The sequence below is a fragment of the Flavobacterium sp. genome, assembly GCF_050696275.1.
Lineage (GTDB): Bacteria > Bacteroidota > Bacteroidia > Flavobacteriales > Flavobacteriaceae > Flavobacterium.
The window spans coordinates 1-110164 of sequence record NZ_JBOGUT010000009.1 but is presented as its reverse complement, the minus strand read 5'-3'; the positions used below and the strand labels follow the sequence as shown (position 1 = coordinate 110164).

Below are 110164 nucleotides of genomic sequence, written 5' to 3'. Positions count from 1 at the left end.
GTTTAATTACTAATCCAACGGTTGCCAACATTCAGGTAACAGGAACTGGTATCATTTGGTATGATGCGGCTACCGGTGGAAATGTTATAGCCCCAACAGCAGCTTTGGTCAACGGCATGATGTATTATGCTTCTCAAACCGATGCAATAACGGGTTGTGAAAGTTCTATTCGATTGATTGTTACAGTTCAGGTTAATGATGGCACTACTCCAACAACAAGTGATACAACTCAGGATTTTTGTATTATCAATAATCCAACAGTGGCAAATATTCAGGTAACTGGAAACGCAATCATCTGGTACGACGCAGCCACAGGAGGTAACGTTATGGCGCCAACAGCAGCATTGGTAAATGGCATGACTTATTATGCTTCACAAATTGATCCAATTAATGGTTGTGAAAGTTTCATTCGTTTAGCGGTTACAGTCCAAATAACTGACGGAACAACACCAACCACAATTGATACAACTCAGGATTTCTGTTTAATCAATAATCCAACAGTGGCAAATATCCAGGTAACCGGAACCGGAATCATCTGGTACAATGCGGCTACTGGCGGGAATGTGATAGCGCCAACCACAGCTTTAGTCAATGGCATGGTCTATTATGCTGCCCAAGTTAATCCTGTTGGCGGTTGTGAAAGCTCAACCCGTCTGGCTGTTACAGTTCAGATAAATGATTCGGCTCCACCAACCACAACCGATGCTTCTCAAGAATTCTGTGCCTCTTCAAATGCAACAATCGCTAACATTCAGGTAGCAGGAACGGGAATCATCTGGTACAGTGCGGCTACTGGCGGGAATGTAATAGCACCAACAACGGCATTGGTCAGCGGAACGACATATTATGCTTCTCAGGTGAATCTTGTCAACGGTTGTGAAAGTTCAATACGCCTTGCTGTATCGGTTCAGTTTTATGCTAACATACCTGTTGTCATAACAGGAACAACGCCAACGACCTGTATTAATGAGCCGGTAACCTATACTACAAATGCCGGAATGACAAATTACAGCTGGAATGTTACCAGTGGAGGAAATGTCATCAGTGGCGGAACTTCTACAGATAATACAATCACAGTTTCATGGGATCAGATAGGGACTGAATTACTGAGCGTTTCATTTACAGATACAAATGGATGTACCGGCAATAGTGCGACTTCCAATGTTGCTGTAGTCACCTGCTCGGATTTGTCAATTACCAAAACAGCAGACAACATGACTCCATTTGTTGATGAAAATGTAGTATTTACCATTAAAGTAAATAATGTTGGATCAACGCTGTTTCATAATGTAATTGTAAATGAACAAATTCAATCCGGATTTCAGTTTGTGAGCTATACTGCATCACACGGAACCTATAATTCTGTTTCTGGAATTTGGACGATACCGGTTTTGAATCCGAATGAAGTAGCCACATTAAATATTACTGTAAAAGTCTTGTTTGCAGGAATACATGATAACGTGGCAACCATTGATATGTCCGATCCGATTGATCCTGAAGAAGGGAACGTGGCCGGAGTTTCATTAGGTCCATTGTGTCTAGTTGTTTTTAATGAGTTTACACCAAATGAAGACGGTTCAAATGATTTCTTCAATATTATGTGTGCAGAATACTACCCTCATAATAAACTGGAAGTTTTCAATAGATACGGAAGCCTTGTTTACAGTACGAATGGTTATAAAAACAATTGGAAAGGGATTGCTAACGTTAAAGGAACTTTCGATGGTACCGAATTACCGTCAGGAACATATTATTATGTATTTGATATTGGTGACTCAAAAGGTGTGAAAACCGGCTGGTTGCAAATCATGAGATAATTTTTAACGAAAACATCTTTTTTCAATATTCAAAACTAAAATATTAAAGCGTATGAAACTAAATATAGAAGAGATAACCACAAAGTACTTTCTGATAGCCCTGCTTTTTACAGCAACTATTGTACAAGCACAACAAGATCCAGGATATACACAATATATGTATAATACGATCACGGTCAATCCCGGTTATACGGGTTCAACAGGATCATTGGAAGCTAATTTATTGCTTCGGAGCCAATGGGTTGGATTTTCAGGAGCACCTAAAACCGGAACCATAGGAATTCATGCTCCGCTCAGAAATCAGAAAATTGGATTAGGGCTCAATATCATCAGCGATGATATTGGCCCATCCAGCGAGCAGTTCGCAACAGGTAATTTTTCGTATACAATTGAAACCAGTTATAAAACCAAGCTGGCATTCGGATTAAAAGCGGGAGTAAGGATGTTAAATATCGACTGGTCAAAAGGACGATTTTATAATAGTAATGATGCTTTACTAAATAATAATATCGAAAATAAAATCATGCCTTTAGTGGGGACAGGAGCTTATTTGTATTCAGATAATTGGTATTTTGGTCTTTCTATTCCTAATTTTATCAGGTATGATTATTATGATGATGTTCAGGAATCAGTGATTTCAGATAAATTGCACTATTATTTTATTGGAGGATATGTCTTTACTTTTTCGGATAACCTTAAGTTTAAACCTTCCGTTTTGCTAAAGGCTGTTGGCGGTGCGCCATTGGCGACAGATGTTTCAGCTAATTTTTTATTGCAGGAAAAGCTTACCTTGGGAGCTTCTTATCGTTGGGATGATTCAGTCAGCGCATTGGTTGGGTTTCAAATCTCGAATAGTTTTTTTGCGGGCTACTCTTACGATTATACAGTGACAAAACTCAATAAATATAATGATGGAACTCACGAAATTATCCTTCGTTATCAATTGCCTCAAAAATCTGCAGCAATTAAATCTCCACGATTCTTCTAATTAAAAACTAAACGAATATGAAGAAAATAATTACCTTCTGCCTGCTGTTTTGCCTGACAATTTCATTTGCTCAGCTAAAACTTAAAAAAGCCGATAAGTTATTTAATGAATTGAAATATGTCGAAGCTGCCCAAGCGTATGAAGCCTATTTGGAAAAGGAACCCAATCCTTCAACCGAGGCGGTGGCACATATTGCTGATACGTATTACTTTTTGGATAAGCCAAGGGAAGCGTTGGCATGGTATAGAAAATTATATGAACTTCAGGGACAGACACTTTCGGACCTATATCTTATTCGTTACACACAATCGCTGCGAGGTGTTCGCGATTATGAAAAAGCGGATGAAATAACCAAAAGCGAACTCCTGAAAAAAAAGGATGAAAAAGAAGCGAGTCACTTTATGAATCAGAAAAGATACAATGACAGTTTATCTTCTCAGCCTTCTTTATATAAGATTAAAGCAGTTGCCGTGAATAGTTCAAAATCTGATTTCGGAACTACTTTTTATGGAAATCAACTGGTTTATTCTTCTGCAAAGGACACTACAAAGTTTCATGAAAAATTGTATTCCTGGAATCAGCAGCCGTTTTTGGAATTATATGTTGCTGACAGGAATATATCCACAGGAGAGCTTTTTAACGAAATGCCTTTTCTGGAAGATATTCGATCGCAGTACCATGACGCAACAGTGACGTTTACGCCGGATCTGAAAACCATTTATTATACCACAAATACACTCAAGAAAAGGAAGTTGCTGAATGATAAAGAAGGAGTGAATAACTTTCAGATTTTAAGAGCAAATATTCAAGACGGAAAAGCTTCTGAGCCTGAAAAAATGTTTTTTAACAGTTTGGATTTCAGTGTTGGACATCCATCGCTGAGCCAAGATGGGAAATGGCTGTTTTTTGTTTCCGATATGCCTGGAGGATATGGAGAAACCGATATTTATGTTGCTGAAGTTTTTTCGGACGGGAAATTAAATACGCCACAAAATCTGGGACCGGCAATAAACACAGCCGGACGCGAAATGTTTCCTTTTTATTTGGACAAAACACTTTATTTTTCTTCAGACGGGCATTACGGTTATGGCGGATTAGATGTTTTTGAAAGCAAACAAAATGGAAAATTAATTTTTTCAGAACCCAAAAACCTTGGCGAACCATTAAACAGTAATAAAGATGATTTTTCTTTTGTCATGGAACCGGAGTCTAAATATGGCTATTTTTCTTCCAACAGGGATACGGGTAAAGGGGATGACGATATTTATTATTTCACCAAAGCCAAAGCACCATGTGATCAGCTTGTTTCAGGAAAAGTGATTGCCTCTAAAACAAAATTGAGTCTGGACGGTGTTATCATTAAAGTTTTTGATTCTTTCGGAGACTATAAAACGGAAGTCACTACACTTGCTAACGGCGATTATCTGGTTACGATTCCATGTGGTGGAGCTTATCGTCTTGAAGCGTCGAAGCCAAGTTATATTTCTCAGGAAAAAACAGTAACAACAGGGACAAAAAATCTGGAGGAGATAAAAGGTGTTAATTTCGAACTGGCCAATCTGGACGATTTCACAGTTATAGAAGATAATAAGAAAAAAGTTGATATTAATCCGATTTTCTTCGAATACGATAAGTGGGGTATTACACCGCAGGCCGTAATTGAATTAGATAAAGTTGTTTACGTCATGAGCAACTTTCCAAAGGTTAAAATCAAAATTGAGTCCCATACGGATTCCAGAGGAAAGGATAGTTACAATATGAACCTTTCAGACAAAAGAGCAAAATCTACACGGGATTATATACTGTCTAAAGGGATTGATCCAGGCCGAATTGAAAGTGCGATAGGTTATGGAGAAAAACGATTAAGAAATAAATGCAGTAATGGGGTAAAATGCACTGAAGAAGAGCATCTTTTAAATCGCCGTTCTGATTTCATCATTATAGAAGAGTAAAATTTGTTTTTCTTAGCTCTGCAGTTAAACCAAACTAAATTTTAGGATGGTTTAACTGTTTTTTATTTAAAATATAACAAATGATGAGGAAAAACCGTAAAAGCGACTTTATAAAAAGAGATAACTTTGTTAGGAAACTCAAGCTGAAAACTAATTACATTTTAAAAGGTTCTATTCGTTCTTGCATTTTTATTTAACAACTTCATTATCGCTTTAGTAAAGATTAAGCAATTTTCTCATATAGATTAAATGCTCTGTATTTTGAGTAAAAGCGAAGGCTATCCCCAATCGGCCTTTTTATACAATTATTCTGTAAAACACTTCGTTGTCAGAAATTGATTTAGACGTACCTACTTTGTAGATTGTATACAACAGTCTCAAAACTAAAATTATACAGTCATGGTTTGCTTAGAAGGGAAATAATACCACCCCTAATAGCGAAACCACCCGTGTTGTTGTCAAATAATTATGTTCAACAGATTAACAAGACAGTAATTGAAAAATTAATCTGGAATTTAATATGGATTGAATTATAAATTAACCCAAAAAATTATCATTTATTGATAACCGTATAGTTACAATTTAAAAGATAGTTTTTGTAAACAATTTGGATTTATGATACGGGAAATACAAAAATTAGAAAAACAGGCAAAGTATAATTTATTAATTACAACTTTGGCTTTGGCTATATTCGTAATATTAATAGTTAACATATTAATTGCTACTGTTTATATGCTGGAATTGATTAACGAACCTAATTATGATTCTATTTTATTGTCATTTAAAGAAGGTTATTATACAATAAATGGCAAGAAAATGGGAGTCTCAATCTTTTTTAACTTTATGGGGATTTTTGTTTTATGGGCATTAATGATTTTCCACACATTAAAAACTATGAATAAACCTATTATAAGTGTCTTTTTATGATTTATATATTTTATTTGATATCAGTTATCCTAAGCAGAATCCTTTTAGTTATACTTCATTTTTCTTAAGACCCTCAAAGCTTCCTTAAAGTTTAAATACACTTTTGGATAAGGCTTTAGAAAGTTTTTAGCTTCAATTAATTTTTGTTTGGCGTCTTCAAATCCATTGAGATAGCAAATCATTAATGTGGATGGAAGATTTTCAAGATCTTTAATTTCAAGATCGGTTAACCGAATCCCTTTTTCCATTTTGGACAAAAGGGATTTGTTGGTATTATAAATATGGAATAGGATTTTTTTATTGTATTCCGGGGGTTCAAAAAGAATTTTGGATTCAATTTTGTAATAGCCATTGTCAAAAAAAGTGATGCTTACTTCTTCCAGAGGATAGTAACTTGTCTTGTCATTTAGCCCCAGCGAAATATATTCGGTAATGATAAAAGAATTATCATCATATTCAATGGAAACATCGTCCTGAGCAGAATAAAAAAGTTTGATTTGTTCGTTTATCAGCTCAATATCCACTCGGGTAAAATAAGTATTTTCACGAATTTTTTTCTTGTTTCCAGCCCAGCAAACCACAAATAATTCTTTAAAAACTTTGTAATTGGTGTACATGTCTTTGTGTCTCAAATTCACAAAGTCCAGAACACCTTCTAGTGTATGAGCAATGCTGTTTCGGGAATTATTTTCGATGCTGATTACCGTTTCAACATTTTGTTTGGAAAACGGCACTTTTTCTTCTGTTGGAATGGTATTACTTCCGATGCGGACAAAAGTAGAATTAGCCAAAATAGTATGAATACCTTTTTTAAAAAAAGAGACCTTATTGTTAGGTTTTATGGTAACTAAACCAACAACTTTGTCTTTGGGCAACTGAGGAAAAGGGACGTTTTCATATTGAATTTTTGGTGGATTTTCCAGAAAAGCATTGACCAGGTTTTGAATTCGGCTGTCATCAAAAAAATCATCGCCCACAATCTCATTTTCCTGATCTTCAACACCAACAACAATATAAGAATTATTGGTTGGGTTCGAATTTGATAAGGAGCAAATGTGCTTCAGAAATTTCCCTTTTCCTTCTCTGGTGTGTAAATTCAACTGCCTTTTTTTATCATAAAAACTGTTCTCATCATTGTGAGCTAATAAATTTTTTATGAGCAGTCTTTTATTAATCATGCTTTTTATTTCTTTGAGTTCTTAAAAATAGCAAAACTATTTCACAAACTATCCTTAAAAATAATGCATTACGAGAATTTTTAACGCATTATTAACATCGATAAACTAATTTAATTTTCAATTTGCGTCTTATAAATTAAGATGTTAATTTCACAGCTTTAAAAATATAATAATGGAAGAAAATACAACGACTTTAGACATTAGGGCGATTAATGAAAAAATTGAAAGAGAAAGTGCTTTTATTGACCTTCTCACAATGGAAATGAACAAAGTAATTGTGGGACAAAAACACATGATCGAACGTTTGCTGATTGGTCTTCTGGGGCAAGGGCATATTTTGCTTGAAGGCGTTCCCGGTTTGGCAAAAACCTTGGCGATAAATACGTTGGCTCAAGCCGTGCACGGAAGTTTTAGCCGAATCCAGTTTACTCCCGATCTGTTACCTGCCGATGTGGTTGGAACCATGATTTATAACATCAAGCAAAATGAATTTTCTATCAAGAAAGGTCCGGTTTTCGCTAATTTCGTCCTTGCCGATGAGATCAACCGTGCTCCTGCCAAAGTACAATCGGCGCTTTTGGAAGCTATGCAGGAAAAACAGGTAACAATTGGTGATACTACTTTCAAACTTGACAAACCTTTTTTGGTTCTGGCAACTCAAAATCCTGTTGAACAAGAGGGAACTTACCCGCTTCCTGAAGCACAAGTCGATCGTTTTATGCTTAAAACAGTTATCGATTATCCTAAAATGGAGGATGAAAGACTGGTTGTCCGTCAAAATCTAAGTGGAGGATTCGAAAAAGTAAATGCAGTCATTTCAGTAGACCAGATTGTTCGTGCACAACAAGCCGTTCGTGAAGTTTACATGGATGAAAAAATTGAAAAATACATTTTGGATATCGTTTTTGCTACCCGTTATCCTGAAAAATACAAATTAGAAAGTCTTAAACCACTGATCAGTTTTGGGGCTTCACCCCGTGGAAGTATCAACTTGGCAAATGCAGCAAAATGCTATGCTTTCATCAAACGCCGCGGTTATGTTATCCCGGAAGATGTTCGTGCAGTAGTGCATGATGTATTGCGCCACCGTATCGGTATTACTTATGAAGCCGAAGCTGAAAATATTACTTCGGTTGAAATCATCAACAAAATTGTAAACGAAATAGAAGTTCCTTAATCGGCCAAAGCCGTAAACTGTTTGCTAAAATGGATACCAAGGAATTACTTAAAAAAGTTCGAAAAATAGAAATTAAAACCCGAAGATTGAGCGATCATATCTTTTCGGGCGAATACCATACGTCTTTTAAAGGACGTGGAATGACATTTTCTGAAGTCCGTCAATACCAATACGGCGATGATGTGCGTGCCATTGATTGGAATGTAACTGCCCGCTACAATGAGCCGTATATCAAGGTTTTTGAGGAAGAACGCGAGTTGACGATGATGCTTATGGTGGATATTTCCGGCTCTGAAAGTTTTGGAACTAAAAATCAGCCCAAAAGTGAAATTGTAACTGAAATTGCAGCAACGATGGCATTTTCGGCAACACAAAATAATGATAAAATCGGGTTGATTTTATTTTCCGACGAAATCGAGTTATATATTCCGCCTAAAAAAGGAAAATCTCATGTCTTGAGAATTATCAGGGAATTGATCGAGTTTTCTCCCAAAAGTAACAAAACTAATATTTCTCAGGCCTTAAAATTTTTATCAGGGACACAAAAAAAGAAAGCCATTGTTTTTATGATTTCTGATTTTATTACCGATGATGATTATGAAAAAACATTAAAAATTGCGGGTAAAAAACACGATATTACCGGAGTACGCGTGTATGACATAAGAGAAGAGAAAATGCCCAATATAGGCTTGGTTCCCATGCAGGATGCTGAAACAGGAGAAACGCAATGGGTAAATACCAATTCAAAAAATGTGCGTTTCGAATATGAAAAATATTATAACAGCAAAGTGGATTATTTTAAGGATATATTTTCTAAATGCGGTTCAGGTACTGTAAGTACACGTGTTGACGAAAGTTATGTTAAAAAATTATTAGGCTATTTTAAATCGAGATAATGATTTAAAAATGAAGAATAACTATCAAATGAATTTAAAATTTTATATATTATTATTGATTGCTTCCACTGGTTTTGCACAAACAAAACAATTGGAAACATCTATAGATACTACTAAAAACAAAATTGGAGCACAATTTACGCTTACACTTAAAGCGAAAGTTAGCGGGACGTCAAAAGTAATTTTTCCAAATGCCAAAAATTTTGGAAGCCTTGAAGTGATCGAGTCGTATCCAATAGATACTGTCAAGGAAGATTCTCGCTACGAACTCATCAAAAAATACGGATTGACACAATTTGATTCCGGTAAATATATTATCCCGCGAATCCCTGTTTTAATTGACCGAAATCCTGTATTTTCGGATAGTATTAAGGTGGAGGTTTTTAACGTAAAGGTCGACACGCTAAAGCAAAAAATGTATGATATTAAGCCTATTATACAAGTTAAAAAACCAATGGGAGATTGGTGGAAGTACCTTTTAGGGCTTTTATTGCTTATAGGATTAGGTTATCTGGTGTATTTTTTTTGGAAGAAATACAGAAAAGTACCGGAAAAAACCATCGTGTATAATTCACCAATTGAAAAAGCAACAAGTTTACTTCAATTATTAGAGAAAAAGGAATTATTGCAAAAAGGTGAAGTCAAAGAATATTATTCGGAATTAACAGATATTACAAGGGATTATATTGAAGAAGCGATTGAGGTACCAGCTAAAGAAAGCACTACTTCCGAGTTAATCGTAGCACTCAGGACAGCTTCAAATAAAAAGAAAATGAAACTTTCCAGAGAAACACTGGAAGGATTGGAAAAAGTTCTGAAACAAGCGGATTTGGTGAAATTTGCCAAATCTAAACCGCTTGATTTTGAAATTGAAGAAGATCGCAGAAAAATTGAAAGTACCATTGCTGTTCTTGACAAATCAATTCCGGTAGTGGTCGATGAAACCAGTAAAAAATGGGAATTGCAGCAGCAGGAAATCAAACTGAAAAAAGAGAAGAGAAAGCAAAGATTTACCATTGCGAGTGTGTGTGTTGGAATACTGGCTTTTATTATTACTTACACCATTACAGCATACGGATTTGATTACGTTAAAAATGGATTTACAGGACATTCGACCAAAGAACTTCTGAAAGGAGAGTGGATAAAAAGCGATTATGGAAATCCGAGCGTCAGCATTGAAACTCCTAAAGTCCTGAAACGCCTTGATACTAAAAAAGCGGTGCCAAAAGACGCTATGGCTTTAATCAAAGACATGCAAATGTTTGGTTACGGAAGTTTAATAGAGCGATTTAATATCATCGTTTCTACTATTCAATTTAAAAAAGAAACAGAAATAGATCTGACGCAATCCCTTAACGGAACAATTCAGACGCTTGAATCACAGGGCTGCCAAGATATTCTTGCGAAACAGGAAGAATTCAGTACCGATAAAGGAATCAAAGGAATCAAAGGATACGGAACACTGACTTTTCAGAAGCATAGGATGTATTACGAAATCTTATTGTTCAGTCAATCTGGCGGATTGCAGCAAATCATGGTCATGCACAAAGAAGGTGATGAGAATGCACAGAAAATTTCAGAACGCATGTTGAATTCTGTTGAATTACAAATAACGAATTAAAATGACCAATATCACTTTTTTAAATCCGGAGTTTTTTTGGTTGTTTCTAATACTGCCGTTTGCTGTTGTATGGTATTTTTTCAAAAGAAAAAAGGAAAAACCAACTTTAAAAATAAGTTCATTACAAGGTTTTAAAGCATCACAATCTGTTTTGCCAAAACTAAAACCATTGCTATTTGTTTTAAGAATAATAGCCTTGAGCGCCTTAATTGTCGCAATGGCAAGGCCAAGAACGGTCGATGTCAGTAACAAAACGAATTCAACAAACGGAATCGATATTGTGATTGCTTCGGATGTCTCTGGAAGTATGCTGGCCAAAGATTTAAAACCTAACCGAATGGAAGCGCTGAAACGAGTTGCTTCTGATTTCGTAGAAGCTCGTGTAAATGACAGAATTGGCGTTGTAGTTTATGCTGCGGAAGCGTACACAAAAACACCGGTCACCAGTGACAAAGCAGTTGTTCTCGAAGCGATTAACAGTATCAAGTATGATAACGTACTGCAGGATGGAACCGGAATCGGGATGGGACTGGCCACTGCCGTTAATCGTTTGAAAGACAGTAAAGCCAAGAGTAAAATAATTATTTTAATGACCGATGGAGTAAACAATGCAGGTTTTCTGGAACCAATAATGGCTTCAGAGATTGCTGTCGAATATGGAATTAAAGTATATACTATCGGAATTGGAACAAATGGAAACGCTCTTTTCCCTTATGCTCCGGCGCCAAATGGCGGATTTTTATACAGAATGATGCCCGTGGAAATCGATCAGGAACTGATGAAACAAATCGCGAAAAAAACGGGAGGAAAATACTTTAGGGCACAAGATAATTCAGGGTTGGAAAGTATTTACAACGAAATTAATAAATTGGAAAAAACAAAAGTAGAAGAATTGAAATATGTCAATTACGACGAAAAATTCAGACCCTTGGTTTGGCTTGCAGGATTATTACTGCTGATTGAAATTATTTTAAGAAATACTATTTTTAGAAGTTTTATTTAAGAGAAGATGTACGAATTAGACGAATCAAAATATTTATATTTATTATTTCTATTGCCGGTTTTGGCACTGCTTTTCCTATATATCGAATTTTGGAAAAGAAAAAAACAACGGGAATTTGGTGATTTGGAATTGGTAAAAAAACTAAGTCCTGAAAAATCAAATTTTAAACCGGCTTTAAAGTTTGGGCTTTTGTTGGTTGGATTGTCCATGCTGATTTTAGGGCTTGTCAATCCGAAAATTGGCACTAAAGTTGAGAAAGTAAAAAGAGAGGGAATCGATATCGTTTTCGCTATTGACGTTTCCAAAAGTATGCTTGCTGAAGATATTGCGCCAAACAGATTAGAGAAAAGCAAACAAGTCGTTTCGCAAATCATCAACAATTTGGGGAGAGACAGAATCGGGATTATTGCTTATGCCGGCAGCGCATTTCCTGTTTTACCAATCACAACCGATTATAATGTGGCTAAAATGTTTCTTCAAAGCATGAATCCAGGAATGATTTCTTCACAAGGAAGTAATTTGGATGAAGCAATAAAGCTTTCAGGAAAATATTTTGAAGGAAGCCCGAATACCAGTAAATTGATGATTTTGATTTCTGACGGTGAAGATCATTCTGAAGGTGCCGAAAGTGCCGCTGAAGAAGCTCGTAAGATGGGAATGAAAATCATAACAATCGGAGTTGGAACAACAGCCGGAGGACCAATTCCTGTTAAAAGAAATGGGGTTATCGAAAGTTTTCACCGTGACAAAAGTACAGGTGAAGTTGTCGTAACCAAATTGCGCCCGGAAGCTTTAGAGGCAATTGCCAAAGCAGCAAAAGGGGGCTATATTAACGGTAATAATACCAAAGAAGTGGTTAGTTTTATTAAAAAATCACTTAATAATATTCAGAAAACAGAATTTGAAGCAACTGAAATGGCCAGTTTCCAATCTCAGTTTCAATGGTTTTTAGGGATTGGTTTTTTCGTATTATTGCTGGATGTTTTTTTATTGGAAAGAAAAACAAAATGGGTACAAAAACTGAATTTGTTTAATGAGAAAAAGCAGAAATAAGAGATGAAAAATACTATTTTGATATTGTCTTTATTAATTTCTGTGGTAACATTTTCTCAGAAAAAAGACTTTGATTTACCTCAGGGAAATGTGGAATTTGAAAAAAAGCAATACGCAGAGGCAGAAGCTAATTATAGAATTTCAAAAGCAAATAATGCCAAAAGACCTGCAGCTTCATACAATCTTGGGAATGCCATTTACAAGCAAAACGAATCGAGTGAAGCTAAGTTTGCTTATGCAAAAGCAATTGAGACAGCCAAAGGAAAGAAGCAAAAGCACGCCGCTTTCCATAATTTGGGTAATGTATTCATGAATGAAAAAGAGTATGGAAAAGCAGTTGAAGCGTATAAGAATGCTTTACGCAGCGATCCGACAGACGAACAAACGCGTTATAATTATGCTTTAGCTAAAAAGCTGCTGAAGGATAATCCGCCAAAGGACGATAAAAAGAAAGACGATAAAAAAGACAAAAATAAGGATAAAGACAAAGACAAGGATAAGAAGGAAGACAAAAAGGAAGGCGACGATAAGAAAGAGGACAAAGGAAAACCGAAAGAAGACCAGCAAAATCCTAAACCACAGCCTAAACAAGGTGGCGCATCACAAGAGCGAATGAAAACATTGCTTGATGCTGTAAACAATGAGGAAAAGAAAATACAAGATAAAGTAAACGGTAAAAAAGTAAAAGGAAAACCAGCAGATAACGAAAAAGACTGGTAACAAATGCAGAATTAAAAATGAAGAAAATACTTTTTATAGTAGCATTAATAGCAAATCTGTCACTATTTGCGCAAGTAGAGTTTGAAGCCAAAGTGAGTAAAACCTCTTTAGGAATCAACGAGCGCCTGCGTATTGATTTTATAATGAATGAAGACGGGGATAATTTTAATCCTCCAGCCTTTGAAGGTTTTAAAGTTGTCGGCGGACCTGGTCAATCGGTGAATTACTTATGGGTTAATGGAAGAAAATCTTTCAATAAGACCTATACTTATGTTTTAATGCCGTTAAAAAAAGGGAATATTGTTATCAAGCAGTCGTCTATAGAAATTAACGGACAGGTATATAAAACATCTCCTATTAAAATCACAGTTGGAAATGCGGTTGCTGAGGAAAGAGATCCTTATGCCAACCCTTATAACAACCAACAACAGCAACAACAGTCTACGTATGCGGGAAAAGACGGCGTGCATTTAGTAGCCGAAATCTCGAATGTAAATCCGTATTTAAACGAACCAATTACCGTTGTTTATAAAATTTATGTAAGTAATCGTTCTGCGGTTGGTGGCTGGAGAGAACTCAGCAGTCCTAAGTATTCTAATTTCTGGAGTCAGAATATCGATGTTAAGCAATTGCAAATACAACAAGGGAAATACCAAGGAGAAGATTATCGTTTTGCAATTCTAAGAAAAACAGTTTTGTATCCGCAAAAATCAGGAAAACTGGAAATTGAACCACTTTCTCTTGATGTTGAAGTCGAAGTTCCATCTGGAAAAGTTGATTTCTTCGGAAGACCATTAATGACCGTTGGCAGTAAAAAGGTTTCGGCCGGAGCCAAAATTATAAACGTAAAACCGTTGCCGGAATCTGGGAAACCGGAAGATTTTACCGGAGCTGTAGGGCATTTTGATTTTAATGTCATTCCATCGAAAACCAAACTAAAAAATGGTGAATCACTGGATCTGAAGGTTGTCGTTTCGGGCAAAGGAAACCTGAAATTATTCACGTTGCCTAAACCTGTACTGCCAAGTTCATTGGAAATGTACGATCCGGTTCATCAGGAAAATGTAACAACACCATTATCAGGAATGACAGGCAATATTTCTGACACCTATACAATTATTCCGCAGTTTAAAGGGAATTATCCGATACAGCCGCTAACCTTTTCGTATTTCGATTTAGGAACCAAAACCTATAAAACGATTTCTTCCAAAGAGATTAATATTGAAGTTCTTAACGGTCCAACCAGTACAAATAACAATGCTGTTGCAGGTAATAATTCGAATAAAACCAAAGTGGCTTCCAATGCTGCTTTCGGATTTATAAAGCTTAAAACCTCTTTGGCAAGTACGACCCAATCTGATTTCTTAGGTTCCGGATTGTTTTACAGCTTGCTTTTCCTGCCGTTTTTCCTGATTCCCGTTATCATGGCAATCCGCAAGAAAAAAGAAGCTATTGATGGCGACGTAATTGGGAATAGAATCAGAATGTCAAATAAATTAGCCAAGAAATATTTATCAGAAGCGCAAAAACAAATCAATAATAAAGAACCGTTTTATATTGCTTTGGAAAGAGCGCTGCATAATTTCCTGAAGGCCAAACTGCATATTGAAACATCGGAAATGAGCAAAGATAAAATCAGAGAGCTTTTAGAGATTAAAAACGCAAATCAGGAAACGATAAATAAATTTATTGCTTTAACCGAAAGTTGTGAGTTTGCACGTTATGCACCATCAACAAGTACGAGTATTCAAAATGATTACAATTTGGCAGTCACTATTATTTCCGAATTAGAGAAACAGATCTAGCGATTGATAATTTTAGATAAAATGAAAAACATTCTTTATATATTTTTATTGTTCACCCAGATTTTTTGGGCTCAATCTGCTTTTGAAAAAGGAAACACTTTATATCAAAAAGGGCAATACGAAGAGGCCATCAGTTCCTATGAAAGTATTGTAAAATCCGGACAACAGTCGGCAGAATTGTATTTTAATTTAGGGAATTGCTACTATAAACTAAATAAAGTGGCTCCTGCGGTTTTTAATTTTGAAAAAGCATCCTTATTGAACCCAACGGATTCGGAAATTCAAAATAATTTGGCTTTTGCCCAAAAAATGACCATTGATGACATTACAGAAGTGCCAACAGTAGGTTTTGCAAAAATCATTCAGGATTTTACTTCCGGGTTTCATTACGACACTTGGGCTTGGATTGCTGTTGTGTTGTCTGTGTTGTTTTTAACGTGTTTTATGGGGTATTATTTTTCAGACAGAACGGTTATAAAAAGAATCTTTTTTGCCAGTATGGTTTTTGCTTTATTGTTTGCTGTAATCAGTGTTTTTGCAGGATTTCTTCAAAAAAATCACCATGTGAACGACAGACCGGCGATTGTTTTTGCCGAAGTTACTTCGGTAAAAAGCGAACCCAATTCCGCCGCTCAGGAAGCATTCGTTTTGCATGCCGGAACCAAAGTATACGTACTTGAAAGTTTAAATAATTTCAAAAAAATCCAATTATTGGACCAAAAAGAAGGCTGGATCGAAAAAAGCGCGATTAAAGAATTGAAATAAGTACCTGTAATTCTGAATGTTTTCAGATGACAAATTACTTAGTTACCTTCCGAAGATTGATTTTGCGTAGCGTTATCATCTTTCAAGGTTTTGCTTTTCAAATCCTCAAACCAATCCGTTAAAACAGGTAATAAAAATTCAGCCGTCTTCACACATGGATTAAAAAGCATTGACTGTTCCTGCGTTTCTTTCGATACAATCATATTATTCACATTCACTTTTTGGAAAAGGCTCAATATAATTCCGATGAATAAAGCGGTTTTGATGACTGCAAAAAGACCGCCTGCTAACGAATTCGCCCAGCCTAAAAAAGCAAAACTGGCAATTCCCGTAAAAACTTTGGCCAGCATATAGATGGCAAGGACAACCAATAGTAGCGTAATAATAAAAGCGGTAACCTGAATGGTTTTAGAGGACCAATGTACATTTTTTGCTAAAAAATCACTTGCAATATAGGAGAATTTAATTGCGAAATAAATCCCGACGATAAACGAAATTAAAGAAGCCAATTCAACAAACAAACCATTTTTAAGCCCTTTGTAAAATCCGAATGCTAATAATGCGGCTAAAACGATATCGATAAATCCCATAATAAGAAAATAGAGTAAGCGGCAAAGATAATAGAGAAAAGAAAATAGAAGAAAGAACTAGAGAAAAGAATTCCTGAATTTTCGTTTACAATCCTATCTTTGCATAAATTAGCGAATAGTTGACTATTAAAGGCGTTAAAAATCTTTTTTCTTTCTTCTATTCTCCTTAATCTTAAAAAGATGTCAAGAGATATACAACTTAAAGAACGCTGGGAACAGCTTGTCGATATGCTTTCTAATCAATTTTCACAAGGTGAGGACTTGGATTTAGATGCCATTATTTATTTAATCGGAGTACAGGAATTAGGAAAATTTCATCAAACATATAAAAAAGACGAAAAGTTAAACTTAATGCATATTGCCATTTGTCGATTGCTCGAGCCTTATGGTTACTACGAATTCGAGTTTTTCGATAACGACGGCTGGCCACATTACAAAGTTAAAGAAGAGTTGCCGCCACTTAGAGCCGGAGAACAATCCGTGTTGATGAAAGAAGCAATTGTGAATTATTTTCTGGAAAAAAAGCTTATTGAGTAAAATCTTCCAACTTCTAACTTCTAACTTCCAACTTTTCCTTAAATTTGCACCTTTATAGAACGAACGATGACTGACAAGATTAAAGAATATATTGAAGAAGCCAAGGCTTTTACAACTCAAAATAAAGAAAAACTCGAAGAATTCCGAATCAAATTCCTAGGAAGCAAAGGTTTGGTAAGGGATATTTTTGCGGAATTCAAAAACGTGCCAAACGACCAGAAAAAAGAATTCGGCCAGGTAATCAATTTACTGAAAACCATTGCCGAAGAAAAGGTAAAAAGCATTCAGGATGAGTTGGAAAACAAAGAGGAAGTAAAAGGTATTTACGGCGATTTGTCCCGTCCGGCAGAACCGTTCAAAATTGGTTCGCGTCACCCTATTTCTCTAGTTAAAAATCAGGTAATCGATATTTTTTCCAACATCGGATTTAATGTTTCCGAAGGTCCGGAAATTGAAGATGACTGGCACAACTTTACTGCATTGAACTTACCGGAATACCATCCGGCGAGAGACATGCAGGATACGTTTTTTATCCAGACGAATCCGGATGTTTTGTTGCGTACGCATACTTCGTCAGTTCAGGTGCGTTACATGGAAAACAACAAACCACCTATTCGTACTATTTCTCCGGGAAGAGTTTTTCGTAATGAAGCGGTTTCATCCCGTTCGCACTGTATTTTCCATCAAGTAGAAGGATTATACATCGATAAAGATGTTTCTTTTGCTGATTTGAAACAAACACTGTTGTATTTTACTAAAGAAATGTTCGGAAAATCAAAAATCCGTTTAAGACCGTCCTATTTTCCGTTTACAGAACCAAGTGCTGAGGTTGATATCTATTGGGGTTTAAAAACAGAAACCGATTATAGAATTACCAAAGGAACAGGATGGCTGGAAATTATGGGTTGCGGAATGGTTGATCCTAATGTTTTGAAAAATTGCGATATCAGTCCGGAAGAATACAATGGTTTCGCTTTTGGAATGGGAATCGAACGTATGGCGATGTTATTATATCAAATTGGTGACATTCGTATGTTTTACGAAAATGATGTGCGTTTCTTAGAGCAATTCAAATCAAGTATATAATTTTTTAGGAGCTGTTCCTGCTGTTCACTGTATCTTTTCTTTTTTAAAGAAAAAAAGAAAAGGATGCCGTTTCCATCAGGGCTAAAAACGCCTGTAAAATTTCAATCACCTAAAATAAAAGATCCAATCCTTTAAGAACAGTTATAGTCCAAATGAAAAAAGACATCACCATACCTGAAGTTGAAAACGTATTTCTAGCAGCCGTTAAGGAATGGAATGACGACTTCATGGATAAAGTCTGGAATGTATACCTAATCAATGACAGTGACTTCGATTTAGACAGTGTAATGGTCGTTTCTAAGGCTTTTGGCACAATCGATGGCGAAATGAAAAAAACGTCGCTATTGCGTCATGCTTTTGCTCAAATACCGTCTGTTAGCGTTGTTAAGGTTGAAATGATCGAAACAAGTGTATTGGAACTCAACAATGAGTTTATGGTCACTTATTTCATTGGAAATACTTTGTATGATAAGAAATTTATTTTCGTAAAAGGTTCCATCAACGAACAGGATGTGGAAGAAGTGCCTATTTTATTTGTAGGTGGGGTGATTGTAAAATAAAAAAGAGCCTTAAATAAGGCTCTTTTTTATTTGTTTTATTTCTTTTTCGTTATATCCTATTTCTTTACAGATTGATTCAATTTTTTTGAAACTTATTTTTTTTAGAGGTTCATAATAAATATATCGGGTCATAAAACTTAACTGACCCATGGCATCATCTGGAGTTTCTTCAGAAAGTAACGGTTGTATTATTTTTAAAAGCTCTTTTAAGCCTCTTTCCTCATTAAATTTAACAAGATATTTAGGTACATCAGGAGGGATTAAGGTAGCTGGCATTTTGGCTATATTCGGAACGTAATCCGCCATTATTTGCCATGAACTTTCATCTTTAAGAGTTGCCATTATTTCTGCCAAATTAGTTATCGTGCAAGTTGATACGTTTGTACCAAATAACTTATGAACTTCATCTAAAGCAGGTTTCCCAATTTTAATCAATAACTTGACAGCACCCTCTTCAAGTCCATTTCCATGATTCGTATGAATATTTAAAATGGTTATACAGGTTTCAATAGTGAACTTCTGACTTTCATTTTTTTCAATTTCTTTAAGTTTTTCTAGTTTTGTCTTGTAGTTATTATGACTACTCTTGAAAAAGTCAATGATTTCAAGATTTTTTTCAGAGAATTCCATTTCACAAAACCCAGGAACCAGTTGGTGGAAGTATCGTTGTTTATTTAACAGTTCACTTTTTGCGGTATCACCGTTTAATTTGTACAATTCGGAAAGTTTAGCAAGTAATTGGGGTTCTTTAGGATAAGATTTCAATAATTTAAGCAAGTTTTCTTCAGCCGAATTGTAATTTTTCAATTCTAGATAATTTTCAGCCATATTGAAAAGAGCTTGGTCCTTCATCTCTGGAATTTCAACAATTTTCTGAAACTGAACATTCGATTTTTCAAATTCTTTCTGTAACTGATAAACCTTTCCAATGGTGTAAATTTCATCAAATCGATCCTTAAAATTATCTGCTAAATAATTTAAATCTTCTAAAGCAGTCTCCAGATTTTCTGCTTTAAATTTTTCTTCGTTATAATTAAGACTTTTATCTTTGGATGTATAAACGGTATTACCATCAATGTTTTTCTGTCCGATACCATTCTCAATTAATTCCAACAAAAGAAGACTTCTTCTTTTAATCAGAAGGGGGTTGCTTCCGAATTTTTCGATAGCTGTTTCCAGTAGCTCCACGCCTTTTATCACTTCGCCACTTCTGAACAAGCTTAATGCATAGGTGTCATAAGTTTCTGGGCAATTGTTGTTTTTGAAAAGATTTTCAGCAATTTCAACTGCTTTGGCGCTTCTATTTTCATTGATCTCTTTATATGCTTCGTTCAGATTTTTTTTTATTTCATCGGAACATTCTTCAGTTGAAGCTTTCAGATTCGTATAAATAAAATGTTTTCTTGTATATGTTTCCTGTGAAAAACAGGCAGTGGTCAAAAAAAAGAGAAAAAGTGTTTTTTTCATAATGAGGGTTAATCCAACTTATCAGTTAATTTTTTAAACACGGCTTTGGCTTCTTTTCCGTCATATAGAATGGCGTAAACCGCATCAATAATAGGTGTTTTGGCTTTGTATTCCTGATTAAGTTTGTAAGCACTTTTTGTAGCATAATACCCTTCTGCAACCATGCTCATTTCCATTTGTGCTGATTTTACCGTGTATCCTTTACCAATCATGTTTCCAAACATTCTGTTTCGCGAAAAAACAGAATAACCTGTCACCAGTAAATCACCTAAATAGGCTGAATTATTGATGTTTCGTTTCATTTTATGAACTTTACGGATGAATTTCTTCATTTCCCGGATACCATTACTCATTAAAACCGACTGAAAGTTATCGCCATAACCTAATCCGTGGGCAATTCCGGCAGCTATAGCGTAAATATTTTTAAGCATTGCCGCGTATTCGGTACCGATAATATCATCGGAAATTTTTGCTTTGATGTAATTGCCTGAAAGGCATTTAGCCACAATTCTTGCTTTTGAAGCATCACCGCAGGCGATAGTCAGATAAGACAAACGCTCTAAAGCAACTTCTTCGGCATGGCAAGGACCAGTAATAACACCAATGTTATCGTAAGGGATATTATACACTTTATGGAAATGCTCGCCAACAATCAGGCTGCTTTCCGGTACAATACCTTTAATAGCTGAAAAAATCACTTTATCTTCAAGTGATTCGGTCATTTTTTCCAATTCTGTGCTTAAAAAAGCAGAAGGAATTGCAAAAATGATATAATCTGCATAAGCTATTGCTTCGTTAATATTTGTTGTCAGCCGAAGTTTATTCAAATCAAATTCAACCGAACTTAAATAATTTGGGTTGTGCCTGTGGGCTTTAATATGATTTACAGCGTCTTGGTTTCGCATGTACCAAGCTACTTCGTCGAGGTTTACACATAACATTTTTGTAATTGCTGTCGCCCAGCTTCCGCCGCCTATTACTGCAAATTTTGGTTTTGTAATCATTTTAATATTTTTTAGCCCTGGTAGAGCCGATATCCTCGCGTAGTAAAACGGAGCGAGATAAAGGCGAAAACGGGAAATAGCTCCTAAAGATAACTCAAGAGAATCTGGATGAATTATTATTCAAAAGTAATCAAAATAGTTAAAAGGCGAAAAATCTAACCGTCTAAAAATCCAATAAACGGAATTTTTGGCACACAAATTGAATAGACTTATTTAAACCTTAAAAAATGAAATTATGAAAACGATAAAAATACTTTTAACAGCGATGATTTTGCCCTTTTTGTTTTCATCTTGTGTGACCGATGTTTATGTTGAAGATCCGTATGATGACGGGTCAAATATATCTTTGCCGCAGTTAATGGAAGGCTATGATTTGTGGTATGTTGATTATGACAGAACAACAGGAAACGGGGATGTTCCGTTTTTGTCAAGAGCATTTACAATTTCGCTTCTAAACGGCAATTTGTACGCTAATAATAATTTAGTTGGGATTGGCTCAACCGGAGGCGGGTTTGGAATTAAAGTAGGATATTATGATTTTTATCCAAATTCAATCCGTTTTTATCATGAAGTATATGGAACTTATGATTTAGAAGTATATCAAACAGCTGTAAATCAGATTAAATTGTACAGCAGAAGCCAAAATACAACGTATTATCTTGTAGGATATCAAAGAAATACTTTTGATTATGATCGTGTCTTTTATGATAACATTCATTATTTCCTTCAGGAGTACAAGGCTTGGGAGAAAGTGTATACTAGTCATGCGGGCGCTTTGAATGATTTTGACAATGAACATTTTATTCAGTTTATGTCCGGAGGAAGTGATGATACTTTCCGTTCATCCCAAGATGCATCAGGGACTAATGTGAATAATATCTATTGGGATTTTACAGGACAGTACGGGATTTTCAACACCGGAAATCCGTATCAGAAAAATTTAACATTAAATTATGATTTCTGGGGCAATGAATCTTTTACTCTTACCGTTATTAATGACAGCAGGATTAGATTGTATCATAATGCTTCTGGAACTACTTATGAGCTTGTAGGAAGAGGATTTATACAATACCTAAGACAATCTGTTCAACGTAGTAAGACTACAACTAAAAGAGTGAGTTAGTTATATAAAAATAGTTAAGTTAAATTACGTTTTGTTTTTTGGTGTTTAGAATAAAGGCGTTCAGGATTATTTCTGAACGCCTTTAGGTTTTTAATAACTCATCTCTACAATCTCCCGAACTTTCTCAGTTGTGATGTTTTGCTTTTCTCCCAAAGCTTTCCAGCCTCTTTCTTCGAAGCGGTTAACAATGAAATCGGCAGTTTTTGCAAAATCAGGAGTGTATTCTGAAAGCGTGGTCTGCATTCCCATTTTATGGAAAAAAGCGACGGTTTGCTCAATGGCTTTTTCAGCTTTTTCTTCGATTGAATTGCCAGTGACCTGAAAAATGCGTTCGCCGTATTGTGCCAGTTTTTCCTTTTTGGTTTCGAATAGCACTTTATATAAGTTCGGTCCTATAATTGCTAAAGTTCTGGCGTGGTCAATTTCGTATAAAGCGGTTAACTCATGGCCAATCATGTGGGTTGCCCAATCTGTTGGTACGCCTTTTTGAATGAGTCCGTTTAAGGCCATTGTACAGGACCACATATAATTGGAAGCTAGTTTGTAATCAGCTGGGTTGTCAGCAACACCCGGGCCAATTTCTACCAATGTCTGCAAAATCCCTTCTGCAATCCGATCTTGTAAAATCGCATCGTGAGGATAAGTCAGGTATTGTTCTAAAACATGAGTGTAAGCGTCTACAATGCCGTTCTGGATTTGCCTCTTGGGTAAAGAAGTGATTACCATCGGGTCACAAATTGAAAATTGCGGAAATAAGGCGCTTCCGCCAAAAGCCAGTTTTTCATGTGTCTCATTGATCGTGATTACTGCTCCGGAATTCATTTCGCTTCCGGTTGCCGGTAAGGTTAAAACCGTTCCGAAAGGAATCACCTGAGATACATCTTTTATCAGGAGGCGCTTGTGAAGAATATCCATTGGATTTCCTTCAAATTTTACTGCAGCCGATAGAAATTTTACGCCGTCAATGACGCTTCCGCCTCCAACAGCTAAAATGAAATTGATGTTCTGTTCGCGGATGATTGCCACAGCTTTCATCAAGGTCTCGTAACGAGGATTGGATTCAATACCGCCAAATTCCACTACCTCAAAACCAGAAAGGGCCGTTTTAACCTGATCGTAAACACCGTTTTTAAAAATGCTTCCGCCGCCATAAGCCAGTAAAACCTTACTGTTCTTCGGGATCAATTCGGATACTTTTGCTGTTTGCCCTTTTCCAAAAACATAATTGGTGGCATTGTATAATTCGAAGTTTAACATAGCTTAAAAATTTAAAAGCTTAAAGTTAACGAAGTTTATTCGGAAGAGTTTTAAAACTATGTTAATTGAATTTGGAATATAAATATATACATTAGCGTAATAAATACGCTTTATAATATGATCCCACTTCAAAATATTAAAATTGCTGTTGACGCGATTGTTTTTGGTTATCAAAACAACAAACTTTATGTGCTTTTAATTCAACAGAAATTTGGCAAAGATGAGTCCAGCTGGGCTTTGCCAGGAGGATTGGTCAAAGAGGATGAAACTTTACAGGAAGCGGTTCAGAGAGAGTTGGAAGAAGAAACCAATGTAAGCGTTAATTATTTGGAGCAGTTGTATACTTTCGGAGATGATTTGCATAGGGATTCCAGAAATAGGGTGATTTCAGTAGCTTATTTTGCCTTAGTAGATTCGTCTAAATTTTTCATTAAAGCCGATACTGACGCAGAAAACGTACAATGGTTTGAAATTAATGGGATACCAAAATTAGCTTTCGATCATAATCTGATAGTAAATAAAGCTGTTGAAAGATTGAAAGCCAAACTCACCTATCAGCCGGTTGGATTTGATTTATTGCCCAAAGAATTTCTTTTTTCAGAACTGGAAAACTTGTATTGCATTATTTTAGAAAGAGAAATTGACAGAAGAAATTTCAGAAAGAAGATTTTAAGTTTCGGAATTATTGAAGAAACTGATAAGTTTTCAGCACCCAAAACCGGGCGTCCAGCCAAATTATTTCAATTCAATAATCAAAAATACGATGAGCTGCAAAGAGAAGGATTTCACTTCGAAATTAAATTTGCGTAAATTTTACACAAATAATATTTGATTTTGGATTCTTTTATTTAACTTTGCGTAATAAATACACAAATAATAAAATCATGATACTTAATTTAGATAAAAATTTCTCTCCTTTTGGAAACGAAAACGAAATTGGTTTTCAAAGCTTCACCTTCTCAGGAGGCGAGCCACATATCAAAATCTCAACTGATTTTAATGCAAATGAAATTGTAACGATAACACACAGGTTGAACTCTTTCAATGACTTGGGGTTGTTATGCGTGACCGTTGATGCTTTGAGAAGAATGGATATCAAAATTATCAATCTTTTTATTCCGTACTTCCCTGCGGCAAGACAGGATAGGGTAATGATTCCCGGAGAACCTCTTTCAGTAAAGGTATATGCTGATATTCTGAACGCTATGCAGCTGAATAAAGTTGCCGTTTTTGATGCGCATTCCGAAGTCACTCCGGCGTTGGTAAACAACAGTCAGGTGATCCCGAATCATTCTTTTATCGCTGAAGTTTTAAAAAAGATAGGGAACAATATTAAATTGATTTCTCCGGATGGTGGTGCTTTAAAGAAAATCTACAAAGTTTCTGAATTTCTTGGCGGTATTGATGTGGTCGAATGCAGCAAAAGTCGTGATGTGAAAACGGGTAAACTATCAGGATTTAAAGTGTATGATGACGATCTACAAGGTTCTGACTGCCTTATTGTAGATGATATCTGCGATGGTGGAGGAACTTTTATTGGATTGGCAGAGGAACTGAAAAAGAAAAATGCCGGGAAATTATATCTGGCAGTTAGCCACGGAATCTTCAATAAAGGGTTCGATGATTTGGCTTGTTTCGATAAAATATTTACTACGGACTCTTTTCGGGAAATCAATAATGAAATCGTGGAACAGATAAGATTAAATCGTGTTTTGTGAAACATCTAAGAATAAAATGAAAGAAATCATATACATAAAAGGAGATGCAACTAATCCAACAACTATTGGCAATAAGATGATTGTCCATATTTGCAATGATATAGGAGGTTGGGGAAAAGGATTCGTCATGGCAATTTCAAAAAAATGGAAAGAGCCGGAAAAAAAATATCGTGAATGGTATTCGACTCAACTTAATTTTGACTTAGGGGAAGTACAATTTGTGCAAGTTGAAAAAGATCTTTGGATTGCTAATTTAATTGGCCAGCATAAAATTAATAAAGATGAGAAAGGTGAAGCGCCTATTAGATATAATGCAATCGAAGAAGGATTGCAGAAAATAGCTTTTTTTGCTGAACAAAATGCAATTTCTATTCATATGCCAAGAATTGGTTGCGGATTAGCAGGCGGTAAATGGGAAAATATTGAGCCAATTGTTCAGAGAACATTATCCGGTAAAAATATAGAAGTAACAGTTTACGATTTTTAAAATTATTTAGTAGGTGTTTAATGAGGGTAATCATAAAGTAATGGACAAAAAAAACACAAAAGAGATTAGCAAGTTCCTGAGCCTAGTCCTCAGGCATTCGCCACAGACTATTCAACTTATATTAGATGAAAACGGTTGGGCAAAAGTGGATGAATTAATCGAACAATGCAACAAGTACCAGAAAGTAATAGACATTGAACTGTTACAATATGTAGTTGAAAACAATGACAAAAAGCGATTTGCTTTCAATGATGATAAAACAAAAATCAGAGCCAGCCAAGGACATTCTATTGTTGTCGAATTAGAATTGGATGAGGTAATTCCAACAGATTTGCTTTTTCATGGAACGGTTGAAAGATTTCTGGATGCCATAGCAAAAGAAGGACTTCAAAAAATGGAAAGACAGCATTTGCATCTGAGCAAAGACAAGGAAACAGCCATCAAAGTAGGAAGTAGAAGAGGTAAGCCGGTTATTTTGACCGTTAAGGCAAAAGAAATGCACGATGATGGATTCAAATTCTATCTTTCCGAAAATAAAGTCTGGCTCACAGATCACGTACCAGCAAAATATATTGAATTTTAAGATGAAAAGAACATTGGTAATTGGAGATATTCACGGCGGTCTGAAAGCTTTGACTCAGGTTCTGGAAAGAGCTAATGTTACGCTAGACGATACTCTCGTTTTTTTAGGAGATTATGTTGACGGTTGGAGTGAATCTGCCCAGACAATCGAGTATCTTCTGAAATTAGCAGAAAAGCAAGAATGTATTTTTATACGAGGTAATCATGATTTATGGTGTGGCCGTTGGTTGGAATTAGGAGCTTCAAATCCCGTATGGGAGGAGAATGGCGGAAAAGAAACAAAGCAAAGTTACCTGGCAACTGGTTTGTTGACGGATAAAGAGCACATAGTTTTCTTCAACCAACTCAAGGATTATTACATTGACGGTCAAAACAGATTGTTTATCCATGCCGGATACACTTCCATACATGGTGTGGGAAATGAAGAATATCCGTCTAATTATTATTTCGATCGTACACTCTGGGAAATGGCTCTTGTAATGGATGACAGAGTAGAAAAACATTCTTCGTTTTTTCCAAAACGGTTAATGCATTATAAGGAGATTTTCCTGGGACATACACCAACAGTCAATTTCGGAAAGGATATCCCAATGCATGCTATTAATATCTGGAATGTAGACACGGGTGCCGGTTTTAAGGGCAAGTTATCGTGTTTGGATATCGAAACAAAACAATTCTGGCAAAGCGACAGTTTGCCGACAATTTATACAAACGAAAAAGGAAGAAATTAATTTATAATAAAAACATGAACCCACTTTTACTAACAGACGGCTACAAAGTTGACCATCGCAGACAGTATCCGGACAATACAACCTTAGTGTATTCTAACTGGACACCAAGGAAATCAAGAATTACAGGAATAAACGAAGTTGTTTTTTTCGGACTGCAATATTTTATCAAAAAATACATCATCCATGATTTTGATTTGCATTTTTTCAAACAGCCAAAAGAAGCAGTAGTTAAAAAATACGCTCGCCGGATCAATAATTATTTAGGAGAAAATCAGGTGGGAACAGCACATATTGAAGCATTACATGATTTGGGTTACATTCCAATGGTGTTCAAAGCACTGCCTGAAGGAGTAAGCGTTCCTGTACGTGTGCCAATGTTTACCATGTACAATACCAAACCGGAATTTTTCTGGCTGACTAATTATTTCGAAACATTACTTTCTGCAGTAATCTGGTTGCCTTGTAATTCTGCGACCATTGCTAAGCAATATCGTATTGTTCTAGATCGATATGCGGATGAAACGTCATCGATTCCTGAATTTGTCAGTTGGCAGGGACATGATTTTTCCATGAGAGGTATGGCTGGAATTGAAGCTGCTGTAACTTCAGCGGCAGGGCATTTGCTAAGCTTCACCGGAACCGACACCATCCCTGCAATAGAGTTTTTCGAAGAGTTTTATAAGGCCGATTCCGATTCCGAATTAATTGGTGGATCTGTAGCAGCTACTGAGCATTCTGTTATGTGCATGGGAACGACAGAAGGTGAATACGAAACATTCAAGCGATTGATTTGCGAAATTTACCCGAAGGGAATTGTATCAATTGTTTCTGATACCTGGGATTTATGGAAGGTTCTCACAGATTATCTGCCAAGATTAAAAACTGAAATCGTTTCCAGAGAAGGAAAGGTGGTTGTCCGTCCTGACAGTGGCGATCCGGTTGATATTATCTGCGGTAATCCAAACGGAAAAACAGAACAGGAAAAGAAAGGCGTTGTCGAATTGCTTTGGGATGTCTTTGGCGGATCAGTAAATGCTAAAGGCTATAAAGAATTGATTCCTCAAATTGGAGCTATTTACGGAGACAGTATTACTGTTGAAAGAGCTACAAACATCTGTGAAAGACTAAAACAAAAAGGTTTTGCATCTACTAATGTGGTGCTGGGAATAGGTTCTTTTACGTACCAATACAACACCCGGGATACTTTTGGCTTTGCGATGAAAGCAACATATGGAGAAGTTAATGGGCAAGGAAGAGAGATTTTCAAAGATCCAATAACGGATGACGGAACGAAGAAATCTGCAAAAGGCTTAATGAAAATTGAATTGAAAGATGGAAAATACACCCTTTTAGATCAGGTTTCCTGGGAAGAGGAAAATCAAGGAGAACTGAAAGAAGTTTTTAGTGATGGAAAATTAATTGTTGAACATTCTTTAGAAGAGATTCGAAAAAGAGTGCAATCGTAATCAAGAATAGAAAAGCGTAATCAAAATCCGATTACGCTTTTATTTTTTATAAAATAAATTATGGTCAATGTAATCCCAGACTTTCTCCGGAAGCATTGGCGTTACATTTTTTTTGTTTTTAATACTCTCACGGATAAAAGTCGAAGAAAGTTCTATTACAGGCGCACCAACACGATGTATTTTCGGATGGTTGATGAACTGCGAATTAATTTCACCCGAAGAAAGTCTCGGATACACATAAATACTGTGATTTTGCAAAATGACTTCGTAGTTTTTCCATTTGTGGAGCGAATTCAGATTGTCTTCACCCATAATCAACGAAAACTCATGCTGTGGATGCTTTTCCTGCAGATGGGCTAAGGTATTGACGGTATAATTGGGTTGCGGTAACTTAAATTCAACATCTGAGGGCATGATTTTAGGAAAATCCTTCGTAGCCAAATAAACCATTTCCAATCGATGATGGTCGTCCAGCAATGTGTTTTTCAGTTTATGTGGATTGTGCGGTGTTACTATCATCCAGATCTGATCTAAATCAGAATACTCAGCCATGTGATTGGCAATAATCAGATGCCCAATGTGTATGGGATTAAATGTTCCGAAATAAAGGCCTATTTTCATTATTAGCTAATCTTTTTTAACTCGTTAATAAGAGAAAATTCATCAAAAACCTGCTTTTTGTAATCGATAATATGAAAAACACATCTTTCTTCGGTGTGAATTTCTTTTAGTATTACCAATGCATTTCCAAATTCGTTTCTGACAACATTGGAATAAAAAACAGCTTCGTATTTAAAATCATCAATTTTGAAAATCCTGTGTTTTTTGAAAAAACTATATTTTGAGTTTTGTATAAAATCAATTGCAATCAGTTTTTCCTCAATGACTTTGTAAGGAGTTTTTTTGAAAAAAGCGGTTTCCTTAATAGTTCTCAGATATTCAAGGAATGTAATTATTAAAACACAGAAGATAGTCAAGACAATAGTGAAAATCAATGGATATATGATGACAATAACTCCTTGTAAAGCATAAGCAAAAAGGATAAGTAATAAAGCAAACACTCCGAAAAACAATAAAAGCAACTTAAAAATAGTTTGAATTGGCTTTTTATTTAAAAGAAGGAATGTGAGCATGCTTTATTTCAAAAAATCTTTTACCAATTCGTACGCATCTACTTTGGCTACATCCAAATCATAATTCTTGATGATTTTATCAAATTGCGGTGCTGTTGCCAGTTCCACAGATGCTTTTGCAATACGCATATTGATTTTATCGTCGCTTTCAGTAGAACGTTTTTTTAGACGGATTTTCAGTTCGTCGATACTTGGTGGTTTTACAAAAACAGCCAGTGTTTCCTGTTTAAATTTTGATTTGATTCGCAATCCGCCGGCTACATCAATATCAAAAATGACATTCTTGCCTTTGGCCCAGATGCGTTCAACTTCGCTTTTTAGCGTGCCGTAGAAATTGTCTCTGTAAACTTCTTCCCATTCTACAAAATCTTCCGATTTGATGTGCTTTTTAAATTCTTCAAGCGAAATGAAATAATAATCCTGTCCATGTACTTCTTCTCCTCTTGGACTGCGTGTTGTTGCCGAAATGGAAAACTCAAGATTTAATTCTTCCTGAGCTAATAAATGCCTAACTATAGTTGTTTTTCCCGAGCCTGAAGGCGCTGAGAATACGAGTAATTTCCCTTCTTTCATTGTTGTGTGTGTTTGATTTAAGCAATACGCTTAAGTCGGTAATTTTATTTATAATACATTGAGAACCTGCTCTTTGATTTTTTCCAATTCGTCTTTCATTTGTACGACTAACTTCTGCATTTCCGCATGATTGGATTTGGAACCCATTGTATTAATTTCCCTTCCCATTTCCTGAGTAATGAATCCCAGTTTCCTGCCGTTTGCTTCAGTGCCTTTAATGGTTTCCATGAAGTAATCCAAATGATTGCCCAAGCGCACTTTTTCTTCTGTAATATCCAGTTTCTCTAAATAATAAATCAATTCCTGTTCGAAACGGTTGGTGTCTACATTCACTTTCAATTCATCGATTGCCGTTTGCAGTTTGTCTTTGATATTCTGAACACGCTCCGGATCGAGTACCAAGGCTTGATCCATATAAGAGCGGATGTTGTCAATGCGTAATTTGAATTCTTTTTCCAGCGACTGGCCTTCTGAGACACGGAAACTGTTAATGTTTGTCAGCGCTTCATCGATTACAGATTGGATTTGCTTCCATTCGTTTTCGTCAATTTCGTCGCGCTCTGTTTTTAGCGCATCCGGCATGCGGACAGCCATTTTCATCAGTTCGGTATTGTCAGCATCCGGCAAGATGTCACGCATTTGCTTTATATAAGCTTTTACGATAGGTGCATTGACTTTGGTGGACGTCTCTTCTCCAGTCACTTCTATATATAAAGAAAAATCAACTTTTCCGCGTTCCAGACTCTGGGCAATCTGGTTACGCAAGCCCAGTTCCATTTCGCGGTAGACAGAAGGCATCCGGGTGTTTAAATCCAGTCCTTTACTGTTTAATGATTTTAATTCGACTGTTATCTTTTTGGTTGGCAATTGCAAAGACGCTTTGCCAAAACCTGTCATGGATTGTATCATATTGAAAATTGTAATAGCTACAAATGTAAGAAAAACTATTCAGTGTTCAGTAATTGAACTTCTTAGCCTTAATTTTGAATGCAGCGTTTTAGATTGATTTATCTGTCCGTATTCTGAACAATAGTAATGCCTTTCCGTTAGAAAGAACAAAACAACAATAGGGAAAGAATAATTATAATTAATTTAGACTTTGTGTTTGACTTTTTTGGGTAGTCACCAAATAGACTCCGATGAAAATCAGTAATGCTGAACCAATTTTTACCGGATTCAATTCGTCTTTTCCTAATCCGATGGCAAAAACCGAAGCGAATAAAGGCTGCAAATAAATAAAAACGGCAATGGTGGTTGGTTTCAGTTCTTTCATTGAAAGTAAATTCAATAAATAGGTCAGAAAAGTCGAAAATACAACTACAAAACCGATCTTCCAAAAAATAGCAGCGGGTACAACTGCCCAGTTTACCGCTTGAAACTCGTTCCAGCCAAAAGGCAAGACCATTAAGAAACCAAAGAAATAAATCCATTTTACAAACGAAAAAGCATTGTACTTGTCCATTAGCTTCTTGACAATGATGAGGTAAAAACCGTATGAAACTGCATTTACAAAAACCAGGAAGTTTCCTAAACCGGCTTTTGGAGCATTGACCATCGGTTTTCCGTATAAAATTAGAAATGCTGTTCCGGCCAATCCTAAAACGATACCTAAAACCTTGCGTTTTTCCATTCGCTCTTTGATTAGAATCGCAGATAAAATTAAAACAATCATAGGCGTTGTTACCATGATAATGGCACCCATAATAGGAGAAGTATAGCTCAGCCCCTTAAAAAAAGTCAGCATATTGAATGCAACACCAAAAAAAGCAGCCGCTATAATCCGAGGAAAATCAGCGGTTTCAATTTTTTCGTACTGTTTCGGTTTTAGCCATGCTATTCCGAGGGAAATCAGCCAAAATAATAAAGTGGAACCGCCAACACGAAGTAAAATAAATCCGAAAGCGTCAACATATCTTGGCATAACATCTTTAGCAACCGTAAAAGTCACGCCATAAATAAGAGAAACTATAGTGGCCGCAACCAGCGCCAGATTTCTTTTTGACATTAGCTCAAAACTTTGATCACTTCAATGATATTTTTCTGGCCGTTGCCGATGTAAATTTTACCATCGATAATAAAAACGGGACGACTTAGAAAAGTATAATGCTCTAAAAGGTATTTTTTGAAATCCGGTTCGGTCAGATTTTTATTTTTCAGATCCATTGATTTGTACAATTGTGCTTTCTTGCTGAAAAGGGCTTCGTAACTTCCCGAAAGTTGGTACATTTCTTCTAAATCGGTTTCTGAAATTGGGTTTTGGCGAATGTCAATAAACGTCAGTCTGTCTGCATTGGGCAAAGATTTGATGATTTTACGGCAGGTATCGCATGAGGCGAGATAATATATTTTATCCATAAGATGTGATTGATTCCTTTCTGCAAAGAAAATCCATTTCACCCTTAAAAATTACTATTTTTATAAAAAAAATAAATTTATGTCAAACACTTTTGAAATCAGTCACACGAGTAGAAATGTCCTTTCAACTTTTTTAGAAAATCATACTTTAGAAGAGTTAAATAAAGTCCCAGATGGTTTTTCCAACAATCTGATTTGGAATATTGCCCACATTATAGTCGTTCAGCAAATGTTAGTGTATAAATTGTCTGGATTGCCTATGATGGTTTCCGATGAGATGGTGGAAAAGTTTAAAAGAGGTACAAAGCCGGAAACGGATATCTCTCAGGAAGAAGTGGATCAAATTAGGGAATTGATTTTTTCGACTTTAGAACAATCTAAAGAAGATTTTGCCAATGATATTTTTGACCAGTATATGCCGTTTACAACAACAACGGGGTTTCATGTTAAAAGCGCTCATTTTGCTATGGAATTTTCTAATTATCATGAAGCCATGCATTTAGGGGTTATGATGCAGATTAAAAAGTTTATTTAGGAGATCTTCCCGCTCTCGCCTTTATCTTTGCTCGTACCTCTCAAAGGGCTTTATCGGGGCTAAAAAATCGTTAAACTTCATAATTCCCGAAAGAATAAAATCTAAATTTGTACTTTAAAATATATTAATAATGAAATTCAATACTAAAGTTATACACGGTGGGCAGCACCACGATCCAAGTACAGGAGCCGTAATGCCGCCGGTTTATCAGACATCGACCTTTGTACAAACCAGTCCTGGAAAACCATTGAATCCGGATTATGAATACAGCCGTGCGGCAAACCCTACGAGGACAGCATTGGAAAATGCATTGGCAAGTATCGAAAATGGGACGAGAGGTTTGGCTTTTTCATCAGGATTAGCTGCAACAGACTGCGTTTTGCGTTCGTTTAAAGCGGGAGATGAAGTCATCGCTATGGATGATTTGTATGGCGGAACGTACAGAATGTTTACCCGTATTTATAAAGATTCCGGAATTAAATTCCATTTTGTAGATATGAACGATCTGGTAAAATTCGAATCGTTAATCAATGCCAATACTAAAATGGTCTGGGTAGAAACGCCAACGAACCCATTGATGAAATTAGCGGATATCGCTGAAATAGCCAAAATCACTAAAAAGCACAATATTCTTTTTGCAGTTGATAATACTTTTGCCACCCCTTATTTGCAAAAGCCATTAGATTTGGGAGCAGACATTGTAATGCATTCGGCTACGAAGTATCTGGGTGGTCATTCTGATGTGATTGCTGGGGCTTTGATAGTAAAAGACAATGCTTTGGGAGATCAGTTGCATTTTCAGCAATTTGCTACCGGGGCAACACTTGGGCCACAAGATTCTTTCCTTGTATTAAGAGGTATAAAAACATTGCACCTGCGTGTGCAGAGACATTGTGAAAATGGAGCAAAAATCGCTGAATTTTTAGTAAATCACCCTAAAGTTGAAAGAGTGTATTATCCTGGATTAGCATCACATCCTTTTCATGAAATTGCCAAAAAACAAATGATTGGCGGTTTTGGCGGTATGGTGACTTTTACTTTTAAATCAGGTAAAAAAGAAGATGCGATTTTATTCTTGGAAAAAGTAAAAGTGTTTACGCTGGCAGAATCCCTAGGAGGAGTTGAGTCACTGGCAAACCATCCTGCTTTAATGACACACGCTTCAATTCCGGAAGACAAGCGTAAAGAAATAGGAATTACAGATGATTTAGTCCGATTGAGCGTTGGTGTTGAAGATGCTGACGATTTAATTGAAGATTTAAAACAAGCATTAGCATAAATAAAAGATAGCCTAAATAAAAAACCCGTCTAGTTTAATTAGACGGGTTTTTTTATGTTTTATAAGTTTTTGAAATCTTAATTCAAATAGTAGATATAACCGAAGTTTAACCATACCAACCAATCGTTAGCTTTATTTTCGGTATATACATCAGGATTTGGATTTAAACCATCAACCCAGTTGGAGTTGAAATACTGAAATCTTAAATCGATCATTAAATCCGATAAAGGCGTTAGTTTGTAACGTGTTCCTACACTTGAAACAATAGATAGTGTGCTTCCTCTTTCGTTAGAAAAACCATGAGATTTACCTTCAGAAGGCTCCCAGTATTTTGGGAAAATATTTGGCTGTGTCAATCTTCCGTCACCAAAACTTGTTTCCACTTCGGGTTTGAAAAAACTGTATTGTGCACCTAAACTGATAAAAGGAGCAAAACTTCCTGTACTAGAAGTGAAATCTCTAATACTTAATGGGAAGTATTCCAATTGCATTCCAATGTTAGTTACAGCAGTACTTCCGTGCATTGCTTTTAACTGCTGAGCAGGAATAGACGTTGCTAATTTTTCAGGAGTAACCCACTCACCGAAATGGTTTAGCTTTGTTTTTGTATAGGATAATTCGGTTCTTAATTTGAAGTGGTCGTTAAAAAAATTCTCAGGAGTGTAGCAATTACAATCAGCACGATAAGAAAAATTTAAATAGTGAACTAACCCGATTCCTATTCCCGTATTTCCGGAATTGGTGTCGAAATCATGTCGTACTCCATAGTCAGACTGGAACGCGACCGGACCGGCGATTACACCTATTTCGTGGGAAAAACCAAACTGCGCATGGGCTGTATTGATGAGTCCTAATGAGAATAAAACGATTAAGCTAAGTATTCTGGGCATGAGTATAGATTTAATTCATTATCCGACAAATATATAAAAACAACAAACACTTCAAAAAAAAATCATAAAAAAAACTAAAGATTTATCAATTTCAACACATTAGAGAGTTTAAAATTAAAATTATGTTGACTTTATTTTTATAAAATGTATATTTGTGCCTCAAAACGAAAACGTTTTCATAAAGCGTTCATAATCTATAAATCATGTCACAAAGTATTGATGCTTTTATTGAAGCAGTAGGTAAAAGAAACCCAAATGAGCCTGAGTTTATGCAGGCAGTTAAAGAAGTTGCTGAAACAGTAATTCCTTTTATTGAAAAAAACGCAAAGTACCAAGGCAAAATGCTTTTGGAAAGAATGGTCGAAGCTGAACGTGTTATCATGTTTAGAGTTGTTTGGGTTGACGATGCAGGTGTCACTCAGGTTAACAGAGGTTACCGTATCCAGATGAATTCGGCAATTGGACCTTACAAAGGAGGAATTCGTTTTCATCCATCAGTAAATTTAAGCATCCTTAAGTTTTTAGCTTTCGAGCAAACATTCAAAAACAGTTTAACTACTTTACCAATGGGTGGAGGAAAAGGTGGAGCTGATTTTGATCCTAAAGGAAAATCGGATAACGAAATCATGAAATTCTGTCAAGCATTTATGACTGAATTATCAAAACATATTGGTGCTAATACTGACGTTCCTGCGGGAGATATCGGTGTTGGAGGAAGAGAAGTTGGTTACATGTTTGGTCAATACAAACGTTTAAGAAATGAATTTACAGGAGTTTTAACTGGTAAAGGAATCACTTTTGGTGGGTCTCTTATTCGTCCTGAAGCTACGGGTTACGGAGATGTTTATTTTGCTCAAAGCATGTTGCAAACTAAAGGAAACAGTTTCTCTGGTAAAACAGTAGTTATTTCCGGTTCTGGAAACGTAGCGCAATACGCTGCTGAAAAAGCAACTCAATTAGGAGGTAAAGTAGTTACTTTATCTGATTCTGCAGGTTATATTTATGATGAAGCAGGAATTGATGCTGAAAAACTAGCTTACGTAATGGAAATCAAAAACGTAAACTACGGTCGTATCAGCGATTATTTGAACAAATATCCTAATGCTAAATATGTAGCAGGAAAACGTCCATGGGAAGTTAAATGTGATATCGCGTTGCCTTGTGCAACTCAAAACGAGTTAAACGAAGATGATGCAAAAGTATTAGTAGCTAACGGATGTATCTGTGTGGCTGAAGGGGCGAATATGCCTTCTACGCCGGAAGCAGTTATCGTTTTCCAAAATGCTAAAATATTATTCGCACCTGGTAAAGCATCTAATGCTGGTGGTGTAGCAACTTCTGGTCTTGAAATGTCTCAAAACTCATTGCGTTTAAGCTGGACTACTGAAGAAGTCGATGAAAGACTGAAAAACATTATGGCTAACATCCACGAATCTTGTGTACAATACGGTTCTGATGGAAATGGTTACGTTGATTACGTAAAAGGAGCAAACGTTGCTGGTTTCGTAAAAGTAGCTGACGCTATGTTAGGTCAAGGAGTAGTTTAATACTTCCACATACTTTAAAATAATAAAGCGTTCACCTTGGTGAGCGCTTTTTTTGTACTGGCAGATATTAAAAACCAAATAAAATCGTTTTTATTCTATATTTGTACATGAATCTAATTTTTTCAGATGAAAAACGTTTTTTTAAGCACTATACTATTACTGGTTTCGTTATTTGGATATTCTCAAGAGAAGCAATTATGGGAGGGTTACTTTTCGTATAACACTATTAAGGATATTGCGCAAAGTACTACCCATGTTTATGCCGCTGCAGAAAATGCTTACTTTAAAAAGAATAGCATAACTAATGAAATTGCCAAGACAACTACAATAGAAGGGCTTTCCGGTGAAAATATTTCTCAGGTGTATCATAGTGAAACATTCAAAAAAACACTTTTAGGGCATGATAATGGGCTCCTCATTGTGGTGAATGATTTGGATGGATCGATGCTCAATGTGGTTGATATAGTCAACAAACCTTCGGTGCCTCAAAATAAAAAGAGAATAAACCATTTCATGGAACATGATGGGAAAATCTATATTTCCACTGATTTTGGAATATGTATTTATGATTTAAATATTTCAGAATTTGGGGATACCTATTTTATAGGGTCAGGAGGAGCAAATGTTGAAATCCTGCAAACCACCATCTTTAACGGATTTATATACGCAGTTGCTAGTGGCTATGGTCTTTTGAAAGCCGCTGTTACGAACCCGAATTTAATTGATTACCACCAATGGAACATGGTATATGCTGCCAATTGGGGTAGTGTTCAGGCTGTAGGGACAGAACTTATTGCCATAGGATTTGGTGCTGCAATGTTTAAATTTGTTGGAGACACACCTGTGTATGTTACGACTTTTAGCCAGATTCCTACCGATGTAAGGTATAGTGAAGGACGTTTGCTTGTAACCACGCAGGACTTTGTACATATATATAATGGGCAATTGGTCAAAATTTTGCAAATTAACAATATAACCAATGTTCCGGCAAAGCTCACTTGTGCAACTATTATGGGTGATACGATTTACATAGGTACGCAGGAGAACGGATTGTTTTCCACAACACTTTCGAACCCTACGGTTTTTGTCGATAATACGCCAAACGGACCTATTAAAAATAAAATATTTGCAATACAGTCTGCTTCAAACAGTCTTTGGGCTGTCTATGGAGATTATTCGAGAAACTATAACCCATATCCTTTGGATGCTTTTGCGATAAGTAAGATGGATGCTGATAAAAACTGGAAATTATTCCCGTATTCTGATTTGCTTAATGCAAAATCCATTGCAAGGATTGCTGTTAATCCCAATAACGAAAAACAAGTGTATTTCAGTTCCTACTATTCGGGCTTGTTGAAATTTCAGGATGAAATTGCTACAAAAATATACAACAAATCAAATAGTACTTTGCAATCCATTCCAGGTCAGGCGCAGGATGATATCAGAATTAATGGTTCGGCTTTTGATAAAAACGGAAATCTTTGGGTAACAAATTCCCTCGTTGATAAAGGACTTCATGTTTTCAGAACAAACGAACAATCGCAAGGATTCACTTTGGCTGGAGTTCAGACTCCGTTATCAAATAGTTATGGAAGGATTGTTATTGATAAAAACAGCACAAAATGGATGGCCACAAATCATGAAGGTGTTGTAGGATTTAATGAAAATTACAGTAACAGGTCATTGAGTATTAAAGAAGGGCAAGATGAAGGGAATCTTCCTGATAATGATGTCCGTGCGATTGCTGTCGATAATAAAAACAAACTTTGGATAGGGACCACACATGGATTGAGAGTGTTGTCTAGTGTAGATTCTTTTTTAAGCAATAATGAACTTACTTCAAACTCTATTATTATTCTGGAAGATGGTTTGGCTCAAGAACTTCTTTATCAGCAGTTTATCACGGATATTGTAGTAGATGGTTCTAATAATAAATGGATTGGAACAGCCGGTTCCGGAGTGTTTTTTATTTCTCCGGATGGGCAAAAGACATTTAATATTTTTACTAAAGAAAACTCACCGCTTCCGAGCAATGTTGTAACGGATATCGATATTAACAGTCAGACTGGAGAAGTTTTTATTGCTACAGAAAGCGGCATGATTTCATACAAAGGAACTTCAACAAAAGGAGCTGAAGATCTGGAAAACATTATCGCTTATCCTAATCCGGTACGACCTGAATTTAATGGGAGTGTTGCCATCACAGGGTTAATGGATAAATGTAACGTTAAAATTACAGATATTGAAGGAAACTTAGTGTACGAAGAAATTTCCGAAGGAGGAACTGTTATGTGGGACACCAAAGTCTTTGGGAAAAGTAAAGTGGCTTCAGGAGTTTATATGATATTTGTTGCTTCTGAAGACGGACTCTTGTCTAAAGTTAAAAAAGTGATGATTATAAGATAATGCTCGTCAAAACCAAAGCAATTGTTCTAAGCGTCTTAAAGTACCAGGAAAAAAGCCTGATTGTAAAGTGTCTTACACAATCGGATGGATTAAAATCGTATTTTGTGCCAAGTGCTTTTTCTTCTGGAAAGAAATCGAATCATAAGATGGCTTATTTTCAGCCGTTAGCCATACTCGAAATCGAAGCGAGTCATAAAAATAAAGGGGCATTGGAACATTTCAAAGAAATCAGATTAGCCACACCCTGTCACTCCATAAGTACGGATATTTTTAAAAGTACTATCGTTATTTTTTTATCCGAAGTTTTGCATCACAGTATTCGGGAGGAAGAAAAAAACGAAAGCCTTTTTTCTTTCCTGGAAACAGCCTTGCTTTGGCTGGATAATCATGACGAAATGGCTAATTTTCACCTGATTTTATTGTTGGAAATTACCAAGTTCTTAGGCTTTTACCCCGATACATCCGAAATAGATTTACCTTTTTTTGAATTGAATGAAGGTGTTTTTTCTGTTTTTCACGGACTGAACTGTCTTTCCGAACACGAAACCTTTCTTTTTAAAAAACTTATCGATTTAAAGTTTGATTCCGACCAGAAAATCTTTGCCGGAACAGAACGTCAGATAGTGCTCAAAATTCTTATAGATTACTATTCCGTTCACCTTGACGGGTTTAAAAAACCGAAATCACTGGAAGTACTTAAAGAGGTTTTTTCATAAACTACAGAAAAATCATCGGTTTGATGTGTATTTTGTTATAGTATTAACACAGATTTATTCAAAAATTAGTACTTTCGCGAATTGATTTTAGAAAACGATAAAATGAGTACGAAATTCACTGAATATAAAGGACTTGATTTGCCAACTGTGGCTTCTGAAGTACTTGATTTCTGGAAAAAACAAAACATCTTTGAACAAAGTGTAACTTCCCGTGAAGGGAACCAACCGTATGTGTTTTTTGAAGGGCCTCCTTCAGCAAACGGATTGCCTGGTATTCACCACGTAATGGCACGTGCGATTAAAGATATTTTTTGTCGTTATAAAACTCAAAAAGGGTTTCAGGTAAAGCGTAAAGCGGGCTGGGATACTCATGGTTTGCCTGTAGAATTAGGTACTGAGAAAGAATTAGGTATTACCAAAGAAGATATCGGGAAAACCATCTCGATTGACGAATACAATGAAGCCTGTAAAAAAACAGTCATGCGTTATACTGACGTGTGGAATGACCTTACCGAAAAGATGGGTTATTGGGTAGACATGGAAGATCCGTATGTGACCTACAAAGCCAAATACATGGAAAGTGTCTGGTGGCTTTTAAAACAGATTTACAACAAAGATTTATTATATAAAGGGTACACTATCCAGCCGTATTCGCCAAAAGCGGGAACTGGATTATCTTCGCATGAGGTTAATCAGCCGGGTTCGTACCGTGATGTAACGGATACTACTGTGGTGGCTCAATTCAAAGCCATTGAAAGCTCGTTACCGGATTTTTTAAAAGGATTCGGGATAATACATTTTCTGGCTTGGACAACTACACCTTGGACATTGCCAAGTAATACAGCTTTAACAGTCGGCGCAAAGATTGATTATGTTTTAGTAAAAACATTCAATCAGTATACTTTTGAACCGATTAATGTTATTTTGGCTAAAAATTTAGTCGGAAAGCAATTTGGAAAAGGTTATTTTGAAAGTAAAGAATCAACTGATTTTGAAAATTTCAAAGCAGGAGATAAAAACATCCCTTTCCATATCATTGCTGAAAGTAAAGGAAAAGAGTTGGTCGGAATCAAGTACGAGCAATTATTACCGTATACTTTGCCTTATCAAAACCCGGAGAACGCGTTTAGGGTGATTTCAGGTGATTTCGTTACAACAGAAGACGGTACCGGAATCGTACATACAGCACCTACATTTGGTGCAGATGATGCCAAAGTTGCCAAAGAAGCTGTTCCGGAAGTACCGCCAATGCTTGTTTTGGACGAAAACGACAATCCTGTGCCATTAGTCGATTTGCAAGGTAAATTTACTTCACACATGGGTGAACTCGCTGGCAAATATGTTAAAAACGAATATTACGAGGCTGGAGAAGCACCGGAAAAATCGGTAGATGTTGAAATTGCCATCCGATTAAAAGAAGAAAATAAAGCGTTCAAAGTTGAAAAGTACGTGCACAGTTACCCACACAGCTGGAGAACTGATGAGCCACTTTTATATTATCCACTGGATTCTTGGTTTATCAAAGTAACTGAGATCAAAGACAGAATGTTCGACTTGAACGAAACCATCAACTGGAAGCCAAAAGCAACAGGTGAAGGACGTTTTGGGAATTGGTTGAAAAACGCCAATGATTGGAATTTATCGCGTTCGCGTTATTGGGGAATTCCATTGCCAATCTGGAGAACAGAAGACGGAACAGAAGAAATTCTTGTTGGTTCAGTAGAAGAATTATACAATGAAATCGAAAAAGCAATCCAAGCTGGGGTAGAAACCGTAAATCCTTTTAAAGGGTTCAAGATTGGCGACATGAGCGAGGAAAATTACGATTTAGTTGACTTGCATAAAAATATAGTTGATACGATTACGTTGGTTTCTCCGTCTGGAAAGCCAATGAAACGCGAGAGTGATTTGATTGATGTTTGGTTCGATTCAGGTGCTATGCCTTATGCACAATGGCATTATCCTTTCGAAAATAAAGATTTAATTGATGAAAATAAATCATTCCCGGCAGATTTTATTGCAGAAGGAGTAGATCAGACCCGTGGCTGGTTTTATACCTTACATGCTATTGGAACTTTGGTTTTTGATAAGGTAGCTTATAAAAACGTTGTTTCAAACGGATTGGTTTTGGATAAAAACGGACAAAAAATGTCTAAACGACTCGGAAATGCTGTCGATCCATTTACGACTTTAGCAGAATACGGACCTGATGCAACTCGTTGGTACATGATTGCCAATGCGAATCCTTGGGATAACTTAAAATTTGATATTGAAGGTGTTGCCGAAGTTAGAAGAAAATTCTTCGGGACACTATATAATACCTATTCGTTCTTTGCGTTATATGCAAACATTGACGGGTTTAAATACGCCGAAGCAGAAATTGCACTTGAAGAAAGACCGGAAATCGACCGTTGGATCTTATCTGAACTGCATACGTTGATTAAGTTGGTTGACGATGCATATGAAGATTATGAACCAACAAAAGCAGCTCGTATGATTTCTGATTTCGTTCAGGAAAATTTAAGCAACTGGTACGTACGTTTATGCAGACGCCGTTTTTGGAAAGGCGAGTATGCACAGGATAAAATCGCAGCTTATCAAACGCTTTATACGTGTCTGATAACTGTAGCAAAGCTTGGTGCTCCGATAGCTCCGTTCTTTATGGACAAGCTTTACAGAGATTTAACACAAGCAACTGTTGGTGAAAGATTTGAAAGTGTACATTTGGCGGAATTTCCGAAAAAGGTTGAAAACTTTGTTGATAAATCGTTAGAAAGCAAAATGGCGAAAGCACAAACCGTTTCATCACTGGTTTTATCCCTTCGTAAAAAGGAAATGATTAAAGTGAGACAACCATTGCAAAAGGTAATGATACCGGTACTTGACGACAATCAACGTGCTGAAATTGAGGCAGTTTCTGATTTGATTAAAGCTGAGGTAAACGTCAAAGAAATTGAATTATTAGACGATGCTTCCGGTGTGTTGGTAAAACAGATAAAGCCAAATTTTAAAGCACTTGGGCCTCGTTTTGGAAAGGATATGAATCTGATTTCCAAAGAGATACAAAATTTATCTGCAGAACAGATAAATAAATTAGACAGAGATGGAAGCTTAGATATTGTTATTTCAGGAAAAAGTATAACTTTATCATTAGAAGATGTGGAAATCTCTTCGCAGGATATTGAAGGTTGGTTAGTAGCAAATTCCGGCGGAATTACAGTTGCATTGGACATTACTATTTCAGATGAACTGAAAAATGAAGGTATCGCCCGTGAGCTTGTGAATCGAATCCAAAATATCCGTAAAGATTCAGGTTTTGAAGTAACTGATAAAATTAAAGTAGCTATTCAAAAAGAAGAAAAAATTAATCAGGCTATTTTAGATAATCAGCAATACATAAAGGCTGAAACTTTAACTGAAGAACTGATTCTTCAGGAAAATGTCAATAACGGTACGATTATTGAGTTTGATGATGTAAAAACAATGATTTTAATTTCAAAATAAGAAACCATTTTAATGGTTACATCTTACCGAAATTAAAAAATAACAAAAAAAGATGAAATTATGGTAGATGAACAAATAAGATTTTCAGATGCAGATTTAGCTGAATTCAAAGAATTGATCCTGAGAAAACTGGATAAAGCAAAAAATGATTTAGATTTAATAAGAAGCGCTTATTTAAATGATTTAAATAACGGAACCGATGATACATCGCCAACATTTAAAGCATTCGAAGAAGGAAGCGAAACGATGTCTAAAGAGGCTAACTCACAACTTGCTATCCGTCAGGAAAAATTTATTCGTGATTTGAAAAATGCACTGGTACGTATTGAAAACAAAACGTATGGCGTGTGTAAAGTAACCGGAAAATTAATCAACAAAGAACGATTAAAACTGGTTCCTCACGCAACAATGAGTATTGAAGCAAAAAACCTGCAAAGATAAACTTTTCAATAAATGACTAAACGCTCCTTTTTGGAGCGTTTTTTATGTAATAATGTTTATTTTTGTCACATCAAATTTTTAAAAATGAATTTAAAGAAGGCTTATTTTATCGTTTTTTTGGTTTTATTAGTAGATCAGATTTCAAAAATATATGTAAAAACACATTTTTTACTTGGAGAACGAGGTCAGGTTGAAGTGACAAAGTGGTTCAAGATATTGTTTATTGAAAACGAAGGGATGGCCTGGGGTGTTGAATTACCTGGAATTTATGGAAAACTTATTCTTACTACTTTCAGGATTATTGCCGTAGGATGTATTGGATACTGGATGCATCAGTCTTATAAAAATAAAGCATCAAATATTCTTTTGGTGGCTATTGCATTAATATTGGCCGGTGCTTTTGGAAATATTATCGATTCGGTTTTTTACGGAAAGATTTTTAATGACAGTTCCTACGAAGTAGCAACACTATTTAGCGACAAACCTTACGGAACTTGGTTTCACGGTAAAGTTGTCGATATGTTTTATTTTCCAATCATTCAGGATGTCCAATTTCCAAGCTGGATACCTATTTGGGGAGGAAACCATTTTACCTTCTTTAATGCCATCTTTAATATTGCCGATGTTGCCATATCTACAGGAGTTGGTATACTGATTGTTTTCAATAAAAAAGCCTTTGCAAAATAATAGCTAAATTGATTATATAAAAAAGACCTGCAACTGCAGGTCTTTTTTATTTCACATTAATCATGGTTGTGATTACCGTGGTGTTTGTGTTTTCTATGTCCGGGCGGAACTTGTTTTACTTTTATAACCTTTACTTTTTTAGGGTGTTTATGATGGTGGTCGTGATGCGTATGGACGGTGCAATTGGTAAGAGATACCGAAAAAACAAAAGCCAATAAACTTAAAATAAGCCTTGAAAAAAATTGCTTCATATAATGTAGGTTAAAATTTAAAAATGCTAATATAAAATTAAAATTCATAAATCATTTGCGGAGTAACGCAAAAATTCAGTTTTATGTCATCTTTTGAAATACCCTCAATGTTTTCTTCAGGTTCAAAATAGGAAAGCCCGATTTTTATTGTATTAGCAGTGCATTCTGAAAGAAAAATATCATAAAACCCTTTGCCGTAACCTACACGATTTCCTTTGGAGTCAAAGGCAAGAAGCGGTACAAAAACCACATCAATTTTATTGGATGGAACTTCAATGCCATCAACAGGTTCCGGAATATTGTATTCGTTTTTTTTAATTTTAGTATTATCGGTTAACAGATAATGAGTCATTTTTTTAGTTTGAAAATCGGATTTGGAAACAATAATTTCTTTGTCCTTACCAGATAAGAGATGTAAAATATATTCGGTGTTGATTTCTTTTTGTTCTTCAATGGGAAGGAATAAATGAAAATAGGTTTTTTCCCAAATAGCAAGAGTCAGGAGTTTATTGGCAATTGCCAAGCTCATTTCTTCCGTTTCATCCAATGTGAGTTTTTGTCTTCTTGCTTTATATTCCAGTCTCAGTTCTTTCTTATTCATTTGTCAAAACAGTTGAAATGTGATAAATAGCATCGCCCTGATACACAATCGGCGCATCATTTACATTAATGATATAGCCTGAATTTGGTGCTTTTAATTTGTGTTCGATTTTGCCGTAAGGATCCGAAATAGTAGCGAGAATACTTCCTTTTTCTACAAAACTGCCTATTTGCGTATAACCGTGAAAGATGCCGGAATACTTAGCCCTTATCCAGCTCGATTTTTCAATATAAATCGTTTTGTTTTCCGGAACAGCCGATTTTTTTCTGGAGTTTAGCATGTCAAGATGCTGTAGTACACGTGTAGCTCCTTCAACCCCTTGATTCGTAATATCTTCATTTATGTCGACGGACTTTCCTCCTTCAAACAACAGCATTTTAACGCCTAATTTGTCACAGGAGTTTCGGAATGAACCATTAATATTTTTCGAAAATAAAGCAAATGGAGTGTGAAAAACATCGGCAAGGGCTTTCAGTTCAGGGTTGTCTGGGACAATACGGATTTGGGCTACATTAAATCGGCTCGCACCTCCGGCATGAAAATCGATGGCATAATCTACATGTGGAATAATTTCTTTCAATAGATAATAAGCAAATCGGCTGGCCAATGAGCCGGTTTTACTTCCGGGGAAAACCCGATTTAAATCTCGGCCGTCCGGAAATTCCCGTGTTTGGTTTACGAAACCAAAGACATTAATAACTGGAATACAGATAATAGTACCTCTTTTTGGTCTGTTGATTTTCTGCACAATGAGTTGCCGTACGATTTCAATTCCGTTTATTTCGTCACCGTGCAATCCGGCTGAAAGTAAAACCGTTGGTCCGGGTATTTTTGACCGCTCCACAATTATCGGTATTTTCAGCTTGGTCATCGTATGGAGTTTGGCAATTTCCATATTGATAGTTTTGCTCTCTCCAGGTAAAATGGTTTCCTTCAGAATCGTTAAAGGGGTGTTTCGGTAGGTCATAACAGGGTAAAAGGCTAAAATAGAGATTTATGGGGATTAATTATTAGGCTAAAGTAGCAATTATGAGTTGGCATGCCTACTTACTTCTTTTTCTTTGTTTTTCCGGTTTTTGGAAAAAATACTTTTAATTCCTCTATTTTTCCCGAAAAGCCCGTCTCGTCCGCAAACCGGTTTTTGTATTTGGCATACTGATAATCACGAAGAGCATCTGAATAATTGTCAAAATCCCGCAAAATCTTAATATTGAGCAGCATGTTTTCTAACGACTTTATCTTCAAAATCATGGATGATGCCTGTGCGCGGTCGTTATAGTCTTTCTTGAATTCTTCCCAATCTACTTCCGGTGACTGCAGCCTTGGCTGTCCTTCCTGGTAGTCGCGGACCTTATTGATGAGCAGTTTGTTTTGCTCGCCTACTTTGGCATACCTTCTGCGCTCCTCCGCACTTAAATTTACAGAAACAGTACTTAAGGCGGTCAATAAGGCATCCAAATGCTGGTGGATATTTTGTATTTCGGTTTCGGAAAAGTGTATTTTTCCTAAATTATCTAGTGGCATAAGGTAGTATTTTAAAGAATAACTATAAAAATATATAAATATTTTAAATGAATTGAATAAATAACTATAAAAATTATAATTTCTGTTTAATATATTAAAAAAATAACTATAAAAATTTAAAATAATTATTAATATATTGAAAAAATAACTATAAAAATTAAAGAATTGTATCAATAAATACAGTTTTTTTTTCAATGCATTACAAAATTGTATTGATTGTATTGGTTTTTTTAATCGAAGTAGATTTCTCCAAATGCTTAGCCAAGTGGTTTCAATATTTTCGTAAATTTGGAAAGAATAACATTCCCAAAATCTAAATGGCCATTTCTGCTTTAGAGCTTCAAATTCAATCCTTACCGGACAATCCCGGAGTCTATCAGTATTATGATAAAGACGGAAAAATTCTATACGTCGGCAAAGCCAAAAACCTCAGAAAAAGGGTTGCTTCTTATTTCAATAAAATTCACGATAATGCTAAAACCAATGTTTTAGTCAAGAAAATAGTTTCCATAAAACACATCGTTGTTCCAACCGAAACAGATGCACTGTTGCTGGAAAACAACTTGATAAAAACACTGCAGCCGCGTTATAATGTACTGCTGCGCGATGATAAAACCTATCCGTGGATCTGTATCAAGAACGAGCGTTTCCCGCGAATATTTTCCACTCGTAAAATGATCAAAGACGGTTCGGAATATTTTGGTCCCTATACGAGTTTTAAAACGGTGCATACTATTTTGGATTTAATCAAAGAATTGTATCCGTTACGCACCTGCAATTTCGATTTAAGCAAAGCTAATATTGATTCGGGGAAATTTAAAGTTTGCCTGGAATATCATATCGGTAATTGTAAAGGTCCTTGTGAAGGGTTGGAATCACAGGAAAATTATCAGAAACAAGTGAATGCCATCCGCGAAATATTAAAAGGAAATTTCAAGGAAAGTTTGAAAGATTTCAAAAAGCTGATGGGTGAATTGGCGATGGAAATGAAATTTGAAGAAGCACAGAAAATCAAAGAAAAAATGGAAGTGCTGGAGAATTACCAGTCGAAATCGACGATTTTAAATCCGAAAATTTCAAATATTGATGTGTTTTCCATTGTTTCTGATGAGAGTGCTGCTTTTGTCAATTTTCTTCAGATTTCGCATGGTTCGATTATTCGTTCCCATACGATGGAAATCAAAAAGAAGCTTGATGAAACCGATGAAGAGCTGCTGGAGCTGGCTATTATTGAGCTCAGGGAGCGTTTCGCGCTTTTATCAAAAGAAATTATTGTTCCGTTCGAAGTTGAAGTAGGCGGCAATCTTAAAGTGACCGTTCCGCAATTAGGAGATAAAAAACAAATCTTAGAGCTTTCGATACGGAATGCTAAGTTTTATCGAATGGATCAGCTTAAACAATTGCAAATCGTGGATCCGGATCGACATACCAATCGAATCATGGCTCAAATGCAAAAAGATTTGCGACTTTCGGTTGAGCCACGACATATTGAGTGTTTTGATAACTCAAATATCCAAGGAACAAACCCTGTGGCTGCCTGCGTTGTGTTTAAAGATGGAAAACCGAGTAAAAAAGATTACCGGCATTTCAATATTAAAACTGTAGAAGGACCAAATGACTTTGCTTCGATGGAAGAAGTAGTGTACCGAAGATACAAGCGGCTGTTGGATGAAAACGAACCTTTGCCCCAATTAATTATTATTGATGGAGGAAAAGGCCAATTGTCATCGGCATTAAAAAGTATGGATGACTTAGGACTGCGTGGAAAAATTGCTATCATCGGAATTGCAAAACGGCTGGAAGAGCTTTTTTATCCCGGGGATTCTGTGCCTTTGTATTTGGATAAAAAATCGGAAACATTAAAAATAATCCAGCAGTTAAGAAATGAAGCGCATCGATTCGGAATTACATTTCACCGAGACAAGCGAAGTAAATCGGCATTGAATTCATCCATCGAAAGTATCCCGGGAATTGGAGAAAAAACCATGGAGATATTAATAAAACATTTCAAAAGCGTTAAAAGATTGAAATTAGCATCAGAAAAAGATATTTCTGAGGTAGTTGGGCTTTCAAAAGCCAAAAAAATTTCCGAATTTTACAAGACGATAAACCAATCCAAATAAAATGAAAAAAAACATCCTGTTTTTTTTATGTCTTTCTTTTTTCACGGCTACTTTTTCCCAAAACACTGAGAACAAACCTAAAATCGGGTTGGTTTTAAGCGGTGGTGGTGCAAAAGGTCTGGCCCATATCGGCGTGCTTAAGCAGATTGAGAAGGCCGGAATAAAGATTGATTATATTGGCGGAACCAGTATGGGAGCGATTATTGGAGGTTTGTATGCGTCTGGTTATACTGCGGACGAACTGGATTCTATCTTCAGGGAAACCAATTTTGATGAATTACTGCAGGATTTTGTGCCTCGGAATAATAAAAACTTTTACGAAAAACGCAATGATGAAGTTTATGCTGTGACATTGCCTTTTCAGAACCTTAAGATTTCAGTTCCCAGAGGGATTTCAAAAGGACTGTATAATTACAACCTGATGAGCAGGCTTACGCATAATGTTCGTTATGTCAGAGATTTTAATGAACTTAAAATTCCTTTTTTATGCATTGCCACTAATGTAGAAACGGGAGAAGAAGTGGTTTTTAATAAAGGTTCTTTGCCATTGGCATTGTTGGCAAGTGGTGCCTTCCCATCGTTGTTTTCTCCGGTTGAAATTGAAGGGAAATATTATATTGACGGAGGTGTGACTAATAATTATCCTGTTGAAGAAGTCAGAAAAATGGGAGCCGATTTTATTATCGGTGTCGATGTTCAGGATGATTTGAAAAGCAGCAGTAAGATTAGGGGAGCAACAGGCGTTTTGGTACAGATTTCAAATTTTCAGATGCTTGAAAAAATGAAAGAGAAAAAACTCAAAACGGATATTTATATAAAACCAAATATTGACGGGTTTACGGTTATTTCTTTCGAACAAGGCGAAGCTATTGTAAATAAAGGAGTTGAAGCTGCAAAATTAGTGGAAAACAAATTGAAATTATTGGGAACAAACTATAAGCGGGTTTCAGTTCAATCGAAAAAAGCCGATAGTCTGAATGTCAGTGATGTCGAAGTAAATGGGTTAAACGATTACACCAAATCGTATGTTTTAGGAAAACTCAGATTCAAACCAGGAAAAAAAATCAGTTATGTTGATTTGCATAGCGGAATCAATAACCTGAATGCTACCCAAAACTTTAGCTCTATAAGTTATAAATTGGGTAAAGAAAATGAAAGTCAGGACAACCTGATTCTTGAAGTTAGAGAAAACCCTGTAAAAACCTTTATCAAACTTGGGCTGCATTATGACGATTTGTTTAAGTCAGGCGGTTTGATAAACATTACGAAGAAAAAATTATTTATTAAAAATGATGTTGCCGCCTTCGATTTTATTCTGGGAGACAATATCCGATACAATTTAGATTATTATATCGACAATGGATTTCACTGGAGTTTCGGATTCAAATCTAAATTTATTCAATTTAATAAAACATCAAAAACCGATTTTAACGGAGGTATGACACTTGGAGATTTGGGATTGAGTTCCATCAATGTCGATTATCTGGATTTGTCAAATCAGGCTTATTTACAGACTATTTTTGCTCAAAAATTTTTGATTGGAGCTGGAATTGAACATAAATTCCTTAAGATCTCATCCAATTCAATTCAAAACAGAACCACTTATTTTGACAATAGTAATTATATGTCTATCGTAGGATTTTTAAAATATGATTCTTTTGACAATAAATATTTCCCTAAAAAAGGCTGGTATTTTATAGGTGATTTTCAAACGTTTGTATCATCCACAGATTATAATAATAATTTTTCAAAATTTTCCACTTTCAAGGGAGATATGGCAATTGCACATACTTTTTTTAAGAAATTTTCTGTAAAACTGCAATCTGAAGGCGGTTTTAACGTGGAGAAAAATACCAATAGTGTTTTCGATTTTGTTCTTGGAGGTTATGGTTTCAATAAAATAAATAACGTCAGGCCGTTTTATGGCTACGATTTTTTAGAGCTTTCGGGAAGTACTTATATCAAAGGAAGTGTGACTTTAGACTATGAATTCGTTAGGAAAAGCCACTTGAATTTTACGGCAAATTATGCTAATATTGGTAGGGAAATATTTCAAAATAACGCTTGGATTTCACATCCTAAATATTCCGGTTATGGTTTAGGTTATGGTATTGAAACGTTTATAGGGCCAATAGAATTGAAGCACAGCTGGTCGCCTGAAACAAAAAAACACTACACTTGGTTTACCGTTGGTTTTTGGTTTTAAAGCAGTTTTTTATTAAATAAACTGCAGAAAAAAAAATTTTTTGCGAGAATGTTTTCAAAAAAGTCTATTTTTGGGACACTAAAAAAACCAAACACTTATTTTATGTCTATTTGGAAAAGAAAATCATTGACGTTACTACTTGCAGAAGCGTCAGAATCTGAAAAAGGATTAAAGAGAACATTAACTGCCTGGTCACTTGTAGCACTAGGAATTGGAGCTATTATTGGAGCTGGACTTTTTGTTAGAACAGCAACAGCTGCTGCTCAAAGTGCAGGGCCATCAGTAACTATTGGATTTATTGTTGCAGCTATCGGTTGTGCATTAGCAGGATTGTGTTATGCCGAACTTTCTTCGTCTATTCCAATTGCAGGAAGTGCTTATACATATACATATGCGACAATGGGCGAGTTACTTGCCTGGATCATTGGATGGGATTTAATTCTTGAATATGCAGTAGGAGCAGCAACTGTAGGGATTGCATGGAGTGAATACCTCAATAATTTACTGGTCAATGTGCTGCATACGAGTCCGATTCCTTATCAGTTATGCCACTCTCCATTTCAGGTTTCTCCTGAGGGTGTAAATGGAATTATCAACTTACCGGCATTGTTTATAGTAGCAGTAATCAGTTTGCTTTTGATTAAAGGAACACAAGAATCAGCATTTGTGAACAGTTTAATTGTTATAGTGAAAGTTACTATTGTAGTTTTGATTATCGTTTTAGGCTGGAATTTTATTAATCCAGCGAATCATACACCATATATTCCTCAGCCCTCTGTTTTCACAGACGAGCATGGCGTAGGTCATAGTTTTGGAGGTATTTGGGGAATCCTTGGAGCAGCAGGAACTGTGTTTTTCGCATTTATTGGTTTTGATGCAGTAAGTACAGCAGCACAGGAAACGAAAAATCCAAAACGCGATATGCCAATTGGTATTTTAGGATCATTAGCAGTATGTACTATTTTATATATACTTTTTGCTCACGTTTTAACAGGTCTTGAATCAATAGAGTTTTTTAGAACCGGAGGAAAAGAAGCTTCAGTAGCCAATGCTATTACTTCTGCAATGCCAGGTTATGGATGGTTGGCTCAGTTTGTAACTGTAGCTATCTTATTCGGATTTACATCAGTAATATTAGTAATGTTGTTAGGACAATCAAGAGTTTTTTACTCTATGGGTAAAGATGGTTTGTTGCCAAAAGCATTTGGTGATTTACATTCAAAATACAAAACTCCTTACAAAGCAAATTTGGCTATTTTAGTTATAGTTGGATTGTTTGCAGCTTTTATTCCGGGAGATATCGTTGGTGATATGACGAGTATTGGTACTTTATTCGCATTCATCTTAGTTTGTATTTCTGTAATTGTTTTAAGAAAAACACATCCGGATATGAAAAGAGAATTTAAAACTCCCTTTGTGCCTTTGGTTCCGTTACTTGGAGTTGGAGTGTGTTTGGCTATGATAGCAGGATTAGGATGGACAAACTGGGTACGATTAGCAGGCTGGTTGGTTCTGGGACTAATTATCTATTTTGCCTACGGAAAGAAAAACAGTAAGTTGAATAATTCTAATGAAGAATAGTCTTATTTAAATATAAAAAATCCCAAAAAGAACTACTTTTTGGGATTTTTTATTTTATACACTTTCAATAAAAATTCCGATATTTGTGTTATGATTGAGTCATGGATAGGTTTACTGGCGCATCTTAAATTCCTCATCAAGAGAAATCCTGAATGAGCCTTTTCTTTATGATTTATAATTAAAGATTAAGAGGAAACTATAATCTTTAAATTTCTAAGATTTAAACAAAGAAAATTATGCCACTATATCATAAATTGGGGGATTTTCCTCAAAAAAGACACACACAATTTGAAAAACCTAACGGCGGTTTGTACTACGAGCAGCTTTTTGGAACCGAAGGATTTCATGGGCATTCGTCCTTATTGTACCATGTTCACAGACCTACGCAGGTAAAAGAAATTCGCAAGTCCTATTCGGTTGAACCCAAAATAGCGATTGGGAAAAACATCAAATCATTATTATTTAAAGGTTTCGAATTAAAACCCGAAGACGATTTCCTAGACAGCCGCAAAGCCATGTTGGTCAATAAAGACTGTACAATTGGTTTGGCAGCGCCAAGAAAATCCCTTCGCGATTATTTCTACAAAAACGCCGATGCCGATGAAATGATTTTCATTCACAAAGGAAAAGGGAAATTACGCACTATGATGGGGAATATTCCGTTTGAATACGGTGATTACCTTATCATCCCAAGAGGAATGATTTATCAAATCGATTTTGAAACGTCAGAAAATCGTTTGTTTTATGTAGAATCGTTCACGCCTTTTTATACTCCTAAACGCTATAAAAACCAATCGGGACAGCATCTGGAGCATTCTCCGTTTTGCGAGCGTGATTTTATTTTGCCAAACGAAATTGAAACGCATGATGAGAAAGGAGATTTTTTAATCAAAATCAAAAAAGAAGGCATGATGCACGAAGTAGTATATGCTACGCATCCTTTCGACGTTGTTGGTTGGGATGGTTATAATTTTCCTTACGGATTTAGCATTCACAATTTTGAACCTATAACAGGGCGTGTTCACCAGCCGCCACCGGTGCATCAGACATTCGAAACGGCTACTTTCGTAGTTTGTTCGTTCTGTCCGCGTTTGTACGATTACCATCCAAAAGCAATTCCTGCACCATACAATCACAGCAACATCGACAGCGATGAGGTATTGTACTATGTAGATGGAGATTTTATGAGTCGAAACAATATTGAGCAAGGTCATATCACTTTGCATCCAAAAGGAATTCCTCACGGACCCGCACCTGGAGCCATGGAAAGAAGCATCGGACATACCGAAACTTACGAACTGGCAGTAATGGTCGATACGTTCCGCCCTTTAATGGTTACAGAAGAAGCCATGGGGTTAGATGACGGACAATACTATAAATCTTGGGTAGAATAAGGAGCTCTTTCCTGCTGTCCACTTTATCTTTTTATCCTGAACTTGTTTCAGGATCCTGAAACAAGTTCAGGATAAAAAGGATGCCGTTTCCATCAGGGCTAGAGACAAATAACAACAACAATTCCGGTGAGCAATACAACGAAATCGGACAAAATAATAAACACAATGAGTAAAGAAGTAAAATCAGTTGAATACGGACTGGAAAAAATATTTGAAGGAGCGCAGGATTTCCTTCCGCTTTTAGGAACAGACTACGTAGAATTCTATGTTGGAAATGCAAAACAATCGGCACATTTCTATAAAACGGCTTTCGGTTATCAGTCTTTGGCGTATGCCGGATTGGAAACAGGAGTAAAAGACAAAGCATCGTATGTATTAAAGCAGGACAAAATCCGTTTGGTATTGACCACGCCGCTAACAGCAGATTCTCCAATTAATGAGCATTTGAGAAAACACGGAGATGGTGTAAAAGTGGCGGCTCTTTGGGTTGAAGATGCTACCAGTGCATACGAAGAAACCATGAAGCGCGGGGCACGTTCTTTTATGGAGCCTACAGTTGAAAAAGACGAATTTGGAGAAGTAGTCCGTTCTGGAATTTACACGTACGGAGAAACAGTTCACATTTTTGTAGAGCGTAAGAACTACAACGGAATTTTCCTTCCGGGATATAAAGAATGGAAGTCGGATTATAATCCAGAACCAACAGGGTTAAAATACATTGACCACATGGTTGGAAATGTAGGTTGGGGCGAAATGAACACATGGGTGAAGTTTTACGAAGATGTAATGGGATTTGTGAATTTCCTTTCTTTCGATGACAAGCAAATAAATACCGAATATTCTGCTTTGATGAGTAAAGTAATGTCTAACGGCAACGGAAGAATTAAATTCCCAATCAACGAGCCGGCTGAAGGAAAGAAAAAATCACAAATTGAAGAATATTTAGACTTTTATGGTGGTCCAGGTGTACAACACGTGGCTATCGCTACTGATGATATCATTAAAACCGTTTCTGAACTAAGAGCCCGCGGAGTTGAATTTTTATCTGCACCACCACATGCTTATTACGAAGCCATTCCGGAAAGATTGGGTGAGCATATGAAGATGATGAAAGAAGATTTGTCTGTTATCGAGAAATTAGCCATTATGGTTGACGCCGATGAAGATGGTTATTTATTGCAAATCTTTACTAAACCGGTACAGGATCGTCCAACATTGTTTTTCGAAATCATTCAAAGAATGGGAGCCAAAGGTTTTGGTGCCGGAAACTTCAAAGCTTTGTTCGAATCTATTGAAAGAGAGCAGGCAAAAAGAGGAACTTTGTAGTAAAAAGTTAATTTTATTAACAATTCAATAACATCTGCCTTTATAATGATGTTATTTTTGATAAAAAAATGTTAAAGTTGATTTTTCATTGAATTAAATGAATTTATAGCCTACCTTTGCAGAGCAATTAAGAGGGGTGGTTCCCTCGAATTGTATAAATTTTCATAATTTATAGTTTTTTGGTTGGTTAATAGCATAAAAACTCAGTCATTTTTTGGCTGGGTTTTTTTGTTTTTAGTATTTTTGGAATGAATATTGTATTCTTCTTTTACAAAGAATATAAAACAACAAAAAATGAAAAGGAAATTACTATTATTCGCACTACTTATTTCTGTTATTGCAAAAGGACAAGACAATGGCGCCTTTACTACTGGCGAATGGTTTAAATTCAGAATCCATTACGGTCTTGTTACTGCGGGTTACGCAACACTTGAGTTAAAAGAAGCTACAAAAAATAATAAAAAAGTCCATTATGCAGTAGGTTATGGTTATACAACCGGTATGACCAAAATGTTTTTTAAAGTAGAAGACCATTACCAAAGTTTTTTTGATAAAGCAACTACCAAACCTTATCAATTTCTTCGTAAGATAGACGAAGGCGGCTATACTAAAAATCAAGAGGGGTTTTTTAATCAGGATAAAAACAGCGTTTTTATTAAAGATTATAAAAACAATACTGAAAAGACGTTCAATGTTACTGAGGATATTCAAGACATTGTGTCTTCATTCTATTACCTGAGGAATCATCCTAACATCAATAAATTAAAGGTAGGAGAAGCTATTATGATCGATATGTTTTTTGATGATGAAATTGTGAAATTTAAGCTAAAATTCATTGGCAGGGAAACAATAAAAACTACTTTTGGGAAAGTAAAAACGATGGTTTTCAGACCGCTGGTGCAATCTGGCCGTGTTTTTAAAGAAGAAGAAAGTTTAACTGTCTGGATTTCAGACGACGAGAATAAAATGCCTTTACGAATTAAGGCCAGTTTGGCTGTTGGTTCTCTAAAGGCTGATTTAGAATCTTTCAAGGGACTTCAAAATCCTTTTATGGTAATACCTGATTAAAATTATTATGAGTAAGTTTTCAAATATTGTTCAAGAAATTGACGACAAATACAAAGCATTAAATCAAAAAACAGAGGCTCATCTGGAAGGTTTGTTGTGGTCTAAACCCATAACATATTGGGATTATATCCAAACTGATGCGCTTTTAAATCTGCAGGTTCAACGAACTACATTGCCAGATGAAAACGTGTTTATCATGTATCATCAAATCAATGAATTACTGTTTAAAATGATTTTGTGGGAAATAAAGCAGTTGTCTTATACTGAAAAACCCACAACAGCATTTTTTACAGAAAGATTAATGCGTATCAGTCGTTATTTTGATATGCTAACCACTTCTTTCACTATTATGGGTGACGGAATGGAAGTAGAGCAGTATATGAAATTCCGCCATACACTGACACCGGCAAGTGGTTTCCAAAGCGCTCAATATCGTATGATTGAATTTTGCTCAACGGATTTGATCAATCTGATTGATTATCGTTTCAGAGCGACTATAGATAGAAATACTCCTTACGAACACGCTTTAGAACATTTGTATTGGCAGGCTGCAGGGAAAGATTATGCTACCGGAGAGAAATCTTATTTCTTGAAAGAATTCGAAAAGAGATATAAGAAGGAATTTTTAGATTGTATGGAAGAATACAATACAATCAATCTTTGGAGAAAATTTAAAGAAATTCCTGAAAGCGATCAGAAGAATCCGGAACTAATTGCGGCAATGCGTCATTACGATCATACGGTGAATATTACCTGGGTTATGGGGCACTTAAATGCAGCCAGAAAATATATCGACAACGGAAAAGGAGACGGTGAAGCGACTGGCGGAAGCGATTGGAAAAAATACATGCATCCAAAGTATCAAAGAAGAATATTTTTTCCCGAACTTTGGTCTGAACAAGAATTAGCCACTTGGGGCGAATAATCAAAAAAACAGATCATTTGAAAAAATTTATAACGCTTTTAGTCATTGCGCTAGTAATTATTTCATGTAAAAAAGACAATGAAGATTCCGTTCTGCCTGTAAAAAAGCCAGAACCCATCGTCTATGATTTTGGTTTTCGATTAAATGATTTTTCAGTAATCAATGACACAATTAAGAAAGATGATACTTTCGGAAGTATAATTGAAAAGCAAAACCTAAACGGGAAACAGGTTTATGATATCATTGCAAAGGTAAAAGATTCATTCAATGTAAAGCTGGTGAGAATAGGAAAGCCGTACACCATGTTACTTTCAAAAGACAAAACAAGAAAACTTCAGTATTTTATTTACCAACCGGATCAACTTAATTATTATGTAGTCGATTTTAGGGATTCTATTGCTAAGGTTAATAAGAAAAGGAAACCTATTACGTTCAAAAGAAGGACTATTTCCGGCGAATTAAACGGTTCTTTGTCCGAAACATTAAAAAACGAAGGAGTTGCTGCATCGTTGTCTAGCGAACTGATTAATGTTTATAAATGGTCTATCGATTTTTTTAAATCCAAAAAAGGAGACAAATTTGCCGTTACATTTACCGAAAGATTTATAAACGATACGGTTTATGACGGAATAGATAGTATTCATGCTGCTTTTTTTGAATATAAAGGCAAGAAAATATATGCATTCCCATTCAAGCAGAACCCTTCCGATAGAAAAATAGATTATTTCGATGAAGAGGGAAAAGTACTAAAGAACTTTTTTCTGAAAGCACCTCTTAAATCTATCAATATCACTTCCAGATTTTCTAAAAGCAGATTTCATCCCGTTCAATTGCGATGGAAAGCCCACAGTGGGACTGATTATGCAGCACCAACCGGAACTCCAATCATGAGTACAGCAAGTGGTGTGGTAGAACAGGCGGGATATACGGCAGGAAACGGAAACTTTGTAAAAGTGAAGCATGACAGAACCTATTCAACACAATATTTGCACATGTCCAGGATTTTAGTGCGTCGTGGTCAACACATAGCGCAAGGACAAGTTATCGGTAAAGTTGGAAGCACTGGTCTGGCTACAGGACCGCATGTATGTTATCGTTTCTGGAAAAATGGCAAACAGGTAGATGCGCTAAAGCTTAAATTGCCAAATTCGGCCCCAATGGACAGTAAAAATAAACCTCGCTTTATTGAATATATGACTCCGCTAAAAAGAGAATTAGACAGTGTAGCCGCTTTAAAATAATCTCGATGAATTTCCAAGTTCATAAAAATTTGCTGAATTGAATCTTAATTACAAAGATGTCGGCTTTATACAGACTAAAACAGAAACTTAAAAACTAAAATTGTAATTTCGCACTTCATAGATTAAACGAATAATCAATCCACGAATAATCAAAAAATGGCATTACAGTCTATAAATCCTACAGGAACTAAAGCCTGGCAAAAACTTACCGAACACTTTAAAGAGATGCAATATGTTTCGATGCAGGAAATGTTCAAAGAGGATAGCTTGCGTGCACAAAAATTTCATATTGAATGGGAGCAGTTTTTAGTGGATTATTCCAAAAACAGAATCAATCTGAAGACCATTGACTTATTAGTCGATTTAGCTGAAGAAATAGGATTAAAAGAAGCAATCTCAGATTATTTTTCGGGAGATAAAATCAATCAAACGGAAGGTCGATCGGTTCTCCACACGGCTTTACGCGCCAATGAGGACGATATTGTTCTTGTAGACGGGCAAAATATAGTTCCGGAAATTTTTGAAGTAAAAGGAAAAATCAAAGACTTTACAAATCAGATTATTTCGGGAGAAACAAAAGGATTCACAGGCAAACCATTTACTGATATTGTGAATATTGGAATTGGAGGTTCGGATTTAGGGCCAAGTATGGCTGTTGAAGCACTTCAGTTCTATAAAAACCACCTGAATATCCATTTTATTTCCAATGTTGATGGCGATCATGTAACGGAAGTACTCAAAGGATTAAATAGAGAGACAACTTTGTTTGTGGTTGTATCCAAAGCCTTTACGACTCAAGAAACACTGTCTAATGCCAAAACAATCAGAAAATGGTTTCTTAAAGAAGCAACTGAAGAAGATATTGCTAAACATTTTGTGGCAGTTTCAACAAATATTCAAAAAGCCACGGAATTCGGAATTAATCAAAGAAACATTTTTCCTATCTGGAACTGGGTTGGGGGACGATTTTCATTATGGAGTGCCGTCGGATTGACAATCAGTTTGTCTGTCGGTTTCGATAATTTCGATAAATTACTTCTTGGCGCTAATAAAATGGATAAGCATTTTAAAAATAGCCCTTTTGATAAAAACATACCGGTAATTCTGGCTCTTTTAAGTGTTTGGTACAATAATTTTTTTAGTGTCGAAAGTGAAGCCATAATCCCATACACTCAATATTTGCAAAAATTGACGCCTTATTTGCAGCAAGCAGTAATGGAAAGCAACGGAAAAAGCATTAATCGCGATGGAAATCTTGTTAATTATCAAACGGGAACGGTTATTTGGGGTGAGCCTGGAACGAATTCCCAACATGCTTTTTTTCAATTAATACACCAGGGAACAAAACTGATTCCGACCGATTTTATCGGATTTATACATTCTCTGCATGGAGATAAAAGTCATCATAATCAATTAATGTCTAATTTCTTCGCTCAAACAGAGGCCCTACTGAACGGGAAAACTGAAGAAGAAGTGAGAATTGAATTTGGTAAGCAAGGTATTAAAACAGATGCCACAGATTTTTTATTGCCTTTTAAAGTTTTTCCAGGAAATAAGCCAACAAATACTATTGTAATCAATTCGCTGACGCCGGAAACTTTGGGGTCTTTGATTGCTATTTATGAGCATAAGATTTTTGTTCAGGGAATGATTTGGAATATACACAGTTATGATCAATGGGGTGTCGAATTAGGAAAGCAGTTAGCAGACTCAATTTTAGAAGAAATTAACACTTCAAGGGTAAAATCGCACGATTCTTCAACTGAATTTTTATTGAATTATTTTTTGAAAAAAGCCTAATTCGTCGATTTATTGTTGATTTTTCAATAAAAAATCATTCTATATTCAAAAAATCTAATTTTTTATAGTTTTTGATTGATATTATGCAAGCATATTATTAACATTAAGTTAACATTAGTGATAATTATTTGTGGCAATTTTGCACAAACAAAAAATTAAATATCACACAATGAGAAACATGAAAAATTGGTTTTTAGTGACTTTCTTTTTTCTTGCCGTTTCCTCGGGATTCGCACAAGGAAAAATTACAGGTATGATTTTCGATGAAAAAGGCCCATTACCTGGTGCCAATGTAGTAATTGAAGGGACTTCTGTAGGAACAACATCAGATTTTGATGGAAGTTTTACATTAAATACAACAGCTTCTAACGGTAAAATTGTCATTTCATTTTTAGGTTTTAAATCTCAAAAAATAGATTTTTCTGTTGCAAATGGAAAAACTGTAGATTTAGGAACTATCGTTTTAAAAAGCGATGACAATGTACTAGGTGAAGTAGTAGTAACATCTACAGTTATTGACATTGCAAAAGACAGAAAAACGCCTGTTGCTGTATCAACAATTAAAGCTTCAGAAATTAAAGATAAATTAGGTAACCAGGAATTTCCTGAAATTTTAGCAAATACTCCATCTGTATATGCTACTAAATCAGGTGGTGGTTTTGGAGATTCAAGAATAAGTGTAAGAGGTTTCAGTCAGGAAAATGTGGCTGTTATGATTAACGGTGTTCCTGTTAACGACATGGAAAACGGAAGAGTTTTCTGGAGTAACTGGGCGGGTTTGTCTGATGTAACTTCAGCAATGCAGGTACAAAGAGGCTTAGGTTCTTCTAAATTAGCAATTTCATCTGTAGGCGGTACAATCAATGTTATCACAAGAACTGCTGACATGAAACAAGGAGGCACAATCTCTGCAACTTTAGCAAATAACGATTATGTAAAAACATTAGCTTCTTATTCTACTGGAAAAATGAAGAACGGTTTATCTGCTTCGATTTTGTTGAGTAATACTGAAGGGCATATGTATGCTGACGGTACTGAATTTTCTGGACAAAACTATTTTATTGGTTTGGGTTATGAAATTAACGAAAAGCAGGATATCCAATTTACTTTTACTGGAGCGCCTCAATGGCATAACCAAAGAAATTTTGCAAATACAATTGCAGATCATATAAAATATGGAGTTGGTGGAGAGCCAAATATCAAATATAATTCAGATTGGGGTTATTATAAAGGTCAGGAATTTTCTTGGGCGAGAAACTACTATCATAAACCGGTAGCTTCGTTAAACTACAATGTCAAGCTTTCTGATAGAATGAAAATCTCGTCTGTTTTCTATGGTTCATGGGGACGTGGAGGAGGAACAAGTAATATTGGTAAATCTCCATTCGCGTTTAAAACGGCTAATGGTTTAGTTCCATTTGATGATTTTGCTGCATTTAACACAGGTCAATATTCAGCTGCTAACGGACAAACAGTATTGCCTGGTATTACAGGTGCTCAGGTAGCTCCAAATGCTCAAGGTGAATATATCACAAACAGAACAACTGGTTTTACAAGAAGAGCTTCTGTAAACTCACACGACTGGTATGGTACAGTTATCAACTTAAATACAAAATTAACTGACAAATTGACTTTGGATTTTGGAATTGATGCCAGAACATACACAGGATACCATTTCCAAGTCGTTAATGACAGATTAGGTGCTGACGGTTATCAGGCTAATTTAGCAACTGGTGCTGGAGGAGTTTATTTAGCAAATGACATTAACAATCCTACAAGAACTTTATATCAAACATATTCTGCTTCACCAAGTTTCAATCCATTTACTGATGTTAAAGATCAGGAAAAAATTGAATACAACAACGATGGTAAAGTAAGCTGGTATGGTGCTTTTACTCAATTAGAGTATTCAGCAGAAAAATTATCTGCATTTATTCAAGGTGGAATTTCTCAACAAGGGTTTAAGAAAAAAGATTATTTCACATATTTGACAACAGATCCTTTACATGAAACTAAATATGAAAAGATAATTGGGGGTAACGTAAAAGGAGGAGCAAATTATAATTTGAACGAGCAGATGAATGTATTTGCTAATGCAGGTTATTATTCTAAACAACCATTCTTTAATGCGGTTTATCCTAACAACAGATCAAAAATAAATGAGAATTTAACGAATGAGAAGATCTTAGGAATTGAGGCTGGTTATGGGTTCAAATCGTCTAAGTTTAACGCTAAATTAAATTTATATTATACTTCATGGAAAGATAGATACCAGCGTTCAACAGATGCTGCTGCTGATAATATTGGTGGGTATTATGACTTTGCCGGGATTACAGAAATTCATTCAGGAGTAGAGGTAGAATTAAACGCTAATCCATTACCTAAATTAGGATTAAATGCAATGTTCTCATTAGGAAATTGGGAATATGATGGAAATAGTACTAGTAAAAGATATGATGCTAATAACGAGATTATTGGCGGAGGTACTTCAACTACTTTATATTTAGATGGTGTAAAAGTGGGAGACGTTGCTCAAACGACAGCTAGTTTTGGTGCAAACTATGAAGTGGCAAAAAATTTAAAAATTGATGGAAATTACAGATTCTCAGATAAATTATATGCAAGAGTCTCTCCTAATAATTTCTCTGTTGAAACTCATAAAGGATCATTGCAATTGCCAGATTACGGTTTGGTAGATGGAGGTATATCATATAAAATATACAGAACAAAAGACAGTAAAGATTCATTTAATCTTAGATTTAATGTGAACAACATACTAGACGAAGTTTATATCGCTGAAGCAAGAACTAACATTTTTGCGGATGATAAAGTGAGTGCAGCTCCAGGAGCGCCTACTTATCAGGATGCCGGTAGAGTATATGATGGAGTAGCTACAGCTAACCAGGTTTTCTTCGGATTCGGAAGAACATGGAATTTCACATTCTCATACAATTTCTAATAGAACAATTTCTATACAATTCAAAACCACACTTACTAAGTGTGGTTTTGTTTTTTTATTTATATTTGTTTAAACTAAAACAAACAAAATGTACGATTTTATTCAAAAGTTCCATTCCGGTTGGGCTTATCTGGTGTTGTTATTCCTGGTTGTCGCCATTGCAAACAGTGCGATAGGGTTCTCTTCTAAAAAAGAATTTACGGCAAAAGACAGGAAAATTGCGTTGCTTGGATTGATTGCCACGCATTTGCAGTTGGTAATTGGTTTGCTGGTTTATTTTGTATCGCCACTCGGTGCTTCAGCCTTCGGAGAAATGAAAAACGCAGCCTTACGCTTAACATCGTTAGAGCACCCATTAATCAATATTATCGCGATAGTATTGATCACTGTTGGCTGGTCAAAACATAAAAGGACTGAAGACAGCACTGCAAAATTTAAATCGATAGCCGTATTTTACGGTTTGGGATTGTTGTTGATATTAAGTAGAATCCCATGGTCATTATGGTTCTAAATACGTTAAAAAGTCCTAAATAAATAGGACTTTTTTGTTTTGGGTATGGTATTTGTAAATAAGTGAGTAATGTTAAAAAAAGCAATCATGAGAGATAGATTTTTATTGGTAATTACCACAACGATAGCCATTATTCTAATCTTCAGTTTTTCATTCCGGAAATTTGGCAAGACTTCTTTCGCCCTCAATAAGTTTGCGGTCCAGGATACGGTCAAAGTAGACTCAATAGCAATATTGGACAGCTTAATCATTGAAAGTGAGGGGCTTTACAACTATAAATTATACAAATCAAATGCACACGCTTCGTATTATGCCAAAAGATTCCATGGCAAAAGGACAGCAAGCGGAGAGCGGTTTGACAATAACAAGTTTACGGCTGCACACCGTAAATTGGCCTTTGGTACAAAACTTCGCGTGACCAACCTGCGTAATGGGAAATCGGCTATTGTGACAGTCAATGACAGGGGACCTTATGTTAGGGGTCGGGAAATTGACTTGTCGAGAAAAGCCTATATGTATCTTGCCGTGAATAAAAGCGGTGGAGAAATGCGGGTCAAGATTGAAGTCGCCCAGTTAAAACCTGAGCCGCCATTGCCTTCGCCTCTTACCACTCCTTAAAGGGATGGTTGCTTAAGTAGGCATTGTAATACCGGTTGTCCCCGGTTACTTCGCGGCCCAGCCAATGTGGTTTTTCAAATGTTTCGGTTTCCGAATCCAATTCAATTTCAGCGATAGTTAAACCTTCGTTGTCACCATAAAAAACATCCACTTCATAGGTGTGATGGCCAAAAGGGATTTCGTATCTCGTTTTGTCGATGGAACCTTTTTCGCAAATTGAAAGCAATTTTTCGGCTTCAGCCAAAGGGATTTCGGTTTCCCATTCCAGTCGCGTTGTTCCGGATTCGTTTCCTTTTCCTTTGATGGTCAGGAATCCCTTTTCTCCTTTAATCCGTACTCTGACAGTACGTTCTGGTTCCGAATTCAAATAGCCTTGTACAATTCTGTTTTTGGCTGTGGCCAAATCCGTAAAATCAGTATTTAAAACTAAAAATTTGCGTTCAATTTCAATCATAAAATAAAAGTTAGGTTAAAGATATATAAATTTGTGTGATGAGTGATTCAATTACACATAGAAAAATTATCCATGTTGATATGGATGCTTTTTATGCTTCTGTTGAGCAGATGGACAATCCTGAATTAAAGGGAAAGGCATTGGCTGTTGGCGGAAGCGAGATGCGTGGAGTTGTTTCTGCGGCAAGTTATGAAGCCAGAAAATTTGGTGTTCGAAGTGCCATGAGTGGTATTCAGGCGAAGCGTTTGTGTCCGGATCTTATTTTTGTCCGACCGAGATTTGATCGCTACAAAGAGATATCGAAGAAAATCCGGAAAATTTTCCATGATTATACTGATTTGGTTGAACCGCTATCGCTGGATGAGGCCTATCTTGATGTTACCCAGAACAAAAAAGGGAATCCCAGTGCGACACTGATTGCTGAAGAAATCAGGAAACGTATTTTTGAAGAAGTTGGACTAACAGCCTCTGCGGGGATTTCGGTAAATAAGTTTGTTGCCAAAATTGCTTCAGATTACAATAAACCTAATGGGCAGAAAACCATCAATCCAGAAGAAGTAGAATCCTTTTTGGAATCTTTAGATGTCAAGAAATTTTATGGTATTGGTAAAGTGACCACGGAGAAGATGTATTATTTGGGAATTTATACAGGAACCGACCTGAAATCGAAATCGATTGAATTTCTGGACGAGCATTTCGGGAAAAGCGGAAGACATTACTATTATCTTGTACGTGGCATTTCAAATAGTGCCGTTAAACCAAACAGAACAACTAAGTCTGTTGCTGCAGAACACACATTTAATACGAACCTGACTTCAGAGATTTTTATGGAAGAAAAACTGGAACGAATTGCTTCGGAACTGTCCAGAAGGCTGTTGAAACACAAGATTTCAGGGAAAACCATTACTCTGAAAATTAAATATTCTGATTTTACCCAACAAACAAGAAGTAAAACTCTGCCGTATTTTGTATCCGATAAAGGATTGCTTTTTGAAACCGCCAAAGAATTGCTGTATCAGGAACGGATGAAAGATTCGGTCCGGCTGTTGGGTATTTCGCTGAACAACTTGAATACGGAGATTAAAAAAACTGTAGTGGTGCAATTGCGGTTTGAGTTTTAATTAATCTATATGTTTTTTCTTGTTGATTAATTGATTATTTTCGCGCGAATTCTCCAGTAAACATTGAGAAATCTAAATTTTCATTATGATAAGAATACCCCTTATTTTTTTATTGTTCCTTTTACTATGTTCTTGCTCGCAAGCCTTTTATCAGAAAGTAAATCCTGTACAAACGACAGGATTGGATTTTTCTAAAGGCAAATGGCTACTAGGTAATATTGAGGTTCATGCCTATGTTAAAGATGAATTAACCGAATTGGTTTTAAAAGATTTTTCAGAACATCTTAAGGAACGAATTTCTTATTCCTTAAGAGAGAAATCCTTATTTTTAGCTTCTAAAATTCCGCTAAATCCTACTAAATCAGCCATATTAGACTTGAAAACAGGTACGGGTTATGATTATTATATCAATATCAAATGCCAGGATCAAAGAAGTGACTTGAGTAATTTTGATTTTTCAGCGCATAGTTATTATTTAAAACAAATGACTTATGGTAGGGTGTTTATGGAAGTTTATGATTTAAATCAAGGAATTATTGTTTATCAACAAGGTATAGATGGTTCAATGGACGAGGATTCTGGATTAAGTACCAGGCCAAAGCGTAAAATATTGTTAGGATGTTATGCAAAATTAATGAAAGACATAAACAGTCGTTCATTGGGTATTCATCATTAGTTTTTTAATGGATAGAAATTTTTAAGAAAGCAATCCAGGTACTTTAAATAATAAAACCCAACGGATAATTATCCGTTGGGTTTTTCTTTATGTTACGTTTTTGATTATTCTATTTCCGAAATGCGTAAAGTATTCACCATTCCTTTGTTTGCTACCGGCATGGCTGCAAGGTTAACGAGCATGTCTCCTTTTTTAACAAATCCTTTGTCTTTGGCAATCTGATTGATATCATCAATGGTGTCGTCTGTGCTTACGAATTTATCATATAAGAAAGCATTGACTCCCCAAAGTAGATTTAACTGCGTTAGGATGCGTTTATTGGACGTAAAAACCAGAATATGAGAGTGAGGTCGCCACGCTGAAACCTGAAAGGCTGTATAGCCGCTATTGGTCAGTGTAGTGATAGCCTTTGCTTCGATATCGTTTGCCATGACAGCACCATGATAACAGATGTTTTTAGTGATATAACGGTTGGTCTTGATCTGCGGCTGGTTTTGCGGAACCTGAATTAGCGGAGAATCTTCAACTGCTTCAATAATCTGCGTCATTTTTTCGATTACCTGTACAGGATAATTCCCTACTGAAGTCTCTCCGGACAGCATTACGGCATCGGCACCATCCATTACGGAGTTGGCCACGTCGTTTACTTCGGCACGGGTAGGTGTTAAACTGGTAATCATGGTTTCCATCATTTGTGTGGCTACAATGACTGGTATACGGGCAGTTTTAGCTCGGTGGATTAATTTCTTTTGAATAAGTGGTACTTCATGGGCTGGAATTTCAACACCCAAATCGCCACGAGCTACCATCAGACCGTCGCAAAAAGCAACGATTTTATCAATATTGTTTACTGCTTCCGGTTTTTCAATTTTAGCAATAATAGGAATTTTATGATCCGAATTGTCGTTAATCAAATCTCTTAATTCTTCTAAGTCTTTAGGTGTTCTAACGAATGAAAGCGCGATCCAGTCGACATTATTCTCGATAGCAAAAAGAGCGTCTTTGATGTCTTTTTGAGTTAAAGCAGGTAAAGAAACTTTGGTATTAGGTAAATTGACTCCTTTTTTGGATTTCAAAGGGCCACCTTGGATAACACGACAAATAACTTCTGTCTTTCTGTTGGTTTCTACTGCTTCAAAAATCAGTTTTCCATCATCCAGAAGGATTCTTTCGCCTGGATTTACATCTTTTGGAAATTCTTTGTAGTTCATATAAACTCTTTGGGAAGTTCCCGGAATATCGTCGGCTGTCTGGAAAGTAATCAAGTCACCATCGTGAACGACCACATACTCTTTCATTACACCTACACGGAGTTTTGGCCCTTGTAAATCGGCAAGAATAGCTGTTGTGTACCCATTTTCTTCATTCAGTTCGCGGATGATTTTGATTCTTTCCGAAACATCTGCATAATCAGCATGGGAAAAATTAATACGGAAAACATTCACTCCGGCATCAATCATATCTTTGATAACTTCTTTTGTACTACAGGCCGGTCCGAGCGTAGCTACAATTTTGGTCTTTTTTCTTGTAGGCATTTTTAAAAAATTAAATTGTTTTTTGATTTGATTTCATTAGCATCCACTTCATATACTGTGCTTATGGAATCAATTTTATTGAGTTTATTTATAATGTCTTTTATTTTAATTTGGTTGTCGTGTTCTATTTTTAGAAAATAATCCACTTTTTTTAATTCAGAAACCAGTGCGATTTGTGTCATAACGCTGCTGCTGTCGAATAAGTTTACCGCAGCTGTCTGAACGGGCAATTCAATTTCCTGTTTGTTTTGGATTAAATTCCAAAGCATCATTTTCTCTTCGTCATCAAACGTAAATCTTGAAAAGGAAGCTTTTTTTTTGTTGATTTCAATAGGAATTTCGCATTCGTTTTTACTAAGCGAAATGGTTAAATTCTGGTTTATTTTGAATGCCAGACGGAAATCTTCCAGTGAGGTATGAATTGCAACTAAATTGTAATCAACCTGGTCAAAATCTTCAAGTTGTATTTTATGAATTGCCATAGTATATTCAAAATAAAATGTAAATATACTATTTCTATCGTTTACTAACTACTTTAGAAAGTTAGGTTTGTGCTAAATAATTACTGGAAATGCCTCCGTTTCGATGAAAAGGAATTATTTCTTGTCAATTTCGGTCTGAAAGACAAAATAAGCTCTTTTTGAGGCAATTTCTTCCGCTTTCTTTTTTGAAGTGGCTCTGGCTTTGGCTACAATTTTTCCATCAATACTTAATTTGACACCGAAATATTTTAGGTTTCCAGCGTCTTCATCATCATAAATGTTATAATGGAAGGTTTTCTTCTCTTTTTGGCACCATTCGATCAGTAAGCTTTTGTAGCTGATGACTTTGCCTTCCAGTTTGTCGATATCCACATAAGGTTTGATGACTTTTTTGTGGATGAATTTTTCGCAAAAGATAAAACCGAGGTCAAGATAAATAGCGCCAACAAACGCTTCAAAAAGATTTCCGTAGATATTTTCCCCGAAGTTATGCAACGAGACTTTGCTTTCAAGGAATTGGATTAAGTCAAGATCTTTTCCAAGTTCGTTCAAATGTTCGCGGCTGACAATTTTGGATCTCATTTTGGTCAAATAACCTTCATCGCCGGTTGGAACTTTGTTAAATAAATGAGCCGCAATAACCGAACCCAACATGGCGTCTCCCAGAAATTCCAGTCTTTCGTAATTTAAAGGATTTCCTTCTTCATCAATGATATTCATGGATCTGTGGGTAAATGCCCGACGATAATGAAACAGATTCATTGGCTTGAAACCTAGGATTTTCTCAATTTTTGCAAAAAAAATCCCGTCTTCTGGAGAACGGGAATTTGAAAATATTTTTCTAATAATACTCATATACAGAGCTTATTAATCTATTTTTTTGAATAAAACACAGGCGTTATGTCCGCCAAATCCAAAAGTATTACTCATTGCTACCTTTACATCTCTTTTTTGAGCTACGTTTAGCGTTAAGTTTAATTCAGGATTGATGTTCTCGTCTACAACTTGGTGGTTGATGGTAGGAGGAACAATACCGTGTTTGATTGACAGCACCGATGCAATAGCCTCAATAGCTCCGGCTGCACCAAGAAGATGTCCTGTCATTGATTTTGTTGAGTTGATGTTGATGTTTTTAGCGTGATCTCCAAAAACATGGCTGATCGCTTTTAATTCGGCAACATCCCCAAGAGGAGTTGAAGTTCCGTGCGTATTGATGTGATCAACATCTTCAGGATTCATTCCTGCATCTCTCAATGTGTTTTTCATTACTGCGATAACGCCAATTCCTTCCGGATGTGGTGCTGTTAAGTGGTAAGCATCTGATGACATTCCACCTCCTCCTAACTCACAGTATATATTAGCGCCACGTGCTTTAGCGTGTTCATATTCTTCAAGAACCAATGCGCCGGCTCCTTCACCCAAAACAAATCCATCACGAGTTGCATCAAAAGGTCTTGAAGCAGTTTCCGGGCTTTCATTTCTGGTAGATAAGGCCTGCATGGAGTTGAATCCTCCCATACCTGCAATAGTTACGGCTGCTTCAGAACCACCTGAAATAATGACATCACACATTCCCAAACGGATATAATTGAAGGCATCAATTAAGGCATTTGCTGATGAAGCACAAGCAGAAACCGTAGTGTAGTTTGGTCCCATAAATCCGTTTCTCATCGAAATGTGAGCAGGAGCGATATCAGCAATCATTTTTGGAATGAAGAAAGGATTGAAACGTGGAGTTCCGTCTCCCTTTGCGTAACTTAAGACTTCTTCTTGAAAAGTCTCTAAACCGCCTATTCCAGCACCCCAAATTACACCGACTCTCTGTTTGTCAACATTGTCATTGGTGATTCCGGCATCTTTTATAGCTTCCTCACTTGCGGCAACAGCATATTGTGCAAACTTATCCATGCGTCGGGCTTCTTTTTTGTCGATAAAGTCCTCTACATTGAAGTTTTTTACTTCGCATGCAAATTTGGTTTTGTGTTTTTCGGTGTCATAATACGTAATAGGGGCAGCTCCGCTTTTACCGTTTATTAATGCATTCCAATATTCTTGAATATTGTTGCCTATAGGTGTCAAGGCGCCTAATCCTGTTACTACTACTCGCTTTAGTTGCATAGTTTAGTTGGTTTTGTTTAATATAAAAAAACCCACAGCACTTTTAATAATTACTAAAAGAAACAATGGGGTATTACATAAATTTTTTTATGATTGTAATACAATCAATGTTTGTACAAATCTACAAAAGATTTTGAAAAAGACATTAAAAAATAACAACATCTGTAAGGTGTTTCACTTACAGATGTCTAGTAATATTATTTTTTAGCTTCTTCGATGTAAGAAATAGCTTGACCTACAGTAGCAATGTTTTCAGCCTGGTCGTCTGGAATTTGAATGTCAAATTCTTTTTCGAACTCCATAATTAGCTCAACAGTGTCTAATGAATCAGCTCCTAAATCGTTAGTGAAGCTTGCTTCTGTTACAACTTCGTTTTCGTCAACACCTAATTTGTCTACGATAATCGCTTTTACTCTTGATGCAATGTCTGACATAATCTTTAATTTTAAATTTTAATTAGTTGGCAAAAATAAAAAACTTTATTTTAATACAACTTTTTTAGTTAATAAATCTTACCACGAATTTAGAAAATTAATTTCACAAAGACAGTCAATTTTAATTATTTATCATTTATTATCCTTTTTTTTGCATAATAAAATCAAAGGATAAATGAAAAAGATTGTAATATTTGCTTCTGGTTCGGGATCAAATGCCGAAAAAATCATATTACATTTTAAAGAGAGCAGTCAAGGAAACGTGGTCGGGATATTGTCTAACAATTTGCATGCCAAAGTCTTGGAAAAAGCAAAAAACAACGATGTGCCAACGATAGTTTTTGATAAAACGGAGCTTTCTGACGGTACTATTTTAAATAAAATAAATGAAATTGGACCGGATTTAATTGTTTTGGCTGGATTTCTTTTGAAATTTCCCGAATCGATTATTGCCGCCTATCCTGATAAAATTGTAAATATTCACCCGGCTTTGTTGCCAAAATATGGCGGTAAAGGAATGTACGGGATGAATGTTCACAAAGCTGTTTTGGAAAATAAAGAAGCAGAAACCGGCATTACAATTCATTATGTAAATGAGCATTATGATGAAGGAGGGATCGTTTTTCAGGCCAAAACCAATATTGAAGAATGCAAAACGCCTGAAGAAATTGCTGAAAAGGTCCATCAGTTAGAACATGAACACTATCCCGCAGTTATAGAAAAACTGATAACCCTTAAGTCTTAATTTTGAATTCAAGTCACGAAGTACATATTTATACCGATGGTGCTGCCAAAGGAAACCCAGGCCCCGGAGGTTATGGTGTTGTCATGGAATTAGTTGGATCCAATTATAAAAAGGAGTTCTATGAAGGGTTTAGACATACTACTAATAACAGAATGGAATTACTGGCTGTAATTGTAGGGTTGGAAAAACTGAAAAACCCAAAAACAAAAGTTCTGGTGGTTTCTGATTCTAAATACGTGGTCGATTCTGTTGAAAAGAAATGGGTTTTCGGGTGGGAAAAGAAAAATTTTACAGGAAAGAAAAATCCGGATCTATGGATGCGTTTTCTGAAAATATACCGCAAGCATCAAGTCGATTTTAAGTGGATAAAAGGGCATAACAACCATCCGCAAAACGAGCGCTGTGACGAATTAGCCGTAATGGCGTCCACTCAGGAAAAGTTGTCAATTGATGCATTTTATGAAAATAATCAGGAGGATTAAATTCCAAAATAATCGACTAGTAATTCCGAAAACTTAATCGTACATTTGCACCTTTAATTTTCAATTCATTTTATGAACAAATTATTAATTGTTGGAACAGTTGCTTTTGATGCAATTGAAACACCTTTTGGGAAAACCGATAAAATTTTAGGAGGCGCAGGAACTTATATTGGACTTTCAGCTTCAAATTTCAATTTACAGTCCGCTATTGTTTCTGTTGTAGGAGAAGATTTTCCGCAGGAATACATTAATTTATTAAAAGACAGGAATATTGATATTTCAGGACTTGAAGTAGTCAAAGGAGGGAAAACTTTCTTTTGGAGCGGGAAATATCATAACGATTTAAATTCGAGAGATACTTTAGCTACAGAATTGAATGTTCTGGCTGATTTTCAACCGAAAGTACCTCAAAATTTCAAAAATGCTGATGTTGTAATGCTTGGAAATTTACATCCGATAGTACAAAGCAGTGTTTTGGATCAAATGGAGGTAACACCAAAATTAGTGGTTTTAGATACCATGAATTTTTGGATGGACTGTGCTCTGGAAGATTTACTGAATGTTATTAAGCGTGTAGATGTCATTACGATTAATGATGAAGAAGCACGTCAGCTGTCAGGAGAATATTCATTAGTGAAAGCAGCTGCAAAAATCCAAGCGATGGGGCCAAAATACGTGGTGATCAAAAAAGGAGAGCACGGAGCATTATTGTTTCACGACAAACAGGTTTTCTTTGCACCGGCATTACCGCTGGAGGAAGTTTTTGATCCGACAGGAGCAGGGGATACATTTGCAGGAGGTTTTGCAGGATTTATTACGCAGAGCGAAAACATTTCATTCGAAAATATGAAAAGCGCGATTATTCATGGTTCAAATTTAGCTTCTTTCTGTGTAGAGAAGTTTGGAACCGAAAGAATGATCAGCCTTACTAAAGAAGAAGTACATGCGAGATTAAAACAATTTAAATCGCTAACTCAATTCGATATAGCATTATCATGATACGTAAAGCCCTGAACAATGTTTGGGGCTTTTTTTATTTACTTAACTACAACACAACAACATGAGTGACGCATTAAAACACGAGTGTGGCATTGCCCTTTTAAGATTAAAAAAACCATTAGAGTTTTACAAAGAGAAATACGGAACCGCTTTTTATGGAGTCGAAAAAATGTATCTTCTTCTTGAGAAACAGCATAACCGTGGTCAGGACGGAGCAGGATTGGCCAGCATAAAATTAGATGTTGAGGCAGGTCAAAGATACATTAGCCGCATCCGTTCCAATCAGGCACAGCCTATTCAGGATATCTTCGGACAAATTAACCAGCGCATTGCAGATGAATTAGAAGCACATGAAGAGTACAGAAATAATGTAGCGCTTCAAAAAGCTAACATTCCATACGTAGGAGAATTGTTTTTAGGCCATGTCCGTTATGGAACGTTTGGTAAAAACAGTATCGAAAATGTTCATCCTTTTCTGCGTCAGAATAATTGGATGCACCGCAATCTGATTGTAGCCGGAAACTTTAATATGACAAACGTCAAGGAGCTTTTTGAGGATTTAGTCCGATTAGGGCAACATCCAAAACAAATGGCTGATACGGTAACCGTAATGGAAAAAATAGGTCATTTTCTGGATGACGAAGTGACGGATCTTTATCAGGAATGTAAGAACGAAGGATTATCGAAACGAGAAGCATCACCGGTTATTGCAGAAAAATTGGATGTAGCCCGTATTTTAAAACGCGCGTCCAAAAACTGGGATGGTGGTTATGCCATGGCGGGGCTCTTAGGTCATGGAGATGCTTTTGTAACCCGTGATCCGGCAGGCATCAGGCCCGCTTATTATTACGAAGACGATGAAATCGTGGTAGTAGCATCTGAAAGACCGGTAATACAAACGGTATTTAATGTTCCTTTTGAAAAAATCCAGGAGATTACACCGGGACACGCCCTTATTATTAAGAAAGATGGTCGGGTTTTAGATGAAAAAATCCGCGAAGCTTTGCCATTGAAAGCTTGTTCTTTCGAAAGGATTTATTTTTCACGAGGAAGTGATGCTGAAATTTATCAGGAAAGAAAAGATTTGGGGAAATTAATACTTCCGGCAATTCTTGAGACTATTAATGATGACACTGATAATACTGTTTTTTCTTATATCCCAAATACTGCAGAAACATCGTTCTACGGTATGGTGGAAGCGGCACAGGATTTCTTAAACCAAAGAAAAATTGCCGACATTTTAGCCAATAAAGAAGCTTTAAGTACTGAAAAACTACAGGAAATCCTTTCTGTTAAGCTTCGCACCGAAAAAGTAGCTATAAAAGATGTAAAACTGCGTACGTTTATTACTGAAGACAGCAGCCGAGATGATTTAGTTGCTCATGTGTATGATGTGACTTATGGTGTGATTCAGCCAACCGATAATTTGGTTATTATCGATGACAGCATTGTCCGTGGAACAACCCTGAAGAAAAGTATCATCAAGATGATGGACAGACTGCATCCTAAAAAGATTGTTATCGTGTCATCAGCACCACAAATCAGATATCCGGATTGCTACGGAATTGACATGGCAAAATTGGAAGGACTTGTGGCTTTTAGAGCGGCTTTGGCACTGCTTAAAGAAAGAAACCTATACCATATTGTTGATGAAGTCTATGTTAAATGCAAAGCGCAGGAAAATTTAAGCGACAGCGAAGTCGTGAATTATGTCAACGAAATTTATGCGCCATTCACAGATCAGGAAGTTTCAGATAAAATTGCTGAAATGCTAACATCATCATCGGTAAAAGCGGAAGTGAAAATTATTTTCCAAACGGTAGAAAATTTACACAAGGCTTGTCCTAAAAATTTAGGAGATTGGTATTTTACAGGGGATTATCCAACAGACGGTGGAAACCGTGTAGTGAACCGTGCTTTCATGAATTTTTACGAAGGAAAAGACGCTAGAGCTTATTAATTAAACTCTTTTTTTGAAATACAATGCCAAGAGCGAGACAATTCATCTTACTCTTGGTATTTTTTTATGTTAAAAACAGAAATGTGAGGTTGATTCTGCTAAACAGCAACTAATAACCTGCTGATAATGCAAAAAAAAATGGTTTGGTTAAATAGGTTGCCAAAGACGGAGAAATATTTGAGCGAATTAAAAAACTACTACAGTTAATATCTGTTTTCCGTATCGGAGTCATTGATGAAATTATAAACACACCTAAATAGATTTCAGAAAGGCAAAAAAACAACAATTAGTAGTCTCTGTTTTTAAAACAAAATAGATCTATTGGGAATTCACTAATTTGAATATTATTTTTTCGAAAAACTCTGGAGACTGCTGTTTTTTGAAGGATTATCTTACATGTGCAACCGGCCTGGTTCACTAATTTTTATGAAGAAAAGGACGTTTGGACACTCTAAAAAAGCATAAAAATGTCTTTCAACGATTATTTATACAATTCACCGATTTTATTTGGCAACTGCATAACGTCAATATACATTTGCTTCACCATTACATAAGTAGGTTAAGTTTATGGTAGATTTGGGGCAAAAAGGGTAGAACTAAACTTCTACCTTTTTTATTTTATATAAGTTAAGCCCGCGAAACTTCACAAGGAAATCAAAGTTGTTTTTGAAGACTGTTTTTAACTAAATTCAGTTAAATTTCTTTCTAACTAAATTCAGTTAGATGATAAAAATAATATACCGCATATCGATTTTATTGACTGTTCACCGATTTTATTTGGCAACAAAACATCCACCATATATCTTTGACTCACCATTACATAAGTAGGTTAAGTTTATGGTAGATTTGGGGCAAAAAAGGTGAAAGTAATTTCACCTTTTTTATTGAAATTAAATTAAATAATATAAAAAAAGCCGGAAAATTTATTTTCCGGCTTTTTGATTATAATACGCTTTGTTATTTTGCTTCCGCATAACGTCTGGCTACTTCATTCCAATTGATTACGTTAAAGAAAGCTTCAATATAATCCGGTCTGCGGTTTTGGTAGTTCAAATAATAAGCATGTTCCCAAACGTCCATTCCTAAGATTGGTGTTCCGCCACAACCTACACCTGGCATTAATGTGTTATCTTGATTAGGTGTTCCGCAAACTTCCAATTTTCCGTCTTTTACACAAAGCCAAGCCCATCCAGAACCGAATTGTGTTGCTCCGGCTTTAGAAAATTGTGCTTTAAATTCCTCAAAACTTCCAAAAGCAGTATCAATAGCAGTTGCTAATTCTCCTGTTGGTAATCCGCCTCCATTTGGAGACATCACTGTCCAAAATAAATTATGATTAAAAAAACCACCACCATTATTACGTACCGCAGCTTTGGTCAAATCAAGGTTTTTTAAAATTTCTTCAATGGTTTTTCCTTCCATATCTGTTCCTGCAATCGCTGCATTTAGATTAGTGGTGTAAGCATTGTGGTGTTTAGAATAGTGAATTTCCATTGTTCTGGCATCAATATGTGGCTCTAATGCATCGTATGCATAAGGTAATTTCGGTAGTTCAAATGACATAATATAAATTTTTAAAATGATTAGTATTAATTCAAATCAAAATTAAACATTTAACTTTGGAAAAGGAAATAGTATTTTTTTATTTCACTATAAGTTAAAACTCTAATCGCTTTTATTTGAAAACTCCTGCGTTCTCTATATACAACGCTTCAGCCGGTTCGGGGAAGACGTATACTTTGGTCAAGGAATATCTCAAAATCATCTTAACTTCAAAAAAGGAAGATGCTTACCGGAATATTCTGGCTATTACCTTTACCAATAAGGCGGTTCACGAGATGAAAAGCAGGATTATAGACAGCTTGTTCGATTTTACCAAAGAAAATCCTTCGGAGAAATCGATTAATTTAATGCAGGATATTAGCAGGGAAACCCATTTGAATTTCTTTCAGATTACGGAGAAAGCCAAAGCAATTATCAAAAATATCATTCATAATTATGCTGCTTTTGATATTTCCACGATAGATAAGTTTACACACAAAGTTATCCGTTCGTTTGCTTTTGATTTGAATTTACCTGTTACTTTTGATGTTTCGCTTGATACCGAAAATTTATTGCAGGAAGCGGTAGATGCAATTGTGGCACAAGCGGGAGAAGATCCGATTTTGACCAAATTACTCATTGATTTTACGATGGAAAAAACCGATGATGATAAATCGTGGGATATTTCCAATGAAATTATGAATACCGGCCGATTGATTTTGAATGAAAATTACCGGGAAGAAGTCCGGTCGCTAAAAAATAAAACCATTCCGGAATTTATTCACTTAAAAAATAAAATGGATGAATTGTGTGATTCATTGCAGGAACAAAGTGTCGATTTAGCAAAAAAATCACTTTCATTAATCGAAAATAACGGAATCGAGCACAATTCTTTTTACTCGAGCTATGTTCCCAAACATTTTTTGAAATTAGCTTCGGGCGACATCCTGAAACATACGGGACATTATAAATACCTTGAAGAATCGGAAGGGAAACGGTACGCTGCAAAAACACCTCAGGAACAGAAGAGTGCTGTTGATGCTATTTCGAGTGAGTTGCTTGAAAACCTTCAAAAAATAAATGCGATTGCTGAAAAGTATTTGTTTTACAGTGCTTTTCTTAAAAATATCACACCGCTTTCGTTGCTAAATACGGTCAGTAACCAATTGGCTAAAATTCAGGAAGAACAAAATATTTTGTCTATTTCCGAATTTAACAAACTGATTAATGAGCAAATTCAAAACCAACCGGCTCCTTTTATTTATGAGCGATTAGGCGAAAAATACAAGCACTTTTTTATTGATGAGTTTCAGGATACTTCCGAAATGCAATGGCAAAACCTGATTCCGTTAATTGATAATGCATTGTCCAGTGAAGATTTGCAGGGAACACAAGGGTCGCTGTTAATTGTTGGAGATCCGAAACAGTCTATTTACCGTTGGCGAGGAGGAAAAGCCGAGCAGTTTATTCATTTGGCCAAAACTGAGAATCCATTTAGTAATAAAGAAAAACAGGTTTTCGATTTAGAGTCCAATTATAGGAGTTACAATCAGATAATCGATTTCAATAATGATTTTTTTAAGTTTTTATCTCAAAAATTTTCAAACGAAGATTATAAGGATTTGTATGAAAATCAAAGCTTTCAAAAGGCTAACCAGAAAAAAGGAGGCTATGTGAATATTTCGTTTATTCCAAAAACAGAAAATGAATCTGTAGCCGATGAAGAGGATGAGAATGCATCTCAAAATGAAATGTACCTCAAAGCTACTTTACGAACGATAGAGAAAGTTAAGAAAGAAGGATTTACGTATGGCGAAATCGTTCTGCTGACCAGAAATAACAAGTATGGTGTTTTATTGGCCAATTATCTGACTGAAAACGAAATTCCTGTTATTTCATCAGAGAGTCTTTTGATTAATACATCATCGGAAGTAAAGTTTATTCTGAACTTACTGCAATATCTGAGCGATAAAAAAGATATTGAATCGTTGGCCAGCGCCTTGTATTATCTGGTAGAAAACCTGGAAGGTACTGTCGAAACCCATGATTTTATTTTTGAAGGAATTCAATTTAAAAAAGAAGAAGAACTTGAGAAATGGCTGGAAAACTTCGGGTTAAAACTTTCTTTTTATGCTATACGGAAGAAATCGCTGTATGAGATCGTTGAGTTTCTGGTTTTAAAATGCATACAGCCCAAAAACAATAATGCCTATGTTCAGTATTTTCTCGATATTGTTTTGGAACGTGATGTGAAATATCAGATGAGTATTCCTGATTTCCTGGATTATTGGAGCAAAAGCGGCCATAAATTGAGTGTGCCCTCGTCAGAGAATTCGGATGCGATACGTATTATGACCATTCATAAATCGAAAGGACTGGAATTTCCAGTGGTTATTTTTTCATTTGCAGAAGATAATTACAGTGCAAATAAAAGGGAAAAAATGTGGCTCGATTCTCAAGCAGATGAATTGGATTTTGGTAAATTTCTGATTGATAAATCTAGTAAAGTAAATGATTTCGGTGACAATGCAGTGGCGGTTTACAGTCAGAAAACCCAGGAAGATCTGTTGGATAATGTCAATGTTTTGTATGTTGCGCTTACTCGTGCTGAAGAACAATTGCATATAATTTCAGGAATGAATATAGGGAAAAAGGGAGACTTGCCTAATAATCTGTCTTCGTTTTTTATTGAATTTTTACAAGATTATAAAGATTTTAACTCTGCAATCTTATCCTATGAATTCGGTAATCCCCAAAAAACATCAGAAAGAATATTATTAAAACAGGAGCCTGTAAAAATCAAACCGGTTATTGCTGTAATCAGCCCGGACGCTGTTAAGATTGCACAAAGAGAAGCTTTAATGTGGGGAACTCATCAGCAGAGTGCTATAGAATTTGGAAATGTTTTGCATGAAGTTTTGTCATTTGTAAATACACAAAACGACATTTCTTTGGCTGTAATAAAAGCGTTGGAAAGTGGATTGATAACGGAAAATCAGAGGGAACAAGTGGAAAAAACAGTTTCTGAAATTGTTTTTCATCCGGAATTGGAAGAATTTTTTGACGGAAATTCAATAATTTATAACGAGCAGAATATTATTAAAAAAGAAACCAAAACCATAAAGCCGGACAGGGTTGTGATTAAAGGAAAGGATGCATATCTGCTGGATTATAAAACCGGAATGCATCAGCCGAAGTATGAAAAGCAAATCAATAATTACGAATCTGTATTGCAGGAAATGGGATTCAATGTATTGAAAAAATCACTAATATATATAGGAGAAAATTTAGAAGTAGTACATTTGTAGACCTAATTAGTAAAAATCAAATACATATAAAAATGTACGGAAAGATTCAACAACACTTACAAAGCGAATTGAAAACGATTGAAGACAATGGAATCTTCAAAAGAGAAAGAATCATTACTTCACCTCAAGGAGCTGAAATCACTATTTCTACAGGAGAAACTGTTTTAAACTTTTGCGCCAATAATTATTTAGGACTGTCTTCACATCCTGAAGTAGTACAGGCTGCAAAAGACGCATTGGATTCGCATGGTTTCGGAATGTCTTCTGTACGTTTCATTTGTGGGACACAAGATATTCACAAAACACTGGAAAAAAAGATTGCTGATTTCTACGGAACAGAAGATACGATTTTATACGCAGCGGCTTTTGATGCGAACGGAGGTGTTTTCGAACCGTTATTAGGAGAGGAAGATTGTATTATTTCGGATAGTTTAAATCATGCTTCTATCATTGATGGTGTTCGTCTGTGCAAGGCGGCACGTTACCGTTATGAAAATTCCAATATGGAAGATTTGGAAAAGCAGCTGATTAAAGCTTCTGAAGCGGGACATCGATTTAAGTTAATTGTAACCGATGGTGTTTTCTCTATGGACGGATTAGTTGCGCCTTTAGATAAAATTTGTGATTTAGCCGATAAATATGATGCCATGGTTATGGTTGATGAATGCCATGCCGCAGGATTTATTGGAGCTACAGGAAAAGGAACAATGGAAGCCAAAAAAGTTTTAGGACGTGTTGATATTATTACCGGAACATTAGGAAAAGCACTAGGTGGAGCTATGGGAGGTTATACTACTGCCAAAAAAGAAGTTATCGAAATCTTGCGTCAGCGCTCCCGTCCGTATTTGTTTTCTAATTCATTAGCACCTTCTATTGTTGGGGCTTCTATTAAAGTTTTTGAATTATTGGAGAAAGATACATCTTTGAGGGACAAACTGGAATGGAATACCAATTATTTCAAAGAAGGAATGAAGAAAGCAGGATTGGATATTATCGATGGTGATTCGGCAATTGTCCCGGTTATGTTGTACGATGCTAAACTATCACAGGTCATGGCTGATAAATTATTAAAAAAAGGAATCTACGTTATTGGGTTTTTCTATCCGGTAGTGCCAAAAGATAAAGCAAGAATCAGAGTGCAGTTATCCGCGGCTCATACAAAAGAACATTTAGACAAAGCTATTCAGGCTTTTACGGAAGTAGGAATAGAACTAAATGTTATAAAAAAATAAATTTTTTTAGTTTTTTATTGGTTTTTTTTAACAATTCATTTTGTAATTAATTATTTACGACTTACTTTTGTCACAATAACGTATTGTAATCAAATAAAATTAAGTATGAAACATCTGAACAAACTTTTTGTTTCCATGTTGATGATTGCTGGGTTAAGTGCTACTGCACAAGACAGCAACAACCCATGGGCAATATCTTTCGGAGCCAACGCAGTAGATACTAGAACTAGTGCCAGCCCGAGGGATTTTAATTTAAAAGATCACTTTTCACAATTTTTTGACGTAAAAGATCATTGGAACATTCTTCCTTCGGTTTCTTATTTAACTGTATCAAGAAATGTTGGTGGTAATTTCTCTGTAGGAGTTACAGGATCTGTTAACAAAATAACTAAATGGGTTAACTGGGTTCCAGGACACTCTGCTAACACAACTGAAGTTATTAATCCTGGTGATTTAATGTATTACTCTGCTGATGGAACAATCAGATATAGCTTAAAAAGTTTAATCGGATCTAAATGGTTTGACCCTTCTGTACATGTTGGTGGAGGTTATACTTGGTTAGAAGAAGAATCAGCTGCAACTGCTAACATTGGTGGTAGTTTGACTTTCTGGTTTACTGAGCAAGTTGGTTTATCATTAAGCTCTACTTACAAAAAATCATTTACAGAAAGAAACGGATTTGGTGCTTTTGAAGTTCCTTCTCTTTTCCAACACATGGCTGGTTTAACTTTCCAATTTGGAGGTAAAGATACAGACGGTGACGGTATCTACGATAAAGATGATGCTTGTCCAGACGTTGCTGGTTTACCTGCATTCCAAGGTTGTCCTGATACTGACGGAGACGGAATCGCTGATAAAGATGATGCTTGTCCAGATGCTGCAGGAACAAAAGAATTAAACGGTTGTCCTGATACTGACGGAGACGGAATCGCTGATAAAGATGATGCTTGTCCGGATGTTGCTGGTTTACCTGCATTAAGCGGTTGTCCAGATGCTGATGGTGATGGAATTGCTGATAACAAAGACAAATGTCCTACTGTTGCTGGTCCAAGAGATAACGGTGGTTGCCCATGGCCAGATACTGACGGAGATAGCGTTTTAGATAAAGACGATAAATGTCCAGACGTTAAAGGTACTGTAGCAAACAATGGTTGTCCTGAAGTAAGCGAAGACGTAATCAAAAGATTAAATGACTACGCTAAAACTATCTTGTTCAACTCTGCTAAAGCTACTTTCCAACAACAAACTTACCCAGTTTTACAATCAATTGTTGCGATCTTAAAAGAATACCCTTCTTCTAACTTCTCAATTGAAGGTCACACTGATAGCGATGGTAAAGATGCAGCTAACCAAAAATTATCTGAAGATAGAGCTGCAGCTGTTAAAAACTATTTAATTGAAAATGGTATTGACTCTGCTAGATTAAGTTCAGCTGGTTTCGGTGAATCTAAACCGATTGCTTCTAACAAAACTAAAGCTGGTAAAGCTCAAAACAGAAGAGTAGAAGTGAAATTAACAAAATAATTTCTTTCTAAAATATTTTCTAAAACGTCCCGAATATTCGGGACGTTTTTTTTATTTTTATAAAATGGCAAACCAGTCTTTTCTTGAAATTTTAACCAAACAATTGCTTTCGGACGCAACTCTAAGTCTCTCCGAAATGACAATCATTTTGCCAAATAAAAGAGCTAAGATTTTTCTTTTGGAATCGTTTAAAGCATGTTTGACTGAATTTACTTTTGCGCCTGAAATAAAAAGCATCGAAGATTTTATACAGGAAATAGCAGAAATCCGTTCTATAGATTCCATTGAATTGTTATTTGAGTTTTATGAGATTTATTTGTCAGTTACTAAAAAGGAAAAGCAGCAGTCTTTCGAGCTGTTTTCTAATTGGGCCAAAACATTATTACAGGATTTTAATGAAATCGACAGATATCTTCTCAAGCCAAGTCATGTGTTCTCCTATCTTCAGGACATTGAAGTCATTAAACGCTGGGGAATTGAAGTTGAGGATAAAACGCAGCTAATTGATAATTACTTGGAATTTTGGAAGCTGCTTCCTCTGTATTATGAATCCCTTTACTCTCATTTGAAGAATAAAGGAATTGGTTATCAAGGGTTAATTTATCGGGAGGCGGTTAATAGTCTGGATAATTTTTCAGGATTAATTGGTAATAAGAAGTTTGTTTTTGCCGGTTTTAATGCCTTAAACCAAGCTGAAGAAAAAATCATTCAACATCTTATAGCATCCAATCAGGCATCTATTTATTGGGATGCTGATGCAGTTTTTGTTAATGATTCCTCTCACGATACCGGTTTGTTTATAAGAAGATTCAAAAACAGTTGGCCCCATTATAAAGCGAATCCGTTTGAATGGATTGTAAATGATTTTTCTGCTGAAAAGAACATCCAAATTATAGGTACGGCCAAATCTATCGGCCAGGCTAAAATTACTGCGAGTCTCATTGAAGAATTGATTAGTAGTGAGAGTTTTTCCTCACTTGATAAGGTAGCCATTGTTCTAGGAGATGAAAACATGCTGATTCCGGTTTTGCATTCATTGCCCGAAACCGTGGGAAGTCTGAATATTACCATGGGTTATTCCAGTAAAAACAACCCGATTCAGGTATTAATTGCCAAACTTTTTAAAATGCATGGCAATGCATTGAACAGGAGTGAAACTAGTTATATTTTTTATTACAAAGACATTTTGGATGTGCTTTCAAATCCGATAGTCGAGTCGTATGTTTCCGCATTTGGATTGGTAGATACTATCAAGAAGAATAATTATACTTTCATTACTCATCAGAAAGTAATGGCGTTGCAGGAAAATCAAAACGAATTATTTCAATTGCTTTTTCAAAAATGGGATAAGGAACCTGTGGAGATACTGGAAAGTATTTCGGCGGTTTTGCTGATTATTAAATCCAATCTGGATTCCAGCTCTGAGGAAGATAAGGTTGTTAAAACTTTCTTGTATTCGATATATAAGGTGATTAACAAATTGATTTCCTATTGCGCTAAAAACAGTTATGTAGATTCTGTTCAGACGTTGCAAACAATCTACAAACAGGTAATTGATGTTGCTGAGGTTTCTTTTGAAGGAGAACCTTTGTCCGGGCTCCAAATTATGGGTGTACTTGAAAGTCGTGTTCTTGATTTTGAAACGGTAATCATAACGTCACTAAACGAAGGGAAATTTCCGGCCGGAAAATCGGTAAATTCATTTATTCCGTTTGATGTAAAAAGAGAATTGGGCTTGCCAACGTATAAAGAAAAAGATGCGATTTACACGTATCACTTTTACCATTTACTACAACGTGCCAAAAATATTTATTTGCTTTACAATACCGAAAGTGAAGGGTTAGATGGAGGCGAGAAAAGCCGTTTTATCACACAGCTGGAAGTTGAAAAGCAACCGAAGCATAACATCACACATGAAATAATCCAGCCGTCTGTTCCTACGATTGCATATGAACCCATGAGTGTTCCGAAATCAGAAACGGTTATGATCCGGTTGAAGGAAATTGCCACTTTAAAAGGATTTTCTCCTTCGGCACTGACTTCGTACGTTCGGAATCCAATTCAGTTTTATTTTCAACGGGTACTTTCTATCCGGGAATCAGAAGAAGTAGAAGAAAATATTGCACTAAAAACGCTGGGTACCATCATACACAAGACTTTGGAAGAATTATACAAACCGTTTCTGAATGTTTTTTTATCGGTTGGAGATATAGATAAGATGCTGGCGTTGGCTAATGATGAAGTATTCCGGCAGTTTAAAGAAATATACAAAGAAGGGGAAGTCAAGAAAGGAAAGAACCTCTTAGCATTTGAAGTGGCAAAACGAAATGTCTTCAATTTTTTGAATGAAGAACGGAGAGGAATTGAAAATGGTGATGCTCTTAAAGTGCTGGCATTGGAAACTTCTTTAAAAAGGACTCTGGATGACCCGCGTTTGCCTTATTCGGTTATTATTGCCGGTAATGTGGACAGGATTGAAGTTCGGAACGGAAAAATCAGAATTATCGATTATAAAACCGGAAAAGTGGATAAGAACAGTGTTCAGCTGAAAGACTGGAGCGGTTTGAGTCTTGACATCAAAAATGATAAGATCATCCAGTTGTTGTGTTATGCTTTTATGTACGAAGAAGAGACAAACGGAATGGAAATGGAAGCAGGAATTATTTCGTTCAAGAATATGAAAGGAGGCTTTTTGCCTTTTGCAGTTAAGATTGATAAAGATATTTCTACAATCATAACAACGGAAGTTCTGGAGGCATTTAAAACCGAGATTGTAATTCTTATTAATGAGATTTTAGATGTTGGGATTCCTTTTGAGGAGAAGGTTTTTTAATCGTCAAAGAATAAAAAAACGAATAGTATGCACATTAAAATAATTTTATCAGGATTGTTTTTGTTCTGTTGATTGGCTTTGCAGTTCAGGAGAGCAATGTAGACGGGCTAACGGTTAAGTTCGGGAAAATTTCGGAGGATTATATTATAAATCAGCCAATACCGAATCCGATGGGGCCTAGTTATATTTATACCAATATCATTGAAGCTAATGAAGGGATGATGTTTGTAAAACTGAAACTGACCTTTAAGAATGAAGGGAGCAAAGACTTTTTTAATATGGATGACGTGTATATTTCGACCCCGCAGGACAGTTTGTACCGATTTTATAGTTTGCAGGGAAATGCAGCTACTGAAACCATCATTAAACCTAAAAAGGAAATCAAACGGATTTTGTATTTCGAGTTTCCGAACGATGTCAAACCAAAAGAACTGTTTATTGAGAACAAGAGATTTGTTATTCGGAAGGAATAATTAGCTGCACATTTTGAAGAAATCCTGCAGAACCGGAATTAATTCGTCCCTATTTTCGATAGCAGTCATGTGACCATCAGGAAAGGAAGCAAATTGTACGTTGGTTCCGTCTATTTGCTTTTTGTTTTCCTCATAATTCAGTACAGGATCTTTTTCGCCCAAAACCAATAGGATGGGAAATGAAGAAAGATGCAAAAGAACTTCGCGGTTTTTACGGATTTTCATACCTTCGAGAGCGGCAACAATACCTTGAAGCGGGTTCTTTAAAGCTTCGATTTTGACAGCTTCTATGGTATCATCCAGTCTTTCTCTATTGTCTTCACTGAACAAGTTGGCGATAGACATTCGGATGAAAGTAGTATAATCTTTTTTTACACATTTAATAGCTCTGTCCCGGTTGGCTTTGCGTTCTTCGCTGTCTTCATAAGAAGTCGAGTTCAGCAGCACCATTCCCTTTAGTGCATTCGGATACAATTCGGCGAAAGCCAATGCCACATATCCACCCATGGAATGTCCCGTAAAAACAGCTTCTTGGATATGGAGTTTGTTTAGGACAGCATGCACTGCATCTGCCATATCTTCCATCGTATGGATGTAGCCAAGGCATTCGGTCCGGCCATGACCTAATAAATCGATAGTGATGACGCGGTAATTCTTGGCAAACACATCCATATAAAACCCCCACATGGTTGCATTTTCGAGGAAACCGTGCAGTAAGACCAAAGCAGGTCCTTTTCCAGTGTCGGAATAGCCAATTTGGATGTTTTTGTATGTGATTTGTTTCAAAAGAATAGATTTAAAGGTGCAAAAATAAGATTTTAATTTCGTTTTCCATCGGCGGAAGCCAAAGCAAGCAAAGTAGCGATGTGCTGTTTGTATTGTTTGTATGAAAAAACATAAAATAATAAATTGCAGGCTGAGACTATTCTACAGTCAATGCATAAATCGCAAAAGACGCCAGCCAATGACCGCCGCCGTAGCCGCTTTCGAATAATACAGGCAGTGATTTTGAAATGAATTGATTGGCGGTGGTTTCAAATTGTTGCTTGAGAGGGTGGTTCTTGGGCAAGGCAGAAGCGATGCTTTTCATGTTCCAAGCTCTGCTGAAGGATAATCCGTCCAGATGTACAATCTGATAATCGCTGCGGTCACTAACCATGGGAAGCGAACAGATTTGGGCTACTCCTTCTTTAGTGAAGTATTTTTTTAGCCATTTAAGAAACTCCTCTTTTGGAAGGACACGTTTCATGATGTCTGCTTCCTGAAGGCTTGGCGAAAAAAAGTCGCTACCATCCGGTTCTAAATGGGCGGGAATGGCGGTGTTGGGGTAATAAAAATCCTTTGCTTTCTGCGTTATCTGTTGCAGGAAAGCTTCTTCATGTGTTGTTTTGGCCCAGTCGTAAGCAAAGCAAAGTCCGAAAGCCGTATTCGGATGAACACCGGTTCGGTTGGGGTAGGTTTGTTTGGGCAGATATGCCTTCCAAAGAGAAAGAATTTTGACGGTAAGCGGTTGCAGGGCGGCATGCCATTTTTTGCCTTGGTCAGTATTCCAGGTGTAGAGTTCCTCATCCAGTTTTAAGAGCCAGGCCCACCCGTAAGTTCTTTCGTAGGTGTTGGAAGCTGTGTATTTCCCGAAATAAGCCGCTTCAAGTTCCATTTTGTCCTTTTGAAATGACTGATCAAGTACGGTGATGATGGAATCTTTGTTTTTAAGATTGGGAAATTCTTTTAACAATTTGACAAGCATCCAATGGCCGTGTACGCTGCTATGCCAGTCTAAGCAACCGTAGAAAACAGGATGTAGTTCGGTGGGTAATAAGACAGCGTCTTTTTTGGTATCGGAAAGGTGTGAGGTTTTGTTAGGAAATTCGGTATTGATGCAATGCAATGGCAGTTTGCTGAGTTTCAGCGCCGTTTCTTCGGTTAGTTGCTGCTGTGAAAACGATTGGACAGAAATCAGAAAAGCAAGGATAAAAATTCTCATAGAAGTTGGTATTGGTTACACAAATTTAGACAAGAATCTTTTAAAAGAAAATAAAAAGACCCACATTGCTGTGAGCCTTTATTGTCAGGTTGAATCCTGTTTAGCTTTTGAGGAAATCCTCAATTTCTCCAAAATATTTTGTTTCGGCGTCAAGCCAGCCGTAGTGTTTGCAGTTTTCGAGCAGTACAAATTTCGAGTTCGGGAAGATGTGCGAAGCCAGTTCGCCAATTTCATTACTGATAATGTCCTGTTTCCCTTGGATAATTAATACGGGTTTAGTGAAAGATTTCAGTTGGTTTTTGCAGTCAAAGTTCATTTTCTGCATGTCATCCCATAATAATCCGTTGATAATCATATTGGATTGCGTTAACCTTTCGGCGATGATAGGAATAAATTTGCTGTTGAACACATAAGCTGGAGCCATAGCTCTTCCTCTTCCTAATCTGGCGGCATGACTTGTGTCTCCTTTTTCTATTTTGTCGTTCCAATAGCGCAGAGAATCCTTTTCGGTTTTGGAGAGTCCTGCTTCGATAAGACTTCCGCCTTTTAGCAACGTCAAATCGATACCTCCGGAAGAAGACAATATTAACTTATCGATATGCTCCGGATGCAGTGTGGCATAATAAGAAGCCAGCATTCCACCAAAAGACTGGCCGAGAACAGACCATTTTTTGATTTTTAGGTGCTTTCTCAGAGACTCGATATCTTCGACCATGTGTTTCATGGTAACTGTTGATGCGTCCAAAACCTTTAGCGTTGATTTTCCGGTACCTCTTTGGTCGTAAATAATTGCTGTGTGTTTTTGGCCGATGACTTTTGTCATGGCTTCAAATCCGTTACTGTTCATTCCGGGACCACCGTTGATAATCAGTATAGGAGAGCCATTTCCGAATGTTCTGAAATACGTTTGCGTGTTATCAGTGTTTGGAGCAAAACCTTCGGTTTGACCGAAAGAATAGTTTAGCAAAAGTAAGGAAAGAAATAGAAAGGTTTTTTTCATATTAAGCATTCATCAGACTTTCAATCTCCTCTACTTCGATTGGAATATTTCTCATTAGGTTAAATGCTTCTCCACTTGCCTGAATGATTAGATCGTCTTCGATTCGGATACCGAAACTTTCTTCAGGAATATAGATACCAGGCTCTACCGTGAAAACCATGTTTGGCTGCATTGGTTCGTGTAACAAGCCGTAATCGTGCGTGTCCAATCCCATGTGGTGGGAAGTTCCGTGCATGAAATATTTTTTATAAGCCGGCCAGTCCGGATTTTCGTTTTGAACGTCCGCTTTGTCGATTAAACCTAAACCTAATAATTCGGAAGTCATGACTTTGCCCACTTCTATATGGTATTGTTTCCAAAGCGTTCCCGGAGCAAGCATTTTAGTAGCTTCGTTCTTTACACGTAATACAGCATTGTAAACCGCTTTCTGTCTTTCGTTAAAACGCCCTGAAACCGGAATTGTTCGGGTCATGTCGCTGGAGTAGTTGGCGTATTCGGCCCCTACATCCAAAAGAAGCAAATCACCCGCTTTGCATTGTTGGTTGTTTTCAATATAGTGCAGGACATTTGCATTGTTACCGGAAGCGATGATAGGAGTGTAAGCAAAACCTTTGGAACGATTGCGAAGGAATTCGTGTGCAAATTCGGCTTCGATTTCATATTCCATTACGCTTGGTTTTACGAAACTCAGTACACGACGGAATCCTTTTTCGGTGATGTTACAAGCTTCTTGAATTAAATCGATTTCTTCGCTTTCCTTTATAGAACGAATGCGTTGTAAAATAGGATTTGATTTTTCTACTTTATGTGCAGGATATGTTTCTTTCCACCATTTGATAAAACGCGCTTCACGGGTTTCTGTTTCAATAGAAGCACGGTAATGCTCATTCGTGTTGATGTATATGGTTTCGGCATACGCCATGATTTCTTTTAATGTCTTATGGAAATCCTGGAGCCAGATTACTGTTTTTATTCCAGAAACTTCAAAGGCACGGTCTTTAGTCAGTTTTTCACCTTCCCAAACAGCAATATGTTCATTGGTTTCCTTTAAGAAAAGAATCTCTTTTAAATTCTCGTAAGGAGCATCCGGGAAAAGCAGCAGGATACTCTCTTCCTGATCGACGCCACTTAGATAAAATATATCTCTGTGCTGGGCAAAAGGCAGTGTGCTGTCAGCCGAAACAGGGTAGATGTCGTTTGAATTGAAAACGGCTACGCTGTTAGGTTTCATCTGCGCCGTGAATTTTGCACGGTTTTTAATGAATAAATGTCGGTCTATTTGATGGTATTTCATGATAAGTAATTTTTAAGAAGTTCAAATTTAGAAAGATAAAAAGGAATACAGGTAAATTGGGTTGTAAAATTTTTAAAAATACTCATTTTCGGGCGTGTTTTTTTGGGATTTTCAAAAACGCAAAAAAACTCAGGAACAATAAAATAAATTATTTTTCCGTTGATTATAAATATGTTAGTGTAGCTTACAGATTTTTATATATTTGTCCGAATCTAAATTATACCGTATGAAAATTAAACTTCAATCGCTGCTGATTATTTTAGCCATTACGGCATTTTCCTGCTCAGATAAGGATGATGATACTCCGGCAGAAGGACCTCAATTGATTGTGAAATTCAAGTTTGATCCCAATCAGGCACGTTTGAATAATTTAGGACAACCTTCAACGGTTCCTACTGGAAATGCTGCACAGACCCCGGTTTTTAATTCGATAAGTTCCCATTACCTGGAGTTTGCTCCTAGTGCGAATACGATGCTTGGAGCCGGTACCGTTTTGTACCATGCGCCGGAAACAGGAACAGGCGGAGCTAACGCGATTGATTTCAGCAAAGCAAAAATTGTAGGTGAAAATGAGGCTTTTCTTTCCATTCCGTTAAAAGACATTGCATCGGGAAGTTACGAATGGGTGAGATGTTCGCTTTCGTACCAGAATTATGATGTGAATATTTGGAGTGCCGGAGCCAACTATGTAGGGACATTAGCCAGTTTTGTAGGTTTTAGAACTTATATCGGTACACATAACATAGCTAGTTACCCATTTGTTGTTAATGGAAACCGTGATCAGGGTTATTGGGCCTTCGGATTGAAGGGCTTTGCGTACTCCTCATCAGGTCAGGCGCCAGCCGGAGCTACTACAGTTCCCAATCCTATTGCTGCGACTTCTCCCATTCCGGCAGGCTCGTGTGTGGTTACCGGGAAATTTGCGAATAATCTTGTGATTACCGGGAACGAAACCAGTGATGTTGTGGTTACATTGTCACTATCGATTAATAACAGTTTTGAATGGCATGAAGTGACTGCCGACGGAAAATACGAGCCGTCAACAGGTGAAAATGTTGTTGATATGGGGTTGAGAGGATTGATTCCGTCATATGTGAAATAAATTTTAAAGTGGGTTTAATCCTTCTGAACCAAGAAGAGAATAGACCCACTTTAAATTCATTATAAATTAGTTCTAAAAGGTTGCGGGTACACTCAAATTGCCTTATTTTTGTTTGAATTTTTTAAAAACTATACAATCAAACAAATATTATGGCAAAATCTGCACTTTTAAAGTCGTCTATTGGTAAAAAATACTGGATGGCTCTTACAGGTTTATTTTTATGCTTGTTCTTAGCTGGTCATTTAGCTGGAAATCTCCAGTTAATTTTTGGTGATGCATTGAAATTCAATCAATATGCACTGTTTATGACTTCTAATCCAGCAGTAAAACTATTATCTTATCTTACTTACATTTCAATTTTATTTCATGCTATTGATGGGATTTTATTGACAATTCAAAACAAAAAAGCCCGCCCAGTAGCTTATGCTATGAATAACCCAAAAAAGAACAGCGGTCTGGCTTCAAGAAATATGGCTGTTTTAGGAACGGTAATTTTAGTTTTTATCGTAACACATATGGTTAATTTTTGGGCAAAAATGCATTTTGATGAAAAAATGCCTTTGCAAATCATTACGGTAGAACAGATGGGACAGAAAGAAGATTATTTTGCCACTACAGACATGGGTAAATTTTTCCCTGCTGATCCTGCTAAAATGCAGCAAATGGGTATTGAAATCAGAAACAGAACCGAGTTTTTTGATAAAGCTGCAAACGTGAAAATGGGAGAAGGATACAAAGATTTACATAAAATCACATTTGCATTCTTTAAAGATGAAAAATACGGATTATTGTTTACTCTATTATATGTATTATCTATGGGGGTTTTAGCTTTCCACTTGTTTCACGGTTTTCAGAGTGCGTTCCAGTCTTTGGGTTTAAACAATCCAAAATACACCTCTCTTATTAAAGCTTTCGGAAAAGGATATGCTATCATTGTCCCGATTTTGTTTGCGATAATTCCACTTTACATTCACTTTAAGTAATAATCAACATCACTATAGATTATGAAGTTAGATTCAAAAATACCAGAAGGTCACATTTCACAAAAATGGACTGATTATAAAGATCACCTAAAATTAGTTGCTCCAAACAACAGACCAAAAATAGATATTATCGTTGTAGGAACAGGATTAGCCGGTGCTTCGGCAGCAGCGTCTTTTGCCGAAATGGGTTATAATGTAAAAGCATTTTGTTACCAAGATTCTCCACGTCGTGCGCACTCTATTGCAGCACAAGGGGGTATTAATGCAGCAAAAAATTATCAAAATGACGGAGATAGTGTTTTTCGTTTGTTTTATGATACTATTAAAGGTGGAGATTATAGAGCACGTGAGGCAAACGTTCACCGTTTAGCTGAAGTTTCAGGAAATATCATCGATCAATGTGTGGCACAGGGAGTTCCTTTTGCCCGTGATTACGGCGGATTGCTGGACAACCGTTCATTTGGAGGGACACAAGTACAACGTACTTTTTACGCAGCCGGACAAACAGGACAGCAATTGTTATTGGGAGCTTATTCTTCTTTATCAAGACAAATCGGTTTAGGACGTGTTGATATGTACAACCGTCACGAAATGTTGGATTTGGTAAAAGTAGATGGAAAAGCACGTGGGATTATCGCTCGTAACCTGATTACAGGAGAAATCGAGAGACATTCTGCTCATGCAGTTATTATTGCTTCCGGTGGATACGGAAACGTTTATTTTCTTTCTACAAATGCCATGGGATCGAATGTAACTGCTGGTTGGAAAGTCCACAAACAGGGAGCTTTGTTCGCGAATCCTTGTTATGTACAAATTCACCCAACTTGTATTCCGGTTCACGGAACGAATCAATCTAAATTGACATTGATGTCTGAGTCGTTACGTAACTCCGGACGTATTTGGGTTCCAAAGAAAAAAGAAGATGCTGAAGCTATTCGTGCTGGTAAAATGAAGCCAACACAAATCGCAGAAGAAGATAGAGATTATTACTTAGAAAGAAAATATCCGGCATTTGGAAATTTAGTTCCTCGTGATGTTGCTTCGAGAGCAGCAAAAGAGGTTTGTGACGCAGGTCATGGAATTGAAGCTAACGATACCAATGAAGGTGTTTATTTGGATTTCTCAACTGAGATTCAAAGTAAAGGAAAGCAATCGGCTTACGCCAAAGGAAACCACCATCCTTCAGCAGAAGAAATCACTGCATTAGGAAAACAATGGCTGGAAGAAAAATATGGTAACTTATTTACCATGTACCAAAAAATTACTGACGAGAATCCATACGAAACGCCAATGAAAATTTATCCGGCAGTACACTATACTATGGGTGGTGTTTGGGTAGATTATAACTTACAATCGACTATTCCAGGTTGTTTCGTGGCAGGAGAAGCGAATTTCTCTGATCACGGAGCGAACCGTTTGGGAGCTTCTGCTTTGATGCAAGGTTTGGCGGATGGCTATTTTGTATTGCCTTACACTGTTTCTAATTACTTAGCAGATGATATCCGTACTGGAAAAATCTCTACAGATTTGCCGGAATTCGTGGAAGCAGAAACCAGAGTGAAAGACTTAATCAATAAATTCCTGGACAACAACGGTACTAAATCAGTAGATCATTTCCATAAAGAATTAGGTCACATTATGTGGAATAAAGTTGGAATGGGGCGTAATGAACAAGGATTAAAAGAAGCGGTAGAAGAAATTGCACAATTGAAAAAACAATTCTATAGCGATGTTTATGTTCCGGGAAGTGCCGATGAATTGAATCCTGAATTAGAAAAAGTACTTCGTGTAGCTGATTTTATCGAATTAGGACAATTGATGGCTATGGATGCTTTGCAGCGTAAAGAATCTTGCGGAGGTCACTTCCGTGAAGAGTATCAGGATGCTGAAGGTGAAACTTTGCGTGATGATGAAAACTTTAAATTTGTTGGCGCTTGGGAATACAAAGGCGATGACATCAGTAAAGAAGAGCTTCACAAAGAAGAATTGAAATACGAGTTTATTAAAATCGCAGCTAGAAATTACAAATAATAGAATTATGTCTTCAGCAAAAAATATCAATATAAACCTTAAAATCTGGCGTCAGAAAAACGCTAAATCGAAAGGGAGCATGGAAACTTATAAATTAGATAATGTTTCTACTGCCAGTTCGTTTTTGGAAATGTTAGACCAATTGAACGAGCAATTAATTAACGAAAAGAATGAGCCAATTGCTTTCGATCATGACTGTCGTGAGGGAATCTGCGGAATGTGTTCTTTATATATCAACGGACGTGCTCACGGACCAGATACAGGAATCACTACATGTCAGTTGCACATGCGTATGTTTAACGACGGAGATACCATTTTTGTAGAGCCATGGAGAAGTAAAGCATTCCCGGTAATTAAAGATTTAGTGGTAGACAGAACTTCTTTCGACAGAATCCAGCAAGCCGGAGGTTTCGTGTCTGTAAATACTTCAGGAAACACTATCGATGCAAATGCAACCCCAATCAATAAAGACGATGCAGACAAAGCTTTTGAAGCTGCTGCCTGTATTGGTTGCGGAGCTTGTGTAGCGACTTGTAAAAACGGTTCAGCTATGCTGTTTGTTGGAGCCAAAGTTTCTCAATATGCTTTATTACCACAAGGGAAAGTAGAAGCGGCCACCCGTGTTTTAAATATGGTTCGTCAAATGGATGAAGAAGGATTTGGTAACTGTACCAATACCGGAGCTTGTGAAATTGAATGTCCAAAAGGAATTTCTTTAGAGAATATCGCCCGTATGAACAGAGAATATTTGAAAGCCAGTATCAAATAATACCACACTGCTTAAATTATATAAAAACGCATTCATTAATTTGAATGCGTTTTTTTTATCTTTGGTTTCAGCTAACTAAACAACAACAATGAAAACCAATTTATCTTTATTGCTACTCTTTTTTACTTCAATACTATTTAGTCAAAATTACAGCCAATATGTTAATCCAATGATTGGAACGGGCGGTCACGGGCACACTTATCCCGGAGCCACAGTTCCATTCGGAATGGTGCAATTGTCTCCTGACACTCGGATTGATGGCAGTTGGGACGGCTGTTCCGGTTATCATCATGACGATAAAATCATTTATGGTTTTTCACACACCCATCTAAACGGAACTGGTTGCACAGATTATGGAGATATTATGCTGATGCCAACTATGGGAGAACCAACATTTAATCCGACGGAATGTAGTTCTGCATTTTCCCATGCCAACGAAAAAACTTCAGCTGGATTTTATGCTGTAAAGCTGGATAAACATAATATTGATGTTGCTTTAACTGCTTCAACACGAGTTGGATTTCATCAATATACTTTCAACAAAGAAGGTTCGGCAAATATCATTTTGGATTTAAATCACAGAGATAAATTGTTGTACGGTGAAATTAAAATCATCAATGACAAAACTATCGAAATACTAAGAAGAAGCGAGGCTTGGGCCAAAGATCAATATGTTTATGCCCGAATCGAGTTCAATGTTCCGATGAAAATGACACATGTAAAAGCAAATGGAGAGAAAAACAAGGCATTGTACTCAGGGACCGAATTGAAGATGAACTTTTCCAAAGCAGTTAAAAAAGGAGAAAAAATCCTGGTAAAAGTTTCGCTTTCGCCAACGGGTTATGATGGGGCCAAATTAAATATGTCTGAAATTAAAGATTGGGATTTCAATAAAACAAAGAAAAATGCGGAAAAGCTTTGGAATGAAGAATTGTCAAAAATCGAAGTTACTTCAGCCGAAAAAGACAAGTTGACTATTTTTTACACGGCTTTGTATCACACAATGTCACAACCGAATATCGCGCAGGATATCGACGGAAAATACCGTGGAAGAGACAATAAAATCCATCAGGCGGAAGGGTTTGATTATTATTCGGTTTTCTCGCTTTGGGATACGTTTCGCGGAGCACATCCATTATATACTTTAATTGAAAAGAAACGCACTGCCGATTTTATCAATACCTTCCTAAAGCAATACGAACAAGGCGGAAGACTGCCGGTTTGGGAATTGGCTTCTAATGAAACTGATTGTATGATTGGGTACCATTCGGTTTCCGTAATGGCGGATGCTATGGTCAAAGGAATCAAGGGTTTCGATTACGAAAAAGCCTTTGAAGCGGCAAAACACAGTGCCATGCTGGATCATTTAGGATTGGAAGCGTACAAAAAAAATGGTTTCATTGCCATGGATGACGAACACGAAAGTGTCTCCAAAACAGTAGAATATGCTTATGACGACTGGTGTATTGCCCAAATGGCGATGCTACTTGACAAACAGGAAGATTTCCAATATTTTATGAAACGCTCGCAAAGCTGGAAGAATATTTTCGATTGGAACACCAAGTTTATGCGCCCGAAGAAAAACGGAGGCTGGGACAAACCTTTTGATGCCAGAGAAGTCAATAATAATTTTACCGAAGGAAATTCATGGCAATACTCGTTTTTTGTGCCTCAGGATATTTCAGGCATGATTGAAGCCTATGGCGGTAACGAAAAATTCGAAGCCAAATTAGACGAAATGTTCAACAGCGAATCCAAAACCACAGGAAGGGAACAAGCCGATGTAACCGGTCTGATCGGGCAATATGCGCATGGTAACGAACCGAGCCATCACATGACATATCTTTATAATTTTGTAAACAAACCGGAAAAAACACAGCAAAAAGTAAAATTCATTTTAGATAATTTCTATAAAAATGAACCGGACGGATTAATTGGAAATGAAGATTGCGGGCAAATGAGTGCGTGGTATGTGCTCAGTTCTATGGGGATTTATGCGGTCACGCCTGGAGAAGGCTCTTGGTCAGTTACGAAACCCTATTTTAATAAAATGAAAGTGAATTTTGAAAATAAAAAAACAGAAGAAATTACCATTGAAAATTATTTAACGAAGTCTCTTTTTTTTGATTTAGGAAATGTAAAGCATAAGCATACCGAAATATATCCAAAACTTATTCCTGTGCCAGTAATTCAAGCAGAAAAAAAAGCGTTTAAAGATAAAATGACGGTTGCAATTGCTTCAAATAACGGCGAAAAAATATATTATTCCTTTACAAATAAAGATGATTTTCAGGAGTATAAAAACCCTTTTGAAATTTATGAATCGGCGGCTGTTTTTTCATACAGTGTAGATAAGTTTAGAAAGAAAAGCAACACGATTTCTGCCTCTTTCTTCAAAAAACCAAACAATTATACGATTGATATTAAATCGAAATACAATCCGCAATACCATGCCGGAGGTGCTGAAGGTCTGATTGACGGTATCTTTGGTTCCGAAAACTGGCGTAAAGGTGATTGGCAAGGATATCAGTCACAGGATTTTGAATGTGTTATCGATTTGCAAAAGGAGCAAAAAATTTCCCAACTGTCCGCTAATTTCCTTCAGGACAGCCGTGCCTGGATTTTAATGCCTTCTAAAGTGGAATTTTATGCTTCGCCGGACAATGTCAATTTTACTTTGGTAAAAACAATAGAAAATAATCTGGACCCGAAAGAAACCGAAACCAGGATTGTTGATTTTAAAGCAACAATCCCTCCAACTTCTGCCAGATACATTAAGGTAAAATCCTATAATTTTGGCAAATTACCTGAATGGCATCAGGGAGTCGGTGGAGACGCGTATATATTTATTGATGAAATTACAATTAAATAAACATGAAAATAGTCTTAATTCAATCGCCATTAGTTTGGGAAAATCCAGCAGCGAACCGAAATTATTTTGAAGGAAAGATCAATGAAATTGCTTCAACGGCAGATGTAATCGTATTGCCCGAAATGTTTGCTACAGGGTTTACCATGAATCCGGTTCCGGTTGCCGAAACGATGCAGGGAGAAACGGTTTCCTGGATGGTAACTTTGGCGAAAGCCAATAATTGTGCTGTTACAGGGAGTTTGGTTATTACAGAAGAGGCTAATTTTTATAACAGATTGTTTTTTGTTCTTCCTTCCGGCGAAATTCGGACGTATGACAAAAGGCACCTATTCTCTTTAGCTGGCGAAGATAAAGTGTATACTTCGGGCGCGGAAAAAATAATAATCGAATACAAAGGATTTAAAATTTGTCCGCTGATTTGTTACGATTTGCGTTTTCCGGTTTTCTCCAGAAACGTAGAAGACTATGATGTGTTGATTTATGTAGCTAATTGGCCCAAACCGCGAGTGAATGCATGGGATTCCCTGCTCAAAGCACGTGCTATTGAAAACTTATGTTATACTATAGGTGTAAACAGAATAGGGACAGATAGCAATAACCTGGAATACAACGGGCACACACAAGCGATTGATTTTCTTGGAAACTTTCTGTTAGAACCACAGGAAAAAGAAGGTGTTTTTGTTGTTGAAATTGACAAACAAACCATGCTGGAAACAAGAGCAAAGCTCAATTTTCTAAACGACAAAGATGCTTTTCAACTGTTGTAATTACCTGCTTAAATCAACATCCTGATTGACATCCCAATTGGCTCTGACGTCAATTTCCGAAGGGTAATGAATTACTTCTTCCGGCTGTCGTTTTTCAAGATAATTTCCAGAGTCGCGTTTTTTGTTTTTGTTTTCATCGTAAATAATCCGCATGGAATATTTTTGAGGTTCCAATAATGAAAATTCAACTGTAGAAACATCTGAATAAGCTGATTTTAAGACTTTTCCCTTAACATCTGTTAATTCGACTATGATTGGGTATGATTTTACATTTTGTAAATTCAATTTCAAATTCCCGTATTCAGCTGCATTTTTGATAGAAAAGCTAAAAGACAAACTGTCGTTTTTTTGGCCAAGGTAATCTTCAATAGCATTTGGAAGCAATGAAAAAGTATATTTTTCATCAGGATCTTTGGTAAACAAAATTTCCAGATTCTGATTGAATTCATCGTAATTGGTTTTGAATGCCACTTTGGAAGAATCTTTTTTAATCAGATTCATTTTTGACAGGTCAAACTTCTCTAAAGGTGTTGCAGTTATAATAGCAAAATTCTCATCCAGTTTAAGAACTCCGGTTTGTTTTGCGGAAAGACGTAAAGTGTCCTGTTTTTGATTTCCTATTTTGACATTAAACGCTTTTTTGTACTTTTCTTTTTGAACTGTAAGCTGCAATGAATCATTTTTGATGGATTTAAACCAAACCTGAACAGAATCTTTGCCGGCATATTTTGTCACTATTGTTTTTATTGGGTTGTTTCGATGTGTTGCCTCTATTTTTATATCTTTTGCATCTCCTTCATAGCCTGCGATTATTCTGTTTCCAGAAGCTTGTGTGGGTTTTTTGGAGTCGAATTTCGGGTCTTCCTTAAATAATTCCAATTCAAATATGGCTTTGTCCGGAACGGTAATCGTTTGGTTGTAGAAACCGATTTTATCTCTTTTCGGATCAAATTTATAATTGTCTGATTTTTCTTTTAAGGCTATCAATCGGTATTGACCAGCTTTGACGTTTTCTATCTTAAAAGTTTTTAAACTGTCTAAAGTATTGGTGATATATCTTGGAGTTTGTTTGTAAATAATCGAATCATTAAAATTGGAATCAACTTCATAAAGCATCACATTGACGAACGGCTCAGCTTCTTTTTCGTACGAATCTTTGATGGTTCCTTCAATAGAAAGAGAGTCTACAAAGGCTCCGGTAGAAAATACGTATTTTAATTGTTTGAGGACATTTCCTTCGTTGTTGTCAATAATGCTTTGGCCGAAATTAAAACTGTAAGTCGTATTAGGCTGTAATGTGTCGTTGATTTTTATGGTTAAAGTTTTGCTCGCCGTTCCCTGCGGTAACACAGTAATTGGCTTTTTCATTGGCGGAGAAACAATCAGATTTTTTTGAAGGTCTTTAATTTTGATGTATTCATCAAAAGTGATCTTAATTGTGTTTTTATCAAAATTTGTTGAAAAATTCTTAGGAGAACTCGACATGATTTTTGGAGGAGCAATATCTTTGTCGCCACCAGTTATTGTGCCTCTTTTAGCACAGCCGACAGCTAACAGCAGTAAGCAAAAAACAAAGCCGTATGTTTCGATTTTTCTCATGAATATCAGTTTAATCGCTGCAAAATAACAACTATATTTAGTGGAAACGAAATCTTTTTTAATTGTTTAGCTTTTACAATAAAATTAGGATTGCGACATAGCCATGGTTACAATGCTCAATCTTGCTCCAGGAATTTGTAAAAGTGCTTTTCCGCAAGCTTCAAGTGTTGCACCGGTTGTAAGAACGTCATCAATCAGTAAAAAGTGCTTGTTGTGATGGATTTCAGAAAATTGAATTCCAAAAGTGTTTTCAGATACTGTATTCCGATTGATTAAATTCTTTTTGGATTGTGTCGCTGCATACTCGTTTCGAATCAGGACAAAAGGATCGTATTTTTTATCTAATCCGCTTGAAATGGCTTTGCTGAAGGCGCTTACCTGATTATAGCCCCGTTCTTTTAATCTTTTTTTGTGCAATGGGACAGGAATAATATAATCGATGGTTTTTAGTGTTTCGTTCGATTTTAAATCCTCAACATACCAATTGCCTAATAATGTCCCAATTTCCTGATGATTTTTGTACTTTAAATTATGAATCAACTGCTGAACAATTCCTTTTTTATGGTAGTAAAGCATCGCTGATGAATGTTCGATTGGAATTCGCCCGTAAAATTTCTTAAATCCTTCGTTTTCAGAGTTAATTAAGTGGTTTGTTAAGGGTAAATGATGTCTGCAGGCAATACAAATTGCCTTTTCATTTTCCAAAAGTATTTCCGAACAACCGGAACAAATTTCAGGAAAAAATAATTTTATCAGGTTTTTTAGCATTTCATCGATTTTATTTTTGAGGAATCATATAAAAATATAAATTTATGAAAATTAAAATTTACTCCAAAAAGAATGACCTTAAGAACATCATTAAAAATGATAAAACTTTCCGCTATTGTGTTTGCATCAGTGGGGGTTGTTTTTGCGTCAAAATATTACCAGAGTAAAAATCAGTTTAAAAAGCTGAAAGAAGAAATTCAATTAGAAAAAATAACCCATTCAAACGAATTAAACGAAATTTTAACCCGTTATGATGCTTCACTGGATAAGAATAAGGAATTAGTGAAGTTACAGAAGGCGACTGCTGTTAATAAAGAGGATGCAAAGCCGGAAATTTCAAAACAGCCTTTACTTCCGAAAGTAAAGCCCGAAATGAAAATAAAGCCGGAAGTTAAACAAGACGCCCGTTCGAATAGTAAAGTAGATTCATTAAAAAATGAATTAAAAGAACAATCTGCCCAAAACAGAGTGCTTGTAAACCAGCTAGGAGAATTGTCGATTAAGTACAAAGAGCTGAAAAAGCAGAATGACAATAATGAAAATGCGCTTGCGGTTTCAAAAAATCTTACTGCGATTAATGTTTATGCCAACGGTATTAAAATTGTGTCGAATAACATTATCGAAACGAAACGATTCAGTGCGATAGAGCAAATAAAAGTCTGTTTCACTCTTCTTGAAAACAAAGCGGCCGTAAAAGGCAATAAAGATATTTATATTCAAATCGTAAATCCTGACAACAAAGTAGTTTCCAAAAACGGTGATTTTGTTGAAGAAGCATCCAGATTACTTCGTTATAGTGCCAAAACTAATATTTATTATGATAACGAAGAGTTGGATGTATGTGTTTTTGTTGATCCAAACAAAAATGACATTCAAAAAGGAGATTACGAAATAAATATATTTTCGGGCATAAATTTAATAGGAAGTACTGTTTTTTCTTTAAAGTAATCCTTTTTTTGCTTTTTTTCTTCTAAAATTTTCATTCACTTTTCCTATTTTTGCACCACTATGGCAAAACAAGAAGATTTATTTAAGAATGTAGTTTCGCATGCGAAAGAATATGGTTTTATTTTTCAGTCAAGCGAAATTTACGACGGATTGAGCGCAGTATATGATTATGCTCAAAACGGAGTGGAATTGAAAAAGAATATTAGAGATTATTGGTGGAAATCAATGGTACAGATGCACGAAAACATCGTAGGAATCGACGCTGCGATTTTTATGCATCCAACTACTTGGAAAGCATCCGGCCATGTCGATGCATTCAATGATCCGTTGATTGATAATAAAGATTCCAAAAAAAGATACAGGGCGGATGTTTTGGTGGAAGATTATGCTGAAAAAATCCATCAGAAAGCTAAAAAAGAAATAGAAAAAGCCAAAGAGCGTTTTGGTAATGCTTTTAATGAGCAGGAATTTATCACGACCAATACACGTGTTGTTGAATACCTTGCAAAAGAAAAAGAGATTCGCGAAAGATTAGGCCGTTCGTTAGGTTCCGGTGATTTGGAAGATGTAAAAGCATTAATCGAGGAGTTAGAAATCGCTGATCCGGAAACCGGTTCCAGAAACTGGACTGAAGTACGTCAGTTTAACCTAATGTTCGGTACAAAAATTGGTGCTTCTGCAGATACTGCATTGGATTTATACCTGCGTCCTGAAACAGCTCAGGGGATTTTTGTGAATTTTCTAAACGTACAAAAATCCGGACGTATGAAGATTCCTTTTGGAATTGCTCAAACAGGAAAAGCTTTCCGTAACGAAATCGTAGCGCGTCAGTTTATCTTCCGTATGCGTGAATTCGAACAAATGGAAATGCAGTTTTTTGTAAAGCCGGGCGAAGAGATGAAGTACTATGATTACTGGAAAACAACCCGTTTAAACTGGCATTTATCCCTTGGTTTAGGAAAAGAAAATTACCGTTTTCACGATCACGAAAAATTAGCACACTACGCCAATGCTGCGGCAGATATTGAATTTAACTTTCCATTCGGATTTAAAGAATTGGAAGGAATTCACTCTCGTACCGATTTTGATTTGAAAGCACATGAAGAACATTCAGGTAAAAAAATGCAATATTTTGATACTGAAGAAAATAAAAATTACACTCCTTATGTTGTGGAAACTTCTGTAGGTTTAGATCGTATGTTTCTGGCAGTTTTCTCTAATTCATTAAAAGAAGAAACTTTGGAAGATGGTTCTACGAGAACAGTTTTACAGTTGCCTTCGGTTTTGGCTCCAACAAAAGCAGCTGTTTTACCATTAGTGAAAAAAGATGGGTTGCCAGATGTAGCTAAAGAAATTATTGAAGAACTGAAATGGGATTTCAATGTAGCGTACGATGAAAAAGATGCTGTAGGTCGTCGTTATAGAAGACAAGACGCTTTAGGGACGCCATTCTGTATCACGGTTGACCATCAGACTTTGGAAGATCAGACTGTCACAATACGTCACAGAGATTCGATGAAACAAGATAGAGTAAAGATTACAGAATTGCGAGGAATCATCAATAATGAGGTTTCGATGAGAAACTGGCTGATGAAGATGTAACTGAATTAACTCAATAAAAAAAATCCCAAATACAATTCGTGTTTGGGATTTTTTTATGTTACAAATGCAAGTTGTGCAATCGGGCTACATATTTTCCAATCACATCAAACTCTAAATTAATTTTAGTGCCTATTTTGAAATTCTTAAAGTTAGTGTGTTCGTAAGTATAAGGAATTATCGCCACGCTAAATTCATTTACTTTTGAATTAACAACGGTCAAACTCACACCATTTACGGTTATAGATCCTTTTTCAACGGTGATGTTGTTTAGGCTTTTGTCATATTCGAAAGTAAAATGCCAACTTCCATTCACTTCTTCGATACTTTTACAGATTGCGGTTTGATCCACATGTCCTTGAACGATGTGCCCGTCTAATCGATCTCCCAATTTCATGGCGCGTTCCAAATTAACACTGTCATTTTCATTCCAATGGGATAAATTGGTTTTGTCTATCGTTTCTTTAATGGCTGTAACGGTATAACAATCCTGTTCAATGTGAACAACTGTTAAACAAATACCATTGTGCGAGACGCTTTGGTCAATTTTAAGTTCGTTAGTGATTTTCGATTGAACGGTAATATGAATATTTTCACCTTCTTTTTCTAAAGCTTTGATGGTGCCGAGAGTTTCTATGATTCCTGTAAACATTACTGATTTTATTTTAGTAAATTTGCATTCAAAATTAGCAATAAATCCATTGAACTGATGACAAAAAGACCAGAAAATATAATTGTAGGTATTTCTATTGGTGATTTAAACGGAATTGGGAGTGAAGTTATCCTGAAATCGTTTGAAGATACCAGAATGCTGGAATTGTGTACGCCAATTATTTTTGCTAATGTGAAAATTCTGTCTTTTTTAAAGAAAAGCCTTGATTTGAATACACAATTACACGGAATTGATAAATTAGATCAAATGGTGATTGGTAAAATCAATGTGTTGAATGTTTGGCGCGAAGGCGTCAATATAGAATACGGTAAAGTAGATGAAAATGTTGGAAAATATGCCGTAAAATCTTTTGTGGAAGCTACAAAAGCATTGAAAGAAGGTAGTATTGATGTTTTGGTAACAGCTCCAATTAATAAATCGAATGTTCAGTCGGAAGAGTTTTCTTTTCCGGGACATACGGATTATCTGGATCAGGAATTGGAAGGAAATGCGCTGATGTTTATGATTCAGGATAACCTGCGTGTAGGATTATTGACGGATCATGTGCCGCTGAGTGAGGTGGCAAATCATTTAACAGAAGAATTAATCAGAACTAAGATAAAAACCATTAAGCAGTCATTAATTCAGGATTTCGGAATCAGAAAGCCGAAAATCGCTGTTTTGGGGTTAAATCCGCATTCTGGAGATAATGGTGTGATAGGAGATGAAGAAGATAAATTAATAAAGCCCGTACTGAAAAAAATATTTGAAGAAGGAACTTTGGTTTTTGGGCCGTTTTCTGCCGATGGTTTTTTCGGAAGCCATCAATATGAGAAATACGATGCAGTAATTGCGACCTATCACGATCAGGGATTAATTCCTTTTAAAACATTGTCTTTTGGTAAAGGAGTTAATTATACTGCGGGTTTGGATAAAGTAAGAACTTCTCCGGATCACGGAACCGCGTATGAAATAGCAGGTAAAGGGCAAGCAGATCATAATTCTTTTTCGGAAGCAATTTATGCAGCAATTGATATTTTTAAGGCTAGAAATGAGCATGCTGAATTGACTGCAAGGCCTTTGAAAACAAAAGAAAAACAGTTATAAACAAAAAAATGTTTATAACGCTTTTAATTTTATAAATAATTTATATCTTTGCACTCCCGAATAAAGGGACAAATTGTTGTTAAGATGAAAGTTACAAATGAATTTTTAATCCCATTCATAGGATTAAAGCTTGGAAAACATCAGTTTGAATTTCAAATAAATAAAGCGTTCTTTGATCACTTTGAGTATGACGAATTTGAAAGCGCCGACATCAAAGTAAATATAGTATTAGAAAAGAAAAGCACTATGCTTGAATTAAAGTTTAAGCATAAAGGAACAATTCATGTGCCTTGCGATTTGACTAATGAAGATTTTGACTTGCCTGTAAAAGGAAAGCTGGATCTTATTGTTCGATTTGGTGATGTGTATAATGACGATAATGAGGAGTTGCTCATATTGCCGTTAGCAGAACATCAGATAGACGTGTCGCAATACATTTATGAAATGATTGTCTTATCTATACCGCTTAAAAAAATTCATCCGGGAATAAAAGATGGTACATTGCAAACTGATGCATTATCAAGGCTGAATGAAATTAATGTCAAAGAACCTATTGAAGTAAAAGAAGAGAACACAGACCCACGTTGGGACGAATTAAAAAAACTATTAACGGATAAATAATTTTGTAAAATGGCACATCCTAAGAGAAAGACCTCGAAAACAAGAAGAGACAAAAGAAGAACTCATTATAAAGCAACTGTTGCTCAAATCGCAACTTGTCCTATAACTGGAGAAGCACATTTATACCACAGAGCTTACTGGCATGAAGGTAAAATGTACTACAGAGGTCAAGTAGTAATTGATAAGCAAATAGCTGTTGCTTAATACATTTTTGTAAAAAGTATTTAACTCTCACCCAACTGTGAGAGTTTTTTTGTTGGGAATAACTGAAAATAAAATCCGAAGTAAATTATCTTTGTTTTAAAGATTTTTTGTAACTTCAACGTCTTTTAAAACGTATGTTTTAAACGTATTATTTGAACTTTATGAATACAATTACTGCCGCAATCACTGCCGTTGGCGCATATGTTCCAGAGTTTGTTCTTTCTAATCAGGTATTAGAAACCATGATTGATACTAACGATGAATGGATAACAACCCGGACAGGAATTAAAGAAAGAAGAATTTTAAAGGAAAAAGGAAAAGGAACCTCTTTTCTTGCGATAAAAGCTGCACAAAACTTAATCGAAAAATCAGGTATTAATCCTGCTGAGATTGATTTGATTTTATTGGCAACGGCAACGCCTGATATGCCTGTGGCATCCACTGGGGTTTTTGTAGCTTCACAAATAGGTGCTGTAAATGCATTTGCTTATGATTTGCAGGCAGCCTGTTCCAGCTTTTTGTTCGGAATGTCAACAGCAGCAGCTTATATACAATCCGGACGTTATAAAAAAGTATTGTTAATCGGTGCCGATAAAATGTCGTCGATTATTGACTATACAGACAGAGCGACCTGCATTATCTTTGGAGATGGTGCAGGTGCTGTTCTTTTTGAGCCGAACACTGAAGGCCTAGGTTTGCAAGATGAAATTTTGCGAAGCGACGGAATTGGCCGCGAATATTTGAAAATTGATGCCGGAGGTTCTATATTGCCTGCGTCAAAGGAAACTGTAGAAAACGGATTGCATACCGTATTCCAAGATGGAAAAACAGTATTTAAATACGCTGTTTCCGGAATGGCAGATGTAAGCGAAAAAATCATGGAACGCAACAACCTGACACATGATGATGTAAACTGGTTAGTGGCGCATCAGGCGAATAAAAGAATTATTGATGCAACAGCACAAAGAATGAATTTGGATGAGTCCAAAGTGTTATTGAATATTCAAAGATACGGAAATACGACGTCTGCAACATTGCCTCTTTTGTTAAGTGATTTTGAAAATCAGCTTAAGAAAGGAGATAATCTTATATTTGCATCATTTGGAGGTGGATTCACTTGGGGATCTATTTATTTAAAATGGGCATACAACAAATAATAAACTATAACTAAAACAAATCATCATGGATTTAAAAGAAATTCAAAATCTAATCAAATTTGTAGCAAACACTGGCGTTGCTGAGGTCAAGTTAGAAACAGGAGATGTTAAAATTACCATCAGAACAACGTTAGAAGGTACTACTGAAACAACTTATGTACAACAAATGCCTGCTCAAAATGTTTTGCAGCACGCAGCTCCTCAACAAATTGCTCCTGCAGCTGTTACACCAGTTGTAACACCGGCAGCAGAAGATAATTCAAAATATATCACGGTAAAATCACCAATCATCGGTACTTTCTATAGAAAACCATCTCCAGACAAGCCAATGTTTGTTGAAGTAGGAAGTTCAATTGGTAAAGGTGACGTTTTATGTGTTATTGAAGCCATGAAATTATTCAACGAGATTGAGTCTGAAGTATCAGGAAAAATCGTGAAAGTATTAGTTGATGATTCTTCTCCAGTTGAATTTGACCAACCTTTATTCTTGGTAGATCCGTCTTAATTTAGATTGTTAGATATAGGATTGCCGGATTTGCTGAAAATCTGACGGTCTGATTGTCAAAGAATCAATTGTATAATTATCTAAATTAAAAAAGATGTTCAAAAAAATACTAATAGCAAACAGGGGAGAAATTGCACTTCGTGTAATTAGAACTTGTAAAGAAATGGGAATTAAAACCGTTGCGGTTTATTCTACAGCTGATGCTGAAAGTTTACATGTAAAATTTGCTGATGAAGCCGTTTGTATCGGGCCACCGCCAAGTAATCTTTCGTACTTAAAAATGTCAAACATTATTGCTGCTGCAGAAATTACAAATGCAGATGCAATACACCCAGGATACGGGTTCTTGTCTGAAAATGCTAAATTTTCAAAAATTTGTCAAGAACACAACATTAAATTTATTGGTGCTTCACCAGAAATGATTGATAGAATGGGTGACAAAGCTTCAGCTAAATCTACCATGATTGAAGCTGGAGTTCCATGTGTGCCAGGTTCTGTAGGGATTTTAGAATCTTACGAACAAGCAGAAAAATTAGCCGCTGAATTTGGCTACCCAGTAATGCTTAAAGCAACTGCTGGTGGTGGTGGTAAAGGAATGCGTGCAGTTTGGAAACAAGAAGATTTATTAAAAGCATGGGAAGGTGCTCGTCAAGAGTCTGCTGCTGCTTTTGGTAATGATGGAATGTACCTTGAAAAACTAATCGAAGAGCCTCGTCACATTGAAATTCAAGTGGTAGGAGATTCTTACGGAAAAGCATGTCACTTGTCTGAAAGAGATTGTTCAGTACAAAGGCGTCATCAAAAATTAACGGAAGAAACACCTTCTCCATTTATGACCGATGAACTTCGTGAAAAAATGGGTCTTGCGGCTGTAAAAGCGGCGGAGTATATTAAATATGAAGGAGCTGGAACGGTTGAGTTTTTAGTAGACAAACACCGTAACTTTTATTTCATGGAAATGAATACCCGTATTCAGGTGGAACACCCTATTACGGAGCAGGTTATTGATTATGATTTGATTCGTGAGCAGATATTGGTTGCTGCTGGTGTGCCAATTTCAGGTAAAAATTATTTACCGCAGTTGCACTCTATCGAATGCCGTATCAATGCTGAAGATCCTTACAATGATTTCCGTCCTTCTCCAGGGAAGATAACGGTTTTACATTCGCCAGGAGGTCACGGAGTGCGTTTGGATACCCATGTTTATGCAGGATATACTATTCCGCCAAATTATGATTCAATGATTGCCAAGTTGATTACAACTGCGCAAACACGTGAAGAAGCGATTAGTAAAATGAAACGCGCCCTAGATGAGTTCGTGATTGAAGGAATCAAAACAACAATTCCTTTCCACAGACAATTAATGGACGAGCCGGATTATGTGGCCGGTAATTATACAACAAAATTCATGGAATCTTTTGTAATGAAAGAACCAAGAGGATAAATAAAAAATCCCAATCTGAATTAGACTGAACCCAAAAAGTTAGACAAATTTATAATTAATTTTGATAATAGTGAGCTCGATATTTTATCGGGCTCATTTTGTTTAAATTTGATTTGATTCTTTCATCATTATAATA

At 36.2% G+C, this 110164-nt stretch carries 98 protein-coding genes; 67 read left to right on the top strand and 31 right to left on the bottom strand.

The annotated features are described in order from the left end of the window. From ACRDEC_RS06990 to ACRDEC_RS06975, 4 genes are all read left to right on the top strand, one after another. On the top strand, positions 1-1817 hold a 1817-nt coding region (locus tag ACRDEC_RS06990), incomplete at its 5' end, for a gliding motility-associated C-terminal domain-containing protein (RefSeq protein WP_431497620.1). Positions 1818-1869: 52 nt separating this feature from the next. Next, positions 1870-2805: a PorP/SprF family type IX secretion system membrane protein gene (locus tag ACRDEC_RS06985; protein ID WP_431497619.1), complete on the top strand. Its 936-nt coding sequence runs from the start codon at positions 1870-1872 to the stop codon at positions 2803-2805. A 17-nt stretch (positions 2806-2822) separates the two neighbouring features. After that, positions 2823-4757 carry an OmpA family protein gene (locus tag ACRDEC_RS06980; RefSeq protein ID WP_431497618.1) on the top strand — a complete coding sequence of 645 codons (1935 nt, stop codon included), beginning with the start codon at positions 2823-2825 and terminating at the stop codon, positions 4755-4757. Positions 4758-5372: 615 nt separating this feature from the next. Then, complete coding sequence (locus ACRDEC_RS06975; protein ID WP_431497617.1) at positions 5373-5684, top strand: hypothetical protein; 312 nt, start codon at positions 5373-5375, stop codon at positions 5682-5684. 44 nt (positions 5685-5728) lie between these two features. Here the strand turns inward: ACRDEC_RS06975 and ACRDEC_RS06970 are convergent, their stop codons facing one another. Then, complete coding sequence (locus ACRDEC_RS06970; protein WP_431497616.1) at positions 5729-6862, bottom strand: ATP-binding protein; 1134 nt, start codon at positions 6860-6862, stop codon at positions 5729-5731. A gap of 172 nt (positions 6863-7034) precedes the next feature. Between ACRDEC_RS06970 and ACRDEC_RS06965 the strand changes: the two genes are divergently transcribed. Genes ACRDEC_RS06965 through ACRDEC_RS06930 form a run of 8 tightly spaced genes read left to right on the top strand, consistent with a single transcriptional unit; the run spans position 7035 to position 15902 of the window. Beyond that, positions 7035-8039 carry an AAA family ATPase gene (locus ACRDEC_RS06965; RefSeq protein ID WP_431497615.1) on the top strand — a complete coding sequence of 335 codons (1005 nt, stop codon included), beginning with the start codon at positions 7035-7037 and terminating at the stop codon, positions 8037-8039. 29 nt (positions 8040-8068) lie between these two features. Then, positions 8069-8935, top strand: a complete 867-nt coding sequence (locus tag ACRDEC_RS06960) for a DUF58 domain-containing protein (RefSeq protein ID WP_431497614.1) — start codon at positions 8069-8071, stop codon at positions 8933-8935. A gap of 28 nt (positions 8936-8963) precedes the next feature. Further along, positions 8964-10556, top strand: a complete 1593-nt coding sequence (locus ACRDEC_RS06955; RefSeq protein WP_431497622.1) for a hypothetical protein — start codon at positions 8964-8966, stop codon at positions 10554-10556. Between the two features lies 1 nt (position 10557). Further along, the gene (locus ACRDEC_RS06950; RefSeq protein WP_431497613.1) at positions 10558-11559 is read left to right on the top strand and encodes a vWA domain-containing protein; all 1002 of its coding nucleotides are present in this window, start codon (positions 10558-10560) and stop codon (positions 11557-11559) included. A gap of 6 nt (positions 11560-11565) precedes the next feature. Further along, positions 11566-12612, top strand: a complete 1047-nt coding sequence (locus ACRDEC_RS06945; RefSeq protein WP_431497612.1) for a VWA domain-containing protein — start codon at positions 11566-11568, stop codon at positions 12610-12612. Between the two features lie 3 nt (positions 12613-12615). Further along, positions 12616-13332: a tetratricopeptide repeat protein gene (locus ACRDEC_RS06940; RefSeq protein WP_431497611.1), complete on the top strand. Its 717-nt coding sequence runs from the start codon at positions 12616-12618 to the stop codon at positions 13330-13332. A 17-nt stretch (positions 13333-13349) separates the two neighbouring features. Further along, positions 13350-15137, top strand: a complete 1788-nt coding sequence (locus tag ACRDEC_RS06935; RefSeq protein WP_431497610.1) for a BatD family protein — start codon at positions 13350-13352, stop codon at positions 15135-15137. A gap of 21 nt (positions 15138-15158) precedes the next feature. Next, positions 15159-15902, top strand: a complete 744-nt coding sequence (locus ACRDEC_RS06930) for a tetratricopeptide repeat protein (RefSeq protein WP_431497609.1) — start codon at positions 15159-15161, stop codon at positions 15900-15902. A 38-nt stretch (positions 15903-15940) separates the two neighbouring features. On the opposite strand, the gene ACRDEC_RS06925 is transcribed toward ACRDEC_RS06930, so the two are convergent. Then, a complete protein-coding gene (locus tag ACRDEC_RS06925) occupies positions 15941-16492 on the bottom strand; it encodes a CvpA family protein (protein ID WP_431497608.1) in 552 nt (183 codons plus the stop codon). Positions 16493-16672: 180 nt separating this feature from the next. Between ACRDEC_RS06925 and ACRDEC_RS06920 the strand changes: the two genes are divergently transcribed. The 3 genes from ACRDEC_RS06920 (at position 16673) to ACRDEC_RS06910 (ending at position 18675) form a co-directional block, all read left to right on the top strand. Next, positions 16673-17029 carry a hypothetical protein gene (locus ACRDEC_RS06920; RefSeq protein WP_431497607.1) on the top strand — a complete coding sequence of 119 codons (357 nt, stop codon included), beginning with the start codon at positions 16673-16675 and terminating at the stop codon, positions 17027-17029. 66 nt (positions 17030-17095) lie between these two features. Further along, on the top strand, positions 17096-18115 hold the full coding sequence (gene pheS / locus ACRDEC_RS06915; protein WP_431497606.1) for a phenylalanine--tRNA ligase subunit alpha: 1020 nt from the start codon (positions 17096-17098) through the stop codon (positions 18113-18115). A gap of 152 nt (positions 18116-18267) precedes the next feature. Beyond that, positions 18268-18675, top strand: coding sequence for a hypothetical protein (locus ACRDEC_RS06910; protein WP_431497605.1), 408 nt, complete (start codon positions 18268-18270; stop codon positions 18673-18675). A gap of 9 nt (positions 18676-18684) precedes the next feature. Here ACRDEC_RS06910 and ACRDEC_RS06905 read toward each other — a convergent pair whose 3' ends face one another. Next, a complete protein-coding gene (locus tag ACRDEC_RS06905) occupies positions 18685-20142 on the bottom strand; it encodes a tetratricopeptide repeat protein (protein WP_431497604.1) in 1458 nt (485 codons plus the stop codon). An 8-nt stretch (positions 20143-20150) separates the two neighbouring features. Further along, positions 20151-21146 carry an NAD(P)H-dependent glycerol-3-phosphate dehydrogenase gene (locus tag ACRDEC_RS06900; RefSeq protein WP_431497603.1) on the bottom strand — a complete coding sequence of 332 codons (996 nt, stop codon included), beginning with the start codon at positions 21144-21146 and terminating at the stop codon, positions 20151-20153. 235 nt (positions 21147-21381) lie between these two features. Here ACRDEC_RS06900 and ACRDEC_RS06895 point away from each other — a divergent pair, with 235 nt between their 5' ends. Then, on the top strand, positions 21382-22269 hold the full coding sequence (locus ACRDEC_RS06895) for a nicotinic acid mononucleotide adenyltransferase (RefSeq protein ID WP_431497602.1): 888 nt from the start codon (positions 21382-21384) through the stop codon (positions 22267-22269). Between the two features lie 90 nt (positions 22270-22359). Here ACRDEC_RS06895 and ACRDEC_RS06890 read toward each other — a convergent pair whose 3' ends face one another. Then, positions 22360-23526 (bottom strand): iron-containing alcohol dehydrogenase, encoded by a 1167-nt coding sequence (locus tag ACRDEC_RS06890; protein WP_431497601.1) that lies wholly within the window; start codon positions 23524-23526, stop codon positions 22360-22362. A gap of 117 nt (positions 23527-23643) precedes the next feature. Here ACRDEC_RS06890 and ACRDEC_RS06885 point away from each other — a divergent pair, with 117 nt between their 5' ends. The 6 genes from ACRDEC_RS06885 (at position 23644) to ACRDEC_RS06860 (ending at position 28510) form a co-directional block, all read left to right on the top strand. Then, on the top strand, positions 23644-24336 hold the full coding sequence (locus tag ACRDEC_RS06885) for an NUDIX hydrolase (RefSeq protein ID WP_431497600.1): 693 nt from the start codon (positions 23644-23646) through the stop codon (positions 24334-24336). 74 nt (positions 24337-24410) lie between these two features. Next, positions 24411-25244 (top strand): ribose-phosphate diphosphokinase, encoded by an 834-nt coding sequence (gene prs, locus ACRDEC_RS06880; protein WP_431497599.1) that lies wholly within the window; start codon positions 24411-24413, stop codon positions 25242-25244. Between the two features lie 16 nt (positions 25245-25260). After that, positions 25261-25731: a macro domain-containing protein gene (locus tag ACRDEC_RS06875; RefSeq protein WP_431497598.1), complete on the top strand. Its 471-nt coding sequence runs from the start codon at positions 25261-25263 to the stop codon at positions 25729-25731. A 40-nt stretch (positions 25732-25771) separates the two neighbouring features. Beyond that, positions 25772-26314, top strand: a complete 543-nt coding sequence (locus tag ACRDEC_RS06870) for an RNA 2'-phosphotransferase (RefSeq protein ID WP_431497597.1) — start codon at positions 25772-25774, stop codon at positions 26312-26314. Position 26315: 1 nt separating this feature from the next. Continuing rightward, positions 26316-27044, top strand: coding sequence for a metallophosphoesterase family protein (locus tag ACRDEC_RS06865; protein WP_431497596.1), 729 nt, complete (start codon positions 26316-26318; stop codon positions 27042-27044). A 14-nt stretch (positions 27045-27058) separates the two neighbouring features. After that, positions 27059-28510, top strand: coding sequence for a nicotinate phosphoribosyltransferase (locus ACRDEC_RS06860; RefSeq protein WP_431497595.1), 1452 nt, complete (start codon positions 27059-27061; stop codon positions 28508-28510). 39 nt (positions 28511-28549) lie between these two features. Here ACRDEC_RS06860 and nadD read toward each other — a convergent pair whose 3' ends face one another. The 6 genes from nadD to ACRDEC_RS06830 form a co-directional block, all read right to left on the bottom strand. Beyond that, a complete protein-coding gene (gene nadD, locus ACRDEC_RS06855; RefSeq protein WP_431497594.1) occupies positions 28550-29131 on the bottom strand; it encodes a nicotinate (nicotinamide) nucleotide adenylyltransferase in 582 nt (193 codons plus the stop codon). Between the two features lie 2 nt (positions 29132-29133). Then, entirely contained in the window at positions 29134-29643 is a 510-nt protein-coding gene (locus ACRDEC_RS06850) for a hypothetical protein (protein ID WP_431497593.1), read from the bottom strand. 3 nt (positions 29644-29646) lie between these two features. Continuing rightward, a complete protein-coding gene (gene gmk / locus ACRDEC_RS06845; protein ID WP_431497592.1) occupies positions 29647-30216 on the bottom strand; it encodes a guanylate kinase in 570 nt (189 codons plus the stop codon). 48 nt (positions 30217-30264) lie between these two features. Further along, positions 30265-31125, bottom strand: coding sequence for a YicC/YloC family endoribonuclease (locus ACRDEC_RS06840; RefSeq protein WP_431497591.1), 861 nt, complete (start codon positions 31123-31125; stop codon positions 30265-30267). 178 nt (positions 31126-31303) lie between these two features. After that, positions 31304-32221 carry a DMT family transporter gene (locus ACRDEC_RS06835; protein ID WP_431497590.1) on the bottom strand — a complete coding sequence of 306 codons (918 nt, stop codon included), beginning with the start codon at positions 32219-32221 and terminating at the stop codon, positions 31304-31306. Further along, complete coding sequence (locus ACRDEC_RS06830) at positions 32221-32571, bottom strand: arsenate reductase family protein (protein ID WP_431497589.1); 351 nt, start codon at positions 32569-32571, stop codon at positions 32221-32223. Before ACRDEC_RS06830 ends, ACRDEC_RS06835 begins: the two co-directional genes overlap by 1 nt. Positions 32572-32650: 79 nt before the next feature. Here ACRDEC_RS06830 and ACRDEC_RS06825 point away from each other — a divergent pair, with 79 nt between their 5' ends. Together ACRDEC_RS06825 and ACRDEC_RS06820 are read left to right on the top strand one after the other, a co-directional pair. Beyond that, positions 32651-33106 (top strand): DinB family protein, encoded by a 456-nt coding sequence (locus ACRDEC_RS06825; RefSeq protein WP_431497588.1) that lies wholly within the window; start codon positions 32651-32653, stop codon positions 33104-33106. Between the two features lie 130 nt (positions 33107-33236). Beyond that, positions 33237-34385, top strand: a complete 1149-nt coding sequence (locus tag ACRDEC_RS06820; RefSeq protein ID WP_431497587.1) for a cystathionine gamma-synthase — start codon at positions 33237-33239, stop codon at positions 34383-34385. A gap of 77 nt (positions 34386-34462) precedes the next feature. Here ACRDEC_RS06820 and ACRDEC_RS06815 read toward each other — a convergent pair whose 3' ends face one another. Continuing rightward, positions 34463-35275, bottom strand: coding sequence for a THC0290_0291 family protein (locus tag ACRDEC_RS06815; protein ID WP_431497586.1), 813 nt, complete (start codon positions 35273-35275; stop codon positions 34463-34465). Between the two features lie 203 nt (positions 35276-35478). On the opposite strand from ACRDEC_RS06815, the gene gdhA reads away from it, so the two are divergent. The 6 genes from gdhA (at position 35479) to ACRDEC_RS06785 (ending at position 44576) form a co-directional block, all read left to right on the top strand. Then, on the top strand, positions 35479-36822 hold the full coding sequence (gene gdhA / locus ACRDEC_RS06810) for an NADP-specific glutamate dehydrogenase (protein WP_431497585.1): 1344 nt from the start codon (positions 35479-35481) through the stop codon (positions 36820-36822). A gap of 126 nt (positions 36823-36948) precedes the next feature. Beyond that, a complete protein-coding gene (locus ACRDEC_RS06805) occupies positions 36949-39228 on the top strand; it encodes a ligand-binding sensor domain-containing protein (RefSeq protein ID WP_431497584.1) in 2280 nt (759 codons plus the stop codon). Beyond that, complete coding sequence (gene recO / locus ACRDEC_RS06800; protein ID WP_431497583.1) at positions 39228-39944, top strand: DNA repair protein RecO; 717 nt, start codon at positions 39228-39230, stop codon at positions 39942-39944. The genes ACRDEC_RS06805 and recO overlap by 1 nt, the downstream gene beginning before the upstream one ends. Before the next feature lie 102 nt (positions 39945-40046). Continuing rightward, on the top strand, positions 40047-43448 hold the full coding sequence (gene ileS / locus ACRDEC_RS06795; protein WP_431497582.1) for an isoleucine--tRNA ligase: 3402 nt from the start codon (positions 40047-40049) through the stop codon (positions 43446-43448). Between the two features lie 60 nt (positions 43449-43508). After that, positions 43509-43889 carry a TraR/DksA family transcriptional regulator gene (locus tag ACRDEC_RS06790; RefSeq protein WP_431497581.1) on the top strand — a complete coding sequence of 127 codons (381 nt, stop codon included), beginning with the start codon at positions 43509-43511 and terminating at the stop codon, positions 43887-43889. A gap of 84 nt (positions 43890-43973) precedes the next feature. Further along, positions 43974-44576 carry a lipoprotein signal peptidase gene (locus ACRDEC_RS06785; RefSeq protein WP_431497580.1) on the top strand — a complete coding sequence of 201 codons (603 nt, stop codon included), beginning with the start codon at positions 43974-43976 and terminating at the stop codon, positions 44574-44576. A gap of 56 nt (positions 44577-44632) precedes the next feature. Here ACRDEC_RS06785 and ACRDEC_RS06780 read toward each other — a convergent pair whose 3' ends face one another. The 4 genes from ACRDEC_RS06780 to ACRDEC_RS06765 all read right to left on the bottom strand — a co-directional run bounded on the left by ACRDEC_RS06780 (position 44633) and on the right by ACRDEC_RS06765 (position 46952). Continuing rightward, positions 44633-44827, bottom strand: coding sequence for a hypothetical protein (locus ACRDEC_RS06780; RefSeq protein ID WP_431497579.1), 195 nt, complete (start codon positions 44825-44827; stop codon positions 44633-44635). Between the two features lie 37 nt (positions 44828-44864). Continuing rightward, positions 44865-45428 carry a 5-formyltetrahydrofolate cyclo-ligase gene (locus ACRDEC_RS06775; RefSeq protein WP_431497578.1) on the bottom strand — a complete coding sequence of 188 codons (564 nt, stop codon included), beginning with the start codon at positions 45426-45428 and terminating at the stop codon, positions 44865-44867. After that, positions 45421-46395 carry a succinylglutamate desuccinylase/aspartoacylase family protein gene (locus ACRDEC_RS06770; RefSeq protein WP_431497577.1) on the bottom strand — a complete coding sequence of 325 codons (975 nt, stop codon included), beginning with the start codon at positions 46393-46395 and terminating at the stop codon, positions 45421-45423. Before ACRDEC_RS06770 ends, ACRDEC_RS06775 begins: the two co-directional genes overlap by 8 nt. Before the next feature lie 80 nt (positions 46396-46475). Beyond that, on the bottom strand, positions 46476-46952 hold the full coding sequence (locus tag ACRDEC_RS06765; protein ID WP_431497576.1) for a hypothetical protein: 477 nt from the start codon (positions 46950-46952) through the stop codon (positions 46476-46478). A 317-nt stretch (positions 46953-47269) separates the two neighbouring features. Between ACRDEC_RS06765 and uvrC the strand changes: the two genes are divergently transcribed. From uvrC to ACRDEC_RS06705, 12 genes are all read left to right on the top strand, one after another. After that, positions 47270-49075, top strand: coding sequence for an excinuclease ABC subunit UvrC (gene uvrC / locus ACRDEC_RS06760; RefSeq protein ID WP_431497575.1), 1806 nt, complete (start codon positions 47270-47272; stop codon positions 49073-49075). Position 49076: 1 nt separating this feature from the next. After that, positions 49077-51281 (top strand): patatin-like phospholipase family protein, encoded by a 2205-nt coding sequence (locus ACRDEC_RS06755; RefSeq protein ID WP_431497574.1) that lies wholly within the window; start codon positions 49077-49079, stop codon positions 51279-51281. A 102-nt stretch (positions 51282-51383) separates the two neighbouring features. Further along, a complete protein-coding gene (locus ACRDEC_RS06750) occupies positions 51384-52862 on the top strand; it encodes an amino acid permease (protein ID WP_431497573.1) in 1479 nt (492 codons plus the stop codon). 236 nt (positions 52863-53098) lie between these two features. Further along, on the top strand, positions 53099-54256 hold the full coding sequence (locus ACRDEC_RS06745) for a homogentisate 1,2-dioxygenase (RefSeq protein WP_431497572.1): 1158 nt from the start codon (positions 53099-53101) through the stop codon (positions 54254-54256). Between the two features lie 165 nt (positions 54257-54421). Then, positions 54422-55582, top strand: coding sequence for a 4-hydroxyphenylpyruvate dioxygenase (hppD, locus tag ACRDEC_RS06740; protein WP_431497571.1), 1161 nt, complete (start codon positions 54422-54424; stop codon positions 55580-55582). 294 nt (positions 55583-55876) lie between these two features. Further along, entirely contained in the window at positions 55877-56650 is a 774-nt protein-coding gene (locus ACRDEC_RS06735; protein ID WP_431497570.1) for a DUF3108 domain-containing protein, read from the top strand. Positions 56651-56657: 7 nt separating this feature from the next. After that, complete coding sequence (locus tag ACRDEC_RS06730) at positions 56658-57575, top strand: tryptophan 2,3-dioxygenase family protein (RefSeq protein WP_431497569.1); 918 nt, start codon at positions 56658-56660, stop codon at positions 57573-57575. Between the two features lie 17 nt (positions 57576-57592). Then, on the top strand, positions 57593-58816 hold the full coding sequence (locus tag ACRDEC_RS06725) for a peptidoglycan DD-metalloendopeptidase family protein (RefSeq protein ID WP_431497568.1): 1224 nt from the start codon (positions 57593-57595) through the stop codon (positions 58814-58816). A gap of 156 nt (positions 58817-58972) precedes the next feature. Then, positions 58973-60616: a glucose-6-phosphate isomerase gene (pgi, locus tag ACRDEC_RS06720; protein WP_431497567.1), complete on the top strand. Its 1644-nt coding sequence runs from the start codon at positions 58973-58975 to the stop codon at positions 60614-60616. 169 nt (positions 60617-60785) lie between these two features. Beyond that, the gene (locus ACRDEC_RS06715; protein WP_431497566.1) at positions 60786-63575 is read left to right on the top strand and encodes a TonB-dependent receptor; all 2790 of its coding nucleotides are present in this window, start codon (positions 60786-60788) and stop codon (positions 63573-63575) included. 88 nt (positions 63576-63663) lie between these two features. Next, the gene (locus tag ACRDEC_RS06710; protein ID WP_431497565.1) at positions 63664-64086 is read left to right on the top strand and encodes a hypothetical protein; all 423 of its coding nucleotides are present in this window, start codon (positions 63664-63666) and stop codon (positions 64084-64086) included. A gap of 87 nt (positions 64087-64173) precedes the next feature. Continuing rightward, entirely contained in the window at positions 64174-64704 is a 531-nt protein-coding gene (locus tag ACRDEC_RS06705) for a septal ring lytic transglycosylase RlpA family protein (protein ID WP_431497564.1), read from the top strand. Here ACRDEC_RS06705 and ACRDEC_RS06700 read toward each other — a convergent pair. After that, complete coding sequence (locus tag ACRDEC_RS06700; RefSeq protein WP_431497563.1) at positions 64691-65158, bottom strand: CYTH domain-containing protein; 468 nt, start codon at positions 65156-65158, stop codon at positions 64691-64693. The two genes, ACRDEC_RS06705 and ACRDEC_RS06700, sit on opposite strands and share 14 nt — an antisense overlap. Positions 65159-65196: 38 nt before the next feature. Here ACRDEC_RS06700 and dinB point away from each other — a divergent pair, with 38 nt between their 5' ends. Continuing rightward, the gene (gene dinB / locus ACRDEC_RS06695; RefSeq protein ID WP_431497562.1) at positions 65197-66279 is read left to right on the top strand and encodes a DNA polymerase IV; all 1083 of its coding nucleotides are present in this window, start codon (positions 65197-65199) and stop codon (positions 66277-66279) included. Between the two features lie 85 nt (positions 66280-66364). Then, complete coding sequence (locus ACRDEC_RS06690; protein WP_431497561.1) at positions 66365-66955, top strand: hypothetical protein; 591 nt, start codon at positions 66365-66367, stop codon at positions 66953-66955. 104 nt (positions 66956-67059) lie between these two features. Here ACRDEC_RS06690 and pyk read toward each other — a convergent pair whose 3' ends face one another. From pyk to ACRDEC_RS06665, 5 genes are all read right to left on the bottom strand, one after another. Beyond that, a complete protein-coding gene (pyk, locus tag ACRDEC_RS06685) occupies positions 67060-68490 on the bottom strand; it encodes a pyruvate kinase (RefSeq protein ID WP_431497560.1) in 1431 nt (476 codons plus the stop codon). A gap of 2 nt (positions 68491-68492) precedes the next feature. Then, positions 68493-68972 carry an IPExxxVDY family protein gene (locus ACRDEC_RS06680; protein WP_431497559.1) on the bottom strand — a complete coding sequence of 160 codons (480 nt, stop codon included), beginning with the start codon at positions 68970-68972 and terminating at the stop codon, positions 68493-68495. A gap of 114 nt (positions 68973-69086) precedes the next feature. Next, on the bottom strand, positions 69087-69827 hold the full coding sequence (gene rnc / locus ACRDEC_RS06675) for a ribonuclease III (RefSeq protein WP_431497558.1): 741 nt from the start codon (positions 69825-69827) through the stop codon (positions 69087-69089). Between the two features lie 12 nt (positions 69828-69839). Next, on the bottom strand, positions 69840-71090 hold the full coding sequence (fabF, locus tag ACRDEC_RS06670) for a beta-ketoacyl-ACP synthase II (RefSeq protein ID WP_431497557.1): 1251 nt from the start codon (positions 71088-71090) through the stop codon (positions 69840-69842). 197 nt (positions 71091-71287) lie between these two features. Continuing rightward, positions 71288-71524 (bottom strand): acyl carrier protein, encoded by a 237-nt coding sequence (locus ACRDEC_RS06665; protein ID WP_007137004.1) that lies wholly within the window; start codon positions 71522-71524, stop codon positions 71288-71290. A gap of 175 nt (positions 71525-71699) precedes the next feature. Here ACRDEC_RS06665 and ACRDEC_RS06660 point away from each other — a divergent pair, with 175 nt between their 5' ends. The 4 genes from ACRDEC_RS06660 (at position 71700) to ACRDEC_RS06645 (ending at position 75710) form a co-directional block, all read left to right on the top strand. Continuing rightward, positions 71700-72269 (top strand): phosphoribosylglycinamide formyltransferase, encoded by a 570-nt coding sequence (locus ACRDEC_RS06660; protein WP_431497556.1) that lies wholly within the window; start codon positions 71700-71702, stop codon positions 72267-72269. Between the two features lie 2 nt (positions 72270-72271). Next, positions 72272-72751: a ribonuclease HI gene (gene rnhA / locus ACRDEC_RS06655; protein WP_431497555.1), complete on the top strand. Its 480-nt coding sequence runs from the start codon at positions 72272-72274 to the stop codon at positions 72749-72751. 72 nt (positions 72752-72823) lie between these two features. Continuing rightward, positions 72824-73750: a PfkB family carbohydrate kinase gene (locus tag ACRDEC_RS06650; RefSeq protein ID WP_431497554.1), complete on the top strand. Its 927-nt coding sequence runs from the start codon at positions 72824-72826 to the stop codon at positions 73748-73750. Positions 73751-73811: 61 nt separating this feature from the next. Beyond that, entirely contained in the window at positions 73812-75710 is a 1899-nt protein-coding gene (locus tag ACRDEC_RS06645; RefSeq protein ID WP_431497553.1) for an amidophosphoribosyltransferase, read from the top strand. Between the two features lie 957 nt (positions 75711-76667). On the opposite strand, the gene ACRDEC_RS06640 is transcribed toward ACRDEC_RS06645, so the two are convergent. Further along, the gene (locus ACRDEC_RS06640) at positions 76668-77273 is read right to left on the bottom strand and encodes a superoxide dismutase (protein WP_431497552.1); all 606 of its coding nucleotides are present in this window, start codon (positions 77271-77273) and stop codon (positions 76668-76670) included. A gap of 116 nt (positions 77274-77389) precedes the next feature. Here ACRDEC_RS06640 and ACRDEC_RS06635 point away from each other — a divergent pair, with 116 nt between their 5' ends. The 5 genes from ACRDEC_RS06635 (at position 77390) to ACRDEC_RS06615 (ending at position 86622) form a co-directional block, all read left to right on the top strand. Next, positions 77390-80560 (top strand): UvrD-helicase domain-containing protein, encoded by a 3171-nt coding sequence (locus ACRDEC_RS06635; RefSeq protein WP_431497551.1) that lies wholly within the window; start codon positions 77390-77392, stop codon positions 80558-80560. A gap of 32 nt (positions 80561-80592) precedes the next feature. Next, entirely contained in the window at positions 80593-81792 is a 1200-nt protein-coding gene (gene kbl, locus ACRDEC_RS06630; RefSeq protein WP_431497550.1) for a glycine C-acetyltransferase, read from the top strand. Between the two features lie 105 nt (positions 81793-81897). Beyond that, complete coding sequence (locus ACRDEC_RS06625; protein WP_431497549.1) at positions 81898-83316, top strand: OmpA family protein; 1419 nt, start codon at positions 81898-81900, stop codon at positions 83314-83316. Positions 83317-83380: 64 nt separating this feature from the next. Further along, positions 83381-86149, top strand: coding sequence for a PD-(D/E)XK nuclease family protein (locus ACRDEC_RS06620; RefSeq protein WP_431497548.1), 2769 nt, complete (start codon positions 83381-83383; stop codon positions 86147-86149). Positions 86150-86217: 68 nt separating this feature from the next. Continuing rightward, a complete protein-coding gene (locus ACRDEC_RS06615; protein WP_431497547.1) occupies positions 86218-86622 on the top strand; it encodes a hypothetical protein in 405 nt (134 codons plus the stop codon). Here ACRDEC_RS06615 and ACRDEC_RS06610 read toward each other — a convergent pair whose 3' ends face one another. From ACRDEC_RS06610 to ACRDEC_RS06595, 4 genes are all read right to left on the bottom strand, one after another. After that, on the bottom strand, positions 86623-87408 hold the full coding sequence (locus tag ACRDEC_RS06610) for an alpha/beta fold hydrolase (protein WP_431497546.1): 786 nt from the start codon (positions 87406-87408) through the stop codon (positions 86623-86625). 136 nt (positions 87409-87544) lie between these two features. After that, the gene (locus ACRDEC_RS06605) at positions 87545-88606 is read right to left on the bottom strand and encodes a DUF2891 domain-containing protein (RefSeq protein WP_431497545.1); all 1062 of its coding nucleotides are present in this window, start codon (positions 88604-88606) and stop codon (positions 87545-87547) included. A 100-nt stretch (positions 88607-88706) separates the two neighbouring features. After that, positions 88707-89606, bottom strand: coding sequence for an alpha/beta fold hydrolase (locus tag ACRDEC_RS06600; protein ID WP_431497544.1), 900 nt, complete (start codon positions 89604-89606; stop codon positions 88707-88709). A gap of 1 nt (position 89607) precedes the next feature. Next, the gene (locus ACRDEC_RS06595) at positions 89608-90900 is read right to left on the bottom strand and encodes an aminopeptidase P family protein (protein WP_431497543.1); all 1293 of its coding nucleotides are present in this window, start codon (positions 90898-90900) and stop codon (positions 89608-89610) included. Positions 90901-91126: 226 nt separating this feature from the next. Here ACRDEC_RS06595 and ACRDEC_RS06590 point away from each other — a divergent pair, with 226 nt between their 5' ends. From ACRDEC_RS06590 to ACRDEC_RS06565, 6 genes are all read left to right on the top strand, one after another. Beyond that, positions 91127-92002, top strand: coding sequence for a hypothetical protein (locus ACRDEC_RS06590; protein ID WP_431497542.1), 876 nt, complete (start codon positions 91127-91129; stop codon positions 92000-92002). A gap of 149 nt (positions 92003-92151) precedes the next feature. Continuing rightward, positions 92152-92985 carry a succinate dehydrogenase cytochrome b subunit gene (locus ACRDEC_RS06585; protein ID WP_431497541.1) on the top strand — a complete coding sequence of 278 codons (834 nt, stop codon included), beginning with the start codon at positions 92152-92154 and terminating at the stop codon, positions 92983-92985. A 21-nt stretch (positions 92986-93006) separates the two neighbouring features. Beyond that, entirely contained in the window at positions 93007-95016 is a 2010-nt protein-coding gene (locus ACRDEC_RS06580) for a fumarate reductase/succinate dehydrogenase flavoprotein subunit (protein ID WP_431497540.1), read from the top strand. A gap of 7 nt (positions 95017-95023) precedes the next feature. Beyond that, a complete protein-coding gene (locus tag ACRDEC_RS06575; protein WP_431497539.1) occupies positions 95024-95785 on the top strand; it encodes a succinate dehydrogenase/fumarate reductase iron-sulfur subunit in 762 nt (253 codons plus the stop codon). An 88-nt stretch (positions 95786-95873) separates the two neighbouring features. Beyond that, the gene (locus tag ACRDEC_RS06570; protein WP_431497538.1) at positions 95874-98657 is read left to right on the top strand and encodes a GH92 family glycosyl hydrolase; all 2784 of its coding nucleotides are present in this window, start codon (positions 95874-95876) and stop codon (positions 98655-98657) included. A gap of 2 nt (positions 98658-98659) precedes the next feature. Beyond that, the gene (locus tag ACRDEC_RS06565; RefSeq protein WP_431497537.1) at positions 98660-99424 is read left to right on the top strand and encodes an amidohydrolase; all 765 of its coding nucleotides are present in this window, start codon (positions 98660-98662) and stop codon (positions 99422-99424) included. Here ACRDEC_RS06565 and ACRDEC_RS06560 read toward each other — a convergent pair whose 3' ends face one another. Further along, positions 99425-101023, bottom strand: a complete 1599-nt coding sequence (locus ACRDEC_RS06560) for an Ig-like domain-containing protein (RefSeq protein WP_431497536.1) — start codon at positions 101021-101023, stop codon at positions 99425-99427. It abuts the gene before it with no gap. Positions 101024-101107: 84 nt separating this feature from the next. Continuing rightward, complete coding sequence (locus tag ACRDEC_RS06555) at positions 101108-101791, bottom strand: ComF family protein (protein WP_431497535.1); 684 nt, start codon at positions 101789-101791, stop codon at positions 101108-101110. Positions 101792-101887: 96 nt separating this feature from the next. Between ACRDEC_RS06555 and ACRDEC_RS06550 the strand changes: the two genes are divergently transcribed. Together ACRDEC_RS06550 and ACRDEC_RS06545 are read left to right on the top strand one after the other, a co-directional pair. Beyond that, a complete protein-coding gene (locus ACRDEC_RS06550; protein WP_431497534.1) occupies positions 101888-102739 on the top strand; it encodes a hypothetical protein in 852 nt (283 codons plus the stop codon). A 60-nt stretch (positions 102740-102799) separates the two neighbouring features. Further along, positions 102800-104341, top strand: coding sequence for a glycine--tRNA ligase (locus ACRDEC_RS06545; protein ID WP_431497533.1), 1542 nt, complete (start codon positions 102800-102802; stop codon positions 104339-104341). A gap of 58 nt (positions 104342-104399) precedes the next feature. Here the strand turns inward: ACRDEC_RS06545 and ACRDEC_RS06540 are convergent, their stop codons facing one another. Next, positions 104400-104990, bottom strand: a complete 591-nt coding sequence (locus tag ACRDEC_RS06540; RefSeq protein WP_431497532.1) for a riboflavin synthase — start codon at positions 104988-104990, stop codon at positions 104400-104402. Between the two features lie 57 nt (positions 104991-105047). On the opposite strand from ACRDEC_RS06540, the gene pdxA reads away from it, so the two are divergent. The 6 genes from pdxA (at position 105048) to accC (ending at position 110028) form a co-directional block, all read left to right on the top strand. Further along, entirely contained in the window at positions 105048-106097 is a 1050-nt protein-coding gene (gene pdxA, locus ACRDEC_RS06535; protein WP_431497531.1) for a 4-hydroxythreonine-4-phosphate dehydrogenase PdxA, read from the top strand. Between the two features lie 84 nt (positions 106098-106181). Continuing rightward, entirely contained in the window at positions 106182-106718 is a 537-nt protein-coding gene (locus ACRDEC_RS06530) for a YceD family protein (RefSeq protein ID WP_431497530.1), read from the top strand. Positions 106719-106727: 9 nt separating this feature from the next. After that, the gene (gene rpmF, locus ACRDEC_RS06525) at positions 106728-106922 is read left to right on the top strand and encodes a 50S ribosomal protein L32 (RefSeq protein ID WP_431497529.1); all 195 of its coding nucleotides are present in this window, start codon (positions 106728-106730) and stop codon (positions 106920-106922) included. Positions 106923-107083: 161 nt separating this feature from the next. Further along, the gene (locus ACRDEC_RS06520) at positions 107084-108079 is read left to right on the top strand and encodes a beta-ketoacyl-ACP synthase III (protein WP_431497528.1); all 996 of its coding nucleotides are present in this window, start codon (positions 107084-107086) and stop codon (positions 108077-108079) included. A gap of 25 nt (positions 108080-108104) precedes the next feature. Continuing rightward, positions 108105-108584 carry an acetyl-CoA carboxylase biotin carboxyl carrier protein gene (accB, locus tag ACRDEC_RS06515; protein WP_431497527.1) on the top strand — a complete coding sequence of 160 codons (480 nt, stop codon included), beginning with the start codon at positions 108105-108107 and terminating at the stop codon, positions 108582-108584. Positions 108585-108678: 94 nt separating this feature from the next. After that, complete coding sequence (gene accC, locus ACRDEC_RS06510) at positions 108679-110028, top strand: acetyl-CoA carboxylase biotin carboxylase subunit (RefSeq protein WP_431497526.1); 1350 nt, start codon at positions 108679-108681, stop codon at positions 110026-110028. Between the two features lie 55 nt (positions 110029-110083). Here accC and ACRDEC_RS06505 read toward each other — a convergent pair. Next, on the bottom strand, positions 110084-110164 hold an 81-nt coding region (locus ACRDEC_RS06505), incomplete at its 5' end, for an IS3 family transposase (RefSeq protein WP_431497621.1).

Coding starts and splice junctions, on each gene's coding strand:
- ACRDEC_RS06700 (WP_431497563.1), bottom strand. CDS start 65,158: ATGATTGAAATTGAACGCAAATTTTTAGTTTTAAATACTGATTTTACG.
- ACRDEC_RS06865 (WP_431497596.1), top strand. CDS start 26,316: ATGAAAAGAACATTGGTAATTGGAGATATTCACGGCGGTCTGAAAGCT.
- ACRDEC_RS06785 (WP_431497580.1), top strand. CDS start 43,974: ATGAATTTAAAGAAGGCTTATTTTATCGTTTTTTTGGTTTTATTAGTA.
- fabF (WP_431497557.1), bottom strand. CDS start 71,090: ATGCAACTAAAGCGAGTAGTAGTAACAGGATTAGGCGCCTTGACACCT.
- ACRDEC_RS06645 (WP_431497553.1), top strand. CDS start 73,812: ATGAGTGACGCATTAAAACACGAGTGTGGCATTGCCCTTTTAAGATTA.
- prs (WP_431497599.1), top strand. CDS start 24,411: ATGATACTTAATTTAGATAAAAATTTCTCTCCTTTTGGAAACGAAAAC.
- ACRDEC_RS06715 (WP_431497566.1), top strand. CDS start 60,786: ATGAGAAACATGAAAAATTGGTTTTTAGTGACTTTCTTTTTTCTTGCC.
- ACRDEC_RS06625 (WP_431497549.1), top strand. CDS start 81,898: ATGAAACATCTGAACAAACTTTTTGTTTCCATGTTGATGATTGCTGGG.
- ACRDEC_RS06565 (WP_431497537.1), top strand. CDS start 98,660: ATGAAAATAGTCTTAATTCAATCGCCATTAGTTTGGGAAAATCCAGCA.
- pgi (WP_431497567.1), top strand. CDS start 58,973: ATGGCATTACAGTCTATAAATCCTACAGGAACTAAAGCCTGGCAAAAA.
- ACRDEC_RS06540 (WP_431497532.1), bottom strand. CDS start 104,990: ATGTTTACAGGAATCATAGAAACTCTCGGCACCATCAAAGCTTTAGAA.
- ACRDEC_RS06560 (WP_431497536.1), bottom strand. CDS start 101,023: ATGAGAAAAATCGAAACATACGGCTTTGTTTTTTGCTTACTGCTGTTA.
- ACRDEC_RS06825 (WP_431497588.1), top strand. CDS start 32,651: ATGTCAAACACTTTTGAAATCAGTCACACGAGTAGAAATGTCCTTTCA.
- ACRDEC_RS06890 (WP_431497601.1), bottom strand. CDS start 23,526: ATGTTAAACTTCGAATTATACAATGCCACCAATTATGTTTTTGGAAAA.
- ACRDEC_RS06580 (WP_431497540.1), top strand. CDS start 93,007: ATGAAGTTAGATTCAAAAATACCAGAAGGTCACATTTCACAAAAATGG.
- ACRDEC_RS06755 (WP_431497574.1), top strand. CDS start 49,077: ATGAAAAAAAACATCCTGTTTTTTTTATGTCTTTCTTTTTTCACGGCT.
- ACRDEC_RS06925 (WP_431497608.1), bottom strand. CDS start 16,492: ATGGGATTTATCGATATCGTTTTAGCCGCATTATTAGCATTCGGATTT.
- ACRDEC_RS06650 (WP_431497554.1), top strand. CDS start 72,824: ATGAACAAATTATTAATTGTTGGAACAGTTGCTTTTGATGCAATTGAA.
- ACRDEC_RS06595 (WP_431497543.1), bottom strand. CDS start 90,900: ATGAAATACCATCAAATAGACCGACATTTATTCATTAAAAACCGTGCA.
- accC (WP_431497526.1), top strand. CDS start 108,679: ATGTTCAAAAAAATACTAATAGCAAACAGGGGAGAAATTGCACTTCGT.
- ACRDEC_RS06790 (WP_431497581.1), top strand. CDS start 43,509: ATGGTAGATGAACAAATAAGATTTTCAGATGCAGATTTAGCTGAATTC.
- ACRDEC_RS06770 (WP_431497577.1), bottom strand. CDS start 46,395: ATGACCTACCGAAACACCCCTTTAACGATTCTGAAGGAAACCATTTTA.
- ACRDEC_RS06730 (WP_431497569.1), top strand. CDS start 56,658: ATGAGTAAGTTTTCAAATATTGTTCAAGAAATTGACGACAAATACAAA.
- ACRDEC_RS06710 (WP_431497565.1), top strand. CDS start 63,664: ATGTACGATTTTATTCAAAAGTTCCATTCCGGTTGGGCTTATCTGGTG.
- ACRDEC_RS06590 (WP_431497542.1), top strand. CDS start 91,127: ATGAAAATTAAACTTCAATCGCTGCTGATTATTTTAGCCATTACGGCA.
- ACRDEC_RS06935 (WP_431497610.1), top strand. CDS start 13,350: ATGAAGAAAATACTTTTTATAGTAGCATTAATAGCAAATCTGTCACTA.
- ACRDEC_RS06705 (WP_431497564.1), top strand. CDS start 64,174: ATGAGAGATAGATTTTTATTGGTAATTACCACAACGATAGCCATTATT.
- ACRDEC_RS06575 (WP_431497539.1), top strand. CDS start 95,024: ATGTCTTCAGCAAAAAATATCAATATAAACCTTAAAATCTGGCGTCAG.
- rnc (WP_431497558.1), bottom strand. CDS start 69,827: ATGAGTATTATTAGAAAAATATTTTCAAATTCCCGTTCTCCAGAAGAC.
- ACRDEC_RS06900 (WP_431497603.1), bottom strand. CDS start 21,146: ATGATTACAAAACCAAAATTTGCAGTAATAGGCGGCGGAAGCTGGGCG.
- ACRDEC_RS06950 (WP_431497613.1), top strand. CDS start 10,558: ATGACCAATATCACTTTTTTAAATCCGGAGTTTTTTTGGTTGTTTCTA.
- ACRDEC_RS06665 (WP_007137004.1), bottom strand. CDS start 71,524: ATGTCAGACATTGCATCAAGAGTAAAAGCGATTATCGTAGACAAATTA.
- ACRDEC_RS06680 (WP_431497559.1), bottom strand. CDS start 68,972: ATGGCAATTCATAAAATACAACTTGAAGATTTTGACCAGGTTGATTAC.
- ACRDEC_RS06850 (WP_431497593.1), bottom strand. CDS start 29,643: ATGCTCACATTCCTTCTTTTAAATAAAAAGCCAATTCAAACTATTTTT.
- ACRDEC_RS06555 (WP_431497535.1), bottom strand. CDS start 101,791: ATGCTAAAAAACCTGATAAAATTATTTTTTCCTGAAATTTGTTCCGGT.
- ACRDEC_RS06545 (WP_431497533.1), top strand. CDS start 102,800: ATGGCAAAACAAGAAGATTTATTTAAGAATGTAGTTTCGCATGCGAAA.
- ACRDEC_RS06870 (WP_431497597.1), top strand. CDS start 25,772: ATGGACAAAAAAAACACAAAAGAGATTAGCAAGTTCCTGAGCCTAGTC.
- gmk (WP_431497592.1), bottom strand. CDS start 30,216: ATGAAAGAAGGGAAATTACTCGTATTCTCAGCGCCTTCAGGCTCGGGA.
- pdxA (WP_431497531.1), top strand. CDS start 105,048: ATGACAAAAAGACCAGAAAATATAATTGTAGGTATTTCTATTGGTGAT.
- ACRDEC_RS06980 (WP_431497618.1), top strand. CDS start 2,823: ATGAAGAAAATAATTACCTTCTGCCTGCTGTTTTGCCTGACAATTTCA.
- ACRDEC_RS06775 (WP_431497578.1), bottom strand. CDS start 45,428: ATGAATAAGAAAGAACTGAGACTGGAATATAAAGCAAGAAGACAAAAA.
- ACRDEC_RS06875 (WP_431497598.1), top strand. CDS start 25,261: ATGAAAGAAATCATATACATAAAAGGAGATGCAACTAATCCAACAACT.
- accB (WP_431497527.1), top strand. CDS start 108,105: ATGGATTTAAAAGAAATTCAAAATCTAATCAAATTTGTAGCAAACACT.
- ACRDEC_RS06920 (WP_431497607.1), top strand. CDS start 16,673: ATGTCAAGAGATATACAACTTAAAGAACGCTGGGAACAGCTTGTCGAT.
- ACRDEC_RS06895 (WP_431497602.1), top strand. CDS start 21,382: ATGAAAACGATAAAAATACTTTTAACAGCGATGATTTTGCCCTTTTTG.
- ACRDEC_RS06520 (WP_431497528.1), top strand. CDS start 107,084: ATGAATACAATTACTGCCGCAATCACTGCCGTTGGCGCATATGTTCCA.
- recO (WP_431497583.1), top strand. CDS start 39,228: ATGCTCGTCAAAACCAAAGCAATTGTTCTAAGCGTCTTAAAGTACCAG.
- ACRDEC_RS06570 (WP_431497538.1), top strand. CDS start 95,874: ATGAAAACCAATTTATCTTTATTGCTACTCTTTTTTACTTCAATACTA.
- ACRDEC_RS06745 (WP_431497572.1), top strand. CDS start 53,099: ATGCCACTATATCATAAATTGGGGGATTTTCCTCAAAAAAGACACACA.
- ileS (WP_431497582.1), top strand. CDS start 40,047: ATGAGTACGAAATTCACTGAATATAAAGGACTTGATTTGCCAACTGTG.
- ACRDEC_RS06955 (WP_431497622.1), top strand. CDS start 8,964: ATGAATTTAAAATTTTATATATTATTATTGATTGCTTCCACTGGTTTT.
- pyk (WP_431497560.1), bottom strand. CDS start 68,490: ATGCCTACAAGAAAAAAGACCAAAATTGTAGCTACGCTCGGACCGGCC.
- gdhA (WP_431497585.1), top strand. CDS start 35,479: ATGTCACAAAGTATTGATGCTTTTATTGAAGCAGTAGGTAAAAGAAAC.
- ACRDEC_RS06805 (WP_431497584.1), top strand. CDS start 36,949: ATGAAAAACGTTTTTTTAAGCACTATACTATTACTGGTTTCGTTATTT.
- ACRDEC_RS06765 (WP_431497576.1), bottom strand. CDS start 46,952: ATGCCACTAGATAATTTAGGAAAAATACACTTTTCCGAAACCGAAATA.
- ACRDEC_RS06860 (WP_431497595.1), top strand. CDS start 27,059: ATGAACCCACTTTTACTAACAGACGGCTACAAAGTTGACCATCGCAGA.
- ACRDEC_RS06660 (WP_431497556.1), top strand. CDS start 71,700: ATGAAAAAGATTGTAATATTTGCTTCTGGTTCGGGATCAAATGCCGAA.
- ACRDEC_RS06945 (WP_431497612.1), top strand. CDS start 11,566: ATGTACGAATTAGACGAATCAAAATATTTATATTTATTATTTCTATTG.
- ACRDEC_RS06885 (WP_431497600.1), top strand. CDS start 23,644: ATGATCCCACTTCAAAATATTAAAATTGCTGTTGACGCGATTGTTTTT.
- hppD (WP_431497571.1), top strand. CDS start 54,422: ATGAGTAAAGAAGTAAAATCAGTTGAATACGGACTGGAAAAAATATTT.
- ACRDEC_RS06985 (WP_431497619.1), top strand. CDS start 1,870: ATGAAACTAAATATAGAAGAGATAACCACAAAGTACTTTCTGATAGCC.
- ACRDEC_RS06970 (WP_431497616.1), bottom strand. CDS start 6,862: ATGATTAATAAAAGACTGCTCATAAAAAATTTATTAGCTCACAATGAT.
- ACRDEC_RS06960 (WP_431497614.1), top strand. CDS start 8,069: ATGGATACCAAGGAATTACTTAAAAAAGTTCGAAAAATAGAAATTAAA.
- nadD (WP_431497594.1), bottom strand. CDS start 29,131: ATGAAAATAGGCCTTTATTTCGGAACATTTAATCCCATACACATTGGG.
- ACRDEC_RS06690 (WP_431497561.1), top strand. CDS start 66,365: ATGATAAGAATACCCCTTATTTTTTTATTGTTCCTTTTACTATGTTCT.
- ACRDEC_RS06605 (WP_431497545.1), bottom strand. CDS start 88,606: ATGAGAATTTTTATCCTTGCTTTTCTGATTTCTGTCCAATCGTTTTCA.
- ACRDEC_RS06620 (WP_431497548.1), top strand. CDS start 83,381: ATGGCAAACCAGTCTTTTCTTGAAATTTTAACCAAACAATTGCTTTCG.
- ACRDEC_RS06750 (WP_431497573.1), top strand. CDS start 51,384: ATGTCTATTTGGAAAAGAAAATCATTGACGTTACTACTTGCAGAAGCG.
- ACRDEC_RS06640 (WP_431497552.1), bottom strand. CDS start 77,273: ATGTCATTTGAACTACCGAAATTACCTTATGCATACGATGCATTAGAG.
- ACRDEC_RS06600 (WP_431497544.1), bottom strand. CDS start 89,606: ATGAAAAAAACCTTTCTATTTCTTTCCTTACTTTTGCTAAACTATTCT.
- ACRDEC_RS06550 (WP_431497534.1), top strand. CDS start 101,888: ATGATAAAACTTTCCGCTATTGTGTTTGCATCAGTGGGGGTTGTTTTT.
- ACRDEC_RS06835 (WP_431497590.1), bottom strand. CDS start 32,221: ATGTCAAAAAGAAATCTGGCGCTGGTTGCGGCCACTATAGTTTCTCTT.
- ACRDEC_RS06840 (WP_431497591.1), bottom strand. CDS start 31,125: ATGATACAATCCATGACAGGTTTTGGCAAAGCGTCTTTGCAATTGCCA.
- ACRDEC_RS06815 (WP_431497586.1), bottom strand. CDS start 35,275: ATGCCCAGAATACTTAGCTTAATCGTTTTATTCTCATTAGGACTCATC.
- ACRDEC_RS06975 (WP_431497617.1), top strand. CDS start 5,373: ATGATACGGGAAATACAAAAATTAGAAAAACAGGCAAAGTATAATTTA.
- pheS (WP_431497606.1), top strand. CDS start 17,096: ATGACTGACAAGATTAAAGAATATATTGAAGAAGCCAAGGCTTTTACA.
- ACRDEC_RS06930 (WP_431497609.1), top strand. CDS start 15,159: ATGAAAAACATTCTTTATATATTTTTATTGTTCACCCAGATTTTTTGG.
- dinB (WP_431497562.1), top strand. CDS start 65,197: ATGAGTGATTCAATTACACATAGAAAAATTATCCATGTTGATATGGAT.
- kbl (WP_431497550.1), top strand. CDS start 80,593: ATGTACGGAAAGATTCAACAACACTTACAAAGCGAATTGAAAACGATT.
- ACRDEC_RS06530 (WP_431497530.1), top strand. CDS start 106,182: ATGAAAGTTACAAATGAATTTTTAATCCCATTCATAGGATTAAAGCTT.
- ACRDEC_RS06820 (WP_431497587.1), top strand. CDS start 33,237: ATGAAATTCAATACTAAAGTTATACACGGTGGGCAGCACCACGATCCA.
- uvrC (WP_431497575.1), top strand. CDS start 47,270: ATGGCCATTTCTGCTTTAGAGCTTCAAATTCAATCCTTACCGGACAAT.
- ACRDEC_RS06780 (WP_431497579.1), bottom strand. CDS start 44,827: ATGAAGCAATTTTTTTCAAGGCTTATTTTAAGTTTATTGGCTTTTGTT.
- ACRDEC_RS06910 (WP_431497605.1), top strand. CDS start 18,268: ATGAAAAAAGACATCACCATACCTGAAGTTGAAAACGTATTTCTAGCA.
- ACRDEC_RS06940 (WP_431497611.1), top strand. CDS start 12,616: ATGAAAAATACTATTTTGATATTGTCTTTATTAATTTCTGTGGTAACA.
- ACRDEC_RS06830 (WP_431497589.1), bottom strand. CDS start 32,571: ATGGATAAAATATATTATCTCGCCTCATGCGATACCTGCCGTAAAATC.
- ACRDEC_RS06905 (WP_431497604.1), bottom strand. CDS start 20,142: ATGAAAAAAACACTTTTTCTCTTTTTTTTGACCACTGCCTGTTTTTCA.
- rpmF (WP_431497529.1), top strand. CDS start 106,728: ATGGCACATCCTAAGAGAAAGACCTCGAAAACAAGAAGAGACAAAAGA.
- ACRDEC_RS06965 (WP_431497615.1), top strand. CDS start 7,035: ATGGAAGAAAATACAACGACTTTAGACATTAGGGCGATTAATGAAAAA.
- ACRDEC_RS06585 (WP_431497541.1), top strand. CDS start 92,152: ATGGCAAAATCTGCACTTTTAAAGTCGTCTATTGGTAAAAAATACTGG.
- ACRDEC_RS06735 (WP_431497570.1), top strand. CDS start 55,877: ATGAAAAGGAAATTACTATTATTCGCACTACTTATTTCTGTTATTGCA.